Annotated in this window: 109 protein-coding genes and 5 pseudogenes (2 of these 114 only partly in view); 55 read left to right on the top strand and 59 right to left on the bottom strand. The window is 63.3% G+C overall.

Annotated features, from left to right (window positions below; genetic code table 11):
* The 9 genes from SB772_RS05005 to SB772_RS04965 form a co-directional block, all read left to right on the top strand.
* Positions 1–508 carry the 3' end of an NAD(P)/FAD-dependent oxidoreductase gene (locus SB772_RS05005; protein ID WP_410832166.1) on the top strand. Its footprint begins 779 nt before the window's first position, so only the last 508 of its 1,287 coding nucleotides appear in the window; its start codon lies beyond the left edge, outside the window; its stop codon occupies positions 506–508.
* A 70-nt stretch (positions 509–578) separates the two neighbouring features.
* Positions 579–2,195, top strand: a complete 1,617-nt coding sequence (locus SB772_RS05000; RefSeq protein ID WP_410832165.1) for an ABC transporter substrate-binding protein — start codon at positions 579–581, stop codon at positions 2,193–2,195.
* Between the two features lie 118 nt (positions 2,196–2,313).
* Entirely contained in the window at positions 2,314–3,267 is a 954-nt protein-coding gene (locus SB772_RS04995) for an ABC transporter permease (protein ID WP_410832164.1), read from the top strand.
* Positions 3,264–4,211: an ABC transporter permease gene (locus SB772_RS04990; RefSeq protein ID WP_410832163.1), complete on the top strand. Its 948-nt coding sequence runs from the start codon at positions 3,264–3,266 to the stop codon at positions 4,209–4,211. The genes SB772_RS04995 and SB772_RS04990 overlap by 4 nt, the downstream gene beginning before the upstream one ends.
* Positions 4,211–6,058 (top strand): ABC transporter ATP-binding protein, encoded by a 1,848-nt coding sequence (locus tag SB772_RS04985; RefSeq protein ID WP_410832162.1) that lies wholly within the window; start codon positions 4,211–4,213, stop codon positions 6,056–6,058. Before SB772_RS04990 ends, SB772_RS04985 begins: the two co-directional genes overlap by 1 nt.
* On the top strand, positions 6,055–6,369 hold the full coding sequence (locus tag SB772_RS04980; RefSeq protein ID WP_410832161.1) for a (2Fe-2S)-binding protein: 315 nt from the start codon (positions 6,055–6,057) through the stop codon (positions 6,367–6,369). The genes SB772_RS04985 and SB772_RS04980 overlap by 4 nt, the downstream gene beginning before the upstream one ends.
* A complete protein-coding gene (locus SB772_RS04975) occupies positions 6,354–7,724 on the top strand; it encodes an FAD-dependent oxidoreductase (protein WP_410832160.1) in 1,371 nt (456 codons plus the stop codon). The genes SB772_RS04980 and SB772_RS04975 overlap by 16 nt, the downstream gene beginning before the upstream one ends.
* Positions 7,721–8,890, top strand: coding sequence for an NAD(P)/FAD-dependent oxidoreductase (locus SB772_RS04970; RefSeq protein ID WP_410832159.1), 1,170 nt, complete (start codon positions 7,721–7,723; stop codon positions 8,888–8,890). The genes SB772_RS04975 and SB772_RS04970 overlap by 4 nt, the downstream gene beginning before the upstream one ends.
* Positions 8,887–9,330: a helix-turn-helix domain-containing protein gene (locus tag SB772_RS04965; RefSeq protein WP_410832158.1), complete on the top strand. Its 444-nt coding sequence runs from the start codon at positions 8,887–8,889 to the stop codon at positions 9,328–9,330. Before SB772_RS04970 ends, SB772_RS04965 begins: the two co-directional genes overlap by 4 nt.
* On the opposite strand, the gene SB772_RS04960 is transcribed toward SB772_RS04965, so the two are convergent.
* Positions 9,301–10,272, bottom strand: coding sequence for a LysR family transcriptional regulator (locus SB772_RS04960; protein WP_410832157.1), 972 nt, complete (start codon positions 10,270–10,272; stop codon positions 9,301–9,303). The genes SB772_RS04965 and SB772_RS04960 overlap by 30 nt on opposite strands.
* A 134-nt stretch (positions 10,273–10,406) precedes the next feature.
* Here SB772_RS04960 and SB772_RS04955 point away from each other — a divergent pair, with 134 nt between their 5' ends.
* Positions 10,407–11,117, top strand: coding sequence for an HAD-IA family hydrolase (locus tag SB772_RS04955; RefSeq protein ID WP_410832156.1), 711 nt, complete (start codon positions 10,407–10,409; stop codon positions 11,115–11,117).
* 27 nt (positions 11,118–11,144) lie between these two features.
* Here the strand turns inward: SB772_RS04955 and SB772_RS04950 are convergent.
* Positions 11,145–11,261: pseudogene (locus SB772_RS04950) on the bottom strand (class II aldolase/adducin family protein); the annotation flags it as partial.
* Positions 11,262–11,336: 75 nt separating this feature from the next.
* On the opposite strand from SB772_RS04950, the gene SB772_RS04945 reads away from it, so the two are divergent.
* Entirely contained in the window at positions 11,337–11,891 is a 555-nt protein-coding gene (locus SB772_RS04945; RefSeq protein ID WP_410832155.1) for a putative glycolipid-binding domain-containing protein, read from the top strand.
* On the opposite strand, the gene SB772_RS04940 is transcribed toward SB772_RS04945, so the two are convergent.
* The 9 genes and pseudogenes from SB772_RS04940 to SB772_RS04900 form a co-directional block, all read right to left on the bottom strand.
* Positions 11,866–12,018, bottom strand: a complete 153-nt coding sequence (locus tag SB772_RS04940) for a hypothetical protein (protein ID WP_410832154.1) — start codon at positions 12,016–12,018, stop codon at positions 11,866–11,868. The genes SB772_RS04945 and SB772_RS04940 overlap by 26 nt on opposite strands.
* Positions 12,015–12,356, bottom strand: a pseudogene (locus tag SB772_RS04935) (metal-dependent hydrolase); the annotation flags it as partial. The gene SB772_RS04940 and the pseudogene SB772_RS04935, both read right to left, overlap by 4 nt.
* Positions 12,357–12,358: 2 nt before the next feature.
* Positions 12,359–13,635 (bottom strand): annotated as a pseudogene (locus SB772_RS04930) (flavin-containing monooxygenase); the annotation flags it as partial.
* Positions 13,636–13,893: 258 nt separating this feature from the next.
* Positions 13,894–14,793, bottom strand: coding sequence for a mechanosensitive ion channel family protein (locus SB772_RS04925; RefSeq protein ID WP_410832153.1), 900 nt, complete (start codon positions 14,791–14,793; stop codon positions 13,894–13,896).
* Positions 14,794–15,106: 313 nt separating this feature from the next.
* Positions 15,107–16,108 carry a sulfonate ABC transporter substrate-binding protein gene (locus SB772_RS04920; protein WP_410832152.1) on the bottom strand — a complete coding sequence of 334 codons (1,002 nt, stop codon included), beginning with the start codon at positions 16,106–16,108 and terminating at the stop codon, positions 15,107–15,109.
* A 187-nt stretch (positions 16,109–16,295) separates the two neighbouring features.
* Positions 16,296–17,165 carry a MerR family transcriptional regulator gene (locus SB772_RS04915; RefSeq protein WP_410832151.1) on the bottom strand — a complete coding sequence of 290 codons (870 nt, stop codon included), beginning with the start codon at positions 17,163–17,165 and terminating at the stop codon, positions 16,296–16,298.
* 50 nt (positions 17,166–17,215) lie between these two features.
* Complete coding sequence (locus tag SB772_RS04910) at positions 17,216–17,815, bottom strand: GNAT family N-acetyltransferase (RefSeq protein ID WP_410832150.1); 600 nt, start codon at positions 17,813–17,815, stop codon at positions 17,216–17,218.
* Between the two features lie 224 nt (positions 17,816–18,039).
* Positions 18,040–18,318, bottom strand: coding sequence for a hypothetical protein (locus SB772_RS04905; RefSeq protein WP_410832149.1), 279 nt, complete (start codon positions 18,316–18,318; stop codon positions 18,040–18,042).
* Positions 18,315–19,244 (bottom strand): DMT family transporter, encoded by a 930-nt coding sequence (locus SB772_RS04900; RefSeq protein ID WP_410832148.1) that lies wholly within the window; start codon positions 19,242–19,244, stop codon positions 18,315–18,317. The genes SB772_RS04905 and SB772_RS04900 overlap by 4 nt, the downstream gene beginning before the upstream one ends.
* A 108-nt stretch (positions 19,245–19,352) precedes the next feature.
* Here SB772_RS04900 and SB772_RS04895 point away from each other — a divergent pair, with 108 nt between their 5' ends.
* Positions 19,353–20,780 (top strand): PLP-dependent aminotransferase family protein, encoded by a 1,428-nt coding sequence (locus SB772_RS04895; protein ID WP_410832147.1) that lies wholly within the window; start codon positions 19,353–19,355, stop codon positions 20,778–20,780.
* A 136-nt stretch (positions 20,781–20,916) separates the two neighbouring features.
* On the opposite strand, the gene SB772_RS04890 is transcribed toward SB772_RS04895, so the two are convergent.
* The gene (locus SB772_RS04890; RefSeq protein ID WP_410832146.1) at positions 20,917–21,318 is read right to left on the bottom strand and encodes a hypothetical protein; all 402 of its coding nucleotides are present in this window, start codon (positions 21,316–21,318) and stop codon (positions 20,917–20,919) included.
* A 40-nt stretch (positions 21,319–21,358) separates the two neighbouring features.
* Between SB772_RS04890 and SB772_RS04885 the strand changes: the two genes are divergently transcribed.
* Entirely contained in the window at positions 21,359–21,970 is a 612-nt protein-coding gene (locus SB772_RS04885; RefSeq protein WP_410832145.1) for a substrate binding domain-containing protein, read from the top strand.
* Between the two features lie 93 nt (positions 21,971–22,063).
* On the opposite strand, the gene SB772_RS04880 is transcribed toward SB772_RS04885, so the two are convergent.
* The gene (locus SB772_RS04880) at positions 22,064–22,258 is read right to left on the bottom strand and encodes a hypothetical protein (protein ID WP_410832144.1); all 195 of its coding nucleotides are present in this window, start codon (positions 22,256–22,258) and stop codon (positions 22,064–22,066) included.
* Between the two features lie 224 nt (positions 22,259–22,482).
* Here SB772_RS04880 and SB772_RS04875 point away from each other — a divergent pair, with 224 nt between their 5' ends.
* The gene (locus SB772_RS04875) at positions 22,483–22,749 is read left to right on the top strand and encodes a hypothetical protein (protein ID WP_410832143.1); all 267 of its coding nucleotides are present in this window, start codon (positions 22,483–22,485) and stop codon (positions 22,747–22,749) included.
* 514 nt (positions 22,750–23,263) lie between these two features.
* Here SB772_RS04875 and SB772_RS04870 read toward each other — a convergent pair.
* From SB772_RS04870 to SB772_RS04860, 3 genes are all read right to left on the bottom strand, one after another.
* A complete protein-coding gene (locus SB772_RS04870; protein WP_410832142.1) occupies positions 23,264–24,337 on the bottom strand; it encodes a TAXI family TRAP transporter solute-binding subunit in 1,074 nt (357 codons plus the stop codon).
* 193 nt (positions 24,338–24,530) lie between these two features.
* Positions 24,531–25,670 carry a hypothetical protein gene (locus tag SB772_RS04865; RefSeq protein ID WP_410832141.1) on the bottom strand — a complete coding sequence of 380 codons (1,140 nt, stop codon included), beginning with the start codon at positions 25,668–25,670 and terminating at the stop codon, positions 24,531–24,533.
* 417 nt (positions 25,671–26,087) lie between these two features.
* Entirely contained in the window at positions 26,088–27,599 is a 1,512-nt protein-coding gene (locus tag SB772_RS04860) for an MDR family MFS transporter (RefSeq protein WP_410832140.1), read from the bottom strand.
* A 76-nt stretch (positions 27,600–27,675) separates the two neighbouring features.
* Between SB772_RS04860 and SB772_RS04855 the strand changes: the two genes are divergently transcribed.
* Positions 27,676–28,380, top strand: a complete 705-nt coding sequence (locus SB772_RS04855) for a TetR/AcrR family transcriptional regulator (RefSeq protein ID WP_410832139.1) — start codon at positions 27,676–27,678, stop codon at positions 28,378–28,380.
* Between the two features lie 471 nt (positions 28,381–28,851).
* On the top strand, positions 28,852–29,262 hold the full coding sequence (locus SB772_RS04850; protein WP_410832138.1) for a response regulator: 411 nt from the start codon (positions 28,852–28,854) through the stop codon (positions 29,260–29,262).
* Between the two features lie 60 nt (positions 29,263–29,322).
* Here the strand turns inward: SB772_RS04850 and SB772_RS04845 are convergent, their stop codons facing one another.
* Positions 29,323–29,901: a Fur family transcriptional regulator gene (locus SB772_RS04845; RefSeq protein WP_410832137.1), complete on the bottom strand. Its 579-nt coding sequence runs from the start codon at positions 29,899–29,901 to the stop codon at positions 29,323–29,325.
* 86 nt (positions 29,902–29,987) lie between these two features.
* Positions 29,988–30,614: a glutathione S-transferase family protein gene (locus SB772_RS04840; RefSeq protein WP_410832136.1), complete on the bottom strand. Its 627-nt coding sequence runs from the start codon at positions 30,612–30,614 to the stop codon at positions 29,988–29,990.
* A gap of 205 nt (positions 30,615–30,819) precedes the next feature.
* Here SB772_RS04840 and SB772_RS04835 point away from each other — a divergent pair, with 205 nt between their 5' ends.
* The 3 genes from SB772_RS04835 (at position 30,820) to SB772_RS04825 (ending at position 35,078) form a co-directional block, all read left to right on the top strand.
* The gene (locus tag SB772_RS04835) at positions 30,820–32,505 is read left to right on the top strand and encodes an ATP-binding domain-containing protein (RefSeq protein ID WP_410832135.1); all 1,686 of its coding nucleotides are present in this window, start codon (positions 30,820–30,822) and stop codon (positions 32,503–32,505) included.
* 219 nt (positions 32,506–32,724) lie between these two features.
* Positions 32,725–33,243: a molybdopterin-dependent oxidoreductase gene (locus SB772_RS04830; protein ID WP_410832256.1), complete on the top strand. Its 519-nt coding sequence runs from the start codon at positions 32,725–32,727 to the stop codon at positions 33,241–33,243.
* Entirely contained in the window at positions 33,213–35,078 is a 1,866-nt protein-coding gene (locus SB772_RS04825) for a hybrid sensor histidine kinase/response regulator (protein ID WP_410832134.1), read from the top strand. Before SB772_RS04830 ends, SB772_RS04825 begins: the two co-directional genes overlap by 31 nt.
* A 72-nt stretch (positions 35,079–35,150) precedes the next feature.
* Here SB772_RS04825 and SB772_RS04820 read toward each other — a convergent pair whose 3' ends face one another.
* From SB772_RS04820 to SB772_RS04810, 3 genes are all read right to left on the bottom strand, one after another.
* Positions 35,151–36,005 carry a helix-turn-helix domain-containing protein gene (locus SB772_RS04820; protein WP_410832133.1) on the bottom strand — a complete coding sequence of 285 codons (855 nt, stop codon included), beginning with the start codon at positions 36,003–36,005 and terminating at the stop codon, positions 35,151–35,153.
* 357 nt (positions 36,006–36,362) lie between these two features.
* Positions 36,363–37,703: a type II toxin-antitoxin system HipA family toxin gene (locus tag SB772_RS04815; RefSeq protein ID WP_410832132.1), complete on the bottom strand. Its 1,341-nt coding sequence runs from the start codon at positions 37,701–37,703 to the stop codon at positions 36,363–36,365.
* 2 nt (positions 37,704–37,705) lie between these two features.
* Positions 37,706–37,960: a helix-turn-helix transcriptional regulator gene (locus SB772_RS04810; RefSeq protein WP_410832131.1), complete on the bottom strand. Its 255-nt coding sequence runs from the start codon at positions 37,958–37,960 to the stop codon at positions 37,706–37,708.
* Between the two features lie 292 nt (positions 37,961–38,252).
* On the opposite strand from SB772_RS04810, the gene SB772_RS04805 reads away from it, so the two are divergent.
* The 5 genes from SB772_RS04805 (at position 38,253) to zwf (ending at position 44,122) form a co-directional block, all read left to right on the top strand.
* Positions 38,253–39,593, top strand: coding sequence for an NAD(P)/FAD-dependent oxidoreductase (locus SB772_RS04805; protein WP_410832130.1), 1,341 nt, complete (start codon positions 38,253–38,255; stop codon positions 39,591–39,593).
* Between the two features lie 33 nt (positions 39,594–39,626).
* Positions 39,627–40,259, top strand: a complete 633-nt coding sequence (locus SB772_RS04800) for a C39 family peptidase (protein ID WP_410832129.1) — start codon at positions 39,627–39,629, stop codon at positions 40,257–40,259.
* Positions 40,260–40,416: 157 nt separating this feature from the next.
* Positions 40,417–41,424 (top strand): trans-3-hydroxy-L-proline dehydratase, encoded by a 1,008-nt coding sequence (lhpH, locus tag SB772_RS04795; protein ID WP_410832128.1) that lies wholly within the window; start codon positions 40,417–40,419, stop codon positions 41,422–41,424.
* Between the two features lie 52 nt (positions 41,425–41,476).
* Entirely contained in the window at positions 41,477–42,415 is a 939-nt protein-coding gene (gene lhpI / locus SB772_RS04790; RefSeq protein ID WP_410832127.1) for a bifunctional Delta(1)-pyrroline-2-carboxylate/Delta(1)-piperideine-2-carboxylate reductase, read from the top strand.
* Positions 42,416–42,640: 225 nt separating this feature from the next.
* Entirely contained in the window at positions 42,641–44,122 is a 1,482-nt protein-coding gene (gene zwf, locus SB772_RS04785) for a glucose-6-phosphate dehydrogenase (protein WP_410832126.1), read from the top strand.
* Positions 44,123–44,242: 120 nt separating this feature from the next.
* Here the strand turns inward: zwf and SB772_RS04780 are convergent.
* A pseudogene (locus SB772_RS04780) lies at positions 44,243–44,608 on the bottom strand (DotU family type IV/VI secretion system protein); the annotation flags it as partial.
* Here SB772_RS04780 and SB772_RS04775 point away from each other — a divergent pair.
* Positions 44,607–44,867: pseudogene (locus SB772_RS04775) on the top strand (hypothetical protein); the annotation flags it as partial. The pseudogenes SB772_RS04780 and SB772_RS04775 sit on opposite strands and share 2 nt — an antisense overlap.
* Before the next feature lie 28 nt (positions 44,868–44,895).
* On the opposite strand, the gene SB772_RS04770 reads toward SB772_RS04775, so the two are convergent.
* Positions 44,896–45,852, bottom strand: a complete 957-nt coding sequence (locus tag SB772_RS04770) for a LysR family transcriptional regulator (RefSeq protein WP_410832125.1) — start codon at positions 45,850–45,852, stop codon at positions 44,896–44,898.
* A 963-nt stretch (positions 45,853–46,815) separates the two neighbouring features.
* A complete protein-coding gene (locus SB772_RS04765) occupies positions 46,816–47,868 on the bottom strand; it encodes an NAD(P)-dependent alcohol dehydrogenase (RefSeq protein ID WP_410832124.1) in 1,053 nt (350 codons plus the stop codon).
* A 318-nt stretch (positions 47,869–48,186) separates the two neighbouring features.
* Here SB772_RS04765 and SB772_RS04760 point away from each other — a divergent pair, with 318 nt between their 5' ends.
* A complete protein-coding gene (locus SB772_RS04760) occupies positions 48,187–49,152 on the top strand; it encodes an AraC family transcriptional regulator N-terminal domain-containing protein (protein WP_410832255.1) in 966 nt (321 codons plus the stop codon).
* 24 nt (positions 49,153–49,176) lie between these two features.
* Here SB772_RS04760 and SB772_RS04755 read toward each other — a convergent pair whose 3' ends face one another.
* The 3 genes from SB772_RS04755 to SB772_RS04745 form a co-directional block, all read right to left on the bottom strand.
* Positions 49,177–49,950 carry a molybdopterin-dependent oxidoreductase gene (locus SB772_RS04755; protein WP_410832123.1) on the bottom strand — a complete coding sequence of 258 codons (774 nt, stop codon included), beginning with the start codon at positions 49,948–49,950 and terminating at the stop codon, positions 49,177–49,179.
* The gene (locus tag SB772_RS04750; protein ID WP_410832122.1) at positions 49,947–50,579 is read right to left on the bottom strand and encodes a cytochrome b/b6 domain-containing protein; all 633 of its coding nucleotides are present in this window, start codon (positions 50,577–50,579) and stop codon (positions 49,947–49,949) included. The genes SB772_RS04755 and SB772_RS04750 overlap by 4 nt, the downstream gene beginning before the upstream one ends.
* A gap of 99 nt (positions 50,580–50,678) precedes the next feature.
* A complete protein-coding gene (locus SB772_RS04745; protein ID WP_410832121.1) occupies positions 50,679–51,311 on the bottom strand; it encodes a hypothetical protein in 633 nt (210 codons plus the stop codon).
* Positions 51,312–51,485: 174 nt separating this feature from the next.
* Here SB772_RS04745 and SB772_RS04740 point away from each other — a divergent pair, with 174 nt between their 5' ends.
* Positions 51,486–52,157 (top strand): heavy metal response regulator transcription factor, encoded by a 672-nt coding sequence (locus tag SB772_RS04740; protein WP_410832120.1) that lies wholly within the window; start codon positions 51,486–51,488, stop codon positions 52,155–52,157.
* Positions 52,154–53,554 (top strand): heavy metal sensor histidine kinase, encoded by a 1,401-nt coding sequence (locus tag SB772_RS04735; protein ID WP_410832119.1) that lies wholly within the window; start codon positions 52,154–52,156, stop codon positions 53,552–53,554. The genes SB772_RS04740 and SB772_RS04735 overlap by 4 nt, the downstream gene beginning before the upstream one ends.
* A 95-nt stretch (positions 53,555–53,649) precedes the next feature.
* Here SB772_RS04735 and SB772_RS04730 read toward each other — a convergent pair whose 3' ends face one another.
* The gene (locus SB772_RS04730) at positions 53,650–53,991 is read right to left on the bottom strand and encodes a zinc ribbon domain-containing protein YjdM (protein WP_410832118.1); all 342 of its coding nucleotides are present in this window, start codon (positions 53,989–53,991) and stop codon (positions 53,650–53,652) included.
* Between the two features lie 222 nt (positions 53,992–54,213).
* Here SB772_RS04730 and SB772_RS04725 point away from each other — a divergent pair, with 222 nt between their 5' ends.
* Positions 54,214–54,516, top strand: coding sequence for a putative quinol monooxygenase (locus SB772_RS04725; protein WP_410832117.1), 303 nt, complete (start codon positions 54,214–54,216; stop codon positions 54,514–54,516).
* A 75-nt stretch (positions 54,517–54,591) separates the two neighbouring features.
* On the opposite strand, the gene SB772_RS04720 is transcribed toward SB772_RS04725, so the two are convergent.
* Entirely contained in the window at positions 54,592–56,124 is a 1,533-nt protein-coding gene (locus SB772_RS04720; protein WP_410832116.1) for a diguanylate cyclase domain-containing protein, read from the bottom strand.
* 285 nt (positions 56,125–56,409) lie between these two features.
* On the opposite strand from SB772_RS04720, the gene SB772_RS04715 reads away from it, so the two are divergent.
* Positions 56,410–57,342 carry a 2-hydroxyacid dehydrogenase gene (locus tag SB772_RS04715; RefSeq protein WP_410832115.1) on the top strand — a complete coding sequence of 311 codons (933 nt, stop codon included), beginning with the start codon at positions 56,410–56,412 and terminating at the stop codon, positions 57,340–57,342.
* A gap of 34 nt (positions 57,343–57,376) precedes the next feature.
* Here SB772_RS04715 and SB772_RS04710 read toward each other — a convergent pair whose 3' ends face one another.
* Together SB772_RS04710 and SB772_RS04705 are read right to left on the bottom strand one after the other, a co-directional pair.
* Positions 57,377–59,941: an adenosylcobalamin-dependent ribonucleoside-diphosphate reductase gene (locus tag SB772_RS04710; RefSeq protein WP_410832114.1), complete on the bottom strand. Its 2,565-nt coding sequence runs from the start codon at positions 59,939–59,941 to the stop codon at positions 57,377–57,379.
* A 271-nt stretch (positions 59,942–60,212) separates the two neighbouring features.
* Positions 60,213–60,500, bottom strand: a complete 288-nt coding sequence (locus tag SB772_RS04705) for a DUF3331 domain-containing protein (RefSeq protein ID WP_341319474.1) — start codon at positions 60,498–60,500, stop codon at positions 60,213–60,215.
* 339 nt (positions 60,501–60,839) lie between these two features.
* On the opposite strand from SB772_RS04705, the gene SB772_RS04700 reads away from it, so the two are divergent.
* Complete coding sequence (locus SB772_RS04700; RefSeq protein ID WP_410832113.1) at positions 60,840–61,919, top strand: AI-2E family transporter; 1,080 nt, start codon at positions 60,840–60,842, stop codon at positions 61,917–61,919.
* A 52-nt stretch (positions 61,920–61,971) separates the two neighbouring features.
* Here the strand turns inward: SB772_RS04700 and SB772_RS04695 are convergent, their stop codons facing one another.
* The gene (locus tag SB772_RS04695; RefSeq protein WP_410832112.1) at positions 61,972–62,832 is read right to left on the bottom strand and encodes an alpha/beta hydrolase; all 861 of its coding nucleotides are present in this window, start codon (positions 62,830–62,832) and stop codon (positions 61,972–61,974) included.
* A 144-nt stretch (positions 62,833–62,976) separates the two neighbouring features.
* Positions 62,977–64,086, bottom strand: coding sequence for an OpgC domain-containing protein (locus tag SB772_RS04690; protein WP_410832111.1), 1,110 nt, complete (start codon positions 64,084–64,086; stop codon positions 62,977–62,979).
* Positions 64,087–64,644: 558 nt separating this feature from the next.
* On the opposite strand from SB772_RS04690, the gene SB772_RS04685 reads away from it, so the two are divergent.
* Together SB772_RS04685 and SB772_RS04680 are read left to right on the top strand one after the other, a co-directional pair.
* Positions 64,645–65,805, top strand: coding sequence for a porin (locus tag SB772_RS04685; protein ID WP_410832110.1), 1,161 nt, complete (start codon positions 64,645–64,647; stop codon positions 65,803–65,805).
* Between the two features lie 636 nt (positions 65,806–66,441).
* Complete coding sequence (locus SB772_RS04680; RefSeq protein WP_410832109.1) at positions 66,442–67,380, top strand: peptidoglycan DD-metalloendopeptidase family protein; 939 nt, start codon at positions 66,442–66,444, stop codon at positions 67,378–67,380.
* A gap of 11 nt (positions 67,381–67,391) precedes the next feature.
* Here the strand turns inward: SB772_RS04680 and SB772_RS04675 are convergent, their stop codons facing one another.
* Complete coding sequence (locus SB772_RS04675) at positions 67,392–68,210, bottom strand: alpha/beta fold hydrolase (RefSeq protein WP_410832108.1); 819 nt, start codon at positions 68,208–68,210, stop codon at positions 67,392–67,394.
* A gap of 79 nt (positions 68,211–68,289) precedes the next feature.
* Positions 68,290–68,688, bottom strand: a complete 399-nt coding sequence (locus tag SB772_RS04670; protein WP_410832107.1) for a hypothetical protein — start codon at positions 68,686–68,688, stop codon at positions 68,290–68,292.
* Between the two features lie 442 nt (positions 68,689–69,130).
* Here SB772_RS04670 and SB772_RS04665 point away from each other — a divergent pair, with 442 nt between their 5' ends.
* The 3 genes from SB772_RS04665 to SB772_RS04655 all read left to right on the top strand — a co-directional run bounded on the left by SB772_RS04665 (position 69,131) and on the right by SB772_RS04655 (position 73,183).
* Positions 69,131–69,586, top strand: coding sequence for a (2Fe-2S)-binding protein (locus tag SB772_RS04665; RefSeq protein WP_410832106.1), 456 nt, complete (start codon positions 69,131–69,133; stop codon positions 69,584–69,586).
* Positions 69,587–69,588: 2 nt separating this feature from the next.
* Entirely contained in the window at positions 69,589–71,841 is a 2,253-nt protein-coding gene (locus tag SB772_RS04660) for a molybdopterin cofactor-binding domain-containing protein (protein ID WP_410832105.1), read from the top strand.
* A 61-nt stretch (positions 71,842–71,902) separates the two neighbouring features.
* On the top strand, positions 71,903–73,183 hold the full coding sequence (locus SB772_RS04655; RefSeq protein WP_410832104.1) for a c-type cytochrome: 1,281 nt from the start codon (positions 71,903–71,905) through the stop codon (positions 73,181–73,183).
* Between the two features lie 72 nt (positions 73,184–73,255).
* Here SB772_RS04655 and SB772_RS04650 read toward each other — a convergent pair whose 3' ends face one another.
* The 7 genes from SB772_RS04650 to SB772_RS04620 form a co-directional block, all read right to left on the bottom strand.
* Entirely contained in the window at positions 73,256–73,912 is a 657-nt protein-coding gene (locus tag SB772_RS04650) for an amino acid ABC transporter permease (RefSeq protein WP_410832103.1), read from the bottom strand.
* A gap of 2 nt (positions 73,913–73,914) precedes the next feature.
* Positions 73,915–74,661 carry an amino acid ABC transporter permease gene (locus SB772_RS04645; protein ID WP_410832102.1) on the bottom strand — a complete coding sequence of 249 codons (747 nt, stop codon included), beginning with the start codon at positions 74,659–74,661 and terminating at the stop codon, positions 73,915–73,917.
* Positions 74,662–74,754: 93 nt separating this feature from the next.
* Positions 74,755–75,579, bottom strand: coding sequence for a transporter substrate-binding domain-containing protein (locus tag SB772_RS04640; protein ID WP_410832101.1), 825 nt, complete (start codon positions 75,577–75,579; stop codon positions 74,755–74,757).
* Positions 75,580–75,633: 54 nt separating this feature from the next.
* Positions 75,634–76,707 (bottom strand): ABC transporter ATP-binding protein, encoded by a 1,074-nt coding sequence (locus tag SB772_RS04635; protein ID WP_410832100.1) that lies wholly within the window; start codon positions 76,705–76,707, stop codon positions 75,634–75,636.
* A 25-nt stretch (positions 76,708–76,732) separates the two neighbouring features.
* The gene (locus tag SB772_RS04630) at positions 76,733–77,611 is read right to left on the bottom strand and encodes an ABC transporter permease (RefSeq protein WP_410832099.1); all 879 of its coding nucleotides are present in this window, start codon (positions 77,609–77,611) and stop codon (positions 76,733–76,735) included.
* On the bottom strand, positions 77,608–78,570 hold the full coding sequence (locus tag SB772_RS04625) for an ABC transporter permease (RefSeq protein WP_410832098.1): 963 nt from the start codon (positions 78,568–78,570) through the stop codon (positions 77,608–77,610). The genes SB772_RS04630 and SB772_RS04625 overlap by 4 nt, the downstream gene beginning before the upstream one ends.
* Positions 78,567–79,661 carry an ABC transporter substrate-binding protein gene (locus SB772_RS04620; protein ID WP_410832097.1) on the bottom strand — a complete coding sequence of 365 codons (1,095 nt, stop codon included), beginning with the start codon at positions 79,659–79,661 and terminating at the stop codon, positions 78,567–78,569. The genes SB772_RS04625 and SB772_RS04620 overlap by 4 nt, the downstream gene beginning before the upstream one ends.
* Positions 79,662–80,198: 537 nt before the next feature.
* On the opposite strand from SB772_RS04620, the gene SB772_RS04615 reads away from it, so the two are divergent.
* Positions 80,199–81,092, top strand: a complete 894-nt coding sequence (locus SB772_RS04615; RefSeq protein ID WP_410832096.1) for a LysR substrate-binding domain-containing protein — start codon at positions 80,199–80,201, stop codon at positions 81,090–81,092.
* 50 nt (positions 81,093–81,142) lie between these two features.
* Here the strand turns inward: SB772_RS04615 and SB772_RS04610 are convergent, their stop codons facing one another.
* Both SB772_RS04610 and SB772_RS04605 read right to left on the bottom strand, forming a co-directional pair.
* Positions 81,143–82,225, bottom strand: coding sequence for a calcium:proton antiporter (locus tag SB772_RS04610; protein WP_410832095.1), 1,083 nt, complete (start codon positions 82,223–82,225; stop codon positions 81,143–81,145).
* A 409-nt stretch (positions 82,226–82,634) separates the two neighbouring features.
* Entirely contained in the window at positions 82,635–83,000 is a 366-nt protein-coding gene (locus tag SB772_RS04605) for a BON domain-containing protein (protein WP_410832094.1), read from the bottom strand.
* 342 nt (positions 83,001–83,342) lie between these two features.
* On the opposite strand from SB772_RS04605, the gene SB772_RS04600 reads away from it, so the two are divergent.
* Together SB772_RS04600 and SB772_RS04595 are read left to right on the top strand one after the other, a co-directional pair.
* Positions 83,343–83,990, top strand: a complete 648-nt coding sequence (locus SB772_RS04600) for a DNA-3-methyladenine glycosylase (protein ID WP_410832093.1) — start codon at positions 83,343–83,345, stop codon at positions 83,988–83,990.
* A 274-nt stretch (positions 83,991–84,264) separates the two neighbouring features.
* Positions 84,265–84,609 carry a DUF4148 domain-containing protein gene (locus SB772_RS04595; protein WP_410832092.1) on the top strand — a complete coding sequence of 115 codons (345 nt, stop codon included), beginning with the start codon at positions 84,265–84,267 and terminating at the stop codon, positions 84,607–84,609.
* A 147-nt stretch (positions 84,610–84,756) separates the two neighbouring features.
* On the opposite strand, the gene SB772_RS04590 is transcribed toward SB772_RS04595, so the two are convergent.
* Positions 84,757–85,200, bottom strand: coding sequence for a CBS domain-containing protein (locus SB772_RS04590; protein ID WP_410832091.1), 444 nt, complete (start codon positions 85,198–85,200; stop codon positions 84,757–84,759).
* A gap of 270 nt (positions 85,201–85,470) precedes the next feature.
* On the opposite strand from SB772_RS04590, the gene ribA reads away from it, so the two are divergent.
* A complete protein-coding gene (ribA, locus tag SB772_RS04585; protein WP_410832254.1) occupies positions 85,471–86,121 on the top strand; it encodes a GTP cyclohydrolase II in 651 nt (216 codons plus the stop codon).
* Between the two features lie 70 nt (positions 86,122–86,191).
* On the opposite strand, the gene SB772_RS04580 is transcribed toward ribA, so the two are convergent.
* The 3 genes from SB772_RS04580 to SB772_RS04570 all read right to left on the bottom strand — a co-directional run bounded on the left by SB772_RS04580 (position 86,192) and on the right by SB772_RS04570 (position 89,081).
* Entirely contained in the window at positions 86,192–87,433 is a 1,242-nt protein-coding gene (locus tag SB772_RS04580; protein WP_410832090.1) for an MFS transporter, read from the bottom strand.
* Between the two features lie 155 nt (positions 87,434–87,588).
* Positions 87,589–88,518 (bottom strand): 3-keto-5-aminohexanoate cleavage protein, encoded by a 930-nt coding sequence (locus SB772_RS04575; protein WP_410832089.1) that lies wholly within the window; start codon positions 88,516–88,518, stop codon positions 87,589–87,591.
* Complete coding sequence (locus tag SB772_RS04570; protein ID WP_410832088.1) at positions 88,515–89,081, bottom strand: cupin domain-containing protein; 567 nt, start codon at positions 89,079–89,081, stop codon at positions 88,515–88,517. Before SB772_RS04570 ends, SB772_RS04575 begins: the two co-directional genes overlap by 4 nt.
* Positions 89,082–89,246: 165 nt before the next feature.
* Between SB772_RS04570 and SB772_RS04565 the strand changes: the two genes are divergently transcribed.
* Genes SB772_RS04565 through SB772_RS04555 form a run of 3 tightly spaced genes read left to right on the top strand, consistent with a single transcriptional unit; the run spans position 89,247 to position 91,568 of the window.
* Positions 89,247–90,107, top strand: a complete 861-nt coding sequence (locus SB772_RS04565) for an ABC transporter substrate-binding protein (protein WP_410832087.1) — start codon at positions 89,247–89,249, stop codon at positions 90,105–90,107.
* Positions 90,104–91,099 carry a fumarylacetoacetate hydrolase family protein gene (locus SB772_RS04560; protein WP_410832086.1) on the top strand — a complete coding sequence of 332 codons (996 nt, stop codon included), beginning with the start codon at positions 90,104–90,106 and terminating at the stop codon, positions 91,097–91,099. Before SB772_RS04565 ends, SB772_RS04560 begins: the two co-directional genes overlap by 4 nt.
* A complete protein-coding gene (locus SB772_RS04555) occupies positions 91,092–91,568 on the top strand; it encodes a PaaI family thioesterase (protein WP_410832085.1) in 477 nt (158 codons plus the stop codon). The genes SB772_RS04560 and SB772_RS04555 overlap by 8 nt, the downstream gene beginning before the upstream one ends.
* A gap of 2 nt (positions 91,569–91,570) precedes the next feature.
* On the opposite strand, the gene SB772_RS04550 is transcribed toward SB772_RS04555, so the two are convergent.
* A complete protein-coding gene (locus SB772_RS04550) occupies positions 91,571–92,503 on the bottom strand; it encodes a LysR family transcriptional regulator (protein WP_410832084.1) in 933 nt (310 codons plus the stop codon).
* A 109-nt stretch (positions 92,504–92,612) separates the two neighbouring features.
* On the opposite strand from SB772_RS04550, the gene SB772_RS04545 reads away from it, so the two are divergent.
* From SB772_RS04545 to SB772_RS04535, 3 genes are read left to right on the top strand one after another with little or no spacing between them, the layout of a single operon-like run.
* The gene (locus tag SB772_RS04545; protein WP_410832083.1) at positions 92,613–93,665 is read left to right on the top strand and encodes a Rieske 2Fe-2S domain-containing protein; all 1,053 of its coding nucleotides are present in this window, start codon (positions 92,613–92,615) and stop codon (positions 93,663–93,665) included.
* Between the two features lie 29 nt (positions 93,666–93,694).
* Positions 93,695–94,612: a PDR/VanB family oxidoreductase gene (locus SB772_RS04540; protein WP_410832082.1), complete on the top strand. Its 918-nt coding sequence runs from the start codon at positions 93,695–93,697 to the stop codon at positions 94,610–94,612.
* 3 nt (positions 94,613–94,615) lie between these two features.
* The gene (locus SB772_RS04535) at positions 94,616–95,803 is read left to right on the top strand and encodes an MFS transporter (protein ID WP_410832081.1); all 1,188 of its coding nucleotides are present in this window, start codon (positions 94,616–94,618) and stop codon (positions 95,801–95,803) included.
* An 81-nt stretch (positions 95,804–95,884) separates the two neighbouring features.
* On the opposite strand, the gene SB772_RS04530 is transcribed toward SB772_RS04535, so the two are convergent.
* The 3 genes from SB772_RS04530 to SB772_RS04520 form a co-directional block, all read right to left on the bottom strand.
* On the bottom strand, positions 95,885–96,784 hold the full coding sequence (locus tag SB772_RS04530; RefSeq protein WP_410832080.1) for a transporter: 900 nt from the start codon (positions 96,782–96,784) through the stop codon (positions 95,885–95,887).
* Positions 96,785–96,912: 128 nt separating this feature from the next.
* Positions 96,913–97,281: a Rieske (2Fe-2S) protein gene (locus SB772_RS04525; protein WP_410832079.1), complete on the bottom strand. Its 369-nt coding sequence runs from the start codon at positions 97,279–97,281 to the stop codon at positions 96,913–96,915.
* A gap of 12 nt (positions 97,282–97,293) precedes the next feature.
* Positions 97,294–98,232 (bottom strand): VOC family protein, encoded by a 939-nt coding sequence (locus SB772_RS04520; RefSeq protein ID WP_410832078.1) that lies wholly within the window; start codon positions 98,230–98,232, stop codon positions 97,294–97,296.
* A 253-nt stretch (positions 98,233–98,485) separates the two neighbouring features.
* On the opposite strand from SB772_RS04520, the gene SB772_RS04515 reads away from it, so the two are divergent.
* From SB772_RS04515 to SB772_RS04475, 9 genes are all read left to right on the top strand, one after another.
* Positions 98,486–99,484, top strand: coding sequence for a fumarylacetoacetate hydrolase family protein (locus tag SB772_RS04515; RefSeq protein WP_410832077.1), 999 nt, complete (start codon positions 98,486–98,488; stop codon positions 99,482–99,484).
* 37 nt (positions 99,485–99,521) lie between these two features.
* A complete protein-coding gene (locus SB772_RS04510; RefSeq protein WP_410832076.1) occupies positions 99,522–100,655 on the top strand; it encodes an FAD-dependent monooxygenase in 1,134 nt (377 codons plus the stop codon).
* A gap of 24 nt (positions 100,656–100,679) precedes the next feature.
* Positions 100,680–101,756 (top strand): ornithine cyclodeaminase family protein, encoded by a 1,077-nt coding sequence (locus tag SB772_RS04505; protein ID WP_410832075.1) that lies wholly within the window; start codon positions 100,680–100,682, stop codon positions 101,754–101,756.
* A 43-nt stretch (positions 101,757–101,799) separates the two neighbouring features.
* Positions 101,800–102,810 carry a dihydrodipicolinate synthase family protein gene (locus SB772_RS04500; RefSeq protein ID WP_410832074.1) on the top strand — a complete coding sequence of 337 codons (1,011 nt, stop codon included), beginning with the start codon at positions 101,800–101,802 and terminating at the stop codon, positions 102,808–102,810.
* 66 nt (positions 102,811–102,876) lie between these two features.
* Positions 102,877–104,292, top strand: a complete 1,416-nt coding sequence (locus SB772_RS04495; protein ID WP_410832073.1) for an NAD-dependent succinate-semialdehyde dehydrogenase — start codon at positions 102,877–102,879, stop codon at positions 104,290–104,292.
* Positions 104,293–104,495: 203 nt separating this feature from the next.
* Positions 104,496–105,188, top strand: coding sequence for a TetR/AcrR family transcriptional regulator (locus SB772_RS04490; protein WP_410832072.1), 693 nt, complete (start codon positions 104,496–104,498; stop codon positions 105,186–105,188).
* A gap of 103 nt (positions 105,189–105,291) precedes the next feature.
* Entirely contained in the window at positions 105,292–105,480 is a 189-nt protein-coding gene (locus SB772_RS04485) for a transposase (RefSeq protein WP_410832071.1), read from the top strand.
* A gap of 245 nt (positions 105,481–105,725) precedes the next feature.
* A complete protein-coding gene (locus tag SB772_RS04480) occupies positions 105,726–106,955 on the top strand; it encodes a hypothetical protein (protein ID WP_410832070.1) in 1,230 nt (409 codons plus the stop codon).
* Between the two features lie 231 nt (positions 106,956–107,186).
* Entirely contained in the window at positions 107,187–108,101 is a 915-nt protein-coding gene (locus tag SB772_RS04475; RefSeq protein WP_410832069.1) for a LysR family transcriptional regulator, read from the top strand.
* 21 nt (positions 108,102–108,122) lie between these two features.
* Here the strand turns inward: SB772_RS04475 and mdcH are convergent, their stop codons facing one another.
* The 7 genes from mdcH to SB772_RS04440 all read right to left on the bottom strand — a co-directional run.
* The gene (gene mdcH / locus SB772_RS04470) at positions 108,123–109,052 is read right to left on the bottom strand and encodes a malonate decarboxylase subunit epsilon (protein WP_410832068.1); all 930 of its coding nucleotides are present in this window, start codon (positions 109,050–109,052) and stop codon (positions 108,123–108,125) included.
* Positions 109,053–109,174: 122 nt separating this feature from the next.
* Positions 109,175–109,942 (bottom strand): malonate transporter subunit MadM, encoded by a 768-nt coding sequence (madM, locus tag SB772_RS04465; protein WP_410832067.1) that lies wholly within the window; start codon positions 109,940–109,942, stop codon positions 109,175–109,177.
* 14 nt (positions 109,943–109,956) lie between these two features.
* Positions 109,957–110,352: a malonate transporter subunit MadL gene (gene madL, locus SB772_RS04460; protein ID WP_410832066.1), complete on the bottom strand. Its 396-nt coding sequence runs from the start codon at positions 110,350–110,352 to the stop codon at positions 109,957–109,959.
* 74 nt (positions 110,353–110,426) lie between these two features.
* On the bottom strand, positions 110,427–111,242 hold the full coding sequence (gene mdcE / locus SB772_RS04455) for a biotin-independent malonate decarboxylase subunit gamma (RefSeq protein WP_410832065.1): 816 nt from the start codon (positions 111,240–111,242) through the stop codon (positions 110,427–110,429).
* Positions 111,239–112,090 (bottom strand): biotin-independent malonate decarboxylase subunit beta, encoded by an 852-nt coding sequence (locus tag SB772_RS04450; RefSeq protein WP_410832253.1) that lies wholly within the window; start codon positions 112,088–112,090, stop codon positions 111,239–111,241. Before SB772_RS04450 ends, mdcE begins: the two co-directional genes overlap by 4 nt.
* 5 nt (positions 112,091–112,095) lie before the next feature.
* On the bottom strand, positions 112,096–112,404 hold the full coding sequence (locus tag SB772_RS04445) for a malonate decarboxylase subunit delta (protein ID WP_410832064.1): 309 nt from the start codon (positions 112,402–112,404) through the stop codon (positions 112,096–112,098).
* Positions 112,405–112,412: 8 nt separating this feature from the next.
* Positions 112,413–112,898 carry the 3' portion of a triphosphoribosyl-dephospho-CoA synthase gene (locus SB772_RS04440; RefSeq protein ID WP_410832063.1) on the bottom strand. The gene runs 405 nt beyond the window's last position, so 486 of the gene's 891 nt are visible here — the last part of the coding sequence; its start codon lies off the right edge, out of view; it ends in the stop codon at positions 112,413–112,415.

Below are 112,898 nucleotides of genomic sequence, written 5' to 3'. Positions count from 1 at the left end.
CGTCGTGACCGAGCCACTGCCGCCGGAATTGCTCGCGCAGGTGTTTCCGAACCGGCGCGCGTACACCACCACGCGGCTGATGCACAACTACTTCCGCGTGACCCCCGACTCACGCTTGCTGTTCGGCGGCCGGGCGCGCTTCACGGCATCCGAGCGGCCGTCCGACGCGAAGAGCGGGCGGATTCTGCAGCAGGGTCTTGGCGGGATGTTCCCGATGCTGGCGAACGCCCGCATCGACTACTGCTGGGGCGGTCTGGTGGATATGACCGCCGACCGTTTGCCGCATGCCGGCCAGCATGACGGCATTTACTTCTCGATGGGCTACAGCGGCCACGGCACGCAGATGTCGACGCACATGGGCCAGGTGATGGCCGACGTGATGAACGGTCACGAAGAGCGCAATCCGTGGCGCGCGTCCGAGTGGCCGGCCATTCCCGGCCACACCGGCAAACCCTGGTTCCTGCCGCTGGTGGGGACGTATTACCGCATCAAAGACATTTTTTATTGAGTCCTCGTTGTTTTACCAGTCAGTCAAAACCAAGCACAGATCCCTGCCAACCCTCGCGGAGAATCGTTCGATGAATAAGGAAAACTCGCAACATGGCGCTGTCCAGCTCGATACCGGGTTGGAGCAGTTGACGGCCAAAGGCGCCTCGCGGCGCGACGTGCTGCGCGCGATGGCCGCCGCCGGCATGATGTCGGTGACGGGCGCCGGCCTGCTCGCCGCGAGCGGCGCGGCGTTGGCCCAGGCCAAGCCGAAGCAGGGCGGCAAGATCCGGGTGGCAACCCAGTCCGCGTCCGCAGCCGATACGGTCGATCCCGCGAAGGGCGCGCTCGGCACCGACTACGTTCGTTGCAACATGTTCTACAACGGCCTGACCGAACTCGATTCGCATCTCGGCGCCAAGATGGCGCTTGCGCAATCGCTGGAAACGAAAGATGCGACGGTGTGGGTCGCCAAGCTGCGCACCGGCGTGCAGTTCCACGACGGCAAGTCGCTCACGCCCGCTGACGTGGTGTTTTCGATCATGCGGCACAAGGATCCGGCGACCGCATCGAAAGCGAAGACGCTGGCCGATCAGATCAAGGAAGTGAAGGCCACGGGCCCGAACGAAGTGACGATCACGCTCGAAGGTCCGAACGCCGATCTGCCGGTGATTCTCGCCACCTCGCATTTCCTCATCATCAAGGACGGCACCACGGACTTCAAAACGGCGGTCGGCACCGGCCCGTTCAAGGTCAAGGAATTCTCGCCGGGCGTGCGCACGGTCGGCGTGAAGAACGAGAAGTACTGGAAGCCGGGCCTGCCTCACCTGGACGAAGTCGAGTTGATCGGCATCGGCGACGAATCCGCACGCGTGAACGCATTGCTCTCGGGCGACGTGCAACTGATCAACGCGGTGAGCCCGCGCTCGACCACCCAGATCAAGGGCGCCGGCGGTTTCGCCGTGCTGGAGACAAAGACGGGCCAGTACACCGATCTGGTTGTTCGCGACGAAGGCGGCATGACCGGCAACGACGATTTTCGTCGAGGCATGATGTACCTGCAGGATCGCGAGCAGATGCGCCGCGCGATTTTCCAGGGTTACGGCACGATCGGCAACGACCAGCCAATCGACCCGACCAACAAGTACTACCTGGCCGGATTGCCGCAGCGTACCTTCGATCTGGACAAGGCGAAGTTCCATTTCCAGAAGGCCAAGGTCGGCAGCACGCCGATCCAGATTTTCGCGTCGCCGGCGGCGGAAGGCTCGGTTGAAATGGCGATGTTCCTGCAGCAGGTGGCGCCGCAAGCCGGCCTGAATCTGCAGGTCTCGCGCGTGCCGGCCGACGGTTACTGGTCGAATCACTGGATGAAGCATCCGCTGGGTTTCGGCTCGGTCAACGCGCGGCCTAGCGCGGACGTGCTGTTCACGCAGTTCTTCAAGTCCGACGCGCCGTGGAACGAAGCGAACTGGAAGAGCCCGAAGTTCGACCAGATGCTGGTCGCGGCCCGCGGCGAACCGGACGATGCGAAGCGCAAGAAGATCTACGGCGACATGCAGGTGCTGGTGCATGAAACGGGTGGCATCGGTATTCCGATTTTCCAGAGTTCGCTCGACGCGTACACAACGAAGCTCAAGGGCCTCGGCTCGATTCCGCTGGCGGGGCTGATGGGTTTCATGTTCGCGGAAAACGTCTGGCTCGAGGCCTGAACTTCGAGACCCGACGGCATGAAGGAAGGGTTTCCAGTCTGACGAACCGGAAAGTCAAACCCGGTGACACGCACGCCACTTTGTTGGCATGCGGTTTTAACCTTGGAGGCGACTCTCGATGAAAGCACACGCGCAACGACTCATCGCCGCGCGCCTCGGCCTCGCGCTGCTTACGCTGCTGCTGGTCTCGGCGATCGTGTTCGCCATCACCGGCCTGCTTCCCGGCGATGCCGCACAACAGGCGCTCGGCCAGGCGGCGACGCCCGAAGCCGTGGCGGCATTGCGGCATCAATTCGGACTCGACCAGCCGGCGTTGCAACGCTACTTCGAGTGGCTCGTTCATATTGTCAGCGGCAATTTCGGCACCTCGTTGTCGAACAACCTGCCGGTCAGCCAGCTGATCGCCACGCGCCTGCCCAACTCGCTGGTGCTCGCCGGGCTGACGGCGCTGGTCTCGGTGCCGGTCGCGTTGCTGATCGGTATTGCGTCGGCGATGTTCCGCGGTTCGCTGCTCGACCGCGCGCTCAATGTGCTGACGTTGTCGACGGTCGCGGTGCCGGAATTCCTGGTCGCGACGATCGCCGTGCTGATCTTCGCCGTCAAGCTGCGCTGGCTGCCCGCGCTCTCGTATCTGTCGGAAGTGAACTCGTTCGGTGCGCTGCTGCGGATCTACGCGATGCCCGTGATGACGCTGTGCTGCGTGATCGTCGCGCAGATGGCGCGCATGACGCGTGCCGCGATGCTCGATCAGCTCAATTCGTCGTATGTGGAAATGGCCGTGCTCAAGGGCGCCTCGCCGGTGCGCGTGGTGCTGTGGCACGTGCTGCCGAACACCATCGGCCCGATCGCCAATGCGGTGGCGATGAGCCTGTCGTATCTGTTCGGCGGCGTGGTGATCGTCGAGTCGATTTTCAACTATCCCGGTCTCGCGAGCCTGATGGTCGACGCCGTCACGAACCGCGACATGCCGCTCGTTCAGGGATGCGTGATGGTGTTCTGCGCGGCGTATCTCGCGCTCGTGCTGATCGCGGACCTGTGTCAGATCGTATCCAACCCGAGGTTGCGTCAATGATGAGCCGACCTACCAACCCCCACGTGCCCCACGCCGGCACGGAACTGTACGACGTGAGCCGCGACGAACTCGTCGTCGAGCCGCCGGTAGCCGACGCGGCAGCGCTGCAACAAGGCGTGTTCAAACGGCTGGTTCACCGCTTCTCCGTGCTGGGCCTGATCGGCCTCGCGCTGGTGGCCTTCTGGCTGATCGTTGCGTTCATCGGGCCGCTGATCGCGCCGTACAAAGGCGGTGCGCTCACGTCGACGGAGATTTTCGGCTCCTACAGCGCGGCTTATCCGCTCGGCACCGACTATCTCGGCCGCGACATGCTGAGCCGGATTCTCTATGGCGCGCGCTACACGGTCGGCCTCGCGCTGGCGGCGGCCGTTCTCGCCAGCGTGATCGGCACGTTTTTCGGTCTGCTGGCGGCCGTGTCCACACGCTGGGTCGACGAGATACTGAGCCGCCTGTTTGACGCGATCATTTCGATTCCGAGCAAGGTCCTCGCGCTCGTCGTGGTCGCCGCGTTCGGTTCGTCGATCCCGATGCTGACGACCGTCGCCGCGCTGGCCTATATCCCGGGCGCGTTCCGCATTTCGCGCTCGCTCGCGGTGAACCTGATGGGCCTCGAATACGTACAGGTGGCGCGAGCGCGCGGCGAGGGGATCTTCTACATCGCGCGTGTCGAAGTGCTGCCGAACATGATCCATCCGATGCTCACCGATTTCGGCCTGCGCTTCGTGTTCATCGTCCTGCTGCTCAGCGGGCTGAGTTTCCTCGGGCTCGGCGTGCAACCGCCGAACGCGGACTGGGGTTCGCTGGTGCGCGAAAACATCGGCGGCTTGTCCGAGGGGGCGCCTGCCGTACTGATGCCGGCCATTGCGATCGCGACGCTGACCATCGGCATGAATCTGCTGATCGACAACCTGCGGCGCCGTGGCCGTGGTCAAGGAGGTGCGTGATGGCGGCTCACGACATGATTGAAGTGAAGGGCCTGCGGGTCGTCGCGGGTGCGGCGCCGGGTCCCGTGACCGAGATCGTCAAGGGTGTCGATTTTTCGGTGAAGAAGGGCGAGGTGCTCGCGCTGATCGGCGAGTCCGGCTCGGGCAAGACGACCATCGCGCTGTCGCTGCTCGGCTATGCGCGGGCCGGCTGCTCGATCAGCGGCGGGTCGGTGCGAGTCGGCGAGGTGGAGGTGCTGTCGCTCGACGAGACGGGCCGTCGCGCATTGCGGGCGCGGACCGTTGCGTATGTCGCGCAGAGCGCGTCGGCCGGTTTCAACCCGGCGCGCACGATCATGGATCAGGTCACCGAGCCCGTCTTGCTGCATCGCCTGATGACGAAAGACGCCGCGCGCGCCAAGGCGATCGGCCTGTTCCGCGCGCTGGCGCTGCCCGCGCCGGAGACGCTCGGCGAGCGCTATCCGCACCAGGTGTCGGGCGGCCAGTTGCAGCGGTTGATGGCCGCAATGGCGCTGATTACCGATCCGGCCGTCGTCGTGTTCGACGAGCCGACCACCGCGCTCGACGTCACCACGCAGATCGAAGTGCTCGCGGCGTTCAAGAAAGTGGTTCGCGAACTCGGCACGACCGCCGTGTATGTCTCGCACGATCTGGCGGTGGTCGCGCAAATGGCCGACCGCATTGTCGTGTTGAACGGCGGCGCGGTGAAGGAAAACGGCGAGGTCGCGCAAGTGCTCGACGCGCCCGTCGATGCCTACACGCGCCAACTGCTCGCCGCGACACGCCGCCCGGAACTGGAACTCGGCACGCCTGGCGATAAAACCGGCCGCGTGCTGCCGCCGCTGCTGGAAATTCGCGGCCTCGCGGCGGGTTACGGCCGGCTCGACAGCGAGGGCTTACCCGCGGTGCGGGTGCTCGACGACGTCAATCTGTCGATCCCGCGTGGCCGCACGCTCGGCGTGATCGGCGAATCCGGCTCCGGCAAGACGACGCTGGCGCGGGTGGTGGCGGGCCTCGTCGATCGCGCCCGCGGCGAGGTTCGGTTCGACGGCAAGCCGCTGCCCGCGCAACTGTCGCAGCGCACGCCGGAACAGTACCGGCAGATCCAGATCGTGTTCCAGAACGCCGACACCGCGCTGAATCCGAGCCATTCGATCGCCGATATCCTCGGCCGGCCGCTCGCCTTTTATCACCACCTGAGTGGCTCGGCCGCGAAGAAACGCATGCTGGAACTGCTCGATCTGGTCAAGCTGCCGGCATCGATCGCGACGCGCCCGCCCGCCGGACTGTCCGGCGGCCAGAAGCAGCGCGTGAATCTGGCGCGCGCACTCGCCGCCGATCCGGCGTTGATCCTGTGCGACGAAGTCACGTCCGCACTCGATACCGTGGTCGGCGCGGCGATCCTCGACTTGCTGGGTGAATTGCGTCGCGAGCTCGGCGTGTCGTACATGTTCATCAGCCACGACATCTCGACTGTGCGCGCGATCTGCGACGAAGTAATCGTGCTGTATGCGGGGCGTCGTGTGGAAGCAGGACAGCGCGACGTGCTCGCGGCGCCGCCGTATCATCCGTACACGGAACTGCTGGTCGATTCCGTCCCCGCGCTGAAGCCCGGCTGGCTCGACGCGCGCCGCGAACTCGGCGTGGCCGCGTTGCCGCCGCTGGGGCCGAATGCCGACGTCACCGAGCTGTGCTCGTTCCGCGCGCGCTGTCCGGTGCGAATCGACGGCATGTGCAATATGACGCCGCCGTCGCTGAAGAAGCTGTCTTCGGGTGCGGAGATTCTTTGCCACCATCCGGCGGCCGAATTGAACCGCTTGCAAACCGCGGAGGCGACCCCGGCATGAGCGGACGATTTGTGCGGGTCGCGGAGACGGGCCGCAAGACCTTTCCGATCACTGTGGACGGCGTCGTGCAGCAGGCCGCCGAGGGCGACACGCTGATGGTCGCGTTGCTGACCGGCGCGACGACGTTGCGCGATTCCGAATTCGGCGACGGCCGCCGTGCCGGTTTCTGCCTGATGGGCGCATGCCAGGACTGCTGGGTCTGGACGGCGGCGGGCGCGCGCGTTCGCGCCTGTAGTACGCCCGCCGTGCCGGGCATGTCGATCGTCACGAAACTGTCCGCTGCCGGGGAGGGTGTATGGCCCCGCGTGTAATCATCATCGGCACCGGCCCGGCGGGGGTGCGCGCCGCGCAGGCGCTGGTCGAAGCGGGGCTGCGGCCCACGGTCATCGACGAAGGCCGGCGCGACGGCGGTCAGATCTACCGGCGGCAAGCGGAAGGGTTTTCGCGCAGCTACGAGACGCTGTACGGCACCGAGGCTGAGCGTGCCGCTGCGTTGCATCAGAGTTTCGATGCGCTGAAGGGCAAGTTCGACTATCTGCCGCAGACGCTGGTCTGGAACATCACGCCGAACACCGTGCATCTGGTGAGCGGCACGCAGTACCGGACGCTCGGGTTCGATTCTCTTATCGTTTGCAGCGGCGCGACGGATCGGCTGATGCCGGTCAAGGGCTGGCATCTCGCCGGCACCTACAGCCTGGGCGGCGCACAGGTCGCGCTGAAATCGCAGGGCTGCGCGATCGGCGCACGCACTGTGATGATGGGCAGCGGCCCGCTGCTGTATCTCGTCGCCGCGCAATACGTGAAGGCAGGTGCGCAAGTGGCCGCGGTGCTCGATACGTCGACGTTCATGCAGCGCGTTGCCGCGCTGCCCCGCCTGCTGGCAATTCCGTCCGCGCTCAGAAAGGGTATTGCATTGACACGCGTACTGGCGCAGGCGCGCGTGCCGGTTCATCGCGGCGTGCAGCCGATCGAAATCAAGGGTTCGCCGCAAGACGGCGTGAGCGGCGTCGAAGTTGAGTTGCCGGGCGGCGAGCGCTTCGAGCTGGCGTGCGAGGCCGTCGCGCTCGGCTATCACCTGCGTCCCGAAACACAGCTTGCGGACCTCGCGGGTTGCCGGTTCCTGTTCGACGACAGTACCCGGCAATGGCTGCCGCAAATCGACACGGACGGCCGCAGCAGCCTGAAGGGCATCTACCTGGCGGGCGATGGCGCACGGGTTCGCGGTGCGGATGCCGCCGAACGTTCGGGCCGCCTTGCAGCACTCGCGGCGATGCACGACCACGGCATCCGGGTCGAGGGCGTCGAGCGCCTGCGCGCCGAACTCGCCCGCTTCACGCGCTTTGCCGCGGGTTTGCGGCAAGCCTTTCCGTGGCCGGCGAAATTCGCCGCGTCGATCCCCGACGAAACGATCGTCTGCCGCTGCGAGGCGATTACCGCGGGCGAGTTGCGCCGCGTCGTGCGTGAGACCGGCGCGCAGGAGGCCAATCGCGCGAAGGCGTTTTCGCGCGTCGGCATGGGTCGTTGCCAGGGACGCTATTGCGGCCACGCGGGCGCTGAGGTGATCGCGGCGGCGGCGTCGGTGCCGTTGTCCTCGGTGGGACGGCTGCGCGGGCAGGCGCCTGTCAAGCCGTTGCCCGTGGCGCTTGTCGAGGAGGTGAGCGAATGAGCGCAACGAACGCAACCGAAGCCGACGTGATCGTGATTGGCGGCGGCATCATGGGAACGAGCACCGCATTCTTCCTGCGTCAGCGCAACCGTTCGGTGATTCTGCTCGAACGTGGACTCACCGGGCAGCAGGCGAGCGGTGTGAACTTCGGCGGGATTCGCCGGCAAGGCCGCGCGCTGCCGCAACTGGCGATGGCGAACCGCGCGCTGCGGACCTGGCACCGCTCCGCGGCGCTGCTCGGCGAGGACGTCGAGTTCCTGCCGTCGGGCCATACGCGCGTGTGCTACCACCAGAGGGACGTGGAGAATATCGACCGGTACGCGATCGACGCGCGGGCGCATGGTCTCGAACTCGAAGTGCTGCACGGCGAAGCGATGTTCCGGCGCTTTCCGTTCCTCGGGCGCGAGGTGCTGGCGGCGTCGATTTCGCCGCTCGACGGCCATGCCAACCCGCGTCTCGCCGCGCCTGCGTTCGGCCGGGCAGCCGCGCGTCTCGGCGCGCGGATCGTGGAGAACACGGAGATCGTCCGGGTCGAAAAGGACGGCGACCGGTTTCGCGTGGAGAGCGCGCGCGGCGAAGTGTATCGCGCGGCGCAACTGGTGATCTGCGCGGGCGCCTGGGCGAACCGGCTTGGCGAGCAGTTCGGCGAATCCGTGCCGCTCGCCGCGAGCGGGCCGCAGATGGCCGTCACGGAGCCGGTGCCGTACGTGTTCAGGTCGTCGATGGGGGTCTTCACGTCGGTGAAGGAAGAGAGCATCTATTTCCGCCAGATTCCGCGCGGCAACATCATTCTCGGCGGCGGTCCCGGTGGTCCGGCGGATGCCGCCACGTCTCGCGCTTCGGTCGTGCCGAGCAATACCGTGCGTCAACTGGCGCAACTGCGCCGCCTCGTGCCCGCGATGGCGCCGCTGCATGTGATTCGCGTCTGGAGCGGGGTAGAGAGTTATCTGCCCGACGGCGAGCCGGTGATCGGCCCGAGCAGCAAGGTGGACGGCCTGTACTACGCGTTCGGCTTCTGCGGCTCGGGTTTCCAGATCGGCCCGGGGGTAGGCGAGACGCTGGCCGAACTGGCCGACACAGGCAGCACACCGATTCCGCTCGACGCGTTTTCCATCGCACGTTTTGCGAAGCGCCCGGCTGCCCATTCCGAAACCGCGACGTCATGAAACAGTCCATCACGCTCAATGCTGCCCGGGCATTTATCGAAGCGCATTTCGCGGAGCCGGTGACGCTCGCACAGCTTGCCGAGTTGTCCGCGCTCAGTGTTTCGCGGTTTGCGACCGTGTTCCGCCAGCAGTACGGATCGTCGCCGTACCGGTATCTGTGCGGCTTGCGGATTCAACGCGCGCAGACGTTGTTGCTCGAAGGCGTGCCGGGGTCTGTCGTCGCGACCGAGGTCGGCTTCTTCGATCAGAGCCACTTCGGCCGCCATTTCAAACGATGCTGCGGGATGACGCCCAGCATGTTTATCGAGCGCGCGGCGGCGCATGGCGGCGCGCAGTCTGTTTCCAGCATGAAGCGCGCAGCGAGTGCAACGGGAGCAGCGGCGCCCGTTGCCTCGATGAATACCGGGCGCTCAGCCAAGCACCAGTCCGGCTTTTTTTAGCGCGGCGCGGATGCCGAGCGCCGGGTGCGTGCGATCGACCGTGTGCATATCCGCCCGCGTTTCTTCGATAATCCAGTCGCGCAAGCTTGCCACGATGGGCCGCATCGGCCGATGCGGTGGCGACACGACACAGAAGCGCCGGTTCGTCACGATGATTTCGTTTTCGGCCGGCAGCAGGGCGCCTTCGCACAACCAGTGCGCCACCACGTTGAGCCAGCCGAGCGCGATTCCCTGGCCGAGCAAGGCGGCCTGCACGACGATCGCGTAGTCGTTGAAACTCAGCATGTGTGCCGCACGCCGCCGATGTTCCGCGAACGCCGTGAAGCGCTCGTGCCAGCCGCGTTCTTCGTCGTCCATCACGATCACCGTGTCGCCTTTTGCGCGGCCGGCATCCTGCTGCATCTGGACGTAATAGCGATGGTTGCAGACGGGCAGCAGCGTCTCGGGCATCACGAGCGCGCTGTTGGCGTCGAATTCCTCTTCCTTCAGGAAACGCATGCCGAGATCGACGTCGACGAGCGGGCCGCCGATACGCCCTGAAATCAGCTGGAAGCGCAGATCGATCGACGGAAACGCCTGATTGAGGCGGTTCAGCCGCGGCATCAGCCAGTGCGTGGTGAACGCCGTGGATACCGATAGCGTGACGGTGTCCACGCCGGTGGCGCGCGCTTCGATTTCGCGGATCGCGTCTTCTATTCCGCCGAATCCCTCGCTGATCTTGCGGTAGAGGATCTTGCCGTTTTCTGTCAGTTCAATCCCGCCGCGCACTCGCTCGAACAACTGCACGCCGAGATGATCTTCCATGCGCGCGAGCATTCTGCTGACAGCCGGCTGACTGACGTACAACTCCTGCGCCGCGCGCGTGAAATTGCCACAACGGGCGGCGGCTTCGAAGACGAACAATGCGTTCGCGCTGGGTAGTTTTCTGCGGAGACTAGGCATAACTTCATGTTATGCCCGATCCAACAATTAGGGAATTGCTGTCAATAAGATCGCCCCGTATATTTTTGTGAAACGCGCGGTAGTGCGGTGCGTCATTCACTGAGCATGACTTGCGGACTTCAAAGGATTACGAAATGAAACTGACTCAATTCAAGGTTCTGACTTTCGACGTCGTCGGTACGCTGATCGACTTTGAAAGCGGGGTGCTCGCGTCGGTACGCCGGCTTGGCGGCGACGCGGCAAAGGATCTGACCGATGACCAGATTTTCCAGCCCTACATGCGTGGCCGTGAAAAGCATCCGGGCCGTTCGAGCAAGGAGATGGCGAACGTTTATTTGTCGCTGGCTAAAGAGTTGGGCTTGCCCGACGATGCCCAAACCGCCGCGGCATTCCAACGCGACGTGCTCGACTGGCCGGCCTTCAGCGATTCCGTCGACGCGCTCAAACGCCTGCGCAAACATTTCCGCCTGGTGGCCATGACGAACGCCGACCGCGTGGCGCTTTCGTCTTATGCCTACACGCTCGGCGATCCGTTCGACGACACGGTGACGTGCGACGAGACCGGTGTCGCCAAACCCGATCCGCAATTCTTTGCATACAACCGTGGACGCCAGGCGGCGTTCGGCTACAAGTTCGGCGAGATCCTGCACACGGCGCAGAGCCAGTACCACGACATCGGCGTGGCGACCGGGCTGGGTTATTCGACGTGCTGGATCGAACGCCGGCAAGACATGAAGGGTTTCGGCGCGACGCCGACGCCTTCCGGGGTGACGACGCCGACATTCAGATTCGCGACGATGGCGGCGCTTGCCGATGCGGTCGAGGCGGAGGCGCGGGGCGCTTGAGTATTGGATGGAGCCAAAAGTGCGAATTCAGTCGCGATAGGCGCGATCGATCCTGTCGAGTTTGCGCAGCAAGGCGGGCCATTCCAGTGCGCCTTCCACCGCGCCGCCGTCGTACAGCTGTTCGGCGGTGCGTGCCGCTACCGCGTCGTTCGCGCTACGATAGGAGTCCGGCACGCGGACCCACGGATTCGCCACGCCGTTCCACAAGGAGACGTGCTAATGCGTGAAATACGATGGGCATCGGAAGAGGGCGACGGCGTCGAGCATCTGGCGTTCGACGCCGGCGACGACGGCTTTGCGGTCGAAAGCGCCGTGGTCGGACAGCGCTACGGCAAGGCCTACGGCTTGCACTACAAGGTGCACTGCGATTCGCAGTGGCGCACCACCTATGCGTGGCTGAAGATTGTCGGCGGTGGCGAACTGGAACTGCACGGTGACGGCGCGGGCCATTGGCGCGACGGCCACGGTCTCGTGCTGAGTTCGATCGAGGGCTGTATCGACATCGATATCGCGGCCACGCCGTTCACCAACACGCTGCCGATCCGCCGCTTGCAATTGGCCGTGGGCGAGCGTCAGCCGATCTCCGTGGCGTACATTTCGACGCCTGATTTGCAGGTCACACGTGTCGAGCAGGCCTATTCGTGCATCGAGTTGAATCGCGAGTATCGCTACGAGGGCATCTTCCGCAATTTCACGGCGAACATTAAGGTCGATGAAGACGGCCTGGTGATCGACTATCCGACGCTGTTCACGCGCCTGCCGCGCGCGCGTTGACGGCGCTGTCAGGGCCGCCGTTGCCCACGCTGTTGCCCGGTCGGTGCTGCTCGACAAAGCGCTCGATGAACTGCACCGGTGCATGCGCATGGCGAGCACGCGGGTGCAACAGCATGTCGCGAATCACGCCGCCGCCTGCATGCTGCGCCGTGCGGCCTTGCGTGCGCTCGGCGTCGCTGCATTGGCGGCGTCGACCGCGGCCACGAGGCCGTCGATACGCGCGAGTTGCGCGCGATTGTCGTGATCCCACGGATGAAAGCCGGGCCGGAAAAAGCTCAGCCACTCACCGGCGATGCGCGGAAACACGCCATGACGCGGCCCGTACAGATACTTCACCACGCGCCACATGCCGCGAATACGGCCTTCGCGTTTGCGATCGGCGACGATCAGGCGCAGGTGGTAGTCGAACACGATCAGCCAGAATGTCAACGTGGTGGCGAGCATCGTACCGGTGCGCAGCAGGTAGTCTTCAACGCGCGCAGGATGTACTCGACCTGCGACTCGATCATGAACACCATCGAGTTGTGACCGAGCCCCGTGTTCGGGCCGACGATCATGAAGAAGTTCGGATAGCCAGGCAGTGTGGTGCCGAGATACGCATGCGCGCCATCGCGCCACGTATCGACGATATCGACGCCGCCGCGCCCGAGCACCACGCCCGGCGGAAACGGATCGGCCACCTGGAAGCCGGTGCCGAAGATCAGGCAATCGACCGGATGACGCGCGCCGTCGGTCGTGATCACCGCGTCTTCCTCGACGCGGGCGATGCCGGTGGTCGTCACCGAGACGTTCTGGCGTGACAGCGCAGGGAAGTAGTCGTTTGAAATCAGAATGCGCTTGCAACCCATTGTGTAGTTGGCGTGAGTGTCGCGCGCAATTGCGGATCGGGCACCTGGCGGCGCAGATGCCGCTCCGCCACTTTCTGCGCGGTCTTCATCAGCGAAGGGTGGATCGCGAAGCCGAAGGCGCGCGATTCGAGCATGCAGTAGAGCGCCGAGCGCATGATCTTCTGCGTGAACGGCAGATGCCGGAACAGCCATTGTTCGAGCGGTTTCACCGGGCGGTCGGCCTTCGGCATGATCCACGGCGGCGTGCGCTGGAACAGGTTCAGATGGGCCACGCGCGGCGCGATTTGCGGCACGAACTGGATCGCGCTCGCGCCGGTGCCGATCACGGCGACGCGTTTGCCTTCGAGCGGATAGGCGTGGTCCCAGTGCTGCGAGTGGAACGCCTTGCCCTTGAAGGTTTCGAGGCCGGCAAGGCGCGGCGTGGCCGCGCGCGACAGTCCGCCCATGCCTGAGATCAGCACCCGCGCCGACCATTGCCGGCCGTCGGCGAAGGTCAATTGCCAGCGGTGGCGCGTCTCGTGATAGATCGCGCTCGCCAGTTCGTGACCAAAGCGCACATGACGCTGGATGCCGAAGCGTTGCGTGCAGTCTTCCAGATAAGCGCGAATTTCCGGCTGGCGCGCGAACATGCGGGTCCAGTGCGGATTCGGGGCGAACGAGAACGAATAGACGTGCGATTGAACGTCGCAGGCGCAGCCGGGGTAGTGGTTGTCGCGCCAGGTGCCGCCGACCGAATCGGCCTTTTCGGCAACGAGAAAATCGGTCATGCCGGCCTGCCGGAGCCGGATCGCCATGCCCAGGCCCGCGAAGCCGGAGCCGATGATCGCGATATCGGTATCGATGGACGCGGACGCGTCGGGCGCCGCGGCGTCGTTGGGCATCATGCGTGCGTTCATCCGATCCGTCTCCTTTTTGTTCACCCTTAACTGTTACATTGAGTGATGTAACAATAGCGGCCGGCAACGGATGCCGCAAGCGGCTGTTTAGACGGGAAACTCTATGGAGCGGCGGAGGTTGTGGCGCAAGGCCCGAGCGGCTACGGTGCTGGCCGGGTAGGGCTTCGAGGCTGATGCGGAAGTGTGTGTCGTTCCGTTATGTGAAAAATGCCGGGCGGATTCGCTTCGGAAACCCACCCGGCCTACCGCTTCAACGTGTTATTGCACCGATGCCTTCGGCGCGGCAGTCATGCGAGCCGCTGCAGGCTCGTCGGTGCCGTTGCTTTGCACGATATGCAGTTCACGTGTGCGGACCGGCAAGCTGCATTGCGCGTTGTTGAGCGTTTGACGGACCTGGCGAGCGAGATCCCAGCGCATGTCCCAGAACGCGTCGATGCTGGTCCACACGCGGATGTTCAGGACCACGGTGCTGTCGTCGAAACGGGCCACCATCACCTGCGGCGCGGGCTTTTGCAGCGCGCGCGGGTCGGCAACGGCGAGATTGCGCAGTGCGGCCAGCGCCTGGTCGACATCGTCACGCACTGAGATTTCCACTTCCAGATCAAGTCGGCGGGTCGGATTGCGGTTGTAATTGCGGATTGAATTGCTCCACAGCGCGCTGTTCGGCACGTATTCGCAAATGCCGTCGGCTTTCGTGAGGCGCGTCGTGAACAGGCTGATTTCTTCGACGGTGCCCGCGACGTTGCCCGCGCCGGCATCAATGTAATCGCCCACCTTGAACGGCCGCAGCAGCAAAAGCATGATGCCGGCCGCGATGTTTTGCATCGTGCCCTGCAGCGCGAGACCGATAGCGAGGCCGGCGGCGCCGAGCACGGCGACGATGCTCGCCGTCTGGATACCCAGTTGCGACAGCGCGCCGATGATCGAGACGACGCGAATGCTCCACAGGCACGTGTCGCAGATGACCGGGCGCAGCGTGGCGTCCATGCGAGACTGGCTCGCGAGCAGCCGGTTGAGCGAGCGTGCGACGCGGCGGGCGACCCACCAGCCCACCACCAATATCAATGCGGCCGCGCACAGGCGCATCGAGATCGTGGCGAGTGCGTCCCAAAGGAAGGTCCACTGGTTAGGGTGAACCTCAGCGAGTAGAGTCTGCATGGCCTTAACGGTCCTGGGTTTTTTTTAAGCGGCGGTGTGTTGTTCGCCGCATGGTTTATAAGAAGCGTGAAACCCGCGCGTCCGCGCAACGCGAGTGACGAGCAGGTATCCGGAGAATGACGCGATTAAAGCGTGCGAAGAAGGGACCGCGTCGCAAAGCGAAAGTTCTGCCGGTAAAACCTTTTCAACAAATTGAGTTTCCGGATGCAAAAGGCGGGCGGCGCGCGATAGCGAGGTGAGAGGGGGCATCAAGGCATAAATCGATACGGATGACGAAGTAACGCGTGGTGCTGTGTTTTCGAACTGACAACGTCTATTTTTCCGCAAGACTGGCTGCCACCTCGCGGTTTTGCCATACGTTGTCCTTCACGGTAACTTTCTGTGGAATCAGATGGGCGCCGTAAAACGCATCGGCGACCCCCTGCTGCGAGCGCACAATCTCGTCGGTCACGGCGGTGGTGCCGTACGGATAGCGGCGCACCCATGTTTCGACCAGCTGCTGATCCAGACCGACCTTCGGCGCGATCAGCGCGGCGGTTTCCACCGGATGGCCGTTCACCCACAGGCCGGTGGTGCGCAACTGCCCGAGAATCGCGACGATCACGTCTGGATGCTGCTGCGCGAAGTCGCGTGTCGCTTCATAGAAGCTGTAAGGGGTGTCGAGCCCCGAATAGCCCACGAGGGTGCGCGCTTTCAGCGCCTGTTGTGCAGAGGCGTAGTACGGGTCCCAGATTACCCACGCATCGACGGTGCCGCCCTCGAAGGCGGCCCGCGCATCCGCGGGCGCCAGATACACCGGGCGGATGTCCTCGTAACGCAGACCCGCTTTCTTCAGCGCCTCCAGCAGCAGATAGTTCGCGCTCGAACCCTTCTGCAGCGCCACGCGTTTGCCCTTCAGTTCCGCCAAGCTACGCAGCGTCGAATCGTTTCTGACCAGCACGGCTTCGGCATGACGTCCGGACGGCTCAGCTCCCACGTACACGAAGCGCACCCCGCCCGCTTGCGCGAACACCGCTGGCGGCGCGCCGGTGTAGCCGAAGTCGACGCTGTTTGCATTCAGTGCTTCGAGCAGTTGCGGGCCGGCCGGAAATTCGAACCATTTGATGCTGTAGCCGAGCGGCTTGAGCTTGTCGTCGAGCGAGCCTTGCGCTTTGAGGATCGCGAGCAAGCCTGATTTCTGATAGCCGATGCGCAGCACCTTGGCCGGCTCGCTGCCGTTGCCATTGCGGCTGCTCTGCGCTGTCGCGCTCAATGTGGTGAGCGCCACCAGCAACGCGGCGGCGATGTGAAGCGAAATACGGGTATGACAGGCCATCCGGTGACTCTCCATTGCGTTCGATTGGTCGAAGATCGTCGCATGGACGTCCCGCCGATCAAACGAAGCAATGCAGATTTGAATATGACGCGCGCGCGAACGCGCAGGGGCATGAAAGCGCCCGCATAAGCGGCGACAGGAAAGGCGCCTTTCGCAACCCGGGTGGCCGCGAGTGTCCGCCGCACGGCTATTTTTTGGGTTTACCTTTCTTTGCCACAGCACGCTCTGCCGCTGTGCCTTCCGGCGGATGGCCGAGCTTCTTTTCCATGATCGCCGCGACGCGGCCGCCGAGATAATCGCCGGACGCTTCCTCGAGCGCGCGATTCATTTCGCTTTCCACCAGCACCATCGCCAACGGCCGCACACGCCAGATCGCGTCGACCAGCGCGGGCACGTCGGCGGGCGGCGGCAGCGCGTCGGCGTCGTAGCGGTCGAGTTGACGAACCACCAGATCGACCAGCGCCTTGGCGACCGCATTGAAATGCGGCCGGGCGATGCCGACGGCGTCGAGCAGGTCGGCCAGTGGAATGCCTTCCTTCGCCATGGTCGCGCCGGCGGCGAGCGCCGTGGGGTTGCCCGACACGAACGAGAGGCCGTTGCGTTCCAGCAAACCCAGCTCGACAGCTTTACCGAGCGCGCTCGGCGAGGCTTTGTCGCCGAACATCTGCAGCAGTTCGATCAGCGAGTATTTTTTCGGCCGCTCGCGCGACCAGCGGCTGCCGATCGCGGTTTCCAGGCCGAGGATCGAACGCAGATCGTGGCCTTCGTCGACCGCCTTGATCAGGTCCTGGATGTTCGCGAGAGTGTAGCCGCGCGCGAGCAGATGGTTGATCAGCTTCAGACGCGATACGTGCGTGTCGTCGTATACGCCCACCCGGCCGCGCTTTTCCGGCGGCGCGAGCAGACCGCGGTCCTGATAGGCGCGCACGTTGCGTACGGTGGTATCCGTGACGCGCGCGAGTTCGTCGACGGTGTATTCGTTGCGCGGCGTGTAGCTACCGGGGACTTCGTTCGGGGTGGCGGACAGGGAGGGAGCGGGGGGCGGCGTATTTGGCATGGGGGGATTTTAACGCGGCCGCGAGATGCGTATTGAAGAAGCCCTGCGCTTCAGCCGCGCTCCTGCGCGACGTCGTCTGGTACGGCCGAATCGCCCGCGCCCAACGTTCGCTGCATCAACGTGGTGTCCAGCCACCGGCCATGCTTGAAGCCGACTGCCTTCAGCGTGCCGATCAGCTCGAAGCCCAGTTGCCCGTGCAGCGAGAGGGAGCCGCCGCTGCCGCCGTCGGCGATCACGGCGATCATCTGGCGCCACGGTCCGGTTTCGCATCGTTCGATCAGCGCCTGCAATAGCACGCGTCCCAGACCCCGGCCGCGATATGCATCGCCGACGTAGATCGAATCTTCGATGGTGTTGCGATACGCGGCGCGCGACCGGTAGGGTGTCGCGTAGCAATAGCCGGCGACTTCGCCGTCGATCTCGGCCACCATGTACGGCAAGCCGTGACTGCGGACCGACGCGAGCCGCGTGCGCAGATCGTCGACGGAAGGCGGCGTTTCTTCGAACGAGGCGACGCCGGTCAGCACGTGGTGCGCGTAGATCGCCTGAATCGCGGGCAGATCGGCTTCGGTGGCGTCGCGGATCAGCGGCGCGGTGGACGGGGTGTGGACCGGAACCGTCGAAGAAGGCCCGTGGCGGGTGGTACTCATACGTGTTCCTGTAGTGGCCGCTGTCTCTGCGGATACGTTTCACTATGCCCGCAGCGCGCGCGGATTTGAAGCGAGTCAAAAATCGCTGCGACGAATGGGCGGTATCACCGCATGCATACGTGAGCGGCCAGAGCGACTCGGCCCGCAGGGAGCCCGGCAACGCGGCCTTGCCGGGCTCTTCAACCGTTAAGGCAAACGCATGCACGAAGCATGCGCTTCACCGATCAGCCATGCGAGTACATATCAGGCTGCGTCACATGCCCGCGATGATGCCGGTGATGCGTCGCCTTGTGCTTCGGCTTGGCCTTGGTTGGCGCGCCTTCGCCGGGCTGCTGCTGTTGCCGGGGCGGTTGCTGCTGTTGCGCTTGCGTGCCCGGTGCGGGTGCCGGATGCTCACTGCCTGAGGGCAGCGTGCTTTGTCCTTCACCGAAACGATAGGTTTGCGCGTACGCGGTTGCGGACAGCGCGAGGGCGGCAACCGCCAGGCAAATCGAAAGCTTCATGAATCCTCCTTCTGAACGAGCCGGTGAGGATACCGCAATGTGGAGCGTGGCTGCGCCGGCGCACTTCGGGAAAAGCGCCGTGCCCCCGCCACGCATGCCACCACCACGATGGTGACCAGAATCATCGTGGGCGGCACCGGTTCGTGCAGCAGCAGCGCGGCCAGCAGCAGGCCGAAGAACGGTTGCAGCAGTTGCAGTTGCCCGACGCCCGCGATGCCGCCGAGCGCCAGTCCGCGATACCAGAACACGAAGCCGATCAGCATGCTGAACAGCGACACGTAGGCGAGGCCCCATAGCGCTGCGTGACTGATGCCTTCAAGCGATGCGGGCCGCGCCCACCACGCGAGCGGCAGCATCACCGGCAGCGACAACACCAGCGCCCACGAGATCACCTGCCAGCCGCCGAGATGACGCGAGAGCCGCGCGCCTTCGGCATAGCCCAGGCCGCAAACGATGATCGCCGCCAGCATCAGCGCGTCGCCGATCGGCGACGCGTCGAGGCCGTGGCGCAATGCGAAGGCGACCACCGCGCTGCTGCCGAGCGTCGAGAACAACCAGAACGCCGGTTGCGGGCGCTCGCCGCCGCGCAGCACGCCGAAGATCGCGGTGGCGAGCGGCAGCAGCCCGATAAACACCACCGCATGAGCCGACGTCATGTGGCGCAGCGCGAGTGCCGTCAGTAGCGGAAAGCCGACCACCACACCGAGCGCGACGACCACCAGCGGCAGCAGGTCGCGCCGCGCCGGGCGAGCCTCGCGAAAGGCGAGCAGTAGCGCAAGGCCGAGAATGCCCGCGATCGTCGCGCGGGCGACTGTGAGAAACACCGGGTCGAGGCCCTGCACGGCAATACGCGTGGCCGGCAGCGAGCCGCTGAATATCAGCACGCCCGCGAGGCCGCTGAGCCAGCCATTGGTTGTCTTGTCCATCGGGAGAGTCCATTCGAGAGAACCCATAGCATCCGCTTTGCGCCCGTAAAGGGTAAGCTACGGATCAGTACAATTTGTGCAAACTGTACCGAACATGGAGCAGTACAGATGATGGACAGTGATTCCAGTCGGGCGGCTTCACGCACGCGCGTCGGTGCGGTGATGGAGAGCTTGCGCGAGCGCATCGCCAGCCGTTCGCTGATGCCGGGCGCGCGCGTGCCGTCGATCCGCGCGATGACCGAGGCGCTGGGCGTGTCGAAGTCGACGGTGGTGGAAGCGTACGATCGGCTGGTGGCGGAAGGCGCGATCGTCGCGCGGCGCGGTTCCGGCTTTTTCGTGTCGGGTCATGTGCCGCCGCTGGCGCTCGCCGACCTCGGGCCGCGGCTGGATCGCGAGGTCGATCCGCTGTGGCTGGCGCGGCAGTCGCTAGAGGCCGGCGCGAAGGTCTTCAAGCCGGGCTGCGGCTGGATGCCGGCTTCATGGCTGCCGGAAGACGGCGTGCGCCGCGCGTTGCGAGCGGTGGCGCGCGATCCGCAGTCGCCGCTTGCCGAATACGCGACCCCGCACGGTCTGCCCGCAATGCGTCAGCAACTGGCATGGCGGCTCGCGCAGCACGGCGTTGAGGCGCCACCCGAGCAGATCGTGCTGACCGACGGCGGCACGCATGCGCTCGATCTCGTGTGCCGCTTTCTGCTCGAACCCGGCGACACCGTTCTGATCGACGATCCGTGCTACTTCAACTTCCAGGCGCTGCTGCGCGCGCATCGCGCCCGCATTGTCGGCGTGCCTTACACGCCGTCCGGTCCCGATCTGGCGGCATTCGAACGGGCCGTGATCGAACACCGTCCGCGGTTGTATGTGACCAATTCGGCGATTCACAATCCGACCGGCGCCACGCTTGCGCCGGCCGTCGCGCATCGGCTGTTGAAGCTGGCGGGCGAGCACGATCTGCTGATCGTCGAGGACGATATCTTCGCCGACTTCGAGGACGAACCCGCGCCACGTCTTGCCGCTTTCGACGGCCTCGCGCGCGTGGTGTCGATCGGCAGTTTTTCGAAGACCTTGTCCGCGGCGGTGCGTTGCGGTTATATCGCTGCGCGTGCCGCATGGGTCGAGCCGCTGATCGACCTGAAGCTGGCGACGTCGTTCGGCAACGGCCAGCTCGCGGCGAGCGTGGTGCATCGGTTGCTGGTGGACGGTACCTACCGGCGCCATCTGGAAGCAATGCGCGCCAGGCTCGCGGATGCAATGGGCGAGACGGTCAGGCGGTTGGGATCTGCAGGCCTCGAAATATGGACGCGGCCGCGCGCCGGCATGTTCTTGTGGGCGCGTCTGCCGGATGCGCTCGACGCCGCCGACGTCGCGCGTCACGCGCTAGCTGACAACGTGGTGTTCGCGCCGGGCAATGTGTTCAGTGCGTCGCAGTCGGCGGCCGGTTTCCTGCGTTTTAACGTATCGCAATGCAACCGGCCGAAGGTGTATGAGGCGCTGCAACGGGCGATGGACGTCTCAAGTTCCGCGGAGGCGCGCGGCTGAAAACATTCCGGGCACCGATACGGCCCATAAGGGGAGTGTGACAATGAGCGACGTCCGGCAGTATCTTCAGCAGCAGGGGCGGTAGCGCATTCGAACTCGCTCCGTTGGCAGATGAGCGGCCGTGTCAAGGGGGCGTTCACTCCTCGCATTTCACATCCTGTTTTGGCACGACGATAATCACCGGGTACGTTCCCTGGTCGAGTTCCACGCGCGCGACCACGGCCATCGTCGCGCTGTCGATATCGTCGTACACGCTGACTTTTTCATGCCGAAGGCTTGTGATGCCGGTACAGGCTGACGCGCTACCCTCGTCGGAGACTTTGCAGTGGATCGGGTTGTCTGCAAGGTAGCGGTATTTGTCTCTGTCGGGGGCCGCAAGGTATTCACGAACGCTCTGTGCCGATCCACCGACGCCGGTGACATACCCAATGGCGCACTGCTGCTGGGATGTATCGCTGCTCCCGGATGTTTCGGCTTTCGCGGCCATGCTTGTGGCAGCGATGACTGCCGCGAGTGTCGATGCAAGGAGGTATCTCATGGCGCAAATCACGGTTGTCGGATCGAAGTGCTGAATTGTAATGGCATCTTGCCCATGGAGGCCGAAAGCGACGAACGGCTGCTATTGCCGGATTCGACACGCGCCAACGGCATTCGGCGCTGAATTCGTTTCGCCGCTGGTCGCGCAGTTTCTGGCGATTCACGAAAACGTCAGGGCTGAGCTCGTGCTCGCCGAGCAGCATCTCGACCTCGCCAAAGCCAGCATCGATCTCGTGGTCCGTCTTGGTCGTCTGTCGGACTCGAATCTGCGTGTGAGGCAAGTAGGTACCTTGCGGCGTGTTGTGTTCGGTTCGCCGGCCTATTTCGTCTCGCACGGTTACCCGGACCATCCGTCCGAGCTTGCCGCGCACGACTGCATCCTGCGCCAGCACGCTGTGCATGAAACATGGAGATTCAACCGGGCAGGCGGGGCAGTCGAGGTCGCCGGGCGCTTCCGGTCCACCAGCGCGCTAGCCTGCAATACGGCGGCTGCCGCTGGCGTGGGGATAGGTCGGGCACCGATCTTCCAGGTGCCAAAACTTCTCGACGCGGGTCAGGTGGTCACGGTGCTCGACGCGTTCGAGCCGGAACCCTCCCGGTGCATCTGTTGTGGACCGAGGGCCGTCCCGTGCCGCGTCGCATACGGGCGTTGATCGACTTTCTGGCTGCTCGCCTCGTGTCCGGAATAGGGGCGGGCGCGTGACATGAAAGTCCGTACATGGATGGTTGGTGCTTCGCAGATCAGCTTACTGCGTGCCGGGCCGGTTGGGCGGCGGCAGCGCCGGATCGAGTTTGGCGGACTCCCTGACCAGTTGGTCCGTCATCGCCGACGCGACCGGGTTTGAGCCGCGGCGATGCAGGTCGTTACGGCCGGGTTGGTTCGGCGGCGGTGGCAGCGCCGGATCGAGTTGGGCTGACTCCTTGACCAGTTGGTCCGTCATCGCCGATGCGACAGAGTTCGAGCCTTGGCGATACAGGCCATCGCGGCCACGCTCGATTCGCGGCGCCAGGTTCGCCCTCGAGTTGAAGGACGCCTGGGCGTTTGCCGAGGCAAGCGTATGGCGCGGCTGTTGATGCGGCTTTGTTTCTGATGTCGGCCTTTGCGCAACAGTCGTGGCTGCCGGAACGGGGTAGGGCACCACCTTCCTCGCCGGAGATGGCTGCGGTGCCGCTGCGATGGCATCCGTGCCTCTGGCAGGCGGCTGCGGTGCCGCGGCAATGGCGTCCGTGCCTCTGGCAGGCGGCTGGGGTGCCGCTGCAATGGCGTCCGTGCCTCTGGCAGGCGGCTGCGGTGCCGCTGCAATGGCATCCGTGCCTCTGGCAGGCGGCTGCGGTGCCGCGGCAATGGTGTCCGTGCCTCTGGCAGGCGGCTGCGGTGCCGCGGCAATGGCATCCGTGCCTCTGGCAGGCGGCTGCGGTGCCGCTGCGATAGCGTTCGTGCTTCTGGCTGGCGGCGTTGCGCTAATCACACTTCCCGCGGCTACATGAGCGGTGCCGAATCGGGAATCGACCCCACCAGTTGCGACGGAGTTGCGCATCCCGGCATCGGCTTCTTCTGTCGATTGATCACCTTTAGGGAACAGTAAGTAAGAGGCGAATCCCAACTCGACCAGGAGCACCCCAGTTATCAATGTCTTGCCTATATTCGTCATATCTAGCAAACGGGTCTTTCAAGCAATGCGATTGTCAAATGATAGTCGAATGCTCGCGAAACACCCAGACGGAGGCTCGTAACATCCGGCCACGATGAGCGATGCGGCAGCGTTATCGGATCCGTTATTGGATCCGCTGCACGACGACTTGCACCTTGCCATCCGCTCTGGCGTGCCCGCGGACAGTTCGCACGCCGCGCGACGCCTCGCGCTCAAGCGAAGCGTGCGGCGCCAGAATATGCTGCGCCTACAGGAGGCGAGGGGATATCCGAGCGAGCGCTTGCGCAGAAGCGCTCATTTGCACAGCAGAAGCAGGCGCTCCTGTTCCGTGCAGAGGGCGCGCGGTTTTTGCGCGGCTTGCGTCGCCGTCGCGCTGATCGCCGCGCTCCTGTTCGCGAGACACGCGCGCAAATGCTTTTCGACCGGCCCGTAGTATTTCCATCCGCGCACGAGGGCCGGCAATTCGATTTTCACCTGCTTCCACTTGGGATGCCCGTGCTCCTGCAGATTGTCGAAGTTGGTGCACAACGAATCGGCGAAGCGATTCAGCTTGCCGACGGTATCGCGCAGGCCGTAGTCATAGGTGACGAGAAAGGCCTTGACGGTGAGCGTGGGTACGTCTTCTTTCAGCCAGTTCGGATAGTTGCTTGCGCGGATCGTCGCGGGGAAATACGTCTGCTTTGCACGGGCGGTTTCGGGCGCGGCGGGATCGACCTTGAGAAGGCGGATCTGTTGCAGCAGGTCGGCGTTCATGTCGTTGAACAGTTTGGCCGGCTGTCCGACGACGATGATCGCGACGTCCACCTTCCTGGCGATCAAGGCTGCCAGCGCGTCTTCGTTACTCATATGCTGAACGTTCTGTTCCGGAATCGCCTGGCCGAACATCAGGTGATACAAGGTGGTCGCTGTTTGGGCGGTGCCGCTGCCGATCAGGCCGATACTGATGGACTTGTCCTTGATGTCGGCGAAGGTTTTCAATGGCGAATCCGCGCGCACCACGACGTTAATTTCTTCGTCGTACAGCGGCATGATGAGCCGCAACGGGCGGATCGCAGTGCCCGCATCGGCGTTGCCCGCGTTGGCCATATCGATGTAGGCCTGATACACGTCGGACTGCACGAGCGCAAGTTTCACGCCTTGCTCGAAGCGCAAGCGCTGCACGTTTTCCGCCGAGCCCTTGGAGGCGATCACCTCGAGATCGATGCCCGCGGGTCCCGCAACCCATTTCGACAGATCCTGGCCGATCTGGATATAGGTGCCTCGCTCCGGACCGGTGACGATCTTGTAGTGCGCAGGCTCGGCGAAAGCAAACGAAAACATGACCGTCAGTACCAGCCCCAGCCATCCGGTCAGAAGTCTCTTTAGCATGGTCTATCTACCTATCGATCAGGTTTGAACAGGCTTGCGCGTCGGCGCGAGCGAAGCGTCGGCGAGCCGCTTTGCCGGGTCAGTTTCAGTGCATGGCGCGTGCAATGTCCGTCTGTTTCCGCTCAGTGGCCGCGCGATTATTCGCTTGATCGGTCATGCAAACGGCAACATAATTCGTTATCCGTATGATTATTCATCGAACTGGTACAGCCGCCAATGCGCTGCTCTCCGCCGGCATGCCCTTGGGCAACGGCACTTGCAATTGAACTTGCTGAGACTGCGGCTGAGGCTGGGTTTGCTGTTGTGCCTGCTGATGCCTGACTTGCGCCGAGCTGCCTATCGCGGCGTGCGGGGTGAGCGGCGCCCAGCCGGTTTCGCGAATCGCGTGCTCGAGAAGGGTTTTCGCGGTGGGGTTGCCGGTGTCGATCGTGAGTGCATCGTTTGCGTGTTGACGCACGCACATCCACAATTGCTGCGCGGCGCACGCTTGCGCCGCCTGCAACGCGGTATCGCGGCGCGCGGCCAATGGCTTCAATTCGCCTAGCAGGTTCTGCGCGTCGGCGTTGTCCGGTTGCAGCGTTTGTGCCGCGCCCAACGCCGCTTGTGCCGTCGAGAGATCGTTGGCGCGTAGGGCCACACGCGCTGCTTGCACGGCTTGCGCGGCATCGTGGAACTGCGGCGCTGCCGGCGGTTTTACTGTGACGACAGGGGCTGCCGGAACTGCCGCAATCGGCGCAGCGGCCGTCGGCGGATTGACCGGCCTGATTTGCCTGGCCTGATTAGTCTGGTTAGGCGGCTGATCTGGTGTGGCCGGTGTATATAGCGCGATCGTTCCGGTTGCCGTCGTGGCATCCCGATTGATATCGGCGGGCTCGTCGCTCGTATTGCTCTGCCATTCGTGGTTGTCGCGCAATAGTGCAAAGCCGACATACGCTAGTCCGATTACGACGAACGCCGCGCCCCCCACCAGCATCATCCGTACCGATGGCCTGCGCCCGCTGCCCCAATGCGGCGGATTGGCGAGCGGCGCAATGGGCACATCGGGCGACGTGAGGATGGGGGCTTGCATCGCGGCCCCGGCACGGACGGCCTCGCCGATGTCTGCCTTGTGGACGGTTTCGCCCGTCGGTGTGGATTCGATGCTGCTCGTTTGCGGCAACACGTTCATCGCGCTGGCACGGCTGGCGGGAATCTCGGCGCGCTTGTGCGGCCCCCCTTCGAGCGGATGTGCCGCGCCGCAATACGGGCAGTAATCGACCTGCCGGTACAGTGCACCGCCGCAGCGTTTGCAAGGCGTCGGGAAACTATGGCCGATGAGTGTCTGGGTGGACATGCTGTGGACCCACCTGTGGGAAACAATGCCTGTACGGCATGCTCCAGATCGTGCTGAGGCCGGAGCCATGTCCGCGTAAATCACGATCTACATGCGCTGGAGAGCGTTGCGCCACATGCTCTCGCTATGCGGTGCCGCTCGTTTAAATATGTGGCGTTTCCGTGAGAACGTCAATCGACGTTCTCACCTACCTGTTGCACGAAAAAGCACGTTTTGTCGGTACGACGAAACACTGCATATGTCGGCAGGACGAATGGGCAGGTGGTCTTTTTCACGGCGCAGGTGAAGTCGCGGCGTGGCGATGTGGCGGCGCGATTGGTCGGACGAAAATTGGTAGGACGAAATCGTGACGATGAAACGAAACGAGGTCGAAGCGGGCAGCGTTCGACCTCGTGATTCACGCGCCAGGCGGACGGATCAGTGCTTGCGCAACGGATGATCCTTCAGGAACCACGCGAGTGCGAAAGCGAGCAACACCACGCATGCCGCCGACAGATAGACCGTGTGCAACGAGCCGGCAAACGCCTGCAGATAATCGTCGCGCAATGCTTGCGGCAATTGATGGATCGCAGCGGGCCCAAGCGCGTGCGGCAATTCGGTGTCGGGCGGAATCAGCTTTTCGAGGTGCGCGGCGAGGCCGTTCGAAAACACCGCGCCAAAGCCGGCCACGCCGATCGAGCCGCCGATCGAGCGGAACAGCGTTGCGCCCGAAGTGGCCACGCCCATATGCCTGAACTCGACAGTATTCTGCACGGCGAGAATCAGCACCTGCATCACCATGCCAAGCCCGCAGCCGAGAATGCCCATGTCGATATACATCACGTGGATCGGCGTGCCGATCTGCAAGCGGGCGAGCAGCAACATCGCGACAGCCACGAGGAACGTGCCAGCAATCGGGAACATGCGGTATCTGCCGATCTTGCTGATCACGCGGCCGGTTACCATCGACATCACGAACAGCCCGCCCATCATCGGCAGCATCTGCATGCCGGCTTGCGACGGCGTCGATCCTTTGACCACCTGCAAATACAGCGGCAGGAACGTCACCGCGCCGAACATCGACACGCCGACGATAAAGCCGATCAGGCTGCTCAGCAAAAACGTGCGCTGTCTGAAAAGTTCAAGCGGCATGATCGGCTCGACGGCGGTCCGCTCTTCGTGGATGAAGCCCCAGATCGCCACCAGTCCCATGCCCAGCGTGAGCCACAATTGCGGCGATGACCACGGCAAGATCGTGCCGCCCTGGCTCGTGAACAGGATGATGCAGGTCAGCGCGCCGGCGAGAAAGGCGGCACCCATGTAGTCGATGGTGTGCTTCACATGCCGGACGTGCGGTTTGAAGACCGCGCCGATCACCAGCAGCGAGATCACGCCGAGCGGCAGGTTGATGTAGAAAATCCAGCGCCAGCTCAGATGCTCGACGAGGAAGCCGCCGAGCAGCGGTCCGACCACCGTCGCGAGACCGAACACGCCGCCGAACACGCCTTGAAAGCGGCCGCGTTCGGCTGGCGGAATCACGTCGGCGATGGCGGCCATGGTCACCACCAGCAGACCGCCGCCGCCGAGCCCTTGCAGCGCGCGCAGCACGATCAGCTGGGTCATGTCCTGCGCGATGCCGCATAGCGCGGAGCCGGTGAGGAACAACACGATCGCCGTTTGCAGCACGATCTTGCGGCCGAACAGATCGCCGAATTTGCCGTACAGCGGCACGACGATCGTCGAACTGAGGAGGTAGGCGGTCACCACCCATGACAGATTGTTCAGGCCGCCCAACTCGCCGACGATGGTCGGCAGCGCGGTCGAGACGATGGTCTGATCGAGCGCGGCGAGCAGCATGACGAGCAGCAGCGCCGGAAACAGCAGACGGATCGGCGGATGATCGCTCGCGCTCGTCAGTTCGGCAGGTTGAGTCGTTGTAGATTGATCCATTGGCACCACAGCGTTGAAATTAATTAATTTAGAGATTAATATATGCGACGTCTCTCCAGTCGTCAAATCAAAAGTAATGGCTAGTCATCCGCACAATGAGCCGTCCAAAGACCTGTCCGGCGAGCCTGGGTTGAAAAGCGCGCCTGCCCGCCGGCCCGGCCGGCCTTCAGGCGCGGCGCGCGGTCCGGAGCAGCGCAGCCGCCTGCTGGACGCCGCGCTGGCGCTGTTCGCGAGGCAGGGGATCGTCGACACGACGCTCGGGGCGATCGCCCGCGAGGCAGGTTTCACGCCGGCGATGGTGCATTACTACTTCAAGACGCGCGATCAACTGCTCGACGTGCTGATCGACGAGCGTTTCGTCCCGCTGCGCGCGGCACTGGGCGTTCCGTTCCAGGAATATCCCGACGATCCGGTGGCGGCAATCACGCAGCTTGCGCAGCGGCTCGTGCAGGTGGCGGCCGACCATCCGTGGTTTCCGTCGCTGTGGGTGCGCGAAGTGATCAGCGACGGCGGCCTGCTGCGGCAGCGCATGCACGAACGGTTCGGCGACGCGCATCAGAAGGCGGCGTTGTCGTCTATTGCACGCTGGCAAAAAGAAGGGCGGCTGAATGCGGGGCTGGAGCCGTCGCTGGTATTTGTCAGCTTGCTCGGGCTGACGATTCTGCCGTTGGCCACCTCCAAGCTGTGGCGCAATGACCCTGTGCGGCGCAATATCGGCGGCGCAGAAATCGCGCGGCATGCGGTAGCATTGCTGACGTACGGCATCAGGCCGCAGCAATAGTCGTTTGCGCTCGAATTGGGGGTGCGAGCCCTGGCGAATGCCGTGGTTTTTTACTTTTTACACGCCGTGCCAATTCACACGGCGTGCGGCACAGCGGCGGCTGGACGCAGCCGATGCGGGCTTGCAGACGCGATGATAGCGCCGCGCAGTTCGCAGGCGGCGCTGCCGGCATCCTGCTGGCATATAGGCAAGCTGCCGCCGGTGTGAAACCGGCGAGGCACGCAACGTGCTCGCTGACGAGTGGATGTGGATTTCATCGACGTGCCTTTTTGGCGCGTTAGTGTGCGCACCGTGTTGCGCTCAGGCCATGTTTTACAATCGCGGCCACCGCGTGCAACTCGCTGCGTGAAAGCGAGTCGGAATCATGAACAGCAAGACGGCAACCGCCAGTGCGGCGGTAAGCAGCAACAGCAGAGCAATACCCTGGCCGCATCTGGCGGCCTAACCGGATTTTTTGAGCAACAACAGAACATGAACGGAGCATTGAGACTCGATCAGGCCACGATCGTGCTCGTCGAAGACGACCCGGATAGCCGGGAATCGCTTACCCTGTTACTCGAAGCAGAGGGCGCACATGTCGTCGCGGTGGCGGATGCGGAAGAGGGCGTCGAGGCGGCGCTGCGGGTGTTGCCCGACGCAGTGGTGTGCGACCTCGAATTGCCGACCATGGACGGGTTCTATCTGATCCAGCGGCTGCGCGATCACGAGATTCGCGGCGATCTCGCACCCTCGGTCGCCGTGGCGCTCACGGGCCACACCGACGACGCTTACCGGCTGCGCAGCATCGGCGAAGGCTTCCAGCATTTCATGACCAAACCGGCGTTGCCGGAAGCCCTCGTGACGCTGCTGCACGACGCGATCGACGCCCGCGCGGCGGGCTGATCAGCTTCGCGGCCAATTCCAGTGCCTTGATCCTGGAAACCGCGGCCCAAAATACCGCCCTTATTTGGCGGCGGCCACCGCCGTTGCCGAACCAGCCGCAGCAGCGGCTGCGGCTTCCACTGCCTGACAGGCGGAACACAATCCCTTCAATTCGATTTCATCGCTGGCAAGGCGGTAGCCGGCGTCTTCGATTTGCGCGACGAGCGCCTGACGCAGCTTGGGCTGGTGCAATTCGGTGACGTTGCCGCATTGCTGGCAAACCACCAGAATGCCGTGCTGGCATTGCGTCAGATCGTGACAGACGGTGAACGCGTTGATCGATTCGATCCGATGCACGAGCCCCGCCGACAGTAGAAAATCGAGCGCCCGATAAACCGTGGGCGGCGCCGAGCCGGGATGAATCTGCCGCATGTCGTCGAGCAGCGAGTAAGCCTTGGTTGCGCGCCCGGAATTCAGCAGCAATTCCAGCACCTTGCGGCGGATCGGTGTGAGCTTCTCGCCGCGCTCGCGGCAATATTCTTCAGCCAGCGCCAGGGCGGCTTGCGACGAATCGCCGTGCGTGTGCCCTGGCTCGTGATCATGAGCGGCGGTGGCGGGGGTGACTTTGTCGGCGGTCGCGGCGGGCTTGGCGGTCTTCATGCGTCGATTATAAAGGCCATCGCGCCTGGCTGTGACAGCACGGCAGTCTGGCGATGGCGGCCGCCCGCACGCGGGCTCAGCCAGGTTCAGGTCAATGGGAAGTCGATGTACTTCCTGAAGCCCGGGCGCGTTGCAAGCCGTGAATACCAGCGCTCCAGATTCGGCAGCGCGGGCCGTTCGATACCGTCCAGCCCGAACCAGCGTTTCGCGTACGCGCCGATCACGATGTCGGCCAGCGTGAACCGCTCGCCTTCGAGGAAGAAACGGCCTTGCAGATGCGTGTCGAGCAGCCGCCACAGCAAGGTGAGCGCGTCGACATCGGCGGCGAGTTTGACTGCATCGCGTTCGGCGGCCGGCGTGCGCACGAGGGTCCAGAACACCGGGCGCTCGGCGGGTTGCAGCGTGCTCAGCGACCAGTCGAGCCAGCGGTCGATGCTCGAGCGCAGTTTCGGCTCGGACGGGTACAGAGGGCTCGATTCACCATATTGCTGCACCAGATAACGCAAAATAGCGTTCGATTCCCACAGCACGAAGCCGTCGTCGACCAGTGTCGGTATCTTGCCGGTCGGGTTTATCGCGAGATACTCGGGTTCGTTGTTGCGGCCGAATTGCAGGCCTGCATCGATGCGCTCGTACGGTAGCACCAGTTCGTCGCAACACCACAAAACTTTCTGAACGTTGACCGAATTGGCGCGGCCCCAGATCGTAATCATCCAGTAAATCCTTTTTTCTTACAGTTGGCAAGCCACGCACGGCGCGCGGCGTTCAACCGGTAACGATACACGATGCCGGCGCCTTTGCGCCGGTTCGGGTCGGTTCGGGCCGCAATCCGCCCTGCCGGATTCGGTGCCATCCGCTGCGCCGGCAAGGCGCGCGCGTTGCGTACAATGAGCGCACCCGAATCTGACGAGGCGCCGCATGGCCCGCATTGTCCCCGACGACTGGAAGAGTCTCGCCGCCACCGGCGCGGCGGCACGCGAACGCGAAACCCTCGCGTTGCTGGAACAAGCCTTGCCGCACGATTACACCGTCTATCACGGCGTGCACTGGACCCGGCTGAACCAGAACTTCTCGGTGTTCGGAGAAGCCGACTTCGTGATCGTCAGCCCGTCGGGGCGCGTGATGATCGTCGAGCAGAAAACCGGCTTCCTGCGCGAAACGCCGAAGGGGCTCGTCAAGGTCTACCTGCAGACGGAACGCAACGTGGCGATCGCGCTCGCGCACACCGTCGAAGGGATGCACCGGCGCTTTACCGCGGCGTTCGGCGCGGGGACGTATTTCATCGAAGAGCTGCTGTATTGCCCCGACCACATTGTCAAGGACGCGGCGATTGCCGGCGTGAACCCCGCGCGCATCGTCGACGCGCCGCGCCGCGACCGGCTCGCGGCGATCATTCGCGACGCTTTGCCGGCGGACGAACCGCGCCTTGCCTGCGCGCTGAAGATTCACCATTTTCTCGCCGACGAACTCGCGCTCACGCCCGACACCAGCGCCCTGGTCGGACAGGCCGGTACGCTCGTCACGCGGCTGGCCGGCGGTCTCGCGACCTGGGCGCGGCGGCTCGAATTCGCACCGTTCAGGTTGCGCGTGATCGGCACGGCCGGCTCCGGCAAGACCCAACTGGCGGTGCAGGTCATGAAGGACGCGGTGGCGCGCGGGCAGCGGCCGCTCTACGTGTGCTTCAACCGGCCGCTGGCGGATCACATCGCGCGGGTCGCGCCGCCCGAGGCGAAGGTGGCGAACTACCACCAACTGTGCGACTGGATCGCGCGCAGCGCCGGCCGCGAGGTGGATTTCCAGTCCGGCGACGTGTCCCCCAAGGGGACTTCCTTCGGGGCGTTCGATCAGCTTGAAACGATTTTTGCCGAAACGCCGATCGACGCGCGCTGGCAGTTCGACGTGCTGATCGTCGACGAAGGGCAGGATTTCCAGCAGCCCTGGGTAGCCGCGCTCGAGCGTCTGTTGCAGCCCGGCGCTGCGTGGTGGTGGCTGGAAGACCCGCTGCAGAATCTGTATATGCGTGAGCCGGTCGCCTTGCCCGGCTGGACCACGTTGCAGGAGACCACCAACTACCGCAGTCCGCGCGACATTCTCGACTACGTGCGCGGCGTGGTCGGCGCATCGGTGCCGGTCGCGGCGGCTCTCGCGTCGGGCAGTCCGTTCGACGGCTCGGATATTTCGCTGTCCGTCTATGACGAGGCGAACGCCGCCGAAGGCAGCATCGACGCCACCAAGCGCGCGATCACGCAGGCGCTGTCACTCGGCTTTCGCAAGCAGGACATCGCGGTGTTGTCGTTTCGCGGCCGCGAAGGCTCGGCGATAACCGCGCAGGATCACCTCGGGCCGCACCGGCTGCGCAGTTTCACCGGCAAGTACGATCTGTTCGGCAACCCGGCGTATCGCGAAGGCGACGTGCTGTTCGAGTCGATCTACCGCTTCAAGGGGCAGGCGGCGCCGTGCGTGATTCTCACCGAGGTCGACTTCGATACCTTCGACGAGCGGATCGCACGCAAGCTGTTCGTCGGCGCCACCCGCGCGACGATGAAGCTGATCATCGTCGCATCGCAGCGGGCCGCGCGGCATCTGCATCTGCGCGATCGGTAGCGCGGCCGCACGCACCGTTTTTGAGGCACAGAAATTCGGCGATATTATGCATGCGGTTCAAAGATCGCGCGTCGGGGCTGACGCGCACCGCCGGACGGGGTACGCCTCGAAAGGCGGCGACGCGGTCTGGGGAAAGGCGGCAAGCGCGGTGAATCGGCGAGAGTCGATGCAGTGTGAAGCCACCCGCAAAAAGCAAATAACAACGGAACAAGAAAGATGATGACCAAGGTGACCGCAGAGATGGTCGGCAGGAAAAACGCGTACTGGGTGATGGGCCTGATTTTCGCACTGGCCTCATGGGGCGCGCAGGCGCAGTCGTTAGCGCTCGACGTGATGGGTAAAATCGGCAAGACGACCGATGCGTCGCACGGGGTGTATCACTTCACCGAGGCGCAACTGCTCGCGCTGCCGGTCCATTCGATCACGACCTCGACCACCTGGACACCGCGCTCCACCTTCACGGGGCCGCTGCTGGCGGATATTCTGAAGACGGTCGGCGCGTACGGCAGCGAAGTCGAGATCCATACGCTCGACGACTATACGTACACCGTGCCGGTGTCGGACTGCGATCGCTACGGCGTGGTCGTTGCATACAGCATGAACCGGCAGCGTCTGAAGATCACCGACTTCGGGCCGCTGTTTCTTATCTATCCGCGCGACGCGTTCCCCGCAGATCTGGCGGCCGCCTCGATCGACTCGAAATTCGTATGGCAGATCAAGGCTCTCATCGTCAAATAGCGCGCAGTCCCCTGCGCCGCATCCTCTATGTACTGATCTGGTTGACCGCGCTCGCAGCGCCGGCCGGCGCGATCGGCTACCTGTTGTACGCGAACCTGTTCAATCCGCGCGCCGTCGAACAGTTGGCCGGCACTTACGACGGTTTCTACTGGGACGCCGCGCAATTGCAGATTGCCTACGCGCGCTTCGAGAACCAGTTGCTGCTGTACCAGTCGGGCGTCGACGACGACTATCCGCGGCTGGTGCTGCGCTACCAGTTGCTGCAATCGAAGCTGCATGTGATGGCCGGTTCGACGCGCCGGCTGACCACCCAGCTCGCGCTGCTGCAACGGCAAGTGGACGAAATCCAGTCGCTCGATCACGTGCTGGGCGAGATCGGGCCTGAGGTCGATGCATTGCCGCAGGACCGCAGACGCGCGAACCAGATCGTCGATGCGTTGCGTGCGCACTGGAACGAGGTCAACGATCTCGCATTGGGCCGCCGCATCGCGGATGTGACGGACCGCGAAGCGAGGAACCGCGATTTCATCAGCAAGCGCCGCATGCTGTTTGCCGGCGGACTGTTGCTGCTGTTGCTGTCGGCGGCCGCGACCCTGCTGCTGGTGCTCAACGGGCGCCGCCGCACGCGGCTGATGCGTCAGCAGCATGCGGCGCTCGAAGCGGAGCACCAGGCGAGCCGCGCCGCGCGCGAGGCGAGTCTCGCGAAGGATGCGTTTCTCGGCATGATCAGTCACGAACTGCGCACGCCGTTGCACGCGATCGTGTCGTCGATCGAATTGCTTGGCTTCAACTTTCATTCCGAGGCCGACCGCAAGGTGATCCAGCGGCTCGAAACCGCGGCGCGTCATCTGGAAGCACAGATGAAAGACCTGACCGACTATGCGCGCCTCGGCGCCGGCAAACTCGAATTGCGCCACGAACATTTCGAGCCGCGCGAGCTGCTGGCGTCGATTGTCGACGAGCATGCGATGTCGGCTGCCGCGCGCGGTCTCAAGCTCGAAAGCGAGGCGAGCGGTGTAACCGGCCTGGTCGACTCCGATCCGCACCGTGTCCGACAGATCGTCAGCAACCTCGTCACCAACGCGATCCGCTACACCGAAACCGGCACGGTGCGCGTGCAATTGAAGCAACAGCCGATGGCGCTGACCTTCGTGGTCAGCGACACGGGGCCGGGCGTGCCGCACGCGCAGATTCCGCTGATCTTCAAGGAGTTCACGCAACTGGATGCGTCGCGCACGCGCCGCTTCGAGGGCGCGGGCATGGGCCTGACGATCGTGCAGGGGCTGGTCAGGCTGTTCGGCGGCACGGTCAACGTGGCCAGCACGGTGGGCGAGGGCACGACCTTCACGGTGACGATTCCGGTCACGCCGGTCGCTGCCGCCGCACCGCCCGACGTGGCGGCGCACGCCGAGCCGGGCGGCGCGCGGCCATGCGTGCTGATCGTCGACGACAACCGGCTGATTCGCGAGTCGCTCAGCGAAATGATCGCGCACATGGAGATCGACGCGCACGCCGTCGCCAACGCCGACGACGCGCTCGCGTGGCTCGATGCGCGGCGCTGCGACGTGGTGTTGCTCGATTTGCATATGCCGGGGCGCGACGGCTATACCTTTCTCGCGGAATTCGCCGCGCGCGGCGGGCCGTCGTCTGGCGTGCCGGTGATCGTGGTCAGCGCCTATGCGCCGGAGCCGGGTACGGTGGGTGCAACGGCCGGGCAGGGTGAGGGCGGAGCGGCCGGATTACCGCCGTTTTTCGAAGCGTTATTAAAGCCGGTACATTACGAGGAACTGCGCAACGCGTTGCAGCGTGCACTGGCTTCGCGGCATAGGGTTTGATTCGACGCGCGGGCGGAGTGGACGTGGGCGCGGGCGGAACACACAGTGCGTCCCCCGTTGCTTGCCGGCGCGTCAGGGCCGGTTGAGCCGCTTGGACAGATCGGCGACCAGGATCGCCATGCGCGCCGGCTTCTCATAGCAGGCGACGTCGTAATTGCGGATCACCTGGCTGATCTCCGATTCGCTGGCCTTGCCGGTCAGCAATTCGCCGGTCAGCACGAAAATCGGCGCGTCCGGATTTTCCGAAGCGCGCACCGCGCGAATCGCCTCTGCGGACGTTTGCGCGCCGAACAGCCAGTCGATCACCACGCCGTCGAAGATCTGCGTTTGCAGTTGCTCCGCGAATGCCGCGAGGCCGTAGATCGCCACCGCCGTGAAGCCGCTGCGCTCCAGATAGTCGCGCAGGTTGTCCGCCGAGGCCTGATCGTCGTCGACCACGGCGATGGTCGGCTTGTCGGTCTCGGCTCGGCGCGGATAGATTTCGATCTTGTGGACTTCGTACGCGCTTTGGTAAAGCGTGCCGTCGTGACGCGTGACGCGCCATTGGCCGAGCTTCAAGTACGCGACAAATTCCGGACGGCTACCGGGTTCGAGCGCGGCGCCGACCCACGCGGTGCAGGCCAGCTCGATCGCGCCGATGCAGAACACCGCTTCCTGAGCGATCGCGCCGACCATGCCGGGATCCAGCGACTGCGCGCCGAACAGCTGCGCCGCGGGTTCGCCGAATACCTCGGCGACCTTCTTTATCTGTGACAGGGTCCACGGGCTGTTGCCGCGCAGCTTGCGGTGCCCCTGCGAAAAACTCAGATCGAGGATGCGGCACAACTCCGTAGTTTGCTGCCGTTTGCCGATGCCATGCCGGCTCATCAACTCGCGCACGCGCTCGGCGACTGCCATGGAGTCAGGTGAGTTTGTTTCGTTGGCCATACTGCGTGAAAATCCGCCGTCTTAAAGGGGGGCTGTAGGGAACGCGATACGACACGCGAAGCACCGCCATGAACGTTTGCCATGCATGGACGAGGCTACGCAGGGGACAGCAAATGTACCGTAAAAAATATCGCGGTCTGCAATTTTGTATGACCGTCACCGAGCCGGTCACTGCGGGGCTCGACACGGACGCGTTCGGCGATTCGTTTATCCATTCGGTTATGCATTCAGCATGGAGTGCATTTTACCGATGAAACCTCTGCGCATCTGTAGCGAAATGTGTCGGGTTCGTCCGGGCAGGTGCGGCGGCGCGCTGGAACGAGGACGCGCCGCCGCGCGCATCACCCGTTCATCGCTTTATGCTGCGGGCATTTTGTCGAGTTTGGCCGCCGAGTTTTTCAGGCCTTTGAAGATGCGCTCGGCGACTTTGCCCGGGAACTGTTCGGGCAACTCGGCCGAGACCCGCTCGATCACCGCGGGCGTCTGTTCGATCAGCCGCTGGATCAGCGGCTCGGCGTTCGCACCGTATGAGCACTTCAGCGCCATCGTATTGAAGTGACGCCGCTGCACGTCGCGGAACGCGTCGTGTTTGCTCCTCGACCACATCCCCATGGCGAGCTTGGCCTTGAACCATGACCACTGGTTCGGGCCGTTGCCTTCCACCGGCCAGATCGACATCACGTCGTAAAGCGGCGTCAGGCGGTACTGTCCGCCCGGCAACAGGCGAATGCTGAAGTTCTTTGCGTGGCCGTCCGGCGCCGCCAGCAGCCAGAACAGGATCTGGCTTGCCAGCAGCGTCTCGATGTCCTGCTGCGCGGTAACCGATTGCTGGAGAATCCGTGCGAGGTCCAGCACACCCGGGCCGCCTTCGTTTTCGTATTTGCGGTGCGACGGCACGCCGTACACCTGGCAGAAGTCTTCCTGCGGCAGGCGCAGCAGCCATTGCCCGCTCGAATGCAATTGCCGGTCGAAGCGTTCGACGCTCAGCACCCGCTGCTTGCCGAAGGTCACGATCTCGGTGTTCGCGACCGGCAGGCCATAGGCGCTCAGAATCCGCAGACACAGCCATTCGTTTTCGACCGAGGTGCTGAGGTCGGCTAGCCGGTTGCCGACCAGCCCGAGCGGCAGCTTGAAAATATGCGTGGTGGGCGTGGCGCCATGCGGCCGTTGCCACTTGCCGTCGTGCCATAACAGCGCGGTTTTCTCCTGTGCGCCGGCGAGCGAGATGCGGAAATCGTCCACCTCGTCGGGTGCGCCAGGCGCCGGATTGCCGACGGTGCGCGCCAGTATTGTTTCGATCTCGCTGTCGGAAAGCGGCGTGCCTTCGATCCGCTCGACGCCGGCCGGTGCGTCGTCTTCGGCGAGCAGCTGGACGGCGCCCACGCAATCGCGGCCGATGGCTTGCAGCAGGTCGAAGGCGTCCAGCGTATCGGTCTGGTAGCGTTGGGCGATGCGCTTTCTGATCGCCTCGCTGTCCGGCAGCAGATTGTCGAAATAATTCAGCACCCGCGCACCTTTGAGCGCGCTGTTGCTGGGCGTGAACGGCAGCGACAGCGACAGCGGGCGGCCCGCGGGCGATGCGACCCAAGCGGGATCGTAGGCGAATTCCATGGCGCCGCGGGTGGGAATGCGCCAGGCGCCGACACGCTCGCTGTTGGCCCACACCGAGAGCGCCCGCGAATGGGTTTGGCGGCCCATGCTTACCACTCGACCAAAGGCGCCGGCTCAGGCGCCGGCTGGATCTTGTCGCGCACCTGCAATTGCAGGCCGTAGGCGCCGCACAACGCCAGCAACTGGACTAGGGTGAGGCTGGCGGCATCGGTTTCCAGCGCCGAGATGCGGCTTTGGCTGACGCCGATCCGCGCGGCGGCTTCCGCCTGAGTGAGGCCGGCCTGGCGCCGGCCTGCGGCGAGCAGCTGGGCCATCTGGTCCGGCGTGGCGACGAGGTGGATCATGGCAAATTATCCGCGAGACGAATAAATGCACTTTATTCGTCACACGCATATTTGTCAATTATGTGTGTGACAGATATTTTGCAAATATCTGTCTGGCGAATAAACGGCAATTATCTGTGATACGAATAAACGCCGCTCATCTGCATTGATCCGCATTGGCTGTAAGAAGCGAATCGGGTTCGCCGCCTGTCAGCGCCAGAATCGTCACCGTCTGGTTCTTCAAGCGTGGCGGCATTGCAGACAAACGAGCCGCCTGCGAAGATTACGCCCACACTTAAAATCCGCCCGCCCGATGACCACGACCTACCCGCTGCACGCAAGTTTCACGCGCGCCGACCAACCATTCCCCAGGCATGCCGACGTCGTGATCGCCGGCGCCGGCATCATGGGCTGCGCCGCCGCCTACTATCTCGTACGACGCGGCCTGAGTGCGGTGGTGCTCGACAAATCGCGCATTGCCGGGCAGCAGTCGTCGCGGGCGTGGGGCTTCGTGCGCCAGCAGGGCCGCGAAGCCGCCGAAGTGCCGCTGATGATGGCCGGCATCCGCCTGTGGAAAGAGCTCGAACGCGAGCTGAATTTCGATCTCGAGTGGCGTCAGGGCGGCTGCCTCTACGTGGCGACCGACGAGGGTGACTGGACGTCATTCCAGCAATGGATGGACGTCGCGCGCCAGTACGGACTCGACACACGCACGCTCGACCACAAGCAGATCGACACGGTCGTGAGCGGTATGCAAGGGCCGGCGCTCGGCGGCCTCTACACCCCGAGCGACGGCCAGGCCGAACCCCGTCGCGCCGCAGCCGCCTTTGCGGCGCGGGCGGCCGAAGCCGGCGCGCTGTTCTTCGAAGGCTGCGGCGTGGTCGGTGTCGAGCGAGCGGGCGGCGCGATTGCAGGCGTGGTGACCGAACGAGGCACGATTCGCACGTCGCGCTTCATTTGCGCGGCCGGCGCGAGCAGCTGGCGCTTGCTCGCTACGCTCGGGCTGGCGTTGCCGCAGCAAGCGGTGCGCGGCACCTGCATGCGCACCAATCCGTTGCCGCGCGTCACCGCATCGACCTTCTGGGGCCACGGACTCGGTGTGCGGCAACGCGCGAACGGCGCGATCAATCTCGCCGACGACATGCAGGTCGACGTCGACATGACGCTCGGCCATTTCCGCGCACTCAAGTGGTTTCTGCCCGAACTGTGGACCCAGCGCGAGAAGTTCAGCTTCCATCTGAACGGCGCATGCCTGCGCGATCTGCGCGACCGTCTGCCGGGCGTGGTGCCGAAGGATGAGCGTGTACTGCATCCGCGCGACCCGCATCCGCAGCCGAACCTGAGCCATGCGCCGCGCGCGTTGAAGAAACTGCACGCATTGTTTCCCGCGTTGAAGGACGCCCGGGTGGTCGAGTCGTGGGCCGGTCTGATCGACGTGTTGCCGGATGGCATTCCGGTGATCGACGCGCCGCCGCAGGTCGGCGGTTTGACGATCGTCACCGGCTTCTGCGGTCACGGCTTCGCGATGGGGCCGATCGTCGGCAAGTTGCTGGCCGAGATGAACGACGGCGGCAAGCCGTCGCTCGATCTGTCGGCGTTCCGCTTGCAGCGTTTCTTCGACGGCACGATGCAACGGCCCCGCAGCATGCTGTGAAAACTTCCCTCTTCACTTTTCGCGCGACGGCCCATGAACCAATCGACGCTACGCCACACCGAGGTGCCGTACTACACGCAATGGGGCAGCCCTGAATGGGTGCGCCACATCGTCGAGCAACAGGCCGACCCGTGCGACGATCCCGGTTGGCAGCGCAGCGGTTTCACCGAGCCGGCGCGTTACCGGTTCTGGGCCCGGCGTCTGTGCGGCCTGACATGCCTCGAATCCGCGCTCGATTACTGGCGCGTCGAACACGCACCGCGTGCGGCGTTGCTCGACGAAGCGTTGCGCCACGGGGTGTACCGGATGCGCGATGACGGCGGTGTCGACGGTTTGATCTACCGGCCGTTCGCCGACTGGATCGGCGGGGCGTTCGGCATTCAGGTCGAGGTGTTGCCGCAGGCGCCGCTCGAAGAGATCGCCGCGCGCATCGACGGCGACACGCTGGCGATCGTCTCCGTGAGCCCGGAGATCCGCTATCCCGAACGGCCGAATCAGCGCCAGGGCGGACATCTGATTTTGCTGCACGGGCGTGACCGTGGCGGCGTGTGGTTTCACAACCCGTCGGGCGTCGCGCCGCACCAGGCGGATGTGTATCTGCCGTTCGCGACGATGGCGCGTTTTTACGCTGGGCGCGGCATGACGCTTACCCGCGCTGCGCGCTAAATGAGCCGGTCGGGATCCGGCCTCAACGCGCGCCGCGCGTCGTAGAATCGCTTGTTCTCGACTCCTCGAGCCGCCGCGTGCCTAATGAGTCATGCCCGGAGCCGCAATTGGTTTTTCATTGCCCCTTTCCATTGCCCACGCACAGGATGGCCAACGCATGAAACTGAACCGCATGATCAGCACGGTTGAAGTGCACACCGCCGGCGAACCGTTTCGCATTGTCACGAGCGGGCTGCCGAAGTTTCCCGGCAAGACCATCGTCGAGCGTCGCAAATGGCTCAAGGAACACGCCGATCATTTGCGCCGCGCGCTGATGTTCGAGCCGCGCGGCCATGCCGATATGTACGGCGGTTATCTGACCGAGCCGGTCAGCGACAACGCCGACTTCGGCATTATCTTCGTACACAACGAGGGCTATAGCGATCACTGCGGCCACGGTGTGATCGCACTCGCCACCGCTGCCGTCGCGCTCGGCTGGGTCGAGCGCAGCGAACCGGAAACGCGCGTCGGCATTGACGCGCCGTGCGGTTTCATCGAAGCCTTCGTGCAATGGGACGGCGATCACGCAGGGCACGTGCGCTTCGTCAACGTGCCGTCGTTTATCTGGCAGCGCGACGTGACGGTCCAGACGCCGAGCTTCGGCGAGGTGCGCGGCGATATCGCGTTCGGCGGCGCGTTTTATTTCTATACGTCGGGCAAGCCGTTCGATCTGAACGTGCGCGAAGCGGAGATCGATCGCCTGATCCAGTTCGGCGCCGAGGTCAAGCAGGCGGCGAACGCGGCCTTCAAGGTCGAACATCCGCACATCCCCGAAATCAACCATATCTACGGCACGATCATCGACAACGCGCCGCGTCACGCCGGCTCGACGCAGGCCAATTGCTGCGTGTTCGCCGACCGGGAGGTGGACCGTTCGCCGACCGGTTCCGGCACCGCGGGGCGCGTTGCGCAACGCTATCTGCGCGGCGAATTGGGCCGCCATGAAACGCTCGTCAACGAATCGGTGATCGGCACGATTTTTCGGGGCCGCGTATTGTCGGAGACGAAGCTCGACCGCTTCGACGCGGTGATCCCCGAGATCGAAGGCGACGCGCATGTGTATGGTTTCGCCAACTGGATCGTCGACGAACGCGATCCGCTGACTTACGGTTTTCTGGTGCGCTGAGTTGACTGCAACCCATTGTGCAAACCATCGCAAGGATTGAACGAACACGCCTATGACCCGCCCGACCACGCAGATTTTCGACGCCGCCGCCACCGCGCGGCTGATCCCGTATGCGACGCTTGTCGACGCATTGAAACGCGCGAGCATCGACTACGCGCAAAAGCGCATCACGAGTCCCGAGCGGCTCGTCGTGCCGCTCAACGACGGCGGCATCATGCTGTCGATGCCGGCCACCGCGCCCGATCTCGCCATTCACAAGCTGGTCAACGTATGCGCGAACAACGGGCCGCGCGGCTTGCCGACGATCCACGGCCAGGTGATGACCTTCGACGCCGACACCGGCGAGACGCTGTTCATTCTCGACGGACCGACGGTGACCGGCCGGCGCACGGCAGCGATGTCGATGCTCGGAATCGAGACCTTTGCCGCGGTTGCGCCGCGGGAATTCCTGCTGATCGGCACCGGCACGCAGGCGGTGAACCATCTGGAAGCGATCGGCGAACTGTTTCCCGAAGCGCGCGTGTGGGTGAAGGGCAGTGCGCTCGCGCGGGCCGAAGCGTTTTGCGCCGCGCAGCGCGCGCGGGGTAGCAAGGTGCGCGAACTGCGACCGCTGGCGGACGCAGGCGTCCCCGCTTCGATCGACGTCGTGATCGCGCTGACCACCAGCAAACAGGCCGTCTACGACGAAGCGGCGCGGGCGGAGCGGCTCGTGATCGGCGTCGGTGCGTTCACGCCGGCGATGGTCGAGATCGGCGCGCGCACGATCGCGGGCAGCGCGCTTTTCGTCGACGACGAAGCCGGCGCGAAACACGAAGCCGGCGACTTCATCCAGGCAGGCGTGGATTGGTCGCAGGTCGGTGGCATTGCCTCGGTGCTGGAAAACGTCACGTCGTTGCCGCCCGAAAAACCGATTGTGTTCAAGAGCGTCGGCTGCGCGGCGTGGGATCTGGCGGCATGCCGGGTCGCGCGCGAGGCCTTGTCCGGCGGCTGAGCAGGGCCGTCGGGACGGTTCGAAAAAAGACTCGGCAAAAGGCCCGGGAAAGGCCGGTTTGCCGAGTCAAGTTGGCATATTGCGCCAACCTGCGGCACATGTTGCCGTGCAAACAATTTCAAAACGTTGCAACATAGGCGTTTGCCAGAAAAAAGTGCCGGTCAGCCGGCGCTTTTGCCCCCGAGTCCTTTGACTCGACGCCTATCACGACGGTGCGACCGCGCTATGATTACCCAACACGCTTCTGCTACCCCCGCCCTGCCGCTCGACATGATCATTTTCGGCGGCACCGGCGACCTGTCGTTTCGCAAGCTGCTGCCGGCGCTCTACATGGCGCATCTGCACTGCAATCTGCCGGCGGATACCCGCATTCTCACGATCGGCCGCAAGCCGTGGTCGCGTGACGAGTACATCAACGAATTCATGGAATCGAAGGCGAAGCCCTTCATCGACAAGAAGGCGTTCGATGCCGCCGCCTGGGACAAATTTCTCGCGCTGTTCGAGTACGTGCGCATGGACGTCGATTCGGTCGAGGACTACGCGCGTCTGAAGGAGGTGTCACGTCCTGGGGTACGGCGCGTGTTCTATCTCGCGACTTCGCCGGATCTGTTCACGCATATTTGCGACAACCTCTCGGCGGCGGGGCTGGTCGACGAGCATTCGCGCGTCGTGCTGGAAAAGCCGCTGGGCCACGATCTGGCGTCGGCGCAGGAAATCAACATCGCGGTCGGCCAGCATTTCAGCGAAGCGCAGATCTACCGGATCGACCACTACCTCGGCAAGGAAACCGTGCAGAACCTGATGGTGCTGCGTTTCGGCAACGCGATTTTCGGCCCGCTGTGGCAGGCGCCGTATATCAAGCGCGTGCAGATCACGGTGGCCGAAGAGGTCGGTGTGGGCAGCCGCGCGGGCTTTTACGACAAAACCGGCGCGCTGCGCGACATGGTGCAGAACCACTTGCTGCAACTGCTGTGCATCGTCGCGATGGAGCCACCGGTGTCGCTCGATCCGGATGCGGTGCGCGACGAAAAGCTCAAGGTGCTGCGCTCGCTGCGTCCGATGACGCCCGAGGATATCGCCCGCGATACCGTGCGCGGCCAGTACACGGCCGGCGCGGTGAACGGCGAACCGGTCAAGGGCTACCTCGAGGAAGACAACGTGCCGGCAAACAGCCGTGCAGAGACGTTCGTTGCCCTGCGCGCGCACATCAACAACTGGCGCTGGGCCAACGTGCCGTTTTTCCTGCGCACCGGCAAGCGCATGCAGAAGAAGGTGTCGGAGATCGTCATCGAGTTTTCCGAGCTGCCGTTCTCGATCATTCCGAGCGGTGGGCGCAACTACGGCAACCGTCTCGTGATCCAGTTGCAGCCGGAAGAATCGATCCAGTTGCAGATGCTCGCGAAGGAGCCGGGCAGCGGCATGCACATGCTGCCGGTGAACCTGAACCTCGACTTGCAGCAGGCGTTCACCGAGCGTCGCGCGGAAGCGTACGAGCGTTTGCTGATCGACGTGATTCGCGGGCGCCTGACACACTTCATGCGTCGCGACGAACTCGAAGCGGCATGGGCGTGGGCCGAGCCGATTCTCGCCGGCTGGCAGAAGTCGGGCGACCGTCCGCGCGGCTACACGGCGGGCACGTTCGGTCCGGCGGCGTCGACGGCGCTGATGGCGCGGGAAAATGCGGTGTGGGCGGAAGAGTCGCAGTAAACGCGCAATAAGCGCGCAGTAAGCGGTTCTTTAGCGCAGCAGGAAGGTGGTATGGCGAAGGCGGCCACGCGAGAGCGGGCCGCCTTTGTCGTTGTGCCTGTCGCTATGCGGTTGCCGGAATCAGGGCAACGAGATCGTCAGCGTAGCCGACTGCGCGAATACCGCGCCGATCGACCACAACGGCACCTCACGCTTGAGCCGGTGAGCGACCTGATCCGGCAGCGGCCAATGCGGCGCGAACGGCGCGCGCTTGCCCTTCATATGCGCGATTTCATCGCCGATCCGTGCGGTCAGATACGCGAGCTTCTCCGGTCCCTCGAGCAGATATTTGCCCTGAAAGCCGAGCAGCAGGCACATATGAAACACCTCGAGCGATTGCAGCCGGGCGGCGCCATGCGCGCGGCATTCCTCGAGATACTGAAAGAATTTCTCGCCCGCCAGCTGCTCGCCGAACAGCACCAGTTGCAGCGGACGGCGCTCCCATTCGGTGGATGATTCGGATGCCGATCTATTGGCGGCACTGGCGGCGCGAACCAAACCGGCCGACACGAAATCGGCTGGCGGCGACACCACCAGGGTGAGTGCTTCCGCTGCCCCCGGCAACGCAAAGTTGGCCGAGCGGGTGAAGGAGTGTGGCCAACGCGGTTTCTTCGAAGACCAATTGTGCCGCTGGCGCGTGTGCGACTGTCATTGGGGTAAAGACCCTGGATGCCCGGGTGCATCACCGCAGGTACGCCAGCCTTAGAGGCTGCGTCGAGCCCGCATGGTTGCGATTAAGCGGGATGCAGGCCGCGCAACAACTGGCGCACGCGCGAGAGGTCCTGATCGACGTGCTCGGCTTGCTCGAACAGTTCTGCGAGCCAGTCGACGAAGGCCCGCACGCGCGGCGACACGCGGCGATTCTTCACATACGCGACCGAGACCGGCATCGGCACCGGTTGCCATTGCGGCAGCACTTCGCGCAACTGTCCCGAGTCGAGGTAGGGTTGCGCGGCGATTCGCGCGGGTTGTATCAGGCCCAGGCCTTGCAGACCGCAGGTCAGATAGGCCTGCTCTTCGCTGACTTTGACGAAGCCTTTTACCTTCACATTCTGCGCTTCGCCATCCACTTCGAAGTCGAGGTCCACTTCGCGGCCGGTGTGTGGCGACATGCAATTTACCGCGACGTGTTCTGTCAGGTCGCTGAGATTGAGTGGCGTGCCGTGACGCGCAAGATAGGCCGGACTTGCGCACGTCACGTGTTCGAGGGTTCCCAGCTGGCGCGCGATCAGGTTCGAATCTGGCAATTCGCCTAGCTGGATACTGCAGTCGACTGCTTCTGCTATCAGATCCACTGCGCGGTTGCTGATGCCGATGGCCAGATCGAGGTTAGGGAAGCGGGCGTGAAAGTCCTCCAGCGCCGGGAGGACGAGGACGCTTGCCACCGCACCGGGCATTTCAATGCGCAGACGACCGGTCAGGTTGTCCGTAGCATGACGGAGGCTTGCTTCCATTTCGTCGATGTCGGCGAGGATTTGCGCACAACGTTCGTAGTAGGCGGCGCCTTCCGGGGTGATGCTCAGGCGCCGCGTCGTGCGGGTTAATAGGGCAGTGCCTAGCAGTGCTTCCAGATTCTGGACGGTGGTTGTTGCTGTCGCCCTCGGGATGTTTAAGGACTCCGCTGCGCGGGTGAAGCTTTTTGTATCCACGATTCGGATGAAGGTTCGCATGGCGGTGATTCTGTCAATCACGGTTTGACTCCAGTCGGTTTTAGGGTTTGCCTTTGCGGTGGAATTCTTCTGTATGCCCTGCGGTGGCGGGTTTTCTTGTTCTGTTTTTTGCCTGTGTGGCGGTTATGTTTGTGTGTCTGCGGTGTTGGCCTTTCCTTGAATTGTTGTTGGTCTATTAGCGTTCCCCCTGTGCGGGGGGCACCTACTTTTCTTTGCCGGCCGCAAAGAAAAGTAGGCAAAAGAAAGCGGCTTCACACCGCTAATTCTTAAGCGGGTCTCCTGGCTTGGAGGGGGTAGTGGTGCATCTGGAGTCGGTGTTCCCGCGCACTCCGCGCTGGTGACAAGGCAGTCATACTTCCGGCGGCGCTGCGCGCGCCGCAGCGGTACTTCATCAAACCGTGCGGTGGTTCGGTGTTCGGCGGTACCTCATTAAACCGTGCGGTGGTTCGGTGTTCGGCGGTACCTCATTAAACCGTGCGGTGGTTCGGTGTTCGGTGGTACTTCACAAAACCGCCCGCCAGTTTCAGTGGCGACGTTTCGTTTAGCGTGGTGTCTTGCACTCCAAAATTTCGGCGCCTCGCCGAGGCGAAGCCGATGGCCCCACTGAACCAAAGCGAAGCCACCGGTTTGCCCGGCAGACCGTTCCGGCGAGCGCGTAGCGCGAGGCGGGAAGAATGACTGCCTTGTCACCAGCGCGGAATGTGCGGGAACACTGACTCCAGATGCACCACTACCCCCTCCAAGCCAGGAGACCCGCTTAAGAATTAGCGGTGTGAAGCCGCTTTCTTTTGCCTACTTTTCTTTGCGGCCGGCAAAGAAAAGTAGGTGCCCCCCGCACAGGGGGAACGCTAATAGACCAACAACAATTCAAGGAAAGGCCAACACCGCAGACACACAGACATAAGCGCCACACAGGCAAAAAAAACCAGGAAAGAACCCGCGCCACAGGCGCAAAACCCCACCGCCACGCGGACAAAAAAACAACTACTTCCGCAAGGAATCCAGATCAATCACAAACCGATACTTAACATCGCTCTTAAGCATCCTCTCGTATGCTTCATTAATCCCTTGCATAGGAATAACTTCAATATCAGAAGTAATCCCGTGCTCGCCACAGAAATCCAGCATCTCCTGCGTCTCGGCGATCCCGCCGATCAACGACCCAGCAAGCCGGCGGCGCTTGAAGATCAGATTGAACACTTGCGGCGACGGATGATCATGTTCAGGAGCTCCGACCAACGTCATCGTCCCGTCACGTCGAAGCAAATTCAAAAACGGATTCAGATCATGCGGCGCAGCCACAGTATTCAGAATGAGATCGAAGCTATTCAGATGCGCTTGCATCTCTTCCGGATTCCGGGAAATGACAACCTCATGCGCGCCAAGCCGCCTGGCATCCTCGATCTTCGAAGGCGACGTCGTGAACAACACCACATGCGCGCCCATCGCGCGGGCCAACTTCACGCCCATGTGACCCAGGCCGCCCAGGCCAACAATCCCGACTTTCTTGCCAGGACCGGCACCCCAGGTCCGCAGCGGCGAATACGTCGTAATGCCGGCGCACAGCAACGGCGCAACACCCGCCGGGTCGAGATTCTCCGGCACACGTAGCGTGAACGCTTCGTCCACTACCAATTGCGTCGAGTAGCCGCCGTAAGTGATCTGTCCGTCCACCCGGTCCACGCCGTTATACGTGCCGACGAAACCGTTCTCGCAATACTGTTCGAGACCTTCGTCGCAACTCGCGCACGTGCGGCACGAATCGACCAGACAGCCCACGCCCACCAGATCGCCTGCCTTGTATTTCGTCACGCCCGCGCCAACCGCGGTCACGCGGCCGACGATTTCGTGACCCGGCACGACCGGATAAACCGTGTTCTTCCATTCGTTGCGCGCCTGATGCAAATCGGAATGGCACACGCCGCAAAACAGGACTTCCATCCGCACGTCATGGGCGCGCAGTTCGCGGCGCCGAAGTTCGAACGGGGCGAGCGGCGCGGTGGCGTCGGTCGCTGCATAGGCATAAGTCGTGCTCATGGGTGACTCCAGCAAAGAGGGTGATGTCACAAGGCGCCGGCGATGGCGACACGCGTCGCCGATCCGGCCAATCCTTGTCAGGAACCGGATCACGGCGCCGGCGGCGGCCGGCAAATTCACCGAATGAGTGAATCGCCAACCGGGCCCGGCGCAGCGCGGAAAAAGATGATCCGACAGGGTTCCCATGATAGGAGCCGGGAGCGAGTCCGGGAATACCTGAATGTCTTGAAGATTTGCCTAAAACTCCTGGCGAGCAGCGCAGCGGGATGTTTGGTGCTAAATTTCAAGCACTATCCTCTCGTGCGTCACCATATCGTCATGTCCACACCCGCCGCTAAACCCGTCTCCGCCAATCCCGATCAGCAGCGTCTGGTCGCACTGTTCGATGCGCTGGCGCCCGTTGCGGGTGTCACGCGCTCCAGTCTGGAGGGCGTCAGTCTGCTACGCGCCAATCACCCGATGCAACGAAGGCCCGTGCTTTACGAGCCGAGTATCGTGATCGTCTGCCAGGGCCGCAAGCGCGGTTTCATCGGCGAGCAGGTGTTCCAGTACGACGCGCAACAGTACCTCGTCCTGTCGGTGCCGCTGCCGTTCGAATGCGAGACGGAAGCGAGCCCGGAAGAGCCGTTTCTCGGCATCTCGGTGCGCGTCGATCTGACCATGGTGGCGGAGTTGCTGATGGCGCTGAACGAGACGCAAGGCGCCGCGCAGAACGAGCCGCTCGGCATCTATTCGACGCCGCTCGATCCGGCCTTGAGCAATGCGGTGCATCGGCTGCTGGAAGCGTTGGCGTCGCCGCTCGATGCGCGCATTCTCGCGCCGGGGGTCGTCCGCGAAATCTGTTACCGCGTGTTGACCGGCGAGCAGGGCGATGCGATTCGCGCGGCGCTCACGCATCAGAATCATTTCGGCCGGATCGCGAAGGCGCTGCGGCGCATTCATGCCGACTATCAGGGCCAGCTCGATGTCGATACGCTAGCCGCCGAAGCAGGCATGAGCCTCGCCGTGTTTCATGCGCAGTTCAAGTCAGTGACATCGACATCGCCGATGCAGTATGTGAAGACCACGCGCCTGCATCACGCGCGTCTGTTGATGGTGCAGGACGGTTTGAATGCGGGTGCGGCCGCGGCGCGTGTCGGTTACGAAAGCGCGTCGCAATTCAGCCGCGAATTCAAGCGCCTGTTCGGTTTGAGCCCGGGCGAAGAAGTCAAACGCATGCACACCGCGCCCGAGGCGCCGCCGCGCGCGGTCAAGCCGGTTGCACGATACGTGACGGCCGTATAAACGAAGCACGCACTCGATCGGGATCTATAAACCGCTGAACCAGTTATACCCCTGGTCTTCCCAGTAGCCGCCGGGATTGGTGTTGGTGACGAAGATCGCCGCGATGTGCTTCGGATTCTTGAAGCCGAGCTTGGTCGGCACGCGCAGCTTCAATGGATAACCGTACCTGGCGGGCAGCGGCGCATCGCCGAAATCGAGCGTCAATTGGGTTTGCGGATGCAGCGCCGTCGCCATGTCGAGGCTCGAGTAATAGCGGTCCGCACATTTGAAGCCGACATAGCGCGCAGTCAGGTCGGCGCCGACGCGTTCGAGGAATGTGCGAAACGGTATGCCTCGCCATTGCCCAATCGCGCTCCATCCTTCAATGCAGATGTGGCGGGTGATCTGCGACGTCTGCGGCAACGCGCGCAGTTGGTCGAGATTCCACGTGCGTTTGTCCGACACCAATCCCGACACTTCCAGCTGATATGTCGAGCCGTCGATATCCGGCGCGTCGAACTCGGGGTAGAACGCGTTGAACGGAAAAGGGTTTGTGATCTCGCTCGCCGAATAGGTCGGCGCGAGCCTGTTACGGTCGAAGAGCCACGCCTGCACGCGATCGTTCCAGTGCGACATGGCCCACAGCACCTTGTCGACCGAATCGCCGTCCTGCATGTTGCAGCCGGACAGCATCGCGAGTGCGCCGATCGACAGCGACGAGCGCAGGAACAGACGCCGCTGCAAGCGCTCGATTTGCGGCTGATGGTCGGCCAGAACGACGCGCTTTTCGCGCGCGCCTGCTGGTTTGGATGTGCTCATGTTTGAGTCCCTTCGTGCGCGGCGTGTTTGGCGCGGCCGGTCAACATCGGCAGGAGCGTGCGCGGCACCAGCAGCACCAGCGCCAGATGCACGGCGACAAACCCGACCACGCCCGCCATCGCGACAAAATGCACGCGCCGCCCGAAATCGAAACCACCGAATAGCACAGTGAGCCACGAGAACTGCACCGGTTTCCAGATCGACAGTCCCGAGGCGACCAGCAGCACGCCGAGCAACAACACGAACAGATAGAGCGCGCGCTGCACCGCGTTATATGTGCCGGTATCGTGCGGCAGCTTGAATTGCATCGCCAGTGCCGCATCGCGCACGACATCGCGCGGACGAACCGGCAAGAGCTTGCGGCGGAAATGCCCCCGGCCGACGCCGTACGTCAGATAGAGGAGGCCGTTCGCGCACAGCAGCCACATCGCCGCGAAATGCCATGCAATCGAGCCGCCCAGCCAGCCGCCGACGGTCGCCCATAGCGGAAATCTGAACGGAAAGAACGGCGACGCGTTATAGATCGCCCAGCCGCTCATCACCATGCAGACCATCGCAAACGCGTTGATCCAATGCGTAATTCGTACGACGAGCGGATGAACGACAAGGCGCTTTTGTGGTTCGGACATGGTGGACGATGCTAAACGAAGCCGACGAAGTCGGAGAAATCGGCAGCCGCGTCGTGAGCAACGGGGGACGCGGCCGTTCGAATAACCGGTCAAGCCGTATTACATCGGCGGCGTCAGACCGTGCTCACCCGCGGAGATGAAGTTCGCCGCCAGCGAACCATCGGCTTCCTTGTGCGCGAACAGCACGACTTTCGCGCCCGGTACCAGCAATGAGCGATCGCCCGCTTCGAGGTTGACGATCGGAACGTCTTGCGGAATCACGATCTTCTTCTCGCCGTCCTTGTACTTGACGGTGATCGTGCGGCCATTGCTGACCACCAGCGAGCCGACGGTGCCGTTGGTCATCGTGCTGTTCGAGCCCAGATCCCACGGGCGGTGACCCTCGCCGGAGCCGCGCATGCTGGCCGGGAATACGTGCACTTCGAGCGCCTTCAGCGTGCCGTCGGCTTGCGGGACGGCGGCCGTGCCGACATAGCTGTCCGGCTTGATATCGCTCACGTTGGCGATCGCGACGCCGCGGATCGGCGTGTCTTTGGCGAGCTTCACGTCGACGTCTTTGCCGTCGCGCGTGTGAACCTTGAGCAGATCGCCCGAAAGCGACGTGATCGTGCCGCGTACGCCGGTGGGCGCGGTGTTCTGGGCTTGCGCAGCCGGTCCTGCCGCAAGCAGGGCGCCGGCAACGAGTGCGGGGGCGACGATGGCGCGCAGTGCCTGCGCGGAAACGATCTTCATGAATCTGCTCCTGGGTGGTGAGGGACAGGGGCAGGTTAGGCGAGCGGTTGGCTCCGGCGAGTGACAGACGGATGACAAAAACGTCATGAACGGCGCGCGGCGCACACGTAGAATGATCGCCATATCTACGTCCAACGCCCGGCGATCAGCGCCCGGGCTGGAGCATTCAGCATCATGAGCATTCTCGTCATCGAAGACGATCCGAAAACCGGCGACTACCTGAAGAAGGGTTTGCGCGAAAGCGGCTACGCGGTCGATCTCGCGCGCACCGGCACGGATGGCCTGCATATGGCGCTCGAACACTCTTATGACCTCGTGGTGCTGGACGTGATGCTGCCGGGCATCGACGGTTGGGAAATCATGCGCACCTTGCGGGCGCGGCACGATTTGCCGGTGATTTTCCTGACCGCGCGCGATCACGTCAGCGACCGCATTCGCGGCCTGGAGCTCGGCGCCGACGACTACCTCGTCAAGCCGTTCTCGTTCACCGAACTGGTGTTGCGCATCCGCACGCTGCTGCGCCGCGGCGTGATCCGCGAGCACGACGTGTTCGAGGTCGCCGACCTCAAGCTCGACGTATTGCGCCGCAAGGTAACGCGCGAAGGCGTAGAGATTCCGCTCACCAACAAGGAATTCATGCTGCTGCATCTGCTGGTGCGGCGGCAGGGCGAAGCGCTGTCGCGCACCCAGATCGCGTCCGAAGTGTGGGACATGAACTTCGACAGCGACACCAATGTGGTCGACGTTGCGGTCAAGCGGCTGCGCGCCAAGATCGATCACCCGTTCGAAAAGAAGCTGATCCATACGGTGCGCAGCATCGGCTACACCTTCGGCGACGGCTCATGAAACTGTGGACCGGGCGTTCGCTGACGGCCCGCACCACGGTGCTGTTCGCATCGATCGCGTGCGTGGTGATCGGCACACTCGGCGCTTATTTCTATCACTCCGCCGAAGTGTCGTTGCACCAGCGCGCCGACGTGGTGCTCACCGGGCGCGTCGAGCATTTCAGCCGGATCGTGCGCGACCTGTACTCGGTCAGCGAATTGAAGAGTCGGCCCTTGCTGTTCGAAACCATGCTCGGCGCCGAAGAGGACGTGCTGCTGTTCCGCAAGCCGGGCGAAGCGCCGTTCATCGACGTCAACCCGGGCAACGTCGCGGTGCCGCCATTGCAGGCCGGCGCGGCGGGTCAATTGCCGACCCCCGCGGACATCCGTCAGACCGTGCTGCCGGACGGCGTGCCGGTGCATTGGGCGATCGCCAGGACCCGGGCGCGCGAGGACGGCACCGAAGTCGAAGTCATCGCCGCGCATCCGATGACACATGAAATGCAGATGCTCGCCGCGTACCGCAATCGCATCGTGCTGGCGACGCTGACCGGCATGCTGGCCGCGACGCTGCTGGCCTACTACGTGCTGCGCCGCGCCTTGCGGCCGGTGCGCGAGATCGCCGCACGTGCGGCGCAGATCAATCCGACGAGCCTGTCGGTGCGACTCGACAGCGAGGCCGCGCCGGTCGAATTGCGCCAGCTCACGCATGCCTTCAACGCCATGCTCGACCGTCTCGCCGATGGCTATCAGCGCCTGTCGCAGTTTTCCGCAGATCTCGCGCATGAAATCCGCACGCCGGTCGGCGCGTTGATCGGCCAGACCCAGGTCACGCTCGCAAAACCGCGCGAGCCCGACGAGTACCAGCAATTGCTTGAATCGAATCTCGAGGAACTGAACCGTTTGAGCCACATCGCGGAGAACATTCTGTTTCTTGCGCAGGCGGATCATGCGACGTTGTCGATCGAGCGCGAGGCGGTCGATCTGCACGCTGAACTCGTCAGGATCGCAGACTATTTCGAAGGCCCCGCCGACGAGCGCGGCATGCGCTTCACCGTCGACGCCGAAGGCATGGCGTCGGTCAATCCGATGCTATGCCGGCGTGCGATCAACAATCTCGTCGTGAATGCGGTGCGATATGGCGCGTGCGATACGGTCGTGCGTTTGAGCGGCGTGCAGGACGAACGGGGCGCAATCGTGACAGTCGAAAACGACGGTGAGCCGATTCCCCGCGAGCAGCTGGACCGTCTGTTCGATCGCTTTTATCGCGCCGATGCGGCGCGCAGCGAGTTCACCGAATCGAACGGGTTGGGGCTCGCGATCGTCAAGGCGATCATGCATCTGCATGGCGGCAGCGCGCGCGTAGTGTGTCCGGTGCCGGGCGTCGTGCGCTTCGAATTGCGCTTTCCGCGCGTTTAGATGGCGCTTGGTCGGCGTTTTGTTGGCGTTTAGTTCGACGGCTGCTTGGCTGCCGGCGCTTCCGGCTCGTGACCCCCGGTTGCGCTGGCTCCGCTTCAGACCTTCTTCAGATAGGCCGCCTTGAGCATGAAATTGCCAGCGTCCATCTTGCAGTCGACTTCGTGATCGCCGCCGACAAGACGGATGCTCTTCACCTTGGTGCCCATTTTCAGGGTGATCGACGAGCCTTTCACTTTCAGGTCCTTGATCAGCACTACGGCGTCGCCGTCGGCGAGCGTGTTGCCGTTGGCATCTTTGATGACGCGGTCGTCGGCGTCGTCAGCGACGGCGGCGTTCGTCATCGGCCATTCGTGAGCGCAATTCGGGCAGACGTAGTTGTCGCCGTCCTGGTAAGTATTTTCCATGCCACATTGGGGGCAGGCGGGGATCGTCGACATGATTTTCTTTCCAAACCGCAGCTTGCCGCGGACAAATTCAAGGCTGGAGATTATAGCGGACGCGCTCGCGGCCGGCCCCGTTCTGCGAGCCCGCGACCGCGGTCGTGCCCGTGCCGCCTATACTTTCCTGAGCGGTCGGCGAGCCGGCACGTTGCATGGCGCTTTGCGAAGTCAGGCAGAGCGAATCCGCTGTTTGCGCGTGGTCACAACAGGAGTCGCATCATGGTCAAACTTGCTTTGTTCGTTCGTCTGGAGGCCAAGCCCGGCAAGGAGAAGGATGTCGAGGCTTTTCTGCTCAGCGGTTTGCCGCTCGTCGAGGACGAGCCCGCCACCGTCGCATGGTTCGGCCTGCGCCTGGGGCCGTCGACGTTCGGCATTTTCGACGCGTTCCCGGACGAAGCAGGCCGGCAGGCGCATCTGTCCGGCGAGGTAGCCGCCGCGTTGATGGCGAAGGCCGGCGAGCTGTTCGCCGCGCCGCCTACGATCGAAAAGGTCGATGTGCTGGCGGCTAAATTGCCGGGCTGACATATCTTTCGACCAGCTGACGATGCGCGGCGCGGGCAGTGTGCCACGCCGCGCCGACGATCCACGTTCCAGCGCTCAGTCGCCCAGTGCGCCTGAACCCTGCTGGCTCGTATAGTGCGCGCGCTTTTCCTCATACATCAGCAGATCGGCGCGCTGCACACCGGCTTCGAGCCGATCGCCACGCTGGCAGGTCGCCGCGCCCATCGAAAAGCTCAGCAGCGTGCCCGGATAAAACTGATTGTTCAGATCGACCAGTTGGCGGATCGCATCGATCATCGCGGCGCCGCCGCGCTCGTCGGTATCCGGCATCAGGATCGCAAACTCGTCGCCGCCGATGCGCGCCGTATGGAACGGTGTATCCATCGCCTTGGCGAGCACCTCGCCGGCGCGCCGTAGCAGCGCATCGCCGGCGGCGTGTCCGAGTTGATCGTTCACGCGTTTGAGCCCGTTCAGGTCGGCCATGATGATCGTCACCGGCCACGGTCCCTTGCGCTCCAGCCGGTTCAGTTCGTCCACGTAGAAGGAGCGGTTGCGCAGTTTGGTCAGCACGTCATGCTTGCCGAGAAATTCCAGATACGCCTCGGCTTTTTTGCGCGCGGTGATGTCGGTAAGGGCGACCAGCACCAGGTCCCATGCGTGTTCGTGACCGGGCAGCACCGAAAATTGCAGGTGCACGTGCACCTCGTTGCCGTCGAGCGAATAGTTGAGCACCTCGCGCTGCTGGAATAGCTTGCCGTCCCACAGGTCGATCAATTGCTCGCGGAAATGCGGGCGCATGTCGTCGCGGAATACGTCCGGCAGGCGCGCCAGCAACGTTTTTTTGTCTTTCGCCGCGAACATCTCCAGCGTGTGCTGGTTCACGTCGAGCACGTGAATTTCCTGCATGCAGCGCTCGACAAACTCGGGATGCACGTCGGTGAACACGCGAAAATCGCTGATGCCGGCCGCGCGTGCTTCGTCGAGCAGGCGCTTGACCGCGCTGAAATCCTCCACCCACAGCGATACCGGCGAATGTTCGAACAGGCCACGCACATACTGTTCGGCAAGCGTGACGCGATGCCGCGCGCCTTCCAGTTCGGTAATGTCTTCGACCGAAACGAGCACGCGGTCCCAGCGTTGTTCGTGGCCGGGCAGCACAGCGCCCTTGAGGAGTACGTCGAGCCGTCGTCCGCCGAGCGTGTAGTTGACCGTCTGACTCGTGAACTGCGATTGCCCGGCCCACAACTGGCACAGTTCCTCGAGGTGGGTCTTCAGCATATCGTCGCGAAACACCGCGGCAAGATTGCCGTTGAGCGCCGCGAAGTCGGCGGCTTCGAATTGCGTGAGCGTCTTCTGATTGACCTTGATCACGCGAATGCTATGTGCGCATTCGGCGACGCGGGCCAGGTCTTCGGCGAAATGCGCGCGCAGATCCGTGACGCCTTGCGCCCGCCAGGTGTCGAACAACGCGCGAACGCAGCTGAAGTCTTCGAGCCAGAGCGAGACGGGCGCGAGTTCGAACATCCCGGAGTCGTCCCCCAAGGGGACTTCCTTCGGGGCGCCCCCCAAGGGGACTTCCTTCGGGGCGTCGTTGGCGGGCACTGGGCCGCGCGGAAGGGTATCCAGCATGAGGGTCCCGTGGTCGGAGTTCGGGCCATTTTAGGACGGCTTGGGCTCGGGTTGCAGAAAGACGCGTCACGAAGCGCATTTGCGTTGCTCCACCCAAGATAATAACGGCGCGATGGCGGCGGACTTTAGACGGCTGAAAACGGCTGAAGACGGTTGATGCGCGAGGCCCCAGGCGGGCTATGTGCGCTCGCGATGCCGGTCAGCGCGCCGGCGTACGCCTTGTTAAACTCACGCCTGTTGCACGTGCTGTCCAAACCTCCCGTTAATAAAAAACGCGTCCAGGTCATGAAGCCATCCCTGCTGGTTCTGATTCACTTGAACGAAGCGAGCCGCGCCAGTGTCGAGGCCACCTTCGACGCCATCTACGTGCCCGATTCCACCCAGCGCGCCGCCGCGATCGCGCAGCGCGGCGACACCGTCCGTGCCGTACTCACCAACGGTACGATCGGTCTGACGGCGGCTGAAATCGATCGGATGCCGCAGCTCGAATTTGTCAGCGCGCTCGGCGCCGGCTTCGAAAATCTGGCTATCGACCATGCCCGCTCGCGCGATATCGTGCTCACCAATGGCGCCGGCACCAACGATCATTGCGTGGCCGACCACGCCTTCGCATTGCTGCTGGCCGTGGTGCGGGACGTACCGCAACTCGATCGGGCGACCCGCGACGGTATCTGGCGCGACGTGCTGCCGATGCAGCCAAACGTCTCCGGCAAGCGGCTCGGTATCGTCGGGCTCGGCAACATCGGCGAGAAGATCGCGCGCCGCGGCGCCGGTTTCGACATGGACATCGGTTATCACAACCGCAAGCCGCGCGAAGGCTCGTCGCTGCGCTATTTCGACAGCGTCGTGGGTCTCGCGCAGTGGTGCGATTTTCTGGTAGTGGCGACGCCCGGCGGCGCCGGCACGCATCATCTGATCGGCAAGACCGTGCTTGAGGCGCTGGGGGAAAGCGGCTTTGTGGTCAACGTCTCGCGCGGCAGCGTGGTGGATACGGCCGCGTTAGCAGCAGCGCTGACCGCGAGGGCGATTGCCGGGGCGGGGCTCGATGTCTACGAGGGCGAGCCGCATCCGCCCGAGGCGTTGCTGGCGCTGCGCAACGTTGTCTTGACGCCGCATGTGGGCGGCCGCTCGCCGGAAGCGATCACGGCCTCAGTGGACAATTTTCTGGCTAACGCGAAACGGCATTTTGCGGGCGACGCGGTATTGACGCCGATCTGAAGCCGCGTGCCGTGCTCCGGCGCGCGTTGCACGCTCACCCACACGCGCCGACTTCGCCGCAGGCGGTGCAAAAATCGCAACCGTCCTTGCGGATCACCGCGTTCGCACCGCACGAGCCGCATTTGCGTCCGAGCATGGTGTGCAGGCCAAACGTGCCACCGGATTGCGCGGAAGCTTCTTCAGCGTCGCCCGCATGAGGGCGTATGCCGAAATCCGCCAACAGCGCGGTTTCGGCCTTCATCTGCCCACGTGGCAGGCGGGCGAGCATGCGCGACGGCACCTGATTGCCTTCGGCGTCGAGAAAGCCGCGCCGATGCAGAATCTGCTGGATTGCAAAAGCGAGCGCCGCGACTTCCGAATCGTGCCAGCGCGGCGTGCGATGACCGTCGAGCCGTTGCACCTCGCCGAGCCGGACCTGCCCACGATCCCACGAGACCTTGCGCATATCCTGCAAGTTACGCGCGACAAAGCCGCCACGCGCGGCGAGCGACAGTGAGCGCATCGTAGCGGTGATCCATTGCTGCGACTCGTCGCGTTGACCGGTCGGAATGAAGAACTCGATAGGGCGCTCGATCGTGACATCTTCACCGCCGAGCCGTCCCGTCACTTCAATGAACGACACCGCCACGTACAGCGACTTTTTGCCGGCTTGCGTCAGATACTCGACTTTTTCGATGATCGCCGGCAATTCACCCTTAGGCCGATGATCGATCGCGATGCGTAGTGGATCGAGATCCATTTCGGCCAGGGTGTCGTCCGCTTGCTGCGGGCTCACGCTGAGCACCGCGCCGAGCGTTTCGTTGGGACGGTATGTGGCGAGGCCCTTGAGCCCGCCTTTCCACGCGTCGAAATAGAGGCTTTCGAACGCTTCGAACGGATAGTCCGCCGGCACGTTCACCGTCTTCGAGATCGACGTATCCACGTAAGGCTGCACGGCGGCCATCATGTCGAGATGGTCACGCGCCGACATTTCGAGCGCGCTGACAAAATAGTCCGGCAACGTTTTGACATCGCCGCCGAGTTCGCGATAGAGCCGATACGCATAGTCTTCGACGTCGAACGATTCGCGGCTGCCGTCGGCCATCACTTTCATGCGCGTGTAGGTCCACGAGAAGGCGGGTTCGATGCCGTTCGACGCGTTGTCCGCGAAGGCGAGACTGACGGTGCCGGTCGGCGCGATCGACAGCAAATGACTGTTGCGGATGCCGTCGCGGCGGATGGCGTCCTTGATGTCGTCGGGCAGACGCGACGCGAACGTGCCTGCTTCCAGATAGCGCTCGGCGTCGAACAGCGCAAACGCGCCGCGCTCGCGCGCCAGGTCCACCGACGCTCGATATGCCTCGTCGCGCATCAGCCGTGCGACGCGCACCGCGAAATCGCGTCCTTCCTGCGAGTTGTAGCGCAGGCCGAGCATCACCAGCGTATCGCCGAGCCCGGTGAAGCCCACGCCGATACGCCGCTTGGCGCGCGATTCGTCGTATTGCTGCGGCAGCGGCCACAGCGTGACGTCGAGCACGTTGTCGAGAAAGCGCACTTGCGTGCGCGTGCGTTGGGCGAGCCCGTCCCAGTCGAAGGAAGGCTTACCGCCGTTCATTTGCGCGAACGGATCAAGTACGAAACGCGTGAGATTCAACGGCCCGAGATTGCAGCAGCCGTACGCCGGCAGCGGTTGTTCGCCGCACGGATTGGTCGCGCGGATGGTTTCGAGCGCGCGCAGATTGTTGTCCTCGTTCATGCGCGACATGAACACGATGCCCGGCTCCGCGACATCGTAGGTGGAGCGCATGATGCGATCCCAGATTTCGCGGGCCGGCTTCTCGCTGTAGACCCACAAGCCGTCGTCGCGTTGCCGCACGTCGCCGGCGGCACGCAACGCGGGCGATGGCTCTGCGCGATGGACGAGCTGCCAGGCTTGATCTTCTTCGACTGCGCGCATGAATTCGTCGGTGACCGCGACCGACACATTGAAATTGTTCCAGCGGCCTTTCGAATGTTTTGCCTCGATGAATTCGAGCAGGTCGGGATGATCGCAATCCAGCACCGCCATTTGGGCGCCGCGCCGCGAGCCGGCGCTTTCGACGGTGCGGCATGACGCATCGAACACGTCGATATAGCTGCACGGTCCTGACGCCGACGAACTGGTGGTGTGAACGCGCGCGCCTTTGGGCCGGATCGCGGAGAAGTTATAACCGACGCCGCCGCCGCGGCGCATCGTTTCAGCGGCTTGCAGCAACGCCACGTAGATGCCGGGCAGGCCTTCCTCGTCGACACCCTGAATCGAATCGCCGACCGGTTGCACGAAGCAATTGATGAGCGTGGCTGCGATACCGGTTCCGGCCGCGCTCATGATGCGGCCGGCGCCGAGCGCGCCGTGACGCAGATTGTCGACGAAGCGTGCTTCCACCGATTCGCGCAGCGCTTCCGGTTCTGCCTGGGCAACGCCGTGGGCGACGCGTTTGAATACGTCGTCGGCCGATTGCTCGTCGCCTTTCGCGTATTTTTCGAGCAGAACGTCGAGGGAGAATTGTTGCGGTGCAACGAGTGGAGCAGCGGGCGCCGCTGCCACCGCTACGCGGGTTTCGGGGGTGTCTTCTGCCATGGTGTGGCCTCTAACGGCGCTGCGGGGGCTGCGGCGCGATGGGTGGAATTGCGGGTCACTATAGCGCGACCAATGGCGTGGTCAGGGTGACTTGCCGCAATGAGGCTCACAGTAACGCAGGCGGCGGGCGTGACGCAAGGTCGCAAATTTGGGGAATTTGCCTGGTTTTGTTTGTCCTGCCGGCGAGGGTGTCTTTGTGCCTGCGGCGTTGATCTTTCCTTGATTCGATATTGGTTGACGCCAGAAAGAACAACGAGAAAAAAACAAAAAATCAAACTTCATCCGCGAGAGCGCACAACACCTCAGCCGAAATCATTGCCGAAGCATTAGAAGGCGCTGGCCGCTCAGCCGGTTTGAAAACAGCATCTCCGCGGCGAATCTTCCGCCGCGACACGGCGCAGGTACCGGAGGTATGCGCCGAGCGCCGGCGCCACCGCTGCTCGCCATAATGGCAGCGCCCAGGCTCGACCCAGCGGATCACCAGCGTCGTGTCGGAGCGCTCGAGAATCTCGATGCGTACGCCATTGGCACCGTCAAGGGGGATGGACTCTATGGTCATCATGGTCGGCTCCGTAGTGTGGTGCGCCGAATGTAGTCCCACGCGCTCCGGATAGCCATTCCGCGACAGTCGAAACACTGTTCTCGAATTAGCAACAATGAAACTTGACATTCGCATTCACACGAAACGACGGGGCTTCGCGGGCATGGTCGAGTCAAATTTTGCGATAGCGCGGATTTTTGCAACGCAGTGTTGTACGCAGTGCGACGAGAGGAGCCGTGCGTAAAGGGCGCCGACTCTTCCTTTAAGATGTGGATATTGTCGAGCGACCGTGCAAATGAAAGTGTAGCGGGTTTGCATTTTTCCGGTCGGCTCGCGCACATATCGACAAGAGGTCACATGATTTCACTCCCCCCGGCGGCTCCGCCCGAATCGCCGACACCCAGTTGCCTGAAAAAGCAGAAGGCCGCGTCGCTCGTGTTGTACATCGCACTGGTGCTGCTGGCGTTATGGGTCGTACGGGACTTCATCGCAGTGGTGGCCTGGGCGGGCGTCATTGCGATCGCGCTGTGGCCGCTGTTGCGCAAGGTGGAGGGAAGCCGCTGGTTCGCCGGCCGCACCACGCTGATCGCCGCGCTGTTGACGCTCGCGATTGCACTGCTGGTGGTGCTGCCGGTCGGCATCGGCATCGCACAGGCGTTACGCGAAGCACGCGACCTGTCGGACTGGTTCAGCGCGGCGCAGGACAACGGCATCGCGATGCCGAGCTTCATCGAGCGTTTGCCGTTCGGCGTGCAACAGATTTCGGCGTGGTGGCAGGCCAACCTCGCTCAACCGTTACGCGACTCGGCGGCAATGAAAGGCCTGCATAGCACCGCGGTGATGACGCTCGGGCGGCACTTCGGCGCGCGCGCGGCGCACGGCGTGATGGTGTTCGCGTTCATGCTGGTCACGCTGTTCGTGATTTTTCAGGCGGGGCCGCATCTGTCCGGCGCGATTCTCAAAGGTGTGCGGCGCGGCTTCGGCGACGACGGAGCGCACCTCGTCGAGCGCATGGCCGCGGCGGTGCGCGGCACGGTGTCAGGGCTGGTGGTAGTCGGATTCGGCGAGGGCGCGTTGATCGGCATCGCCTATTTCGTCACGGGCTTGCCGCATGCCGCGCTGCTCGGGCTCGTCACGGCGATCGCCGCGATGCTGCCGTTCTGCGCGCCGATCGCGTTTTTCCTCGCGGCCTTGTGGCTGTTCGTGCAAGGCTCGGTTGCCGCGGCCATGGGGCTGGTGGTGTTCGGCTCTGTCGTGGTGTTTATCGCCGAGCATTTCGTGCGGCCGGTGCTGATCGGCAACTCGACGCGTTTGCCCTTCCTGCTGGTGCTGTTCGGCATTCTCGGCGGCGCGGAGACGTTCGGGCTGCTGGGCCTGTTCATCGGGCCCGCGCTCATGACCGTGCTGATGGTGCTGTGGACCGATCTCGTGCAATAGTTGCACGCCGGCCGGTTGCCCCGCGATCAGCAACGACACCCGATTCGCCAGCTCACTTTTCCTGATCGTGCGAAGCCGGCTTCACGCAGCCGAGCGTGTATTTCAGCGCGGCCGGCAGCAATGCGCTCCACACCTCCCAGGTGTGACCGCCGCCGACGATGCGCAGCGCCGCCGGATTGCCCGCCAGCCGAAGATGCGTGTAGAGCGACGAGGCGTCGGCCTGGATGGCGAGGTCGTCGTCGCCGGCCGCGATGAACATGGGCAGACGGTAGGGACGGCTCATATAGCGCTCCCATTGCGCCGGATAGTTGAGCGCATGCCAGACCCGCGGATCGAACTGCCGGTCGCCGAATACGCCGACACGGCGCGCCGCCGAAGCAAGCGGCGGCTCGGTCGCATAGATCGCGGGGCTCAACAGCAGCACGCCGCAAAAACGCTCGGGTTGCGTCATCGCGTAGCGCAGCGCACCGAAGCCGCCCATCGACACCCCGCCGATCATCCGTCCGCCACGCTGCGTCGCGACCGCGTAGTGCGTTTCAACCTCGGGCAGCAGATCGTCGAAGAAGGCCGTCTCGATCTTCTCCTTGCGATCGACGTACCAATCCGTGCCGCCTTGCGGCATCACGATCGCGACCGGCGGCATCTCCTTGCGCTCGATCAGCGCGTCGGCGGTGGTTTGCAGATTGCCTTGCGTGACCCAGTCGTCGGCATTGCCGTTATTGCCGTGCAGGAGATACAGCACCGGGATGCGGGCGGCGTCGTGGCGATAGCCGGTCGGCAGATAGATCGTATAAGCCCAATCGCGATCGAGCGCGTCGGAATGGAAAGTCCGGCTGATGACAGTGCTGCCGATAGCCGGCGCGCCGACGGCGGCGCACAGGACAAGCAGCGTGGTGTGAAGAAGTAAGCGCATGTCAGTGTAGGAGGCGACGGCGCAAGTCGCGCGCGGCCATGATGCTATCAGTATCGGCAGTGGGCGCCGACGGTGGCGACGGCAGTGGGCGCAGGCAGTGGCGACGTCAATACGGCGAGCGATCGCAGGCGCGAGGCGTGGCTCTCAGGGCGAAGTGTCCAGGCGCCAGGCAGCGAGCCGGGCAAGGAAGCGCGTGAACGGCTCCGACGCTTTCGCGACAGCGAACAAAGCGCCCACCGCGAACGCGTCCGCAAGGAGACCGAGCGGATAGTTCAGATAGCCGTCGGTGGCCGCATACAGCACCGAATCGACGACCAGCGAAATCACCGCGCCGGCGATAAAGCACAACAGCCCCTTGCGGCCAATCATGCCGACCCACGGCAACCATTGCGCGAGCTGCTTCGCCCAACCAAGCTCGATCAGGTTCGCGACCAGCCAGGCAATCGCGAGGAAATTCACCGCGCGCAGGTACGAGAGATTCTGCTTGAAGATTCCGTCGAGCGGCTCGCGTTCGATAAAGAGCTTGTAGTACGCGGCGGCCGCGACCACGGCAAGCGCCAGCATGCTGACCAGCCAACCCGAACGGTGCGCGCTGACCCGCTGATAAACCGGCTGGCAACGCGCCAGCACACCGAGCACGAACAGCAGTTGCCAGGCGAACGGGTTGAAGTCCCAATGAGTATCCGGCGCGGCGGGCAGATAGGCGTCAATCGCCGGGGCGCCGGCCCACAACGCGACGCTGCCCGCCAGCAACAGCCACGGCTGGTTGCGCGCGAGCGGCAGAATCATTGGCACCAGCAGGGCGAAGAACGCGTACATCGGCAGCACCGAAGCGAGATACGGCTGACGGCGAAACAGCAGGATGTCGCGCAAGGCAGCCACGGGCGCGTCGATCAGATCGTCGAGATCGGTGGTGGCGAGATTGGGCCCGTCGATGCTGAACGCGGTGAGCACGGCGCTGACGAGCAGCATCAAGCCGGCCGTGACAAGGAACGCGCGATAGATTTCCAGCGACCGCCGCAAGAAGCGGCTGCGCGCGATCGCCTCGGTACGCCGTTCGGCCAGCGCCGCGTAGGCGGTCGCGGTAGCGAAGCCGCCGAGGAACACGAACACTTCGGCGGCATCGCATAACGCGTACGCATGCAGCGTGACGCGCGACAGGATGCTGCCGCCGATATGGTCGACGACGATGATCAGTAAAACCAGCCCGCGAAAAAAATCGAGCTCGATGAGACGGGATTGCGACTTTTGCATTGTGTGGTGCCAGGTCATGCATCAAGCGGCCCCATGCGACGGCGCGCTAGTCCAAGCGCGGCGGGCGTCTCACAAGGCTTTGGAATTGGATTGGTGCTGCGGCGGACGGCCGCCCCGCAGATGGCCGCCCCGCAGATGCGCGACCCGCGTCGCCGCTTTCAAGCCGGCACACAAGGCGCGGCTGCAGGGGCAGAAAAAATGACTCGTTCGAATACGGGGAGTTCCGTTGCGGTGCCGCAAAAATTTTCAATTATATTTCTTTGGATGACAAAAACGCCTGCAGCTATGCAGTGCCAGCCATGTCCATCGGACGGCGGGCTCAAGCGTGGGCGGCGCGGCCCCGTTTACCTGAATATGTGCCGCTGCAACAGCCGTCCATCAGCGCTCGTGGAGATTTCGCAACGTTTTGAGATATGGAAGCGACACCCGATAGACGGCAGCCTATCGGCGTGTGAGGATTTCTTTAAATTGGGTCGGGGTTGATAAAGGCGTTATCAGAGCGTCATAAGAAAGCGGTCGGGTCGAGTTATCCCATTGCTCGAGTGCAGGGAGATCTTCATGAACAAGCAAGTGTTCGCGCTGGCTGTCTCCGCCGCTGTGTCCGTTACATTTGCCGTGCCCGGGTTCGCCCAGACCAGCGTGACCTTGTATGGCGTCATCGATGAAGGCATCAACTACACCAACAATGCCGGCCGCGGCCATGTCTATGAACTGGCAAGCGGCGATGCGCAAGGCAGCCGCTGGGGTCTGAAGGGCTCGGAGGAACTGGGCGGCGGGCTGAAAGCGATCTTCCAGCTGGAAAACGGCTTCGACGTCAATTCCGGGCGGCTCGGCCAGGGCGGCCGGATGTTCGGCCGCCAGGCCTTTGTCGGCCTGAGCGCGGAGCGATACGGCGTATTGACGTTCGGCCGCCAGTACGACTCGGTGGTCGACTATCTGGCGCAGACCACGGCCAATGGCAATTGGGCCGGCGCGCTGTTCTCGCATCCCTACGATAACGACAACACCGACAATACGTTCCGCCTCGACAATACGGTCAAGTACACCAGCCCGCAGATTTCCGGCTTCCAGTTCGGCGGCACCTACAGCTTCAGCAACGATACGAACTTCGCGAATAATCGCGCGTACAGTTTCGGCGGCCAGTACGCCTATGGCGGCCTGCTGGTGGCGGCCGCGTATCTGCAGGCCGACAACGCCGGCAACGGCTCAAACGGCGCGATCACCGCGAACGACGCCAGCTTCATCGCCGCCCGCATGCGCGTGTTCGGCGGCGGCATCACCTATACCTTCGGGCCGGCCACTGCCGGCTTCTCGTACAGCAACTCGAATTACCGGGACCCGACCGGCAACGGCTATCTCGGCGTCACGCCGCTGGTGCCGCCCGGCGTATTGCTGAACTCGCTCAAGTATCAGAACTTCGAAGTGAACGGCAAGTATCAGATCACGCCGATGCTGTTCGTCGGCGCACAGTACGTGTACACGATGGAAACCTATGACGCGTCGAGCGGCGGCGTGAAGCCGAAGATTCACTCGTTCGGCTTGATGGCGGACTACAACTTGTCCAAACGCACCGACGTGTACATTCAGGGCGGGTATCAGCGGGTCACCGGCGACTCGACGGATTCGATTCTCGACGACGCCTTTATCCCCGGCACCCAGGCACCTTCATCGACGTCGAAGCAGGTGGTGGTGCGGGCGGCGATACGGCACAAGTTCTAGCGGCGGGCGCGCGTCACACTTCGAGTGCGCGCCCCTGGTAGTCCGACAACCAGAATCCCGTGCTGCCGGTGCTGCACTTTACGCATCATCCGGTCGGCTACGTGCTGTATCAGGGGCAGTACTATAGCTAGCCCCGTCTGACTGGCTTGCGCCTACTGGGCGCAAGCCGTATTTCCCTCACGCTTTTGATCCGCGCTTGCCCTCGCTCCGGCCGCCGATTCAAGTTTTGGCGGCCTTTTGCCGTTAAAGCCAAGGTTTCATCCGGTCGTCGAGGCGGCGCTGTTGCCGGCCTTTACGACGATGTTCAGGCGCATTGTGCGACGCTCCAGCCAGCGACCGGCTGCGATACCGTGGGTAAGGTTTGTATCAGAGTGTTCGGCGCGGCGCGCTTTTTGCAAAATCGACTTTACAATTCCGCTGGGATTTTAATCGGCAATCTGGCCCTTTTCGCGGAAAATCGCCGGTTTTAGGCAACCCGCCGAGGCGGCAGGACTTGAATAAACGGCAGGGCATGGGTGGGCGCCGCACGAGGCGGCCTCGCCGGGTCGCATGGATCGCAGCGCGTCGTACGAACGCGCGCATCGCTTGCGACACGGCGGCATCCCGGCTCGCCAATGAATAAGGCAGGAGTCGAAGATGTCGGGAAAGCGTTTCGACAGAACAATAATGGCCAGTTTGGCCGGCGTGTGGGTCGCGCTGGCGGTCAGCGGTTGTGCGAATGTGGGACAGACGGGCGATGCATCCAGTGCATCGGCTGCTTCCGGTGCGGCGGCTTCGGGAGCCCCGGTGGCTTCGGCGACGCCCGCGTCTGACGCGGCTGCGGGCGCCGCGGTTCAGGCAACAGTCAATGACGGCGCGCCGCTCAAGAAGGCGCCACAGCTGGTGTATCGCGTTAAACGCGGCGATACGTTGGCGCGTATCGCGCAGCATCACAATTGCAGTGTCAGACAGTTGCAGGCATGGAATGGCCTGAAGCCGTCCTCGCGACTGAAGCGGGGGCAGGTGCTGCACGTCGCCTCGCCGGAAACGGTACGGGCGGCCAACGCGGCGGCGGCCGCTGCGAAGGCCGCGGCTGCGTCCACGCCGGCTGTGCCGCTCGCGGTGCAGTCATCATCGGCGCCGGCGGCGGCAGCCACGCAGTCGGCCGCGCCCAGTGCTGCAGATGCGCGCGAAGTCGCGCAGCAAACCATGCGGCACGCGAAAGGTGTCTCACTGGCATGGCCGGCGAGCGGCAAGGTCGTCGAGAGCTTCCAGGCCGGCGAAACGCGCGGCATCGAGATCGGCGGCAAGGCGGGCGACCCGGTGCGGGCCGCGGCCGACGGCAAAGTGATGTACGCGGGCACGGGTCTGAACGGCTACGGCAGTCTGATTATCGTCCAGCACAACAAGGACTTTCTAACCACCTACTCGCATAACCGCAAGCTGCTGGTCAAGACCGGCGACATTGTGGTGCAAGGGCAGCAGATCGCCGAGATGGGCGACGAAAAGAACTCGCGCGTCTCAGTCGGTTTCGAGTTGCGCCGCGATGGCAAGCCGATCGATCCGATGCCGTATTTGCCGCAAGGGCGCGGCTAAGCACAGCGTATTCAATCGAACCAACGGAGCGCCGCCGCGACGATCGCTTCGGGCGCATCTTCCTGCATCAGATGGCCGGCTTTGGGCACTGCCTGGAAACGCGCCTCCGGTATCGCTCCGGCTAGTTGACGGCCGCGTTCGAGCGGAATCCATTGGTCTTCTTCACCCCACAGGATTTGCGTCGGACAGCGCACCTGCGCATAGCGCGCTTCGACTTCATCGGTGTAGCGCTGATCCATTTGCGCAATCTGCCGGTAGAACGCGGGTTGCCCGGTTTCGCCGAGCCACGGCCTCACGTAAGGCGCAAGTTCCTCGTCCGGCATATCGCGTGCGATCGCGCCGCGCACATACGCTTTCACGACCGCTTCGTGGATAGTCGGCGGCAGTCCGGCGAATGCGTCGCCGTGCTCGCGCACGTGCCGCACGAATGGCGAACCCCACGGCGCAACGGCGACCGGATCGATCAGCGTGAGGCTGCGATAGTCGCAACCGTCGATCAGATGTGCACGCAACGAAGTCGCGCCGCCGAAATCGTGCGCAATGACGTCCGGACTCTTCAGTTGCCAATGCTCGAGCAACGCTGTCAGCAGCACGTTCTGCACGCCGAGCGACACGTCCTGGCCATCGCACTGTTGCGATTGGCCATAGCCGAGCAGGTCGTAGTAATAGACGGTGCGAATCTGCGCGAGATGCGGGGCGATGCGATGCCACACATACGAAGAAAACGGCGTGCCATGAATCAGCACCAGCGGCGGGCCGTTGCCGGTCACGTGAAAACGCACGGTTTGATCGCGGAACGTATAGCTTTCGGCAAGCGGCCAGTTTTGCATAGCGGTGAGGGAATTCGGGAGTCGAAGGCTTCTTCGGCTCACCTCGACGAAGCCGAAGCGAGCCAGGTAACGCAACCGGCTACTCGACGTCGACGCCGCGCAGTAGCTGCGCGACCTGGCCGTGGTGATGCAGGATCGCCGGATCGGCCTGCAACAGCGGCAGGTAGCGCGGCAGAAAAGCATTGTTGGGTTGCTCGGCCGAAAAGAGACCCGTGACCCCCACAACGGCGGCGAGCCGGTCGGCTTCATCGGCTTCCTTGTCGTCGAGAGTCTCATCGACGTTCGCGATGACGGTAGACAGCGGCGTGAGCCAGCGAAACGCCGAACCGTTGATGAGCACCTGCAGGAATGCCGCCGGCGTCACCGGGCCGAACTCCTTTTCATACGATGCGCGTTCGTGATCGAGAATCGCCTTATGCAGCGCCAATAGCGGCCTGCGAATCTCCGAGAGGAATTGAATGCTTTGCTGGTCGTTCATGGTGCCGCTCCTGTCGCGCTCCTGTCGGATAGTTCGGCCGGATCAAACCGGGTGATCGGATCGAGCCAGTCCCATCCTAACAAAATCGCTCAGTAATGAATTAAGAAGAATTAAGCAATCGCGCGAACTGCGTTGGCGCGAGCCGATAGGACGATGCTAATGCATTGATTTGAATCTCGTTTCAGCGTCAGTGCGCGGTGGAGCAGACCGTTTGCCGGCGCGCGAAATTGTGCGACGTGGCGGCGAACTTCTTTCGCGACGGCTACAATTTCCCAGTCCCTTCCGGCGCTCTCGCGCTGCGCATGATCTTCCGTTTCAATGCACACCAGCCTGACTGCGTATTAGTACAGCTTGTCGAATAAACGCGGCACGTCTTTGCGTTTTGGTTCAACGTCCCAGTCTAAATAGCCGGATAGACAATAAATCCCACTCGGAGCCGCCTATGACAACGCTCAACATCAACGGCCAGATTCATACCGTCGACGCGCCGCCCGACATGCCCTTGCTGTGGGTCTTGCGCGACATCGTCGGCTTGACCGGCACCAAGTTCGGTTGCGGTATTGCTCAATGCGGCGCCTGCACGGTGCATCTCGACGGCGTCGCGGTGCGCTCGTGCGTGCTGCCGGCGGCCGCGGTCGGCGACAGGAAAATCACCACCATCGAAGCGGTCGGCAACACGCCTGCCGGGCAGAAGGTCCAGCAGGCATGGCGGCAACTGGATGTCGTGCAATGCGGCTACTGTCAGTCGGGGCAGGTGATGTCGGCGGCATCGCTGCTGGCGAGCAACCCGAATCCCACCGATGCGGACATCGACGCCGCCATGGCCGGCAACATCTGCCGCTGTGGGACCTACAACCGCATCCGCGCGGCGATCAAGCAAGCCGCGAAGGGAGCCTGACCATGTCCCGGGGATTGCTCGATGCACAGAACGGCGCGCAGCCGTCGAAGGGTGGCGCAGGTGGCGCGGGTGGCATTACGCGCCGCACTTTCCTGAAATTCAGCGTGACGGTGGGCGCGGCGACGGGCGGCGGCCTGCTGCTCGGCTTCAGCATGCCGGCCGTCAGCCAGGACCAGAAAGCCGGCAAATCGGTGATCGGCGGCGACGCCGACGAAGCGCCGCAAAACGGCGTCTTCGCGCCGAACGCGTTCATCCAGATCGACACTGCGGGCAAGGTCACACTGGTGATGCCGAAGGTCGAGATGGGCCAGGGCGTCTATACGTCGATTCCGATGCTGATCGCCGAAGAACTCGAAGTGCCGCTCGACTCGGTCACGCTCGATCATGCGCCGCCAAACGAAAAGCTCTTCATGGACCCGCTGCTCGGCGGCCAGCTCACGGGCGGCTCGACATCGATCCGTTATGCGTGGGAGCCGATGCGCCGCGCCGGCGCGGCCGCACGTACCGTATTGATCGGCGCCGCCGCGCAGCAATGGCAAGTGGATCCGGCCAGTTGCCACGCGCAGGCGGGCCAGGTGATTCACGCGGCCAGCAATCGCAGTATCGGCTACGGGCAATTGGCCGATGCCGCCGCGAAACTGCCCGCGCCGCAAAACGTCAAGCTGAAAGACCCGAAGGATTTCAAGCTGATCGGCACGCCGGCCAGGCGCCTCGATTCGCCGGAGAAGGTCGACGGCACCGCGGTATTCGGCCTCGACGTGCGCGTGCCGGACATGGTCTATGCGGCGATCGCGAACTGCCCGGTGTTCGGCGGCACGCTGGTGAGCGTCGACGATACCAACGCGAAGAAGATTCCCGGCGTGCACCGGGTCGTCAAGATCGACAACGCAGTGGCGGTGATCGGCGACCATACGTGGGCGGCCAAACGCGGCGTGCAGGCGCTCGATATCAAGTGGAACGAAGGCGCGGGCGCCCATCTCTCGATGAAGCAGATCGTCGACGATCTCGCCAATGCGTCGCAACGCAATGGCGCGGTGGCGCGTAAAGAGGGCGATGTCGGCAACGCGTTCTCAAACGCGAAGACCCGCGTGGATGCGGTCTATCAGCAGCCGTTCCTCGCGCACGCCACGATGGAGCCGATCAATTGCACGGTCCACGTGCGGCCCGACGGCTGCGAGATCTGGCTCGGCTCGCAGGTGCCGACGCGTGTGGTGGATGCCGCCGTCGCCGTGACCGGTTTGCCGGCGGAGAAGATCGTCGTGCATAACCATCTGATCGGCGGCGGTTTCGGCCGGCGGCTCGAATTCGACATGGTCACCCAGGCGGTCAAGGTCGGCAAACAGGTGTCGACGCCGGTCAAGGTCGTCTGGACGCGCGAAGAAGACATCCAGCACGACATGTACCGGCCGTACTACTACGACAAGATCTCCGCCGGGCTCGACGCGAACGGCAAGCCGGTCGCGTGGCAGCACCGGATTGTCGGCTCGTCGATCCTGGCGCGTTTCGCGCCGCCCGCGTTCAAGGACGGCCTCGATCCGGATGCCGTCGAAGTCGCCGCTGACCTGCCGTACGACTTGCCGAACCAGCTGGTCGACTACGTGCGTCAGGAGCCGCACGCGGTGCCGACCGCGTTCTGGCGCGGCGTGGGCCCGACGCGCGGCACCTTCGTGGTCGAGAGTTTTATCGACGAACTCGCCGCGCAGGCCAAAATCGATCCGGTCAAATATCGTCAGGGCCTGCTTGGCAAAACGCCGCGCGCGCTGAATGTGCTCAACACCGCGACGCAGGCCGCGAACTGGGGCAAGGCTGTGCCGAAGGGCCAGGGGCGCGGCGTCTCGGTGATGCACGCGTTCGGCAGCTTCTTCTCGATGGTCGCGGATGTGACCGTCGAGAAGGGCGAGGTGACGGTGAACCGGGTGGTGTGCGCAGTCGATTGCGGGATGGTGGTCAATCCGAATACCGTCGAGGCACAGGTGCAGGGTGGCGTCATCTTCGCCATCACGGCGGCGCTCTACAGCGAGATCACGATCAAGGACGGCCGCGTCGAGCAGAATAATTTCACCGACTACCGGATGTTGCGCATCGATCAGACGCCGGACATCGAGGTGCATATCGTGAAGAGCAGCGAGGCGCCCGGCGGTATCGGCGAACCGGGCACGGCGGCGCTCGCGCCCGCTCTGGCGAACGCGATCTATGCGGCCACCGGCAAGCGGCTGCGGCAATTGCCCGTCGGCAGTCAACTGCAAACCGCCTGACAGCTTTGCATGGGATCGGAGTAAGCGCTAAAGCGCTAACTCCGATCGACAGGAGCCTGACATGACAAACACTCTCAAGGGTTTCGGTGCGGCGCTTTGCGTGGCGCTGCCGTTCCTGACGCAAACCCCGGTGCAGGCAGCCGACCAGGCGCTGGTGCAACGCGGCGCGTATCTGGCGAAAGTCGGCGATTGCGTTGCCTGCCACTCGGCGCCAAAGGGCAAGCCGTTCGCGGGCGGCCTGCCGATGACCACGCCGATGGGCCAGATCTACACGACCAACATCACGCCGGATCCGGCTACCGGCATCGGCAGCTACACCGAGGAGGACTTTGCGAGAGCGATGCGTGAAGGCGTCGCGAAAGACGGCCACAACCTGTATCCGGCGATGCCATATCCGTCCTATGCGAAGGTCAACGACGACGACATGAAAGCGCTCTACGCGTTCTTCATGAGCGGCGTCGCGCCGGTGCAGCAGGCGAACCGCGAGCCGGATATCCAATGGCCGTTGAACATGCGCTGGCCGTTGAAGATCTGGAACCTCGTGTTCCTGGAGAAGGGCGTCTATCAGGACAAACCGGGCAAGGATGTCGCGTGGAATCGCGGCGCGTACCTCATCCAGGGCCTGGGGCACTGCGGCTCGTGTCATACGCCGCGCGGCATCGCGTTCCAGGAGAAGGCGCTCGATGAATCAGGCAGCGCGTTCCTGACCGGCGGCCTGCTCGACGGCTGGTTCGCCGCGAACCTGACCGGCGAACACAACGTCGGTCTCGGCCGCTGGAACGATCAGGATCTGCAGGCGTTCCTGAAGACCGGCGCGAATCGCCACGCATCGGCGTTCGGTTCGATGACCAGCGTGATCAACAACAGCACGCAGGCCACGAACGACACCGACATCGCCGCGATGACCACGTATCTGAAGTCGTTACCGCCGGCGGGTGGCACGGGCGCGGCACCTTACAGCTACGATCCGCAGACCACGAAGGTATCGTTGAACCGTCCTGCGAACAACGCCGGTGCGCGTGTCTACACGGCGTATTGCATGCACTGTCACGGCGTCGACGGGCGAGGCTTTGCGCCGATGCTGGCGCCTTTGGCCGGCAATCCGAACGTGTTGGAGAAGGATCCGTCGTCGCTGATCAACGTGACGTTGAACGGCACGGGCGATCTGGTGATCGGCGGTATTCCGGCGCCGTATCCGATGCCGAAGTATGCACCGGTGCTCAACGACCAGCAGATCGCCGACGTGCTGAGCTTCGTGCGCGCCGGGTGGAACAACGGTGCGCCGGCGGTGAGCGCAGACGAGGTGGCGAAGCTGAGGAAGTCGACGCAAGCGGCGCGGTAATCACGCCGGAAAGGCAAAAAAAGCGGCAACCGTGCAGGACGACGGTTGCCGCTTTTTTATCGTCTATCAGTCTTACCGATGCTGCCCGACCTTCTGCCGCTTCTCCAGCACTCTTGCATACCAGGTCAACGGAAAACACATCGCGAAGTAAAGCATCGCGACCATGCCGTAGATCGGGAACGGCCAGAACGCGGCGTTGGTGATCATCGTGCCGGTCTTGGTCAACTCGGTGAAGCCGATGATCGACGCGAGCGCGGTGCTTTTCACCACTTGCACGAGGAAACCGACCGTCGGCGCAACCGCGATTTTCAGCGCCTGCGGCCACACGATATAGCGCAGTTGCTGACTGAAAGTCATGCCGAGACTCGCGCCGGCCGCCCACTGGCCGCGCGGCACCGCTTCGACACAGCCGCGCCAGATGTCGACCAGATACGCGCTCGTATAAAGCGTCAGCGTGACGGCTGCCGCCACCCACGGCGAGACATCGACACCCAGCAACGGCAGTCCGAAGAACGCAAGAAACAGCTGCATCAGGAGCGGCGTGCCCTGAAACACCTCGACGTACACCACGACGACGCGGCGCAGCCACGGCAACGGCGAAACGCGCATCGCCAACAGCAGCAACCCGACGATGCCGCCGCCGACAAACGCGATTAACGACAACAGCACCGTCCAGCGGGCGGCGAGCAGCAGATTGCGGGCGATGTCCCACAGTGTGAATTCGACCATGATCAACGCTCCGTCGGCAGAGTGCGCGCGCCGCGCCATGCAAAGCGCGTGCGCCAGTTACGCGGGGCGCTGCCGGCGCCTCTCGCTGCGCGGCCGGCGAACAGTCCGCGTCCGAACCGGTTCAACAATTGCCGCAACAGGATCGACAGAATCAAGTACGTTGCCGTGATGATCAGATAGCTTTCGAACGAGCGGAAGTTGCGCGACTGGATGAAGTTGGCCGCGTAAGTCAGGTCGGGCACCGAGATCTGCGACACCACCGCCGAGCCGAGCATCACGATCAGCACCTGGCTCAGCAGCGCGGGAAACACGTTGGCGATCGCCTGCGGCAGCACGATATAGCGAAATACCTGGCGGCCATGCAGGCCGAGCGCCTGGGCCGCTTGCACCTGGCCGCGCGAAATCGAATCGATGCCGGCGCGCACGATCTCGATCGCGTAGGCGCCGAGATTGACGGTCATCGCCAGAATCGCGGCCTGTACTTCGTCGATATGAATGCCGAGGCTCGGCAAACCGAAAAAGATAAAAAACAGCTGCACGATGAACGGCGTGTTGCGGATCAGCTCGACATAGCTCGCGACCACCCAGCGCGCCCACTTCGGCCCGGCCACCGCGACGCTCGCGCCGGCAATGCCGACCAGACCGCCTAGCAGGGTGGATACGGCCGTGAGCCCCAACGTCACGGCGACGCCGCGCGCGAGCATCCCTGCATAGAGGCCGAAGCCGCTGAAATCGAACGCATACGTCATGGTGTGGCGCTCATCGTGAGGTCAAACTCCAGCGCGGACGCCCCGAAGGAAGTCCCCTTGGGGGACCGGCATGCCGGTCCGCGCAAAAAAGGTTCAGAGGTCGGCCGGCAGCGGCGTACGCAGCCACTTCTGCGAAATCGCGTTCATCGTGCCGTCCTTGCGGGCCTTGGCAATCGTTTCGTCGACTTTCTGCTTCAGACGCGGCTCGTTCTTGTTCAAACCGACGTGATCCGGCGAGCTGAACAGCGAGAACTTCTGCTCCGGATCGTTCGCCGGATGACGCGCGAGGATCGTCGCACCGACGTCGTTGCCGACCACCATCAACTGTACCTGACCAGAAATAAACGCCGAAATTGCGCCGTTCGGATCGTCGAAACGTTTGATGGTCGCGCTGGGCGGCGCGATCTTGCTGACACTCAGGTCTTCCAGCGTGCCGCGCGCGACAGAAATCGACTTGCCGGCGAGGTCGGCGGCGTTTTTAACGGGCAGGCTTTTCGGGCCGAACACGGCGAGGTAGTAGGGCGCGTACGGCTGCGAGAAGTCGATCACCTTTTCACGTTCCGGCGTCTGGCCGACCGACAGCAGCATGTCCGCCTTGTGGTCGGTAAGGTAGGCCATGCGGTTGTCGCCCGTCACCTGGACGAGTTCGACCTTCGCGTTGAGCGCCTTCCCGATCAGGTTGGCGACGTCGATGTCGTAGCCCATCGGTTTCATGTCCGGGCCGATCGAGCCGAACGGCGGGTAGTCCTCGAATACGCCGATGCGCACCGTGCCGGATTTGGCGATCGTGTCGAGCGCATCCGCGTTCGCGGCGCCCGGGAATGCGCACAGTGCGCCGAGGCCGGTGAAGGCCAGCGTCGCGGCCAGGGTGGCGAACACGCGGCGCGGGTTCGATCGAGCAACTTGGGGCTGGTTCATGGTCTTTCCTCTGTCGAAAACGTCGGTATTGGAATGGGTTTCAATGAGCCCGTTTCAGTGGGCCGCACGGGCGGCGATCAGTTTGCACGCATGCGGTGGCAATTCCGCGAACACCGGCATGCCGAGCGTGAGTCCCGGCGTCTCGCGCGGCGTGGTCGCTGCGGTCAGCGTGAAGCCGGCGCAGTCGATGGTCGCTTCGAGCGACGCGCCGACGTCGCGGATAAACGTGACCGTTCCTGCAAGGCGGTTCGGGCTCGCATCGGCGGACGCCGATTTGACGCACACGTCTTCCGGCCGGATCAGCAGACGGATATCGCGGTTCGATTCCGGCACGCGCGCCGGTTGCACGACCACAATGCGCCGGCCGCCCGGCAGGCTCACGCCGCCCGCACCGTCGTAAGTGACCGGCAGAATATTGCCGAGGCCGATGAAGTCGGCGACAAATTCGCTCACCGGGTCGCGGTAGATATCGAGCGGTTTGCCGACCTGCGCAATGCGGCCTTTTTCCATCACCACGATCTCGTCGGCCATCGTCATCGCTTCGCGCTGGTCGTGCGTGACCATGATCGTCGTGATGCCGAGCCGCTGTTGCAGCAGGCGGATTTCGACCTGCATCGCTTCGCGCAGCTTGGCGTCGAGTGCTGACAGCGGTTCGTCGAGCAACAGCAGTTTCGGTTGCGACGCGATCGCGCGTGCGATCGCCACGCGCTGCCGCTGGCCGCCGGAGAGTTGCGTGACCGGCCGGTTCGCCATGTGCGGCAACTGGATCAACGCCAGCAGTTCGGCCACGCGGCGCGCCTGCGCGTCCTTCGCCGTCTTGCGCAGCTTGAGCGGATACGCGACGTTTTGCGCCACCGTCATATGCGGGAACAGCGCGAGCGACTGGAACACCATGCCGAAGTCGCGCTGGTTGGCCGGTAAGCGCGTGATGTCGCGGCCGGCGAAATCGATGCGGCCCGAGCTCGGCGTTTCCAGGCCGGCGATCATCCGCAACAAGGTCGTCTTGCCGCAACCCGACGGTCCGAGAAAGCACACCAGCTTGCCGTCGGGCACGCTCAGATCGACGCTGTCGACGGCATGGGCTGCGTTGAAGCGTTTGGTCACGGTCTGCAAGGTCAGATGGGTCATCGAATGCTCCAGCATGTAGGGACCGTCAAAGCGCGACGCCTTCATCGCCGATCAGCTTTTCGAGCAGCCAGATCAGCGCGAAGTCGATGGCGACGATGAACACCGCGAAACAGAACACGGTCGGATCGAGCGACGACACCGTGCGGCTGTAGAGCCACACCGGCAGCGTCATCGTGTCGATGCCGTATAGGAAGAAGGTGACGGTGAACTCGTTGAACGAGATGATGAACGCGAACAGCATGCCGGCAAGGATGCCCGGGCGCATCAGCGGCAGGATCACGTCGACGAGCGCGCGGCGCGGGCTTGCGCCCATCACGCAGGCCGCCTCTTCGAATTCCGGACCGATTGCCGCAACCGACGCCGCGCAGTTCTTCACCGTGAAAGGCAGCGCCAGAATCACATGCGCGATGATCAGGCGGAACACGCCGAGTTCGATCGGCAGCACATTGAACACCAGCAGCAGCGACAAGCCGAGCATCACCAGCGGATAGACGAGCGGCAACGCCACCAGTTGTTCGACCGCCGGTTTGCCGCGAAAGCGGTAGCGGCTCAATGCGTAGGCGGCGGGCACCGAGACGAGCGTGGCGATCAGCATCGTCGAGACTGCGACGATCAGGCTCGTGCTCAGCGCGGCGCCCATCGAGAGCGAGTCGCTCGCGTCCGGCGACACGAAGCTGTGCCAGGCCGCGCGATACCAATGCAGGCCATACGCGTGGGGCGGGAATTCGAGCGTGTCGGCGGCGCTGAACGACATCGTGATCATCGTCAGGATGGGTAGCGCGGCTAGAAACAGCACCACCGCGGCGAGAACAGCCGCAGCCTTGCCCAACTGGCCGGGCATGGTGGTCGGCAAACTCGTGCGCAAACGCGGCAGGCGCGGCACAGTTTGAATTGGCGTGCTCATGCGTGAGGCTCCTCGGCGAGACGTTGCGTGCGGCGCACGAGGCGCTGCGAAAGCGCCATCACCGTAAGCGTCGCTACCATCAACACGACGCCCGACGCGGATGCCGCGGGCCAATTGAGCAACGGCGCCACCTGGTCGTGCACCAGCACGGCGAGCATCGGCACGCGGCGTCCGCCTAGCAACAGCGGCACCGCGAACGCGCTGGCGTTGTACGCGAACACCAGCAGCGCGCCGGATACCAGACCGGGCATGGCCAGCGGCAGCAATACGTGACGCAAGGTTTGCCAGCGCGTCGCGCCGAGCGTGGCCGCGGCTTCTTCATACGAGCGCGACACCGCGCGCATCGCACTCGACAACGGCAGCACGGCGAGCGGAAACGCTGTCTGAATCAGGCCGAGCAACACGCCATGCTCGCGATACAGCCACATCACCGGCCGCTCGACGAGGCCGCTGGCGAGCAGCACGTGATTGAGCAAGCCCGCTGGCCCGAGAATGATCAGCCAGCCGTAGCCTTGCAGCAGCAGATTGACGAGCAGCGGCAGCAGCACGCCGGCCAGCAGCAGACGCCGCGCGAGCCGCGACTCGGTGCGCGCCATCGCCAGCGCGACGGGAATCGCCAGCAAGACCGCGCAGATCATGCTCTGAAACGCGAGCTTCAACGTCAGCCACAACGACTTCAGGAAATAGCCGTCGAGCAGGTCGGCGTAGTTTTGCAGCGTGAAGCCGCGCCATTCTCCGCCTTGCGTACCGAAGCTCATGCGCAGCACGACCAGGGCCGCCGCGCCGAGCACGGCGAGAAACAGCAGAATCGGCGCGAGCAGCAGCCAGGGGCGCGCTTTCGCCAGCGCGGTTTCCCGCGTGTCGAACGCGGGCTCGCGAGGCGAGCCCGACGCGGTTCCCGACGGTACGTCCGACACCGCTGAAGCACGCCGCGAAAAGCGCGCAAGCATCGTGCTCATGCCGAGAAAATTTCGGTGTAGCGCTTGATCCACGCCGGCTGCACGACGGCGAGCGCCTTGTCGTCATGCAACACGGCTTTCTCCGCGATCTGCTGCGGGCTCGGCACGAATGCGCGGCTCTCGGCGGGAATCACCGCTTTCGAGTTGACCGGGCCGTTCAGCACGTCGGCAGCCATGCGGCCTTGCACGCCGGCGTCGAGCGAATGGTTGATAAACGCGTGGATCAGATCGATGTCGCCAGGATGCGATTTCGGGATCACCGTGAACATCAGTTGCGTGGCGAAGCCCTCCTTCATGCCGTAGGTCACGCCCATCTTGTATTCGGGCTTGCGGATCTGATCGGGGAAGAAGGCCGGCGAATAGATGCCGCCGATATCCAGCGAGCCGGTGCGAAACAGATCGGCCACCTGGTTCGGGTTCTCGCCGAGCGTCATCACGTGGTCTTTCAGTTGCATCAGTTTCTTGAACCCCGGCTCGATGTTCTGCTGCGAGCCGCCGTTCATCTTCGCGGCGATGATCGCGAGGTCCACGGCTTCAGCCCATTCCGGCGGCGGCAGGAACAATCGTCCCGCGTATTTCGGATCCCACAGCGCTTCATACGAAGACGGCGCTGTCTTGACGGTCGACGTGTTGTAGATCAGGCCGTCCGACCACAGCAGATAGCCGACGCCGAAACCGTTCGCGCCGGTGCGATATTGCGGCGCGACGTCTTTCAGGTTCGGCAGCTTGTCGAGGTCGGGCTTCATCAGCAGACCCGCGTCGCCGAGACCTGCCGCGCCGACGCCGGCCAGCGTGATGACGTCGTAAGTGGGGCGCTCGCCCGCGGCCTTGACTTTGGCGACCATGCCGGAGGTGCCGTCGGCGCGATCGGCGATCACCTTGGCGCCGGTCTTCGCCGTGAAGGTCGCGGCGATGTTGCGCAGCGCGGCGGCGCCGGTGTCGTCCGACCAGGTCAGAAGACGCAGCGTCTTGCCGGAGAAGTTGTGTTCCTGTGCTTTCAGATTGACGAACGGCATCGGCAACGCGGACGCCGCGAGCGCTGCACCGATCGTCTTGATGGCCTGCCTTCTACCCCGTTTGATCTCTTGCATGGCGGTCTCCCGTGTTGAACGCCTGTTGCCTGGTGATATTCGCTGTGACCGCTGCCGCTGTACTGCCCAGTTGCCCGTTTGCGATGCCCTTCACGCATTGCGCATGCGTTGCGTGTGGATGCACTCTAGGTTTGCCAAAATCCTCCAACAAACGAAATATGTGCATGGCGGCCATGACGTAATCTCATGCGAAAGCCGTTGCGCGATGCTCGCAGCGGGTTCGCTCGATGCAGCAGGAACGCCGATCCACTGGCGTATGCGGGTTAACGTCCATGATTTTTCCGTGACTGGGCGCCTGCCGAGGTATGAGGAAAGCTCGGTTCTGGTGCGGCAGGCGGGGTCTTTGCCCAGAGTCGGTGCAAGACGCCATGAGCGGAGCGCAATTCATGGTCGCGCCATGAGTGGAATGCATGCGTTTGAACTTGCGCGCATCTCGTGTGGGAATATCGAATCGCGTATGCTGTGGGCTCGACGGGCGTAGCGGTAATCAACGCTGCTGGTCCGCGTAATGACTTTTTCTGATCCTGGACTACTTCGATGCGACGTCTTCCGCCGCTCAATGCGCTGCAGATTTTCGAAACCGTCGCGCGGCACCGCAGCTTTACGCGCGCCGCCGATCATCTGTGTCTGACGCAAGGCGCGGTCAGCCGGCAGATCATCGCGCTCGAGGACTACTACAAGTTCCCGCTCTTCAAGCGTCACGCGAAGGGTTTGACGCTGACCGCCGAAGGCGAATTGCTGCTGCCGGCGGTGAAGGAGAGCTTCGCGCGCATCGAAGAGATTTCGCTGCGCCTCACGCGCCAGCGCACCGATCTCGCGCTGAAAGTGCCGACCTGCGTGATGCGCTGGATGCTGCCGAAGATCATGCGCTTCCAGGCCGAGTATCCCGATCTGCATGTGCAGATCACCACCACCTGGCAGCACGACGTCGACTTCCAGCTCGAGCCGTTCGATGCGGCGATCATCTATGGATCGTCGCCGGGAGTGGACGTGCAGACGGTGCCGTTGTTCGAGGAGCGTTTGACGCCGGTGTGCGCACCCGATCTGCTGAAAGACAAGCCGCTGGATCAGATCGCGGATCTGGCGCGCCACACGCTGCTGCATCCGACGCGCGATCACCGCGACTGGAAGATGTGGCTCGCCAAGGTGACTGAACTGGATGCCGCGAACGCGCACGCGATCGATGCCGAGCACGGCCCGAGCTTCGACACGCTCGATATGGCGACCAACGCCGCGTTACAGGGCTTCGGCGTCGCCATCAGCGATCTTGCTCTGATCGACGACGATGTCGCGGCCAGGCGTCTGGTGCGGCCGTTCGATACGGTGCTCAAGACCGGTTGGCGCTATTACTTCGTCTATCCCGACTCAGTCGCGCATCAGCAGAAGCTGAATCTGTTTCGCGACTGGATCGCGGCGCATTGGGAAGAGTGAGGTCCCGAGCCAGGACCTTCACGTCATGCATATCCGTGCATAACGCGCCGTCACGGCGCGAACGACAGAAACAGATAAGCCGCGAACAGCGACAGATGCACCGTACCTTGCAGAATCGTGGTGCGGCCGGTACCGAGGGTGAGCGTGCCGACCAGCAGCGTGAGTATCAGCAGCACGGTTTCCTTGCCGTCGATACCCAGCACGAGCGGCTGACCGGTCCACAAGAACACCACGGCAACTGTCGGAATGGTCAACCCGATACTGGCGAGCGCCGAACCGAGCGCGAGATTCAGGCTGTTCTGCAAGCGGTCCGCGCGCGCCGCGCGCACTGCGGCGAGACCTTCGGGCAGCAGCACGAGCGCCGCAATCACGATCCCGACCACCGCCGGCGGCGCGCCGGCGTCCTTTACCGCGGTTTCGACGACCGGCGACAACACCTTCGCCAGCAACACGACGGCCACCAGGCACACCATTAACAAGCCGCCGCTCGCCATCGCGACGCCGATACTCGGCGGCGCGGCATGGACGTTTTCGTCGGGCACATCGGCGAGGAAATAGTCGCGATGCCGCACGGTCTGCACGAACACGAACACGCCATATAGCACCAGCGACGAAACGCCCGCGAACGCCAGTTGCGACGACGACAGCATAGGACCGACGCTGGTGGTCGTGTAATTCGGCATCACCATGGTCAGCACCGACAACGACGCGAGCACCGCCAGCGCCGCGCTTGCGCCACGAATCTGAAAGTCCTGCTCGCGATGCCGGATGCCGCCCACCAGCAAACAGATGCCCACGATCCCATTGCAGACGATCATCACCGCCGCGAATACCGTGTCGCGCGCGAGACCGGCTTTTTCCGGGCCGGCCGACAGCATCACCGAGACGATCAGCGCGACCTCGATCACGGTGACGGCCACCGCCAGCACCAGCGTGCCGAAAGGCTCGCCGACCCGATGCGCGACGACTTCCGCATGATGCACCGCCGTGAAGACCGCGGCGCACAGCGCTGCTCCGACCAGCGCGAGCAGCACCGCGTGGCCCGGCATGGCGTACGCCACGCCCAGCACGATCCACGCGACGAATGGCGCGGCAATGGTCCAGCGGGGCAAAACAGTCGCGGGCGTGGTCATTCGGGGCTTCCTTTCTGATGCTTGTATTTGACTGGCGCGGCAGGCGCCAACGCGTGGCAGCCAGGCTTCAGGCGGGCAACGATGCTAATCCATCGTCTTAATAAGACGCCCTAACACATTAAATTATAAAGAGTAATTTTTTTGCAGAACGCGTTTGCCAGTTGCGCGCTATATCAGGAGAGCGCGGATTCGACCGCTCGACGGTTGACGGCACCTGTTCTGTATTCAAGGATGGGAGCCGCGGGATTGCGCGGAAAACTGCCGCGCAGTTTCGCCGGCCGGAATGCCAGCGGCGCTGAACGGTCGACGTGCTTGCTGCACTGGAAGAACCGCAGGAATCGAATCGGGCGCAATGCCGCGTCAAGCAGCCTTGCGCCCGGATGTAGCACTAAAGCAGACTGGTTCGGGCTTACTGCCCGACCGGACGGACCGTCAGCGCGCTCTTCACCGACGTCACGCCGGCCACGCCTTGCGCCGCCTGAGTCGCCAGATCGACTTGCGACTGTTCGGGCACGCTGCCTTCCAACGTCACTGCGCCGCCGCGCGCGCGCACCACGATGTTGGCCACGCTCACGCCCTTCGTCTTCGACAGCGTGCTGCGCACTTTACGTCCCAGCGCGCGGTCGGCTGCCTTGGTCGCCTTGGCGTTAGGCGCCGACGACGCAGCCATCGGCGCCATCGAGGCCGCCGCATCGCTGCTTTGCGCATACGCATTGAGGGACGCCAGAACGATCAGAGCGCCGCCGACCAGCTTGATTCCGGTGAATGCTTTCATTCAACTTCTCCTGTTGTCATGAATACGACGGCCCCTGAGTGGGGCCGGTGTACTACACCAGCGGTTACTTCGGGATTAAAACTGAATGGAACGGTACCGCAGGTCGTGCGATTGCTTGCAATCTGTCTGCCGATCAAGCGGGCCGAGGCGCCCGCATGCCGGCAAAGGCTGTGCTGCAGGCCGGAAACACACGATACTCCAATTAGTGCCATGGTGAATGCGCCGCTGTACCGAAATGAGGTTTTGATACAACGAATCGGCGGATGACAACAGGCCGATGGCGCGCCACCGCTTGGCCGGCTTCCATGGCGCGCCCCGAAGCTCCAAACAAGGTCGAACCGCATGCCCAATCAGCCGCTCCCGATCATCGCTTTGCTTCGTGACGATTTGCCGCTCGATACGGTCGAGCTGGCGCGCTTCATGGTCGGCAAGTACCTCGTGCACGATCTGCCGGAAGGCCGCATCAGCGGACGGATTGTCGAGACCGAGGCTTATCCGGTTGGCGATTCGACTAGTCACGCGTTTGCCGGCCGCCGTTCGTATAACGGCTCGATGTTTCTCGCGCGCGGGCATGCCTACGTGCGATTGACCTACGGACTTTCGTACATGCTCAACATGTCTGCCGAAGCAGAGGAGGTCGGCGCGGGGATTCTGTTTCGCGCAATCGAACCGCTCGAAGGACTGCCCCTGATGGAGACGCGGCGGCCCGGCGTGCCGCTGCGAGATCTGGCGCGTGGTCCCGGCCGGCTGACCACGGCGCTCGGCATCGACCAGGCATTCGACGGCCGCGATCTTTGCACGGGGCGCGGCCTGTGGATCGGCGTGATCGAGACGGATGAGCTGCCGGTCGGGGTGACGAAGCGCATTGGCTTGTCGCGCGAGATGCATCGGCCGTTGCGGTTTTTCGAGCCGGGCAGCGCGTTCGTCAGTGGGCCGAGAAAGCTGCTGCAGACGCCACGTTCCGCCGATTCCGCCGCCGCGCAAATTTGACTGCCGGTGGCGCGCGTCGCGGCAAAACACACTCAGCGCCAGCGTGTTTTCGAAACGCCAGACGCAAAGGGTTTCGATCCCGACAACTATTGCGGTAAAGCGATAGCGTCGATAGCGGCCGATAGGAGGTTTTGACGCATTTTTTCGATTTGAACAATTATGTATCTCGGAATTAAGGGTTTTCCCTCGGAGGTCCGGTGACTAGACTGTGATCAGTCGCTTCTCACATGGTGTGTCGAGCGAGGCAAAAAACCAAATCTGGAGGTAAGTGATCATGAAGTCGCTCATCAAGGCAGTCGCCATTGCAGTGGTTCTCGCAGCACCGGTCGCTTCGTTTGCTCAATCGAGCCAGCAACCCGTGACCCGCGCGCAGGTACGCAATGAATTGATCCAGCTGGAACGCGCCGGCTACAACCCCGCGCTCAGTAACGACACGAACTATCCGGCCGACATCCAGGCCGCCGAGCGTCGCGTTCAGGCGCAAAACCCGGCAGTCGCGCAAACGCAGGAACCGGTCGCCGATACCAGCGGCTACGGTGCGCCGATGAGCGGTTCGACGCAGTCGGGCGCGGCAGCCCAACTGCACGGTGGTCCGAAGTCGGTTTATTTCGGCAACTGATCGAAGCAGTGAGAAACATGCGCGCCGGATACGGTGCGCTCCAATATTCAAGGAACCTCCGCTGCCGCAAGGTAGCTTCGCCCAACCTTTTTCAAGGATTGGGCTTTTTTTGTGGCTTCCTTGCGTTGTTGACGGCGGCAATGGGCGTCAGGGCCGTTCGCCGTGGATATAGAACTCGAGTTGCTGAATGGTGAACTGCTGTTCAGCGATGATGTTCTTCACCAGGTCGCCGATCGACACCATGCCGACCAGCCGATCGTTGTCGATCACCGGCAAGTGGCGCATACGGCGTTCGGTCATCAGCGCCATACAGTCTTCGGTGGTCTGGTCGGGACGTACGAAGCGCACCGCTTTGCTCATGATCTCGCGCACCGGCGTCTGTTTGGACGAACGGTCCATCAGGACGACTTTGCGCGCGTAGTCGCGCTCCGTGATGATGCCGGCGATGCTGTCGCCGTCCGTCACGACCAGCGCGCCGATGCCTTTTTCGGCCATCAGCTTGATCGCCTCGTAGACAGAATCCGCGGCCCCGATCGTATAGACGATGGTGTTGTTCGGTTTCGTTTTAAGAAGTTGTGCAACGCTTGTCATGGAGCGGCTCCGTTTCGCAGTGCAGCACGCCGGCGCGGCGTGCTGTCGTGAGGGACAGGCGATTCCAGTATAGGCTCGACGCGTCAGTCGGTACATCGGGAATACCTGGGGCCCGCGGCGCGTCCATGTGAGGTATAGGTGCAGCACGCGCACCGGTTCCGTGCGCGGCGTATGGACTTACAGGTGAGGCGAGCCGATTAGCGGTAAACTCCCAGTCCGTATCTTATCCCCGGTTTTATCGGGTTCATGTCAGCACCCTTGTCCAACGCCATGCTCACGTCTCACGATCCGTCGCAAGCAGCAGACGGCGAAATCAGCGGCGAGTGCGTCGTCCTCGACGCCACCGCCACGCTCCCCACGCGCTACGGCACGTTCACCTCCTACGTGTTTCGCGTGGTCGAAAGCGGCGCCGAACATCTTGCGCTGGTGATGGGCGATGTCGCGAACCAGTCATCCGTGTTGACGCGCCTGCATTCCGAATGCCTGACGGGCGACGTGCTCGGCTCGTATCGCTGCGATTGCGGTGAACAGCTCGATCTGGCGCTGCGCTATATCGCGGCCGAAGGCTGCGGCGTGCTGCTGTATCTGCGCGGCCACGAAGGCCGCGGCATCGGCCTGTCGAACAAGATTCGCGCGTACGCGCTGCAGGAGCAGGGCCGCGACACCGTCGAGGCCAATCTCGATCTCGGCTTGCCCGACGACTCGCGCGAATACGATTCTGCGGCAGGCATTTTGCGCACGCTGAAGGTCACGTCAGTGCGCTTGATGAGCAACAATCCGGAGAAGTTCGACACGCTGTCGAAGCACGGCATCCCGGTGTGCGAGCGGGTCGCGCTGGCGATTCCGATGCGCGAGGAAAACGAGCGCTATATCCGCACCAAGCAGTTGAAGTTCGGGCATTACTTCGACGAGAACGAATAGCGGAAATTCCAGACTTGTCCGGGGTCGTCCAAACCCGTCTGATAATGTCAGTAAGGGCGGGGGGAGGGCATCAGCCCAGTGAGACACCTTTTGCCTGTGCCGCGTGCACCGATTCGCCGGGCCCACGCTTCGCAAGCGTCAGGATCAGGACCACGACAGCCGTGCCTGCGCATACCAATGCCATCCACGCGACCGTCTGGATAAGTCCACCGGCAAACCTGCCAACCGATTCGACGACGAGCGGACTCAGGAAATTACCGAGGAAGAACGATCCCATGTACCCGCCGGTCGCGCGACCGCTTTGCGCGAACGGCACGCGCGCGAGTGTCCACGTCCCAAGAAGCGGAAGCGCCATGCCCGCGCCCGCTGCGGCGAGAAAGGCACCCGCAACTGTCGCGTTCACGCCTGTGCACGATGCGATGACAAAAAAGCCTGAGGCAAGCAGTCCGAAGGCGACGACCAGAAGCCGGTTGATCGGCCATCGCGCGAGCCGGTGAAAAACGAACGAACCCACCGGAATGCCGGCATTGGCGATGGCGCCGCCGAAACCAAGAATCGCCGGCGCCGTGACGCCGCGCGCGGCGAGCAGAAAGCTGATCTGCACCGGCACGACGAAGAACATGACGGACGCGAAAAGGATCAACAGGCAGAGGGGGCCGACCTCGCGCCACGGAAAGGGCAACTTCTGCACGGGTGCATGCTCCGCATGCGTTTGCTCGGGTTCCCAGATCATCACCGCGATAAACGGAAGGAACAGGATCGCGCAACCGTAGACCAGGAACGGCGTTCGCCAGCCCGCCGCCAGGCTGCCGAGTGCACCACCCACCGCGAACATCAAGGCAGCCACGATGGAGGCCGATGCGTGCTGCATCGTCAGCCATTTCTGTCGGCGCACACCGGAAAAATAATTGGCCACGAGCGCGGTGGCGATCGTGACGATGGCCGCTTCCGCGAGACCGATCACCGCGCGTGAGGCGGCGATCGCGTAGAGGTTTTTCAGCCAGAACGGCAGGACACCGGCGACCGCGTAGATCGCGACCGCGGTCATATAAAGGCGCTTACGTCCGAACGCATCGACCAGCGATCCGACCAGTGGGCTGAACAGCGCGATCATCAGCGCGGGAATGACCAGCACGATCAGGGTCAGCACGTCCGCATTCGGGACGCCCGCATAGTCGTGTCGCATCTGCGGAAGCACAGGGGCAATCAGCACCGCACCGGTCGAAGAGAGCCAGCAACTGGCCATCAGGAGCCAGCCATGTCGAGCGCCGGCTATGCGTGCCGGCCGGGCTTCAGGGGAAAGATGAGTCATGTCGTCTCCAACGTTTTTGTATTGGCTGCTCCTGACGCGGGGCGCCAGGAAATCTGTCACTGTCGGCGGGCACAACAACGGACATCTCGAACGCCGGGTCCGGGATCGCTGCCGGTTACACGCCAGCGACCGGACGCGATCCATGTCCGGTACTGCTAGAAGGCCACCTGGTCGTGGCCCTTCAGATCGAGCATCCGTCTCGCTTCGTCCGGGGAGGCGATCTCGATGCCAAGTTCGTCGAGAATCCGGCGAATCTTGCGCACCTGGTCGGCGTTGCTTTGCGCAAGCTCGCCGCGGCCGATATACAGGCTGTCTTCGAGGCCGACCCGGACGTTCCCTCCCATCAGGCTCGCCATCGTTGCGACAGGCATCTGATGCCTGCCGGCCGCGAGCACGGACCAGCGGTAGTCGTTGCCGAACAGCCGGTCGGCCGTGCGCTTCTGGTGCAACAGGTCTTCGGCGTGGGCGCCCATCGCGCCGCGCAGGCCGAACACCGTCTGCACGAACAGCGGCGGCTTCACGAGACCCTTTTCGAGGAAGTAGTGCAGGGTGTACAGGTGGCCGACGTCGTAGCACTCGAATTCGAAGCGCGTGCCGCCGGCGTTGCCGACATGCTCGAGAATCCACTCGATGTCGTCGTAGGTATTACGGAAGATCAGCCCGCGCGTGCCCTTCAGAAAAGGCACTTCCCAGTCATGGCGCCATTCGCGCTCGTGTTCGGCCATCTCCGATAGCACGAGGTTGAGCGAGCCCATGTTGAGCGAGCACATCTCGGGCTTGAGCGCCTGGCCTGCCGCCGTGCGTTCCTCGATGGGCATGTTCGGACCGCCGCCGCCGGTTGAAATATTGATGACGGCGTTCGTCGAGGACTTGATGGCCGTAACGAAGCGCCTGAAGATTTCGGGGTCGCCCGAGGGGCGGCCGTCCTCGGGATTGCGGGCGTGCAGGTGAATGATCGAGGCGCCGGCTTCGGCAGCCGCGATGGATTCGGCTGCGATCTGCTCCGGCGTGACCGGCAGAAACCGCGACATGGAGGGTGTATGAGCGCCACCCGTCACCGCGCAGGTGATGATCGCCTTGCTCACAGCGGCTCTCCTTCGACGAGATCGAGCAGCACGAACGCCATCCTGCACGGCTTGTTCGAGCGGTTCGCCCAGCTGTGACTGGTCGCGCGCTGGATCAGGACGTCGCCGGGGCGCATGAGTGTTTCGCCTTCGTCAAGCAGCGCCCAGATTTCGCCTTCGAGCACGATTGCGTAGTCCAGCGACTCCGTTTTGTGGAACCATAAATGCCGCGCGCCGGATTTGTCGCGCACGCCGCTGTCGTCGAGGAATTGCTTGAGTTGCGCTTCGTCGTAGTTCTTGTCAGGCGGAAAATCGACGATGCGCAGCAGCGAGCCGCCTTTCGAATGGAAGGCGAACGCCTGACCGGCCGGCGCCGGATCGTCGCCGGGTGCGCGCGCTTCGCCCGTCGCCCATACCACCTGCGCGAGCGGCAGCCCCGGCCGGTTCGTCCTGTTCGGTGTCGGGCCGTCTGAGACGAAGCAGGACTTGCCCTGTGCATTGATGCCCGTGACGATCCGCCGGACCGCGCGATAGCCGTCTGTGTCTGCCTGCTGCAACCCCTGATTCTTTACCAGCGTCTCCATGTTCTCTCCATTAACGAGTCGTATCGTATCGTTAATGAGTCTGAGTTGCCTGTCAATAGGGAAAAGGATTAGAGATTTCTAGGTGTTTTTGGCCCTGTTCGCGCTTGACAAATATGAACGGTCCGTTTTGTAATGGCGGCAATCCAATTACAACGGTCGGGATTCATGGAGACAGAGAAAATTCGCGTGATGTGGTTCGTGCCGCCGCTGCTTGCCCTCGTCGCGAGTCAGGACGCGCAGGCGACCGCTGTCGAGGCCGAGCGCAACCGCTCGTCCGATCAGCAGTTCGATGCGCTCGTGTCCGGGGACGTGGACGCCGTCGTGACGTCGATGGACAACGTGATCGGCTGGAACCGCCGCGCGGGTCCGCGAGACTTTCGCGTCGTCGCGCAGATCGAGCGAACCACGCCGTTGACGGTGGTCGCGCGGCCGCAACTGCGCAGCCTGCAGGATCTGCGCGGCGCGAACCTGCTGGTCGATGCGCCGGATAACGGCTTCGTCGTTGCGCTCAGGGCCATGCTGCGCGATGCGGGTATCGAATCGGACGCGGTCCGCCTGACGCCCGCGGGTGGCGTCAAGGAGCGCTTCGACGCGCTCGTGGCGGGAGAGGGCGACGCAACCTTGTTAGGGCCGCCATTCGATTCGATGGCGCAAGCGGCGGGGCTTACGTACATCGCCAGCGTGCAGGACATATACGCTGACTTTCCCGGTCAGGGCGTCGTCGTGCGCCAGGGCGGCGAGGCGAACACCTGGGTCGCGGCGTGGCTGCGAGCGCTGGAGCGCGCCCGCCGGCGCGTCAGCGAGAATGCGGAAATTGCGAGGCAGGCGGTGCTGGCAGCCGGCTTTCCGGGCGCCGTTGCGGATGCGATGATCGCGCAGAACCCTGACTCGCTGCGCCCGACGACGGCGGGCGTCGCGCTGCTCATTGCGCATCGCCGCTCGCTCGGTCTCGTGGGCGCGGACAATGACTATTCGACCATCGTCGACGACTCGATGGTCGAGCAATGCACGGGAGGACAGCAGTGAAGCAATATGCGCTCGGAACGTTTTCGGTGGGGGACGGTGCCCGGTTTGTCGGCTTCGTCGTGAATGATCGCGTGGCTTCGCTTGCCGAACTGGCAGCGCGTCATGGCGAACGCGATCTGGCGAACGCGCCCAGCGTGCTCGCGCTTCTCGAGACCTGGTCGACGAGCGAGCCCGCATTGGGTCGCCTCGCCGCGCAGGTCCCGGGCGAAGAGGGCGGATGGTATGCGCTGTCCGATTTGCATACCCACCCGGCCGTCGATCTCCCACGCCAGATTTTTTGCACGGGCGCGAACTACCGCAGGCACGTGGTCGATCTGACGGTGGATGCGAAGGTCGGTCCCGACGGACTCGACGAAGCGGGGCTGCGGCGCTGGGCAGAGGCCATGATGGATGAACGGCTTGCAAGCGGCGAGCCGTACGCATTCACGAAGCCGGTCTCCGCTGTCTCCGGGGCGTTCGATCCGCTGGTGCTGCCGGTCACGACGGTGAAGCCGGACTGGGAGCTGGAGCTGGCCGTCGTCATCGGGCGCGGCGGCTACCAGATTCCCCGCGAGCAGGCGCTGGACCATGTGGCGGGTTACACCATCGCCAACGACATCTCCGCGCGCGATCTCATTCCACGCACCGACTACAGGATGCTGGGCACCGACTGGCTGCGCTCGAAGGGGCAGCCAGGGTTTCTGCCGCTCGGGCCGTATCTGGTGCCCAAGGCATTCGTTCCCGACCCGCATCGTCTGCAGATGCGGCTCACGGTGTCGGGCCAGGTCATGCAGGACGAGACGACCGCTGACATGCTGTTCGGTATCGAGCGGCAGATCGAATATATTTCGCGCTATTCGCGGCTGTTGCCCGGCGACGTGATCTGTACCGGTTCGCCGGCCGGCAACGGCACGCACTACAACCGTTTCCTGCGCGACGGCGATGTGATGGAAGCCGGGATCGAAGGGCTGGGCCGCCAACGACAGGTCTGCGTCGCACAACAAGATGGCTGACGTGACCGAGGCGACGGTACGCCGCGACAATCCCGATCGCGCCTTTCTTCACGATCTTCTGTCTGCGCAAGCGAGCAACGTCACGCTCGGCATGAATCCCGCGTTGACCTCTCTGCGCGCCACGTTGCTTGCGGGCAGTGCGGAGGCGCTGTCCATCCGCTTCACCGCGCCGGACCACTCGGTGCAAGGCAATGGTGTGGTATCGGGCGGGACGCTCGCGTCGATGCTCGATCTCGCGATGGCGTTGGCGCTGCTCGCAAAGCTGCCGCATGGCCGCACGTGCGCAACCATCAGCCTCACGGTCGACATGATCGAGCCGGGATATGTCGGCGACTTTATCGCCGACGCCCGCGTCAAACGTCTGGGCGGGCGCGTATCGTTCGTTGAAGCCTATCTGCACGATGCGGAAAGGACACGGTGCGTTGCTACTGCCACAGCCCCGTTTGCGGTATTCGATGTACGCGGCTGATTTCACGCCTCGTTGTCCGCGATATCCGGATAGTGGTCGAACGTTTCCTTGATGAGATGGCGTAGCCAGATATTGGCGGGATCGTCGTGGAATCGCGGATGCCAATGCTGTCGGAGGGCGAACGGCGGCAACGGCACCGGCGGAGGCATGCTCCTGATCGTGCCGAGCCTCGCGAACACGTTGGCGAGTTCGAGCGGCACCGTGGCGATCAGGTCCGGCTGCGCGTCGATCAGATGCGGCACGACCAGAAAGTGAGGCGTGGTCAGATAAACGTTGCGCTTGATGCCGTATTCGTCAAATGCGCTGTCGTAGGCAGCGCTCGCGCGGCCGGTGAGCGAGACGACGATCTGAGGCATGCGTTCAAACTGCTCCCGGCTGATCGACTTGCCAATCGCCCTGTTATGCACGCTGACCATCGTGACGAAGGTGTGCAAGAACAATTGCTGCTGGAATAGTCCATCGGGCGCCGCGCGCACGGAGCCTAGCGCGAGATCGGCTTCGCCGGCGGCGAGCGTCGCCTCGATCTGCTCGAGCGGCACCTGCACGGACCGCACCGCGCAGTTAGGCGCAATCTTGCGCAAGCGGCGGATCAGCGGCGGGAGAAAAACGAGTTCACCCATGTCGGTCATGCTGATCACGAACATGCGGCGAGCGATGGCCGGATCAAAGCGCGCCTGTGAAACGACGCGCTGCCTCAATGCCGTCATGACCTCGGTGATCGTCGCGCCGAGCAGCAAGCCTTTTTCCGTCGGCTGCATGCCGGCCGACGTCTTGATGAACAACGGGTCCTCAAAAAACGTTCTGAGCCGGTTGAGCCCGTGACTCATTGCGCCTTGCGACAGCCCGACTTCCGCGGCGGCGCGCGTGACGCTGCGCTCTCTCAGCAGGGCGTCGAACAGGACGAGCAGGTTCAGATCGAGGTCGCGAATATGCATGGCATGCATTCAGAGAATTAGTCCCATTAGATTGACGCATGATCCGGGCAAACCTATCGTGGCGTCAAGCGTTGCAAAAGACGCCCTATAACGAATCAGGAGACAAGCGATGTTCATCAGGAACACGTGGTATGTGGCCGCCTGGTCGCATGAGGTCGAGGGCGCCGATCTGTTCTCGCGCACCATTATCGGCACGCCCGTTTTGCTGTACCGGAAGGAAGGCGGCGACGTCGTCGCGCTCATGGATCGCTGCTGTCATCGTGGCGCGCCGCTGTCGGTCGGCCGGCGTGAAGGCGACTGCGTCCGTTGCATGTATCACGGCCTGAAATTCGGCAGTAACGGAGCATGTGTCGAAGCTCCGGCTCAGGAAAGGATTCCGCCGCAGGCCAAGGTCAGGCAATTTCCGGCCGTGGAGCGTCACCGCTGGATCTGGATCTGGATGGGCGACCCCGCGCTAGCCGATCCGTCCACGATTCCCGATACTCACTGGCTCGACGATCGGGAATGGCGCTCGCTTCCCGGCTACATTCACTACGACGTCGACTATCTGCTGATCTGCGACAACCTGCTGGATTTTTCGCATCTCCCATTCGTTCATCCGACCACGCTCGGCGGGGGAGAGGACTACGCAGCCATCCAGCCGAAAGTCGAGCGCCTCGAAGACGGTGTACGCATCACGCGGTGGACACTCGACACCGAGCCGCCTCCGTTTGCCAAAGCCGTTCGGGAGTGGCCGGGCAAGGTCGATCGCTGGAACATCTACGACTTCACGGTCCCGGCGATTCTGCGCATGGATTCGGGCATGGCGCCCACGGGTACCGGTGCGCCCGATGGCGTTCGTGTCGGCGCGGCGGAGTTTCGCGGTTGCCAGGCCCTGACGCCTGAAACCGAAAACTCGACGCACTATTTCTTTGCCCACCCGCACAATTTCTCGCTCGACCAGCCCGAGGTGACGCGTTCGATTCATCAGGCGGTTGTCGATGCGTTCGACGAGGACCGCGACATCGTGACCGCGCAGCAACGGAATCTCAGGCTCGATCCCGGCTTCAGGATGATGGCGTTCGGCATCGACGCGGCCCTCTCGCAGTTTCGCTGGGCCGTGAACAGACGGCTCGAGGAGGAAGGCACCGCGGCCGTACAGAAGAGCGAGGCCGCGTCGTGATCGAAGTAATCGTCGCAAGGATAGCGCGCGTGGCCGAGGGCATACTCGACATCGAGTTGCGCGGACCGCACGGGGGAAATCTTCCGTCATTCGATCCAGGGGCGCACGTCGACGTTCACTTGCGCGAGGGGCTCGTGCGTCAGTATTCATTGTGCAATGACCCGATCGATCCGACACGCTATCGCCTGGGCGTAGGCCGAAGTCCGACGTCGCGGGGCGGATCGGCCTATGTACACGAATCGCTGCAGGCTGGCGACAGGCTTCGCATCAGTGAGCCCCGCTCGCTCTTCGCGCTATCGGCCGAAGCGACCTGCCATCGCTTCATCGCCGGCGGAATCGGCATTACGCCGATTCTCGGCATGATCCGGTGGTGTCATCGTCATGAGCTTCCGTGGCGACTGAGCTACTGCGTACGCTCGAGAGCACACGCGGGATACCTGGACGAGTTGCTCGCGCTGGGCGGCGATATTCGTCTATATGCCGACGACGAGGTGGTTTTGCCTCACGACGTCAGCGGTATGCTCGCTGACACGAAACCCGCCGAGCATGTGTACTGTTGCGGGCCGGGCGGGCTCATGGACGCAGTCGCGACGAGCTCCCGAGACTTGGGTATCGATGCGAAACGCGTTCATTTCGAGCGATTCGGGGCGCCAGCGGACGATCAGGGGCACGGCGGCCCGAAGCCGTTTACCGTCACCCTTGTCCGCAACGGCGCACGATACACGGTAAAGCCTGAAGAATCGATTCTGGATTGCCTCGAACGGCATGGTCTTACGCCTTCGTTTTCCTGCCGGGAAGGGCTTTGCAGAAGCTGCGAGACGCGAATCGTGTCGGGGGAGGCTGACCATCGCGACTACGTACTGAGCGCCGAGGAGCAGCGCGAGGGGAAGTCGCTCATGATTTGTGTGTCGAGAGCGACGACCCAGGAGCTTGTCATCGATCTCTGAGCCATGACCGGAACACCCGATAACACGCAGTGGCCGCTTTATATCTGTTGCTTTGGCAGCATGGCCTCCATGCGCATGTGCGATTCGATGCTGCCCGTTCTTGCTAGGGAGTTCGCGGTCAGTGCCGACGGCGCCGCGCAGACGATCTCGTTGTTCGCGCTCGCCTACGGAATCTTTCAGCTGTTCTCCGGGCCGCTCGGCGACCGGCTCGGGAAAATGCGCGTGATCGCGTTCGCGGCGTTTGCCTGTGCACTCGGCAATATTGGCGCGTGCCTTGCCGGCAGTCTGGACGAACTGCTCGCGGCGCGGCTTTTTTCGGGCGCCGCGGCGGCAGGCATCGTTCCATTGACGATGGCGTGGATCGGCGATCACAGTCCGGACGGAGAGCGGCAGGTGGCGCTCGCGCGTCTGCTCGGCGCTACCGTGCTCGGCATGATTGCGGGGCAATGGGGCGGCGCGGCGCTGGCTTCCTCGTGGGGATGGCGCGCTTCGTTCATGTCGACCGGTGCGGTGTTCGCGCTCGGCTGGCTGACGGTGCGAAGCGTATCGCCGCCCATTGCGCGAGACACGTCGGCGAAGCAACCGACGTTCGTGCGCCAGACGATCGATATGCTCGGCGCAAGCTGGGTTCGCCTTGTCTTGCTGGTGACGTTCGTTGAAGGCACCTTTGCGTACAGCGCATTGGCATTCATGCCCACCTATCTCAACGCGTCGTTTGCGCTGCCTTCGTCCACGGCGGGACTGATCGCCTCCAGCTACGGTATGGGAGGGCTGCTCTTCAGTCTGAGCTCGAAGCGCGTGATACGGCGTTTCAGGGATGCGCATCTTGCGCGAGTGGGAGGGCTGTTGCTCGCCCTATCGCTCGTCACAATGGCGGCCTCGCCGTTCTGGTGGCTATCCGCCCCGGCCTGCGCGCTCGCCGGATTCGGCTTTTACGCACTTCACAATGTCTTGCAGAACCATGCCGCGCAGATGGCGCCTCAGGCGAGAGGCACGGCCGTTTCGCTGTTTTCGTGCGTGCTCTTTCTGGGGCAATCGTTTGGAGTCGGCATGGGTGCGTGGTCGATCAGCCATGCCTCGGTACGCGTCCTGTTCGCTGTCTGCGCGTTGGGACTGCTTGTTCTTGCGGTTATCTTCACGCAGCTGTTGACGGCAAGGTCCGCGCCGCAAATGTCGCGAGTCCCGGAATAAGCCGGCGGTTGCCATGTGACAGCGGCGCGTGATCGGGGACAGGTGTCGGGCGATGCAACGGCAACACCCGATTCCAGACCGCTAGAATTTGACGTAGGCGTTCAGCCACAGCGTGTTGCCATAGGCGGCATTGCGCGCGTAGATCTGATGCTGCCAGTGAAGGACGGCGCCCCATTTCTGCGATCCATAGCCGACCTGCGGCCCCAGGGTCAACTCGTTGCTCCGATGTCCGTCGCCGAATGCGGACTTGCCGTTGATCCTGTCGTCGTTGAACTGGGTATTCACATATCCGCCCACGCCCACGAGCCAGTTCTGGTTGATGTGGTAATTGACACCGTAGTCCGCGGTAAGCTGCACGCCCGACTGGTAGTGGGTCGCCGCATTGACGCTGCTGTAATTCAGGTTGATCTTCGAACTGAGCTCGATCTGCTGGAGCGGCATCCATGTAAACGCGTAGGCAAGATAGAGGCTCGTGACGTTATTTCCCGGATTGAAAAGCCGGGTCTTGTCGTATGAACCCCAGGGAGCAACGATATCGACTTCGACAGTCTGGAAATAGTGCGGCGACTGCCAGCCAACGAGTACGCCAAACAGCGGGTCGCCGAATCCCCGTCCGCCGCCGGAGATGCCAAACGACGGGAGGTGCAGCGTGCCGTCGACGTAGGGAACGGCTGCCTGAACGGCTATGTTGCCGCCGAGAATAGTCGGGGTTTCAAAGACATGGACCGTCCGCAGCGCATGAGCTTGCAGGCCGCCGTTAGCTCCGGCAGGGCTGCTGTTGCCGCCACCGTCGCGCAGTGAGGTCATGTCCTCGAATCTGTTGTAGCTGTAGATGTACGTCCCAGGGCCGCCAAGCAGTCCGCTCATGACGGTCATGATCCCGGACGGATAGCTGCTCGTCCCGTTTTCGAGGGCAAAAGCTGGGCTCTGGGCCAGACCGGCCGCAACGCACATGGCCCCGTAAAGTTGGTATCGCTTCATTGCAGTGTCTCCTGTATTTATATGGATTTTGATTTGTAGTGCGAAGTTACGTAACCGGGAACTGGCTTCAGTTTGCCTGCAGTCAGGTTTATGCGGACGACCCTTCGCGGGAATCGCCGGTGTTGCCGTCAACGCGGCATCGGGAAGAGCGCGCTCACGTACCTGCCTTCTTCAATCCTCAAGGTGACGGCCTCGAGGTACTGGCCTGCGCAGGGTCCCGATATGCACAGGCCGTCATCAAGCGTGAATTTCGCACCGTGGCCGTGGCAAACGATATGGTTCCCACCCTGGTCGAGATAGGCATGCTTTCGCCAGGGCAGGGAAGCCCCGGGCCAATGCGGACACGAATTGACATAGCCACGCAGGAGTTCACCCCTGCGTACGACGAAGAGGTCGTCGACGCCGCGCCCCTGCAAGTCGAATCCGCGTGTGTCAGTCAGTGAAAGCGCGTTCAACTCGCACAGGCGCACCCACTGTGCAGCGCCGGAGTCCGGCATGGCGATTCGGGTTCAGGATTGCGCCGAAGGCGGACCTCCCGGCGCCCACGTCTCGCGCCACTGGAAGAGGAATTCCTGTGAGTTCTCGGCGATGGCGGGGGCGACACGGGGAACCCAGGCGTCATCGAGCTGATCCATGTCCGCGTCGTATTCGATATGGCAGCCCATCGGGCTATTGAAATACCAGAACCAGTTCGAGCCGAACCGGTGACGCCCCGGTCCCCAGAACGATTCATAGCCTTTCGCCGCGAACGCGTATCCTGCACGCAGCACTTCCGACGGACCGCCCATGTGGAACGTGAAGTGATCGCAACCCTGCATGACCGGTGGGGTCTTGATGAAGAACAGCGTGTGGTGATCGAGGGTGCCCCGTGGGCGCAGGAACGGCCCCATCCCGGTGAACCGGTCATTGACCCGAAATCCCAGCCGGTTCACATAGAAGGCTTCGGCCTTGTCCGTGTCGGGCACAAAGTAGACGACGTGCGAAAGCGTCCGTGGAAGTGGCGGCGGTTCGTCGCGGTTGGCCGGCGAACCCGCGACGTTCAGGCCGCGGCGCGCGTCGCCCGGCGCGTTGACCTGCTCGGCGGCAAGCGTTGGCGCCTGACGCACGGATACCTGAAATCCGAGGACGAATCCCGAGTCGTCGATCGCTTCGATCGAGCCGTCCGCCAGAAATTTGACTTCCCGGTCCTTGCCCAGCTCGTGCGCGATTTCATCGAGCGCGGCTCGATCCTCCACACCGTAGATGGTCTTGCGCAGCTGATTGGCCGTCGGCAGCGTCCATTTCGGGAGCGCCGGGTCGTCCTTGTGGCGAATGACGACGCCGGTCCCGTCGAGAGCCTCGAATGCCCCAACGCCTTTTGGCGTCAGTCCGTAGTCGGCGAGAAACGTCGCGCAGCTTTCGACGTCGTCGACGCCGAAAACGAGTGTGTCAGGTCCAAGAATTCTCACTTTAAGCGTCCTGTTGAAAAAGAGGGAGTGCGATACCGATTAATACGATACGGTGCGGATCATAATATTCCGCATGCAGCTGATCACGCAAGAGTCCTTCGGGTTTCCACGGCACTTTTCGGCATGAGGAAAAACCCTCGCTTACGATACGTTGCGTATCGTATATATAATGGGCCGATCGCTAACGAGGGTGCGTGCGGTGAGACCGGGGAGGCCGGTTTCGTCGCTGTAGCCTGGAAACTGGAGCCGAACAATGAAGCTGGGTCGCATCGCTGTGAATGGTCCGGACGGGGACGTTGCCCGCCTGGTACTGGTATTGCCTGAAGAGGGGCGCGTCATCGATCTGAAGCGCGCGTCGGTGCTGGCGCTGGAGAAACAGGGCGCGACGGCGGAAGCGGCGCGCCGGTTCTCGGAGGCGCTCTTTCCCGGCAGCATGTCCGCCGCGATTGGTCTCGGCGAGCGGTTTCTCGACGCGGCTCGTCGCGCGGACAGGGAGCGTCCCGATGAGGCGTCGATCCCGATCGCAGAGGTGAAGTGGCTGCCCGCAACCGACCCTTCCGTTGTCCGTGACGGATTGACTTTCATCGGACACATCAAGGGCTTTCACGAGAAGATCGGGCACAAGCCGCATGAGAGCCTGCTGAAAGTTCCGGGGTATTTCAAGGGCACGCCACACACGGTCATCGGGCATGATGCGGAGGTGCCGTGGCCGGGTTACATCGGGCATATGGACTACGAGCTCGAGCTCGGCTACATCGTCGGCCGGCGCGGCGGCAATCTGAGACCCGAACAGGCCCGTCCTTATCTCTTCGGTATTACTGTGTTCAACGACTTCAGTGCGCGCGACCGCCAGTCGATCGAAATGCCGATCCAGATGGGACCGACCAAGTGCAAGGATTTCGCCTATGGGGTGGGTCCGTGGATCACGACGATCGACGAATTTGCCGATCTCGACGCCATTTCGATGGAAGTGCGCGTCAACGGCGAGACCTGGGGTAAAGGCACCAGCGCGAACAAGCTGTGGAGCGTGGACGAACTGATCGCATGGGTCAGCCTCGGCGAGGTCCTCGAGCCTGGCGACGTGATCGGTTCGGGCACGATGGGCGGCGGCTCCGCGCTCGAACTCGATCGCAAGCTGCAGCCAGGCGATGTGGTGGAGCTCGAAGTGGGCGGCATTGGCATTCTGCGCAACCGCATGGGACAGCCACAGTCTGGATTGTGGTGGCCCGAGGAGCGCGCTCCCTTCATGTGATTCGACATCACTACAACAATTTCAAGGAGACACAGTCATGGCTTCGCAGCACAAGGTGCTTATCGTAGGTGGAGGGATTAGCGGCATGACGCTCGCCCACGGGCTCGCGCGGGCCGGTGCGGACGTGAGGGTTGTGGAGAGCAGCCACCGATCCGATCAACAGGGAACCGGCATTTCCCTGCTCGGCAACGCGCTGCGCGCACTGGATCGCGTGGGGCTCGCCGATAGTTGCATGGCGGCAGGATCCGGATGGGACACGGTCAGCGTGCGTAACGATGCAGGCGAGATCATCAACGAGCGGCGTCCTCCGCGCACCTTCAGGGATGACGCGCCCGGCGCGATCGGCATCATGCGGCCGAAGCTGGCGGAGGTGCTCGAAGGACATGCACTGGCTAGCGGTGCGCGGGTCGACTATCGGACCTCCGTAGAGGACTTCGAGCAGGACGGCAACGGTGTGTCGTACCGGCTGTCGACGGGCGAAACAGGGCGCTGCGATCTGCTGGTCGCAGCCGACGGAACGTATTCGAAGACGCGTTCCAGGGTATTCGGCACTGAGCATCAGCCGACCTATGCGGGACAAGGCGCATGGCGTTTTACCGTTGAACGTCCTGCAGGGTTTGACGGGCTGGTGCTGTACAAGCACGGGGACGGTCGTGCGGTGGGCGGCCTTCCGTTATCGGACACGCTTTGCTACTACTTTTTCCTCGAGAATGCCAAAGTCCATGCGCATATGCCGCAAGACAGGTTGAGCGAGATGTTCAGGGAGCGTCTGGAGGGGTTCTCGGCTCCAGACCTTCGCGCGGTAATCGGGCGTTGCGATGGCACGCGCTACATCAGTTACCGTCCGTTCGACATTCTGTTCATGCCGCAACCGTGGCATCGGGGGCGAGTCGTATTAGTGGGAGATGCCGCTCATTCGGTCACGCCGCAGTTGACATCCGGCGGCGGCATGGCGATCGAAGACGCCGTCGTGCTCACCGAAGAATTGAGTCAGCGGGCGAGTATCGACGATGCACTCGTGGCATACGGTCAGCGTCGCGGCGAACGGGTGAAGCGCGTGTTCGACATATCACTGGCTATCTGCCAGGCGGAGCAGGATCCGCATGGGGGCGGACAGCGCGCCGTCGATCTGTTGTTCGAAGGGTATGGCGTGCTCGCCCAGCCGTTCTGAGCGCAGCGCGTGCTGTACGGATTGATGATCGGCGGTCCGGCCCTGAGGTCGGGGCCGCCGGGAAGTCGCGTCGTTCAATCACTCTTCCTCTTGTCCATGACCACCAACTCGTTTTCTCCCGTGTTCGTCTCCAGCGAGACCGCCAAGGCCGTCTTTGACTGGACGGATGCCATACGTGCGCTGCAGTCGGCCTATGCACGTCCGATTCCGCCCAGTTCCACGCCGCCGCGTACGGTGGCTGTCGCCGGCAAGACCTGGCTGCGTACGCTGCCGGCCGTGCCGGTGGGCGGCCGCTACTACGGGGCCAAGATCATGGGCATGGCGATGGGCTCCGCCGTGCCCGGCGTGGAATACGTGATCGTGCTGTTCGACCAGGAAACCAGCCGCATCGCCGCGTTTGTCGACGGCAACCTCGTGACCGGCTTCCGGACGGCTGCTACCTCGGCTGCCGCAGTCGACCGGCTGGCACCGGGAGGGGCGGCACGCCTCGCCGTGCTCGGCAGCGGCCTGGAGGCGACGATGCATACACGTGCCATTGCCAGCGTGCGGGATCTGACCGAGGTTGTCGTCTTCAGTCCGACACCCGAGCGGCGTGCCGCTTTTGCTGAAGCCGTGACACGCGATCTCGGGGTGCCCGCCCGCGGCGTCGCTTCGGCGCATGAAGCGGTGGAAGGGGCCGATCTCGTGCTTGCCGCAGCCCGCTCCAGGGGCGAACAGCCGATTCTTTTCGGCGACTGGCTCAAGCCCGGCGCGACCGTCGTATCGATCGGTTCGACCATTCCCGAGCAGCGCGAGATCGATGTCTCGGTTGTCGCTCGCAGCGACATCATCGTGTGCGACACGCTCGAGGAAGTGCTGGAAGAAACCGGCGACATGCGCGCGGCCCATGAAGCCGGCATCGCGTTCAGGGACAAGTCATTCAGCCTGTCGGACCTGATGAGCGGAGCAATCGACGAGCGCCTGAACGGCGCCAGAACCAGAATGTACAAGTCGGTGGGCGGCGGCCTGCAGGACATCGTGGTGGCGGAGCTCATCCTCGACAGGGCAATCGAGGCCGGCCTCGCGACGAGGCTGCCGATCGAATTCGAAACCAAGCGCTGATCCACGCGACATTCAATAGCAACCCAGACGAAAGGAGCACACCATGGCCCGCTACACCAGAAAGGAAGCCCGTGAATGGGCACGTGAGAACCTCGTTGGCGTCGCCAACGTGACCATTCCGACCATGACGTCGGACTTTAAGCGCATCAACGAAAAAGCAGTCCGCCACGACGTCGAGCTGTCGATCGAGCACGGCTTCGTCGGCTCTCTCTCATGCTCGGAAGTGGCCATCACGCAGGCGCAGTACGGCGAGTTCTGCGGCATCATGGCCGACCAGGCTGCGGGCCGCCTCGTCATCGTTCATCACGCGGTCTTCAATACCATCGAGGACAACATCGAGGCGATCAAGCTGGCGGAGGCGGGCGGCGCCGACCTCGTGTTGCTCGGCTATCCCCCGTACTTCTATCCGAAGTCCTACGACGAAGTGTTCGAGTACACGAAGGCGATCTGCGCGTCGACGAATCTCGGCGTGATGGTGTTCCCGCTGCCGGCTTGGGGCTTTTCCCGCCTGCATCCCGCCGACATTCCGCTGCCGGTGCTGCGCCGGATGGTGGATGAGATACCCAACGTGGTCGCGATCAAGGCCGAAGGCGGCATGCCCTACATCATGTCGGCAATCGAGGTGCATCGTGAATTCCACGAGGAAGTCGTCATCTCGTCTCCGCTGGAATACGAGTACGTACCGCTCGCGCAGGTGATGGACATCCCGTTCTGCGGCACCAACTACTCGGCCTATTACGGCCCGCTGTTGCCGCGAATCCACAAGCTGATCCGCGCCGGCGAATACGACGAGGCCACGCAACTCTGGTACCAGATGGACCCCGCACGCAAGGCCTTCGCCAGCCTGCCGATCGCGGCCAACGGTCTGCTCAACCGGATGCTGTGGAAGTACCAGGCATGGCTGCAGGGCTACAACGGCGGCCCCATGCCGCATCCGACGCAGCGCGTGTACCAGCGCGACATGACGGTCTTGCGCAAGGGCCTCGAAGCAGCCGGCCTCACTCCTGCAAGCGATCCCGACGAGGCATTCTTCGTCGGCCGTCATCCTGTGTGAGAGCCGACCGTCATGAGTGAACTGATTACGCTTCCGCTGAAGGACCCTGGCCTGCTGCGCCAGGCGATGCTGATCGACGGCGAATGGGTGCCCGCCGACAGCGGCGAGACGCTGGATGTGCGCAACCCGGCCACCGGCGAACTGGTCGCACGCGTGCCCAATGGCGGCGCGAACGAGACCCGCCGTGCAATCGCTGCAGCCGGGCGCGCGATGCGGGTCTGGCGCAAGGCGTTACCGAAGGAGCGCGCCCAAGTGTTGCGCACGCTGTACGACCTGATGCTGGCGCACATTGACGACCTCGCTGTCATCATGACCGCGGAGCAGGGCAAGCCGCTCGTCGAATCGCGTGGCGAAATCCTGTATGCCGCTGGGTTCATCGAGTGGTTCTCGGAGGAAGCGAAGCGGGTCTATGGGGACATCATTCCCCGGAACGTCGATGGCCGGCGCATCCTCGTGCAGAAGGAGCCGATCGGTGTTTTCGCGGCGATCACACCGTGGAATTTTCCGTCCGCGATGATCACCCGCAAGGCCGGCCCGGGGTGGGCCGTCGGTTGCGCCGGGGTCATCAAGCCGGCGAGCCAGACACCGCTGTCCGCGCTGGCGTTGGCCGTGCTCGCCGAGCGTGCCGGTCTGCCGCCGGGCGTATGCAACGTCGTCACCGGCTCGGCTCGCGCCATTGGTGGCGAGCTCACTTCCAGCCCGCTGGTACGTAAGGTTTCGTTCACGGGTTCGACGGAAGTCGGGGCGCAACTGCTGGCGCAGTGCGCGCCGACCATCAAGAAGACCAGCATGGAACTGGGTGGTAATGCGCCGTTCATTGTCTTCGACGATGCCGACGTGGACGCAGCCGTAAAAGGCGCCCTCGCCGCGAAGTACCGCAACGCCGGGCAGGCTTGCGTCGCGGCGAATCGCATACTGGTGCAGTCAGGCATCTATGACGACTTCGCGAAGAAGCTGGCCGAAGCCACGGCCGCCCTCGAGGTAGGCAACGGCATGCGCGAAGGCGTGGTGCAGGGGCCTCTCATTAACGAGGACGCCGTCCGCAAGGTCGAAGAACATATTTCGGACGCGCTGTCCAAAGGTGCTCGTGTGTTTACCGGCGGCAAACGCCACGCGCTCGGCGGCTGCTTTTTTGAACCGACGGTGTTGGCCGATGTGTCTCGCGACGCCCTGATCTTCAACGAGGAAACCTTTGGACCGGTCGCGCCGCTGTTTCGCTTCGACACGGAAGACGAGGCAATCGCGCTAGCCAACGACACACCGTTTGGACTGGCCTCCTATGTGTTCGCGCGTGATGTGGGGCGTATCTTTCGTGTTGTCGATCAACTCGAGTTCGGCATGGTTGGTGTCAATGAGGGTTTGATCTCGACGGAGGTCGCGCCGTTCGGCGGGGTCAAAACCTCCGGTCTTGGCCGGGAAGGCTCGAAGTACGGTGTCGACGACTACCTCGAGATCAAGTACGTAGCGCTCGGCGGGCTTTGACGGCTTTGGACCGCATTGGCAGTCGTTGTCGTTCTGGCGGGAACGTCGCGGATTGGCATGCTTCGAATTCGCCGGCAATTAGGATACGATGTGTCTTATAATTCCGTGCTGCGCGTTTCGCGCTCACGGCAACGCGTTCGCTCGGGTTTCCCCGGCGGCGCGACGCATCGCGGCTATATTGCCGCCGACTTTCTGCTATGCCAATGAAGACAAACGCCCAGCTTTCCGTTACAGCACCTTCCGCCACAAGAGGCGTCGGCCGACCGCGCAGCGAGGAAACCCGCGCGCAGATTCTTGCGGCGACGGTTCGTCTGCTCGAAACCCGCACGGTTCAGTCGATCTCGATCGAAGCCATCGCCAAGGAGGCGGGCGTTGGCAAGGCGACGATCTACCGCTGGTGGAGTTCGAAAGCCCTCGTCGTGATCGATGCATTCATCGAACACCATGTCGTCAAGACGCCCATGTCGCACAATTTGCCGCCTGGCGACGCCATTGCGGCGCATCTGATTTCGCTGATTCACGAATACGCCGGTTGGTCCGGCAGGATCGTCGCACAGATCATTGCTGAAGGACAGGCCGATCCAGCCGTGCTGCGCGAATTCCGCGAGCGTTTTCACTATGGGCGCAGGGCGCTCGTCAGGGAAATGCTCGAAGAGTGGCGCAGTTCAACGAGCATTCGCGTGCCGCCGAACATCGAGACGTTGGGCGAACTCCTGTATGCGCCGGTCTACATGCGTTTGCTGGTTGGGAATGGTCCGCTCGACGACCATTTCGCGCAGGAGCACATCAGTTACGTCTACACGCTGTTGGGCGTCGAGGTGCCGAATGTGACGCAACTGCGCGAGCAGATGACGCGGAAAGTGTCCGCGAAAAAGACGACGCGTGGTGCACGCTGAGGCATCGGAGCATTGCAATGCAGGAAACGGAATAGACGCCGCCCTCTCTACGTAAGCGTCTCGCGACGGCCGCTCATCATTGAGCGCTGGGACGGTGTAATTTATGCATCATCCTCGCCACCCAATGGCTCGTTCACTCAGTACCCACCAAAAAAATTCAGCGGGAACTCCGAACAAGCGACCGAATTTCCCAGTCGAGTTCAAGCGGCGATTGGTTGAGCAGACCTTTGAACCTGGAGCCTCGGTATCGCTGATCGCGCGCCGTAACGATGTCAACATCAATTGGGGGTGAATCGTGAGTCCCCCCCGATTCAAGCAGCGATCGAACGCGGGATAACCCCTAAGGCGCCCGCCGATGACTGTCTTGCCCGTCCTGTCACGGCTTCTTCCTTCACCTTAACAAGATCGTTAGCTCGCCTCGCGGAAAAACATCGCCGACTGCCGCCCATCGATTCGTAGGCAAGATTCCGCGCTTGCTCCGGACGCGCACCGCGCGTGCGGTCATCCAGTGAGTAACGAGAATATAGGAGATATAGGATGCAGAGGTCAGCATGGGTAAAGGCTTCGGTCGTATGCGCGGTGTTTGCGCTGGCCGGTTGTGGCGGCAATGATAAGGTAGGAACGAGACCACACTTTGTCGCCGATATTGCGGTGCCGAACGTGAAAGCAGGGGTCAATTTTTCGTTCGATATCGGCACCACGATCGGTAACCGCTACTATTTCACCGATCGCAACAACGCGGCTCTGGACGTGATAGATATTCCGACCAAGACCTTCGTCAAGGCGATCCATGGCAGCGGGAATCTCGCATTCGCAGGTCTTGGGTCGGGCCCGAATTCGAGGTCCGGGCCCGACGGCGCAACGCCTGTCGGTAGCCTCATCTATGCCGGTGACGTCAACTCCGTGAAAATCGTCGATCCTGCTGCGGGCGCCGTGCTCACCAACATCCCTGTCAGCACCACCGGCGTGCGGACGGACGAGGGTTGTCTCGACTCGACGCACGGCACCTTCATGATCTCCAGTCCCGAAGAGCCGACACCCTTCGCGACTTTCATCAGTACCACTACGCAAAATGTGATCGCGAAAGTCACCTTCACGGACGCGGCCGGTCAACCCACTGCGGGGCTGGAGGCGTGCGTGTACGACGCGGCGAGCGACAACTTCTATGTCAACGTCGATGGAAGCACTGCAAATCCGCATGGCGAACTGGTCAAGCTGCCCGGCGCAGCGATTCGCGCGATACCGTCTGGAACGACGCAGAATTACACCGCCCTTTCGGGTGTAGCGATGTACCCGGAAGGCAATTGCGATCCGACCGGTCTTGCGCTGGGGCCGGGCACCGACATCGCCGTTGGGTGCCGCGAGGCGACTACAGGTTCGCCACTGTTGATGCAAATCTTCAACCGGGCAAGCGGCGCGCTCGTCGCTTCACTTAACGCGGGCGGCGGCGATCAACTCGAATACGACGCCGCGACGAACCGATACTACAACGCGACAAGCCGGTGGACCGCATCGGGCAACGCTTCGGCGAACGGAACGTGCACCGCGGCGTCGCCGTGCAAACCGATGCTCACGATCGTCGATGCTGGCTCGCGCAGCGTTGCGGCGCGACTGGACACCGGCAACAATGCGCATTCGGTCGCGATCGATCCCGCAACCGGGTTCGTCTTTGTTCCCTACTCTTCTGCTACCGCGCCGGCTGGTTGTCCGGATTGCGCATCGAACGGTTTCGTCAACGGAGGGGTATCTGTGTTTTCGGCCCGTTAGCAGCACGGCAAGCGGGCGATCGATATAGCCGGGGCTGACGCGCTATCAGGCGTCCAGATCCCGGCCACTTGAGGTGTGTGTTGGAGAGGAAAATGTGATTCTCGCCTCGAAGACCTGTCGTTGTCTTCATCGGTGGACACAAGGTCTCACTGACGAGTGCGGGATTAACGCTATATGTCAGAAGCGCAGACGAGCCGATAATCGTCGAATCAGATCATTTAACAGTTCAAGATGCGCGACCGAATCGACGACGAAATCACCTTTCGCAAGCTGGAAGTGCTGCTCGCATTCATGAACACCGGCAATCTGTCGAAGGCAGCGGAGGCTCTGAATGTGAGCACGGTCAGCGTGCACCGGGCGCTGCATTCGCTTGAACAAGGCGTGCGGTGTTCGCTGTTCCGGCACGAGGGCCGCAACCTTAAGTCGACGGAAGCCGCGCAGATGCTTGCCGATGTAGCACAGGAGGTGATCACGCTGATGTCCGATGGCATTCGCGCGACGCGTGAGGCAGCGGGTTACTCGTCGCATCGTCTGAAGATTGGCTCCCTGTATTCGCTGACCATCAAGACCGTGCCCAACATCGTCATCGATATCAAGGTGCGGCGGCCGATGCTTCAGGTCGAGCTCGTGCTTGGGCCGAATGCCGAACTGTTGGAGAAGTTGAAGCTCGGTGTCATCGATGCCGCCCTGATGGCGGTGCCCGACGCCGAGCCCGAAGTTGAATCCATTCCGCTGTTCGAAGATGACATCTTTTTCGCAGCGCCCGCCGGATCGCCCTACGCCAATCAGCAAGCCGTCGATTTGAGGGACTGTCGCGACGAGACATTCGTTTCGTTAGGCGAGGGCTTCGTGACGTATCGCGGCTTTCTGGAGGCGTTTCGCGTCGCGGACTTCACGCCGAACGTCACCATGAGAGTCGGCGATATATTTTCGCTGATGAACCTTGTGAGCGGCGGGGTCGGCTATACGCTTTTGCCGGGGCGTGTACGCGGTGTATTCGGCGACAAGGTGCAATTCATTCCACTGCAGCCGCGCTACCTGATGCGCCAGACCATCGGCGTGAGCTTCCTGCGTGCACGCGAACGGGATCCGAACCTGCTCGCGCTCATGGCCGTCTGCCGCCTTTGCACGAGAAGCGTCGACTGACCGTTAGGCTTCAGGCTGCCATTACCGGCGCGCCTGTTCCCGGTCAATGAGCGTGCCAAGATCCGGGAGTGAGGTCGCGCTGCATACCGCGATCCCCTCCGTGAAAATCGCGCTGCTCAGCCGGGTCAGCGTGCTGCTTGGCGGCATCTCGATCACGAGGCGCGCGCCCCGTTCCCACGCGAGCCGCACTGTATCGTCCCAGCGCACCTGCCGCGCCATGTTGCCGGCAAGATCGGCCGCGATGCGCGGACCATCGAAAAGCGGGCGTGCAATGCTGCTGCTCAGATACACGAGGTGAGGCGCGTGCACGGAGACCTGGCCGAAGGCATTGGCGAGCGCAGTCGCGGACGCGTCGAGCAAGGCGCAATGCGAAGGGACCGCCACGTCGAGACGCTCATGGCGTTGCGCTCCGTGCTCAACCGCAAGTGTTGCAAGGCGTTGCATGGCGGCATCGCTGCCCGCGACCACCATCTGCGTCTGGGCGTTGATGTTTGCCAGAAAGACCGGCATGGCCGGGCTGTTCACTTCCGCGATCAATCGTTCAAGCGCGGGCTGCGTCATGCCGACGATCGCGGTCATGCCGTAGCCGTGCGGGAAGGCTCGTTCCATCAACTGGCCGCGCAATGCGACGAGCCTGACGGCGTCGGCGTAGCGCAGAGCGCCCGCGATCACGGCGGCTGGATAGGCGCCGATCGAAAGGCCCGTGACCATGTCGGGTGTATGGCCGAAGGCGCTGATGATGCGCGCCTGGGCGACGCCCGCGATCAGCAGGCAAAGTTGGACCGCGACGGTGGAGCGCAGCGAGTTCGTGTCGTCAAGCGACAGGGCGTCGTAGCCCAGCGCGTCGCTGGCTTCTTCCAGTGCGCGAGCAACCTCGGCGTGATCCGGCAGCGCGTGCAGCATGCCGCTGCGCTGTGCGCCCTGACCCGGGAACGTGAATAGCACGCTCACGATGCGCCGGCGGCCCACGGGTCCGCTACCAGCAGGGGATCGTGCGGCTGGAGCAGGCCGTCGATGGTTTCGGGGATAGACAAGCGATTCTCCTTCACGCTGCACATGTAGGGCTTCGCGATTCAGGTGCCCATCAACGCTTTGGTAGCGAAGAAAAGTAGCGAAGGTCCGAGCAGGCAGCCGACGCCCGTGTGAAACGTCGCGATGAGCGCGCCATACGGAACGAGCCGCCGATCGGTCGCGGCAAGTCCCGCGCTCACGCCGCTGACGGTACCGGCCAGGCCGCCGAAGATCATCGCGGAGCGGGGCGTCTTCAGTCCCATGAAGCCCGCCGCGATCGGCGTGCCGACCATGACGATGATCGCCTTGATCAGTCCCGTCGCGATGCTGAGCGCAATCACGTCGGAGCTTGCACCGATAGCCGCGCCTGTCACGGGTCCCACGATATAGGTAACCGCGCCGGCGCCGATGGTCGTCATGCTGACCGCGTCGGTGTAACCAAACGCGTGTGCGATGCTCGCGCCGACGATGAACGGCAACACGGTCCCGAGCAGCAGCGATACCACGCCGATGAGACCGGCCTTGCGCGCCTCGGTGGCCTGCACCTCGAATGCGGTCGCGACGATGGCGAAGTCCCGCAGCATCGCGCCACCCATCAGGCCGACGCCGGTGAACAGCGGCAGGTCGGCGAGGCCTTTTTGTCCGCCGGTGAAAACACCGCCGAAATAGGCCAGCACGAGGCCGATCACGATGGCGATTGCCGAGCCGTGCACGCGCCCGAACGTCAGCTTGCGCGAGATCACCGACGACACCCACATGATGAGGCCGACCAGCGCGAACGAAGTCACAAGACCGTTCTGAATCAGAACTTTATCGAGCATATGCAACATGACTGACTCCTGCTTCAGATTTCTTCGAGTTTCGGGGCGTTCACGAGCGACGTGCTGTCGCTCCCGGTGCGGGAAAGGACAGCAATGCAGCACGCGCAGACGGCCGCCGCGCCAAATGCCGAAAGCAGCGCGACGGGGCCGCCCTTCAGCGCGGCAACGACGTTCTGATTGGCGGCCATCGCCACCACGACGGGGATATACATCGCGCCCCAGAAACCCACGCCCGCTTCGGTTTCCTTAGGAAGCAGCCCCTTTCTGTGCAGATAGAGGCGCAGGAAAATCAGCAGCAGCATGGCAATACCGACGCCGCCGACATTCGTCTTGACGCCGATCGCGACGCCCAGCAGGTCGCCGAAGAAGAGTCCCGCCAGATGGCAGAACGCAAGCAGGGCGGTTCCATAGATGATCATTTCGTGTCTCCTGTAATATCTTTAATGGCTTCTGATGAGCCGGTGCATGAAGCGGGGATTGGGTCAGCGCAGGTTCATCGCCACTGCTCGCGCAACTTCCGGCGAACGGTCACCGAGCTCGCGCGATGCGGGCTGCCGAGCCGGCTACCCAGGCCACGCGACGGGTCGGCGCGAATATCGTCGAAGGCGTCCTGCAGTGCCTTTTCGACGGTGGACTGATCGGCGCCGTTGGGTGCATCGGCGTTACTCACGCTCAGGAGCTTCCACAGCAGCCCGAGCGACGCATAGTTGTCGATGTCGTAGGCCATCGGCGGCACGCGCGCCGTGAACGCTTCGAGATCGGCTACCGAGCGCAACGTCACCCGCGCGGCGGATTCCTTGCCCATCGCGTGAACCATGACCTGCGGATCGGCAAGCGCGATCAGGCGGTTGGCCTGATAGCCGTGCGCGAGAAACGCACCGGACATCGCGCGTCCGACGATCAGGCCGATCACCGGGTGACCGGCGAGGCGGGCGCTCGCATACGCATCGGCGGCGCCGGCGAGCGCCTGATGGATACCGTAGGCTTCCTCGCGTCGTCCGTAAGCCTGGCTCGCGACGTCGATGACAGCAACGATCGCGCGTTTCTCCTTGCGCTCTGCATCGGCATCGATCACCTCACGTACTGCCCGCGCGATCTCCCATCCCTCGACGAGACCGACTTCGCCGCTGCGTGCGCGAGGGAACGCGCTGTCGGGGTCGGGCACCACGGCGATGAAGCGCGCGGGATGCTCGCCGAGCCGCGCATCGGCGACACGCACCGAAGGCGGATAGCCCGTCTGCAACGGCGCGCTGTAAGTGAGCGCGTCCAGCCAGACTGCGCCGCGTTTCGAAAGCGCTTCTGTGCTCATGACCTGAACCCCTTGCCGTAGATGGCGGCCGCCTGTTCCGGGGTGGCCTGTGCTTCCGGATCGATTTCGGAAAGCCGCTGCAGAAAGCCCGCGACGCGTTCGCTGCGACACGCTTCTGGACGCCCCGCGCGAAAGCGTTCGATGACGGCGGCGCGGATCGCATCGGCGTCGTCGGCGGCGTAGACGTCGACCAGCCCGGTGCGATGGCGTTGCTCGCATCCCGTGAAGCGCCAGATCATCGGACGATCGCGCGAATCGAATTCCGCGATTCCAGCCTCCTGCTCGATGACCGCCGGTCCGTTGAGTCCGAGGCGCGCTTCGCGTGTGGCAATCAGGTAGCTGCAAAGGCCCGCCGCGATCGACATACCGCCGTAGCAGCCGATCGGGCCCGCGGTAATGCCGATCACCGGCTGGTAGCGCCGCAAGTCGACGATGGCCGCGTGAATCTCTGCGATCGCCGCGAGCCCGAGATTCGCTTCCTGCAAACGGACGCCGCCGGTCTCGAAGAGAATGACAGCACGCATGGGGATGCTGTTGCGGTTGTCCTCGGCGGCGAGTTCGAGGCTGCCGGCGATCTTCGCCGCGGAGACTTCGCCCATGCTACCGCCCTGAAATCCACCGTCGATGGCGAGCACGACCGCGGGCTGTCCATCGATCTCGCCCCGGGCGACGACCGTGCCGTCATCGGCCTGCGTCACGATGCCTTGCCGCGCGAGCCACGGCGAACTCACGCGCTCGAACGGGTCGAGCAGTTCGCTGAAGGTGCCTTCGTCGAGCAGCTTTTTCGCACGGCTGCGCGCATCGAGCTCGATGAAGCTCTGGCGTTCGAGCAGTTCCTGTGTGTCCATGATCTTCATGTTCCGCCGGTTGTTGCCAGTTGTTCCAGCACCTGCCCGATACGCATGCGCACGACGCCCGGTGTCGCGCCGGAATCGTTGATCTCGATCTTCGCGGCGGGCAGCGTGCCGTCACCGAAGATGCGTTCGAGCACGGCTTGCCAGACGCGGCCCATACCATCGACGGAAGTCGTGACGTTCACCACGGTCCGGTGCGAAGCGTTCGCTTCAAGCAGCACTTCGAGGTCTCCCGACGCAACCACGCCCGCCAGCGCGCGGCCTTGCGCGGGTTGCCCCGCCGGGAATTCGAGGACGATGGTTTCCATATCCGTTCCTATGCCTTCGTCGTGTGAGGGACTTCGCTTTGAAGCCGGTTGAGAAAGAGGGCCGCGGCGAGCAGATCGGCCGCGCCGCCGGGTGACACGTGCAGTTCGACGAGCCGCCGATCCAGCATCTTCAGGTGACGGCGGCCAGCAAGCGACGCAGCACCGTCGTGCTCCAGTACGCGCCGCGCTCCGTCCTGCATCTCGGCGAGCGCGCTGCGTCCGCCGCGTGCGAGCACGCAGGTATCGTCGAGACTCGCCATGACCGCGAGCAACGCGTTCAGGCGTGCGGCCGTCTCGCTGTCGCCGCGCAGGCGTGATCGTGAGAGTTCCGGCAGCGCCACTTCCACGACGTGCGGAAAGCCGGCTTGTGCCTGGCCGCGCGCGCCGCCAACGTTGTAGTCGAGGCATGCCTGCTCGCCTTTGTTGCCGGTCAGCGCGGGTGCGTGGCGATCGGGAAAGCGCGCGATCGATCCGGCACGCGCGGCGATGCCATG

It is taken from the genome of Paraburkholderia sp. SIMBA_030 (assembly GCF_046535245.1).
Taxonomy (GTDB): Bacteria; Pseudomonadota; Gammaproteobacteria; order Burkholderiales; family Burkholderiaceae; genus Paraburkholderia.
This window is presented reverse-complemented; position numbering and strand designations above follow the sequence as displayed.

Coding starts and splice junctions, on each gene's coding strand:
- SB772_RS04590 (WP_410832091.1), bottom strand. CDS start 85,200: ATGACAAGCGTTGCACAACTTCTTAAAACGAAACCGAACAACACCATC.
- SB772_RS04805 (WP_410832130.1), top strand. CDS start 38,253: ATGACCACGACCTACCCGCTGCACGCAAGTTTCACGCGCGCCGACCAA.
- SB772_RS04475 (WP_410832069.1), top strand. CDS start 107,187: ATGCGCGACCGAATCGACGACGAAATCACCTTTCGCAAGCTGGAAGTG.
- ribA (WP_410832254.1), top strand. CDS start 85,471: ATGCTCACGTCTCACGATCCGTCGCAAGCAGCAGACGGCGAAATCAGC.
- SB772_RS04970 (WP_410832159.1), top strand. CDS start 7,721: ATGAGCGCAACGAACGCAACCGAAGCCGACGTGATCGTGATTGGCGGC.
- SB772_RS04740 (WP_410832120.1), top strand. CDS start 51,486: ATGAGCATTCTCGTCATCGAAGACGATCCGAAAACCGGCGACTACCTG.
- SB772_RS04925 (WP_410832153.1), bottom strand. CDS start 14,793: ATGCAGACTCTACTCGCTGAGGTTCACCCTAACCAGTGGACCTTCCTT.
- SB772_RS04680 (WP_410832109.1), top strand. CDS start 66,442: ATGTCGGGAAAGCGTTTCGACAGAACAATAATGGCCAGTTTGGCCGGC.
- SB772_RS04690 (WP_410832111.1), bottom strand. CDS start 64,086: ATGCAAAAGTCGCAATCCCGTCTCATCGAGCTCGATTTTTTTCGCGGG.
- SB772_RS04735 (WP_410832119.1), top strand. CDS start 52,154: ATGAAACTGTGGACCGGGCGTTCGCTGACGGCCCGCACCACGGTGCTG.
- SB772_RS04630 (WP_410832099.1), bottom strand. CDS start 77,611: ATGAGCACGCCAATTCAAACTGTGCCGCGCCTGCCGCGTTTGCGCACG.
- SB772_RS04645 (WP_410832102.1), bottom strand. CDS start 74,661: ATGACGTATGCGTTCGATTTCAGCGGCTTCGGCCTCTATGCAGGGATG.
- SB772_RS04990 (WP_410832163.1), top strand. CDS start 3,264: ATGATGAGCCGACCTACCAACCCCCACGTGCCCCACGCCGGCACGGAA.
- SB772_RS04890 (WP_410832146.1), bottom strand. CDS start 21,318: ATGAGATACCTCCTTGCATCGACACTCGCGGCAGTCATCGCTGCCACA.
- SB772_RS04700 (WP_410832113.1), top strand. CDS start 60,840: ATGATTTCACTCCCCCCGGCGGCTCCGCCCGAATCGCCGACACCCAGT.
- SB772_RS04835 (WP_410832135.1), top strand. CDS start 30,820: ATGGCCCGCATTGTCCCCGACGACTGGAAGAGTCTCGCCGCCACCGGC.
- SB772_RS04810 (WP_410832131.1), bottom strand. CDS start 37,960: ATGATCCACCTCGTCGCCACGCCGGACCAGATGGCCCAGCTGCTCGCC.
- SB772_RS04985 (WP_410832162.1), top strand. CDS start 4,211: ATGGCGGCTCACGACATGATTGAAGTGAAGGGCCTGCGGGTCGTCGCG.
- SB772_RS04815 (WP_410832132.1), bottom strand. CDS start 37,703: ATGGGCCGCCAAACCCATTCGCGGGCGCTCTCGGTGTGGGCCAACAGC.
- SB772_RS04705 (WP_341319474.1), bottom strand. CDS start 60,500: ATGACCATAGAGTCCATCCCCCTTGACGGTGCCAATGGCGTACGCATC.
- SB772_RS04505 (WP_410832075.1), top strand. CDS start 100,680: ATGATCGGCGGTCCGGCCCTGAGGTCGGGGCCGCCGGGAAGTCGCGTC.
- SB772_RS04610 (WP_410832095.1), bottom strand. CDS start 82,225: ATGACCACGCCCGCGACTGTTTTGCCCCGCTGGACCATTGCCGCGCCA.
- SB772_RS04750 (WP_410832122.1), bottom strand. CDS start 50,579: ATGTCCGAACCACAAAAGCGCCTTGTCGTTCATCCGCTCGTCGTACGA.
- SB772_RS04665 (WP_410832106.1), top strand. CDS start 69,131: ATGACAACGCTCAACATCAACGGCCAGATTCATACCGTCGACGCGCCG.
- SB772_RS04605 (WP_410832094.1), bottom strand. CDS start 83,000: ATGAAAGCATTCACCGGAATCAAGCTGGTCGGCGGCGCTCTGATCGTT.
- SB772_RS04720 (WP_410832116.1), bottom strand. CDS start 56,124: ATGCTGGATACCCTTCCGCGCGGCCCAGTGCCCGCCAACGACGCCCCG.
- SB772_RS04695 (WP_410832112.1), bottom strand. CDS start 62,832: ATGCGCTTACTTCTTCACACCACGCTGCTTGTCCTGTGCGCCGCCGTC.
- SB772_RS04655 (WP_410832104.1), top strand. CDS start 71,903: ATGACAAACACTCTCAAGGGTTTCGGTGCGGCGCTTTGCGTGGCGCTG.
- SB772_RS04715 (WP_410832115.1), top strand. CDS start 56,410: ATGAAGCCATCCCTGCTGGTTCTGATTCACTTGAACGAAGCGAGCCGC.
- SB772_RS04760 (WP_410832255.1), top strand. CDS start 48,187: ATGTCCACACCCGCCGCTAAACCCGTCTCCGCCAATCCCGATCAGCAG.
- SB772_RS04895 (WP_410832147.1), top strand. CDS start 19,353: ATGATGGACAGTGATTCCAGTCGGGCGGCTTCACGCACGCGCGTCGGT.
- SB772_RS04865 (WP_410832141.1), bottom strand. CDS start 25,670: ATGTCCACCCAGACACTCATCGGCCATAGTTTCCCGACGCCTTGCAAA.
- SB772_RS04845 (WP_410832137.1), bottom strand. CDS start 29,901: ATGAAGACCGCCAAGCCCGCCGCGACCGCCGACAAAGTCACCCCCGCC.
- SB772_RS04825 (WP_410832134.1), top strand. CDS start 33,213: ATGGCAGATCAAGGCTCTCATCGTCAAATAGCGCGCAGTCCCCTGCGC.
- SB772_RS04920 (WP_410832152.1), bottom strand. CDS start 16,108: ATGGCCTGTCATACCCGTATTTCGCTTCACATCGCCGCCGCGTTGCTG.
- SB772_RS04915 (WP_410832151.1), bottom strand. CDS start 17,165: ATGCCAAATACGCCGCCCCCCGCTCCCTCCCTGTCCGCCACCCCGAAC.
- SB772_RS04855 (WP_410832139.1), top strand. CDS start 27,676: ATGGCTAGTCATCCGCACAATGAGCCGTCCAAAGACCTGTCCGGCGAG.
- SB772_RS04515 (WP_410832077.1), top strand. CDS start 98,486: ATGAAGCTGGGTCGCATCGCTGTGAATGGTCCGGACGGGGACGTTGCC.
- SB772_RS04500 (WP_410832074.1), top strand. CDS start 101,800: ATGGCCCGCTACACCAGAAAGGAAGCCCGTGAATGGGCACGTGAGAAC.
- SB772_RS04685 (WP_410832110.1), top strand. CDS start 64,645: ATGAACAAGCAAGTGTTCGCGCTGGCTGTCTCCGCCGCTGTGTCCGTT.
- SB772_RS04960 (WP_410832157.1), bottom strand. CDS start 10,272: ATGCCTAGTCTCCGCAGAAAACTACCCAGCGCGAACGCATTGTTCGTC.
- SB772_RS04745 (WP_410832121.1), bottom strand. CDS start 51,311: ATGAAGATCGTTTCCGCGCAGGCACTGCGCGCCATCGTCGCCCCCGCA.
- SB772_RS04800 (WP_410832129.1), top strand. CDS start 39,627: ATGAACCAATCGACGCTACGCCACACCGAGGTGCCGTACTACACGCAA.
- SB772_RS04755 (WP_410832123.1), bottom strand. CDS start 49,950: ATGAGCACATCCAAACCAGCAGGCGCGCGCGAAAAGCGCGTCGTTCTG.
- SB772_RS04595 (WP_410832092.1), top strand. CDS start 84,265: ATGAAGTCGCTCATCAAGGCAGTCGCCATTGCAGTGGTTCTCGCAGCA.
- SB772_RS04555 (WP_410832085.1), top strand. CDS start 91,092: ATGGCTGACGTGACCGAGGCGACGGTACGCCGCGACAATCCCGATCGC.
- SB772_RS04850 (WP_410832138.1), top strand. CDS start 28,852: ATGAACGGAGCATTGAGACTCGATCAGGCCACGATCGTGCTCGTCGAA.
- SB772_RS04570 (WP_410832088.1), bottom strand. CDS start 89,081: ATGGAGACGCTGGTAAAGAATCAGGGGTTGCAGCAGGCAGACACAGAC.
- lhpH (WP_410832128.1), top strand. CDS start 40,417: ATGAAACTGAACCGCATGATCAGCACGGTTGAAGTGCACACCGCCGGC.
- SB772_RS04615 (WP_410832096.1), top strand. CDS start 80,199: ATGCGACGTCTTCCGCCGCTCAATGCGCTGCAGATTTTCGAAACCGTC.
- SB772_RS04600 (WP_410832093.1), top strand. CDS start 83,343: ATGCCCAATCAGCCGCTCCCGATCATCGCTTTGCTTCGTGACGATTTG.
- SB772_RS04580 (WP_410832090.1), bottom strand. CDS start 87,433: ATGACTCATCTTTCCCCTGAAGCCCGGCCGGCACGCATAGCCGGCGCT.
- SB772_RS04480 (WP_410832070.1), top strand. CDS start 105,726: ATGCAGAGGTCAGCATGGGTAAAGGCTTCGGTCGTATGCGCGGTGTTT.
- SB772_RS04965 (WP_410832158.1), top strand. CDS start 8,887: ATGAAACAGTCCATCACGCTCAATGCTGCCCGGGCATTTATCGAAGCG.
- SB772_RS04840 (WP_410832136.1), bottom strand. CDS start 30,614: ATGATTACGATCTGGGGCCGCGCCAATTCGGTCAACGTTCAGAAAGTT.
- SB772_RS04765 (WP_410832124.1), bottom strand. CDS start 47,868: ATGAGCACGACTTATGCCTATGCAGCGACCGACGCCACCGCGCCGCTC.
- SB772_RS04980 (WP_410832161.1), top strand. CDS start 6,055: ATGAGCGGACGATTTGTGCGGGTCGCGGAGACGGGCCGCAAGACCTTT.
- SB772_RS04530 (WP_410832080.1), bottom strand. CDS start 96,784: ATGAAGCGATACCAACTTTACGGGGCCATGTGCGTTGCGGCCGGTCTG.
- SB772_RS05000 (WP_410832165.1), top strand. CDS start 579: ATGAATAAGGAAAACTCGCAACATGGCGCTGTCCAGCTCGATACCGGG.
- SB772_RS04525 (WP_410832079.1), bottom strand. CDS start 97,281: ATGCCGGACTCCGGCGCTGCACAGTGGGTGCGCCTGTGCGAGTTGAAC.
- SB772_RS04445 (WP_410832064.1), bottom strand. CDS start 112,404: ATGGAAACCATCGTCCTCGAATTCCCGGCGGGGCAACCCGCGCAAGGC.
- SB772_RS04870 (WP_410832142.1), bottom strand. CDS start 24,337: ATGCTAAAGAGACTTCTGACCGGATGGCTGGGGCTGGTACTGACGGTC.
- SB772_RS04660 (WP_410832105.1), top strand. CDS start 69,589: ATGTCCCGGGGATTGCTCGATGCACAGAACGGCGCGCAGCCGTCGAAG.
- SB772_RS04830 (WP_410832256.1), top strand. CDS start 32,725: ATGACCAAGGTGACCGCAGAGATGGTCGGCAGGAAAAACGCGTACTGG.
- SB772_RS04495 (WP_410832073.1), top strand. CDS start 102,877: ATGCTGATCGACGGCGAATGGGTGCCCGCCGACAGCGGCGAGACGCTG.
- SB772_RS04975 (WP_410832160.1), top strand. CDS start 6,354: ATGGCCCCGCGTGTAATCATCATCGGCACCGGCCCGGCGGGGGTGCGC.
- zwf (WP_410832126.1), top strand. CDS start 42,641: ATGATTACCCAACACGCTTCTGCTACCCCCGCCCTGCCGCTCGACATG.
- mdcE (WP_410832065.1), bottom strand. CDS start 111,242: ATGAGCACAGAAGCGCTTTCGAAACGCGGCGCAGTCTGGCTGGACGCG.
- madM (WP_410832067.1), bottom strand. CDS start 109,942: ATGTTGCATATGCTCGATAAAGTTCTGATTCAGAACGGTCTTGTGACT.
- SB772_RS04860 (WP_410832140.1), bottom strand. CDS start 27,599: ATGGATCAATCTACAACGACTCAACCTGCCGAACTGACGAGCGCGAGC.
- SB772_RS04565 (WP_410832087.1), top strand. CDS start 89,247: ATGGAGACAGAGAAAATTCGCGTGATGTGGTTCGTGCCGCCGCTGCTT.
- SB772_RS04945 (WP_410832155.1), top strand. CDS start 11,337: ATGCGTGAAATACGATGGGCATCGGAAGAGGGCGACGGCGTCGAGCAT.
- SB772_RS04550 (WP_410832084.1), bottom strand. CDS start 92,503: ATGCATATTCGCGACCTCGATCTGAACCTGCTCGTCCTGTTCGACGCC.
- SB772_RS04670 (WP_410832107.1), bottom strand. CDS start 68,688: ATGAACGACCAGCAAAGCATTCAATTCCTCTCGGAGATTCGCAGGCCG.
- SB772_RS04620 (WP_410832097.1), bottom strand. CDS start 79,661: ATGCAAGAGATCAAACGGGGTAGAAGGCAGGCCATCAAGACGATCGGT.
- SB772_RS04900 (WP_410832148.1), bottom strand. CDS start 19,244: ATGGACAAGACAACCAATGGCTGGCTCAGCGGCCTCGCGGGCGTGCTG.
- SB772_RS04730 (WP_410832118.1), bottom strand. CDS start 53,991: ATGTCGACGATCCCCGCCTGCCCCCAATGTGGCATGGAAAATACTTAC.
- SB772_RS04910 (WP_410832150.1), bottom strand. CDS start 17,815: ATGAGTACCACCCGCCACGGGCCTTCTTCGACGGTTCCGGTCCACACC.
- SB772_RS04650 (WP_410832103.1), bottom strand. CDS start 73,912: ATGGTCGAATTCACACTGTGGGACATCGCCCGCAATCTGCTGCTCGCC.
- SB772_RS04880 (WP_410832144.1), bottom strand. CDS start 22,258: ATGACGGACCAACTGGTCAAGGAGTCAGCCCAACTCGATCCGGCGCTG.
- SB772_RS04635 (WP_410832100.1), bottom strand. CDS start 76,707: ATGACCCATCTGACCTTGCAGACCGTGACCAAACGCTTCAACGCAGCC.
- SB772_RS04450 (WP_410832253.1), bottom strand. CDS start 112,090: ATGGACACACAGGAACTGCTCGAACGCCAGAGCTTCATCGAGCTCGAT.
- SB772_RS04485 (WP_410832071.1), top strand. CDS start 105,292: ATGCATCATCCTCGCCACCCAATGGCTCGTTCACTCAGTACCCACCAA.
- SB772_RS04510 (WP_410832076.1), top strand. CDS start 99,522: ATGGCTTCGCAGCACAAGGTGCTTATCGTAGGTGGAGGGATTAGCGGC.
- SB772_RS04710 (WP_410832114.1), bottom strand. CDS start 59,941: ATGGCAGAAGACACCCCCGAAACCCGCGTAGCGGTGGCAGCGGCGCCC.
- SB772_RS04490 (WP_410832072.1), top strand. CDS start 104,496: ATGAAGACAAACGCCCAGCTTTCCGTTACAGCACCTTCCGCCACAAGA.
- madL (WP_410832066.1), bottom strand. CDS start 110,352: ATGATCATCTATGGAACCGCCCTGCTTGCGTTCTGCCATCTGGCGGGA.
- SB772_RS04885 (WP_410832145.1), top strand. CDS start 21,359: ATGGCATCTTGCCCATGGAGGCCGAAAGCGACGAACGGCTGCTATTGC.
- SB772_RS04955 (WP_410832156.1), top strand. CDS start 10,407: ATGAAACTGACTCAATTCAAGGTTCTGACTTTCGACGTCGTCGGTACG.
- SB772_RS04545 (WP_410832083.1), top strand. CDS start 92,613: ATGTTCATCAGGAACACGTGGTATGTGGCCGCCTGGTCGCATGAGGTC.
- SB772_RS04995 (WP_410832164.1), top strand. CDS start 2,314: ATGAAAGCACACGCGCAACGACTCATCGCCGCGCGCCTCGGCCTCGCG.
- SB772_RS04625 (WP_410832098.1), bottom strand. CDS start 78,570: ATGAGCACGATGCTTGCGCGCTTTTCGCGGCGTGCTTCAGCGGTGTCG.
- lhpI (WP_410832127.1), top strand. CDS start 41,477: ATGACCCGCCCGACCACGCAGATTTTCGACGCCGCCGCCACCGCGCGG.
- SB772_RS04640 (WP_410832101.1), bottom strand. CDS start 75,579: ATGAACCAGCCCCAAGTTGCTCGATCGAACCCGCGCCGCGTGTTCGCC.
- SB772_RS04725 (WP_410832117.1), top strand. CDS start 54,214: ATGGTCAAACTTGCTTTGTTCGTTCGTCTGGAGGCCAAGCCCGGCAAG.
- SB772_RS04535 (WP_410832081.1), top strand. CDS start 94,616: ATGACCGGAACACCCGATAACACGCAGTGGCCGCTTTATATCTGTTGC.
- SB772_RS04820 (WP_410832133.1), bottom strand. CDS start 36,005: ATGGCCAACGAAACAAACTCACCTGACTCCATGGCAGTCGCCGAGCGC.
- SB772_RS04675 (WP_410832108.1), bottom strand. CDS start 68,210: ATGCAAAACTGGCCGCTTGCCGAAAGCTATACGTTCCGCGATCAAACC.
- SB772_RS04905 (WP_410832149.1), bottom strand. CDS start 18,318: ATGAAGCTTTCGATTTGCCTGGCGGTTGCCGCCCTCGCGCTGTCCGCA.